The 90,862-nt window shown below is 66.7% G+C and carries 75 protein-coding genes and 1 tRNA gene; 40 read left to right on the top strand and 36 right to left on the bottom strand.

Features of this window, described 5'->3' with window-relative positions:
- Positions 1-109: 109 nt before the first annotated feature.
- Positions 110-457 (bottom strand): ribonuclease E inhibitor RraB, encoded by a 348-nt coding sequence (locus AC13GF_RS18735; protein WP_071228773.1) that lies wholly within the window; start codon positions 455-457, stop codon positions 110-112.
- A gap of 24 nt (positions 458-481) precedes the next feature.
- Complete coding sequence (locus tag AC13GF_RS18730; RefSeq protein WP_483005611.1) at positions 482-2,086, bottom strand: transglycosylase SLT domain-containing protein; 1,605 nt, start codon at positions 2,084-2,086, stop codon at positions 482-484.
- 122 nt (positions 2,087-2,208) lie between these two features.
- On the opposite strand from AC13GF_RS18730, the gene AC13GF_RS18725 reads away from it, so the two are divergent.
- Together AC13GF_RS18725 and greB are read left to right on the top strand one after the other, a co-directional pair.
- Positions 2,209-3,714: a helicase HerA-like domain-containing protein gene (locus tag AC13GF_RS18725; RefSeq protein ID WP_483005610.1), complete on the top strand. Its 1,506-nt coding sequence runs from the start codon at positions 2,209-2,211 to the stop codon at positions 3,712-3,714.
- Between the two features lie 78 nt (positions 3,715-3,792).
- Positions 3,793-4,299, top strand: a complete 507-nt coding sequence (gene greB / locus AC13GF_RS18720; RefSeq protein WP_019336668.1) for a transcription elongation factor GreB — start codon at positions 3,793-3,795, stop codon at positions 4,297-4,299.
- Positions 4,300-4,386: 87 nt separating this feature from the next.
- Here greB and AC13GF_RS18715 read toward each other — a convergent pair whose 3' ends face one another.
- Together AC13GF_RS18715 and rimO are read right to left on the bottom strand one after the other, a co-directional pair.
- Positions 4,387-5,226 carry a DUF3025 domain-containing protein gene (locus AC13GF_RS18715; protein WP_483005609.1) on the bottom strand — a complete coding sequence of 280 codons (840 nt, stop codon included), beginning with the start codon at positions 5,224-5,226 and terminating at the stop codon, positions 4,387-4,389.
- Positions 5,223-6,584 carry a 30S ribosomal protein S12 methylthiotransferase RimO gene (gene rimO / locus AC13GF_RS18710; protein ID WP_049436796.1) on the bottom strand — a complete coding sequence of 454 codons (1,362 nt, stop codon included), beginning with the start codon at positions 6,582-6,584 and terminating at the stop codon, positions 5,223-5,225. The genes AC13GF_RS18715 and rimO overlap by 4 nt, the downstream gene beginning before the upstream one ends.
- A 203-nt stretch (positions 6,585-6,787) precedes the next feature.
- Here rimO and AC13GF_RS18705 point away from each other — a divergent pair, with 203 nt between their 5' ends.
- From AC13GF_RS18705 to AC13GF_RS18695, 3 genes are read left to right on the top strand one after another with little or no spacing between them, the layout of a single operon-like run.
- Positions 6,788-7,459 carry a dienelactone hydrolase family protein gene (locus AC13GF_RS18705; protein WP_126930072.1) on the top strand — a complete coding sequence of 224 codons (672 nt, stop codon included), beginning with the start codon at positions 6,788-6,790 and terminating at the stop codon, positions 7,457-7,459.
- Positions 7,456-7,878, top strand: a complete 423-nt coding sequence (locus AC13GF_RS18700) for an HIT domain-containing protein (protein WP_010483023.1) — start codon at positions 7,456-7,458, stop codon at positions 7,876-7,878. Before AC13GF_RS18705 ends, AC13GF_RS18700 begins: the two co-directional genes overlap by 4 nt.
- Positions 7,879-7,893: 15 nt before the next feature.
- The gene (locus tag AC13GF_RS18695) at positions 7,894-8,061 is read left to right on the top strand and encodes a LiaI-LiaF-like domain-containing protein (protein ID WP_005418011.1); all 168 of its coding nucleotides are present in this window, start codon (positions 7,894-7,896) and stop codon (positions 8,059-8,061) included.
- A 96-nt stretch (positions 8,062-8,157) separates the two neighbouring features.
- Here the strand turns inward: AC13GF_RS18695 and dcd are convergent, their stop codons facing one another.
- Both dcd and apbC read right to left on the bottom strand, forming a co-directional pair.
- A complete protein-coding gene (dcd, locus tag AC13GF_RS18690) occupies positions 8,158-8,730 on the bottom strand; it encodes a dCTP deaminase (protein WP_010483020.1) in 573 nt (190 codons plus the stop codon).
- Positions 8,731-8,807: 77 nt separating this feature from the next.
- A complete protein-coding gene (apbC, locus tag AC13GF_RS18685) occupies positions 8,808-9,662 on the bottom strand; it encodes an iron-sulfur cluster carrier protein ApbC (RefSeq protein WP_483005608.1) in 855 nt (284 codons plus the stop codon).
- A gap of 214 nt (positions 9,663-9,876) precedes the next feature.
- Between apbC and AC13GF_RS18680 the strand changes: the two genes are divergently transcribed.
- The 8 genes from AC13GF_RS18680 (at position 9,877) to AC13GF_RS18645 (ending at position 27,860) form a co-directional block, all read left to right on the top strand.
- Positions 9,877-12,666, top strand: coding sequence for a TonB-dependent receptor plug domain-containing protein (locus tag AC13GF_RS18680; protein ID WP_483005607.1), 2,790 nt, complete (start codon positions 9,877-9,879; stop codon positions 12,664-12,666).
- Positions 12,667-13,008: 342 nt separating this feature from the next.
- Positions 13,009-15,816, top strand: a complete 2,808-nt coding sequence (locus tag AC13GF_RS18675) for a TonB-dependent receptor domain-containing protein (protein ID WP_483005606.1) — start codon at positions 13,009-13,011, stop codon at positions 15,814-15,816.
- 166 nt (positions 15,817-15,982) lie between these two features.
- Positions 15,983-18,010: an alpha/beta hydrolase family protein gene (locus AC13GF_RS18670; protein WP_483005605.1), complete on the top strand. Its 2,028-nt coding sequence runs from the start codon at positions 15,983-15,985 to the stop codon at positions 18,008-18,010.
- A 187-nt stretch (positions 18,011-18,197) separates the two neighbouring features.
- Positions 18,198-21,050, top strand: coding sequence for a TonB-dependent receptor domain-containing protein (locus tag AC13GF_RS18665; protein WP_483005604.1), 2,853 nt, complete (start codon positions 18,198-18,200; stop codon positions 21,048-21,050).
- A 190-nt stretch (positions 21,051-21,240) separates the two neighbouring features.
- Positions 21,241-23,343, top strand: a complete 2,103-nt coding sequence (locus AC13GF_RS18660; RefSeq protein WP_483005603.1) for a M13 family metallopeptidase — start codon at positions 21,241-21,243, stop codon at positions 23,341-23,343.
- 222 nt (positions 23,344-23,565) lie between these two features.
- Entirely contained in the window at positions 23,566-25,572 is a 2,007-nt protein-coding gene (locus tag AC13GF_RS18655; protein WP_483005602.1) for a M13 family metallopeptidase, read from the top strand.
- 127 nt (positions 25,573-25,699) lie between these two features.
- Complete coding sequence (locus AC13GF_RS18650; RefSeq protein ID WP_483005601.1) at positions 25,700-26,194, top strand: VOC family protein; 495 nt, start codon at positions 25,700-25,702, stop codon at positions 26,192-26,194.
- A gap of 76 nt (positions 26,195-26,270) precedes the next feature.
- A complete protein-coding gene (locus AC13GF_RS18645) occupies positions 26,271-27,860 on the top strand; it encodes a phytoene desaturase family protein (protein WP_483005600.1) in 1,590 nt (529 codons plus the stop codon).
- A 190-nt stretch (positions 27,861-28,050) separates the two neighbouring features.
- Here the strand turns inward: AC13GF_RS18645 and AC13GF_RS18640 are convergent, their stop codons facing one another.
- The 7 genes from AC13GF_RS18640 to AC13GF_RS18610 all read right to left on the bottom strand — a co-directional run bounded on the left by AC13GF_RS18640 (position 28,051) and on the right by AC13GF_RS18610 (position 34,671).
- Complete coding sequence (locus AC13GF_RS18640; protein WP_032128229.1) at positions 28,051-28,725, bottom strand: rhomboid family intramembrane serine protease; 675 nt, start codon at positions 28,723-28,725, stop codon at positions 28,051-28,053.
- A 93-nt stretch (positions 28,726-28,818) separates the two neighbouring features.
- On the bottom strand, positions 28,819-29,247 hold the full coding sequence (locus AC13GF_RS18635) for an MGMT family protein (RefSeq protein ID WP_483005599.1): 429 nt from the start codon (positions 29,245-29,247) through the stop codon (positions 28,819-28,821).
- Positions 29,154-30,074 (bottom strand): DMT family transporter, encoded by a 921-nt coding sequence (locus AC13GF_RS18630; protein WP_029550870.1) that lies wholly within the window; start codon positions 30,072-30,074, stop codon positions 29,154-29,156. The genes AC13GF_RS18635 and AC13GF_RS18630 overlap by 94 nt, the downstream gene beginning before the upstream one ends.
- A 161-nt stretch (positions 30,075-30,235) precedes the next feature.
- Complete coding sequence (gene gorA / locus AC13GF_RS18625) at positions 30,236-31,594, bottom strand: glutathione-disulfide reductase (RefSeq protein WP_483005598.1); 1,359 nt, start codon at positions 31,592-31,594, stop codon at positions 30,236-30,238.
- Positions 31,591-32,841, bottom strand: coding sequence for an NAD(P)/FAD-dependent oxidoreductase (locus AC13GF_RS18620; RefSeq protein ID WP_483005597.1), 1,251 nt, complete (start codon positions 32,839-32,841; stop codon positions 31,591-31,593). The genes gorA and AC13GF_RS18620 overlap by 4 nt, the downstream gene beginning before the upstream one ends.
- A gap of 3 nt (positions 32,842-32,844) precedes the next feature.
- Positions 32,845-34,089 carry a DUF418 domain-containing protein gene (locus AC13GF_RS18615; RefSeq protein ID WP_483005596.1) on the bottom strand — a complete coding sequence of 415 codons (1,245 nt, stop codon included), beginning with the start codon at positions 34,087-34,089 and terminating at the stop codon, positions 32,845-32,847.
- Positions 34,090-34,188: 99 nt separating this feature from the next.
- Positions 34,189-34,671, bottom strand: a complete 483-nt coding sequence (locus AC13GF_RS18610) for an FKBP-type peptidyl-prolyl cis-trans isomerase (protein ID WP_483005595.1) — start codon at positions 34,669-34,671, stop codon at positions 34,189-34,191.
- 73 nt (positions 34,672-34,744) lie between these two features.
- Between AC13GF_RS18610 and AC13GF_RS18605 the strand changes: the two genes are divergently transcribed.
- Both AC13GF_RS18605 and AC13GF_RS18600 read left to right on the top strand, forming a co-directional pair.
- Positions 34,745-35,323: a C40 family peptidase gene (locus AC13GF_RS18605; protein WP_197657280.1), complete on the top strand. Its 579-nt coding sequence runs from the start codon at positions 34,745-34,747 to the stop codon at positions 35,321-35,323.
- 131 nt (positions 35,324-35,454) lie between these two features.
- Positions 35,455-36,228 carry a C40 family peptidase gene (locus tag AC13GF_RS18600; protein ID WP_005414115.1) on the top strand — a complete coding sequence of 258 codons (774 nt, stop codon included), beginning with the start codon at positions 35,455-35,457 and terminating at the stop codon, positions 36,226-36,228.
- A gap of 319 nt (positions 36,229-36,547) precedes the next feature.
- Here AC13GF_RS18600 and AC13GF_RS18595 read toward each other — a convergent pair whose 3' ends face one another.
- Positions 36,548-37,882, bottom strand: coding sequence for a dicarboxylate/amino acid:cation symporter (locus AC13GF_RS18595; RefSeq protein WP_006381938.1), 1,335 nt, complete (start codon positions 37,880-37,882; stop codon positions 36,548-36,550).
- 154 nt (positions 37,883-38,036) lie between these two features.
- Here AC13GF_RS18595 and AC13GF_RS18590 point away from each other — a divergent pair, with 154 nt between their 5' ends.
- The 5 genes from AC13GF_RS18590 to AC13GF_RS18570 all read left to right on the top strand — a co-directional run bounded on the left by AC13GF_RS18590 (position 38,037) and on the right by AC13GF_RS18570 (position 43,284).
- A complete protein-coding gene (locus tag AC13GF_RS18590; RefSeq protein ID WP_483005594.1) occupies positions 38,037-39,743 on the top strand; it encodes an alkaline phosphatase in 1,707 nt (568 codons plus the stop codon).
- Complete coding sequence (locus AC13GF_RS18585; protein WP_483005593.1) at positions 39,740-40,285, top strand: WG repeat-containing protein; 546 nt, start codon at positions 39,740-39,742, stop codon at positions 40,283-40,285. The genes AC13GF_RS18590 and AC13GF_RS18585 overlap by 4 nt, the downstream gene beginning before the upstream one ends.
- Positions 40,286-40,832: 547 nt before the next feature.
- A complete protein-coding gene (gene tilS, locus AC13GF_RS18580; protein WP_483005592.1) occupies positions 40,833-42,119 on the top strand; it encodes a tRNA lysidine(34) synthetase TilS in 1,287 nt (428 codons plus the stop codon).
- A gap of 36 nt (positions 42,120-42,155) precedes the next feature.
- Complete coding sequence (locus AC13GF_RS18575; RefSeq protein ID WP_005410522.1) at positions 42,156-42,416, top strand: exodeoxyribonuclease VII small subunit; 261 nt, start codon at positions 42,156-42,158, stop codon at positions 42,414-42,416.
- On the top strand, positions 42,406-43,284 hold the full coding sequence (locus AC13GF_RS18570) for a polyprenyl synthetase family protein (RefSeq protein ID WP_005410523.1): 879 nt from the start codon (positions 42,406-42,408) through the stop codon (positions 43,282-43,284). The genes AC13GF_RS18575 and AC13GF_RS18570 overlap by 11 nt, the downstream gene beginning before the upstream one ends.
- A gap of 92 nt (positions 43,285-43,376) precedes the next feature.
- Here AC13GF_RS18570 and AC13GF_RS18565 read toward each other — a convergent pair whose 3' ends face one another.
- Both AC13GF_RS18565 and pmbA read right to left on the bottom strand, forming a co-directional pair.
- Positions 43,377-43,748, bottom strand: coding sequence for a DUF4870 domain-containing protein (locus AC13GF_RS18565; protein ID WP_097049815.1), 372 nt, complete (start codon positions 43,746-43,748; stop codon positions 43,377-43,379).
- Positions 43,749-43,835: 87 nt separating this feature from the next.
- Complete coding sequence (gene pmbA / locus AC13GF_RS18560; RefSeq protein ID WP_483005591.1) at positions 43,836-45,203, bottom strand: metalloprotease PmbA; 1,368 nt, start codon at positions 45,201-45,203, stop codon at positions 43,836-43,838.
- A gap of 68 nt (positions 45,204-45,271) precedes the next feature.
- On the opposite strand from pmbA, the gene yjgA reads away from it, so the two are divergent.
- Positions 45,272-45,859 (top strand): ribosome biogenesis factor YjgA, encoded by a 588-nt coding sequence (gene yjgA / locus AC13GF_RS18555; RefSeq protein WP_483005590.1) that lies wholly within the window; start codon positions 45,272-45,274, stop codon positions 45,857-45,859.
- Between the two features lie 41 nt (positions 45,860-45,900).
- On the opposite strand, the gene tldD is transcribed toward yjgA, so the two are convergent.
- The 4 genes from tldD to AC13GF_RS18535 are packed head-to-tail and all read right to left on the bottom strand — an operon-like array spanning position 45,901 to position 53,380.
- Positions 45,901-47,346 (bottom strand): metalloprotease TldD, encoded by a 1,446-nt coding sequence (tldD, locus tag AC13GF_RS18550; protein WP_126928365.1) that lies wholly within the window; start codon positions 47,344-47,346, stop codon positions 45,901-45,903.
- 60 nt (positions 47,347-47,406) lie between these two features.
- The gene (locus AC13GF_RS18545) at positions 47,407-51,261 is read right to left on the bottom strand and encodes a YhdP family protein (RefSeq protein ID WP_483005589.1); all 3,855 of its coding nucleotides are present in this window, start codon (positions 51,259-51,261) and stop codon (positions 47,407-47,409) included.
- 30 nt (positions 51,262-51,291) lie between these two features.
- Entirely contained in the window at positions 51,292-52,779 is a 1,488-nt protein-coding gene (gene rng / locus AC13GF_RS18540; protein WP_010482960.1) for a ribonuclease G, read from the bottom strand.
- Positions 52,772-53,380 carry a Maf family nucleotide pyrophosphatase gene (locus tag AC13GF_RS18535; RefSeq protein WP_483005588.1) on the bottom strand — a complete coding sequence of 203 codons (609 nt, stop codon included), beginning with the start codon at positions 53,378-53,380 and terminating at the stop codon, positions 52,772-52,774. The genes rng and AC13GF_RS18535 overlap by 8 nt, the downstream gene beginning before the upstream one ends.
- 131 nt (positions 53,381-53,511) lie before the next feature.
- Between AC13GF_RS18535 and AC13GF_RS18530 the strand changes: the two genes are divergently transcribed.
- From AC13GF_RS18530 to AC13GF_RS18515, 4 genes are all read left to right on the top strand, one after another.
- Positions 53,512-54,249 carry an SIMPL domain-containing protein gene (locus tag AC13GF_RS18530; protein WP_483005587.1) on the top strand — a complete coding sequence of 246 codons (738 nt, stop codon included), beginning with the start codon at positions 53,512-53,514 and terminating at the stop codon, positions 54,247-54,249.
- A gap of 217 nt (positions 54,250-54,466) precedes the next feature.
- Entirely contained in the window at positions 54,467-55,117 is a 651-nt protein-coding gene (locus AC13GF_RS18525; protein ID WP_483005586.1) for an energy transducer TonB, read from the top strand.
- A gap of 191 nt (positions 55,118-55,308) precedes the next feature.
- The gene (locus tag AC13GF_RS18520; protein WP_483005585.1) at positions 55,309-58,146 is read left to right on the top strand and encodes a TonB-dependent receptor; all 2,838 of its coding nucleotides are present in this window, start codon (positions 55,309-55,311) and stop codon (positions 58,144-58,146) included.
- 138 nt (positions 58,147-58,284) lie between these two features.
- Complete coding sequence (locus AC13GF_RS18515) at positions 58,285-59,706, top strand: basic amino acid/polyamine antiporter (RefSeq protein WP_483005584.1); 1,422 nt, start codon at positions 58,285-58,287, stop codon at positions 59,704-59,706.
- Positions 59,707-59,838: 132 nt separating this feature from the next.
- Here AC13GF_RS18515 and AC13GF_RS18510 read toward each other — a convergent pair.
- The 8 genes from AC13GF_RS18510 to AC13GF_RS18475 all read right to left on the bottom strand — a co-directional run bounded on the left by AC13GF_RS18510 (position 59,839) and on the right by AC13GF_RS18475 (position 66,731).
- Positions 59,839-59,915: transfer RNA gene (locus AC13GF_RS18510), tRNA-Asn, on the bottom strand.
- Positions 59,916-59,937: 22 nt separating this feature from the next.
- Positions 59,938-60,408 (bottom strand): 23S rRNA (pseudouridine(1915)-N(3))-methyltransferase RlmH, encoded by a 471-nt coding sequence (rlmH, locus tag AC13GF_RS18505; protein ID WP_014647944.1) that lies wholly within the window; start codon positions 60,406-60,408, stop codon positions 59,938-59,940.
- A gap of 64 nt (positions 60,409-60,472) precedes the next feature.
- Entirely contained in the window at positions 60,473-60,883 is a 411-nt protein-coding gene (rsfS, locus tag AC13GF_RS18500; protein WP_005418109.1) for a ribosome silencing factor, read from the bottom strand.
- A gap of 58 nt (positions 60,884-60,941) precedes the next feature.
- Positions 60,942-61,607: a nicotinate-nucleotide adenylyltransferase gene (nadD, locus tag AC13GF_RS18495; protein WP_483005583.1), complete on the bottom strand. Its 666-nt coding sequence runs from the start codon at positions 61,605-61,607 to the stop codon at positions 60,942-60,944.
- A 3-nt stretch (positions 61,608-61,610) separates the two neighbouring features.
- On the bottom strand, positions 61,611-62,648 hold the full coding sequence (holA, locus tag AC13GF_RS18490) for a DNA polymerase III subunit delta (RefSeq protein ID WP_483005582.1): 1,038 nt from the start codon (positions 62,646-62,648) through the stop codon (positions 61,611-61,613).
- Positions 62,649-62,658: 10 nt separating this feature from the next.
- Complete coding sequence (locus AC13GF_RS18485; protein ID WP_483005581.1) at positions 62,659-63,243, bottom strand: LPS-assembly lipoprotein LptE; 585 nt, start codon at positions 63,241-63,243, stop codon at positions 62,659-62,661.
- 137 nt (positions 63,244-63,380) lie between these two features.
- Positions 63,381-66,023, bottom strand: coding sequence for a leucine--tRNA ligase (gene leuS, locus AC13GF_RS18480; RefSeq protein WP_483005580.1), 2,643 nt, complete (start codon positions 66,021-66,023; stop codon positions 63,381-63,383).
- A 105-nt stretch (positions 66,024-66,128) separates the two neighbouring features.
- A complete protein-coding gene (locus tag AC13GF_RS18475) occupies positions 66,129-66,731 on the bottom strand; it encodes a DUF998 domain-containing protein (RefSeq protein WP_483005579.1) in 603 nt (200 codons plus the stop codon).
- Between the two features lie 125 nt (positions 66,732-66,856).
- Here AC13GF_RS18475 and trxA point away from each other — a divergent pair, with 125 nt between their 5' ends.
- The 3 genes from trxA to AC13GF_RS18460 all read left to right on the top strand — a co-directional run bounded on the left by trxA (position 66,857) and on the right by AC13GF_RS18460 (position 71,141).
- Positions 66,857-67,714, top strand: coding sequence for a thioredoxin (trxA, locus tag AC13GF_RS18470; RefSeq protein ID WP_483005578.1), 858 nt, complete (start codon positions 66,857-66,859; stop codon positions 67,712-67,714).
- A 107-nt stretch (positions 67,715-67,821) separates the two neighbouring features.
- Positions 67,822-69,522, top strand: a complete 1,701-nt coding sequence (locus tag AC13GF_RS18465) for a FecR family protein (RefSeq protein WP_483005577.1) — start codon at positions 67,822-67,824, stop codon at positions 69,520-69,522.
- Positions 69,519-71,141, top strand: coding sequence for a CHASE2 domain-containing protein (locus AC13GF_RS18460; RefSeq protein ID WP_483005576.1), 1,623 nt, complete (start codon positions 69,519-69,521; stop codon positions 71,139-71,141). Before AC13GF_RS18465 ends, AC13GF_RS18460 begins: the two co-directional genes overlap by 4 nt.
- 52 nt (positions 71,142-71,193) lie before the next feature.
- On the opposite strand, the gene AC13GF_RS18455 is transcribed toward AC13GF_RS18460, so the two are convergent.
- The gene (locus AC13GF_RS18455; RefSeq protein ID WP_483005575.1) at positions 71,194-71,646 is read right to left on the bottom strand and encodes an REP-associated tyrosine transposase; all 453 of its coding nucleotides are present in this window, start codon (positions 71,644-71,646) and stop codon (positions 71,194-71,196) included.
- 223 nt (positions 71,647-71,869) lie between these two features.
- On the opposite strand from AC13GF_RS18455, the gene AC13GF_RS18450 reads away from it, so the two are divergent.
- Complete coding sequence (locus tag AC13GF_RS18450; protein ID WP_010482929.1) at positions 71,870-72,322, top strand: DUF4442 domain-containing protein; 453 nt, start codon at positions 71,870-71,872, stop codon at positions 72,320-72,322.
- 7 nt (positions 72,323-72,329) lie between these two features.
- Here the strand turns inward: AC13GF_RS18450 and AC13GF_RS18445 are convergent, their stop codons facing one another.
- Positions 72,330-73,646 carry a hypothetical protein gene (locus AC13GF_RS18445; protein ID WP_483005574.1) on the bottom strand — a complete coding sequence of 439 codons (1,317 nt, stop codon included), beginning with the start codon at positions 73,644-73,646 and terminating at the stop codon, positions 72,330-72,332.
- A gap of 76 nt (positions 73,647-73,722) precedes the next feature.
- Here AC13GF_RS18445 and AC13GF_RS18440 point away from each other — a divergent pair, with 76 nt between their 5' ends.
- The 9 genes from AC13GF_RS18440 to rnfB all read left to right on the top strand — a co-directional run bounded on the left by AC13GF_RS18440 (position 73,723) and on the right by rnfB (position 82,805).
- The gene (locus AC13GF_RS18440; RefSeq protein WP_106468777.1) at positions 73,723-74,418 is read left to right on the top strand and encodes a DUF502 domain-containing protein; all 696 of its coding nucleotides are present in this window, start codon (positions 73,723-73,725) and stop codon (positions 74,416-74,418) included.
- Positions 74,415-75,200 carry a queuosine precursor transporter gene (locus AC13GF_RS18435; protein ID WP_010482923.1) on the top strand — a complete coding sequence of 262 codons (786 nt, stop codon included), beginning with the start codon at positions 74,415-74,417 and terminating at the stop codon, positions 75,198-75,200. The genes AC13GF_RS18440 and AC13GF_RS18435 overlap by 4 nt, the downstream gene beginning before the upstream one ends.
- 94 nt (positions 75,201-75,294) lie before the next feature.
- Positions 75,295-77,235: a DUF885 domain-containing protein gene (locus tag AC13GF_RS18430; protein WP_483005573.1), complete on the top strand. Its 1,941-nt coding sequence runs from the start codon at positions 75,295-75,297 to the stop codon at positions 77,233-77,235.
- A gap of 16 nt (positions 77,236-77,251) precedes the next feature.
- Positions 77,252-78,322, top strand: a complete 1,071-nt coding sequence (locus AC13GF_RS18425; protein ID WP_483005572.1) for a serine hydrolase domain-containing protein — start codon at positions 77,252-77,254, stop codon at positions 78,320-78,322.
- Positions 78,319-78,723 (top strand): SMU1112c/YaeR family gloxylase I-like metalloprotein, encoded by a 405-nt coding sequence (gloA2, locus tag AC13GF_RS18420; protein WP_483005571.1) that lies wholly within the window; start codon positions 78,319-78,321, stop codon positions 78,721-78,723. Before AC13GF_RS18425 ends, gloA2 begins: the two co-directional genes overlap by 4 nt.
- Before the next feature lie 348 nt (positions 78,724-79,071).
- Entirely contained in the window at positions 79,072-79,515 is a 444-nt protein-coding gene (locus AC13GF_RS18415) for a DUF2147 domain-containing protein (protein WP_093999776.1), read from the top strand.
- Between the two features lie 100 nt (positions 79,516-79,615).
- Positions 79,616-81,697, top strand: a complete 2,082-nt coding sequence (gene metG, locus AC13GF_RS18410) for a methionine--tRNA ligase (protein ID WP_483005570.1) — start codon at positions 79,616-79,618, stop codon at positions 81,695-81,697.
- Between the two features lie 78 nt (positions 81,698-81,775).
- On the top strand, positions 81,776-82,366 hold the full coding sequence (locus AC13GF_RS18405) for an HAD family hydrolase (protein ID WP_049463206.1): 591 nt from the start codon (positions 81,776-81,778) through the stop codon (positions 82,364-82,366).
- 25 nt (positions 82,367-82,391) lie between these two features.
- Entirely contained in the window at positions 82,392-82,805 is a 414-nt protein-coding gene (gene rnfB, locus AC13GF_RS18400; protein ID WP_483005569.1) for an Rnf electron transport complex subunit RnfB, read from the top strand.
- A 151-nt stretch (positions 82,806-82,956) separates the two neighbouring features.
- Here the strand turns inward: rnfB and AC13GF_RS18395 are convergent, their stop codons facing one another.
- Entirely contained in the window at positions 82,957-83,304 is a 348-nt protein-coding gene (locus tag AC13GF_RS18395) for a RidA family protein (RefSeq protein WP_005410556.1), read from the bottom strand.
- Between the two features lie 192 nt (positions 83,305-83,496).
- On the opposite strand from AC13GF_RS18395, the gene mprF reads away from it, so the two are divergent.
- The gene (gene mprF, locus AC13GF_RS18390) at positions 83,497-86,061 is read left to right on the top strand and encodes a bifunctional lysylphosphatidylglycerol flippase/synthetase MprF (protein WP_483005568.1); all 2,565 of its coding nucleotides are present in this window, start codon (positions 83,497-83,499) and stop codon (positions 86,059-86,061) included.
- Between the two features lie 150 nt (positions 86,062-86,211).
- Here the strand turns inward: mprF and AC13GF_RS18385 are convergent, their stop codons facing one another.
- From AC13GF_RS18385 to AC13GF_RS18370, 4 genes are all read right to left on the bottom strand, one after another.
- Complete coding sequence (locus AC13GF_RS18385) at positions 86,212-87,558, bottom strand: virulence factor family protein (RefSeq protein WP_483005567.1); 1,347 nt, start codon at positions 87,556-87,558, stop codon at positions 86,212-86,214.
- Between the two features lie 78 nt (positions 87,559-87,636).
- A complete protein-coding gene (locus tag AC13GF_RS18380) occupies positions 87,637-88,254 on the bottom strand; it encodes a DUF998 domain-containing protein (protein ID WP_060381071.1) in 618 nt (205 codons plus the stop codon).
- Positions 88,251-88,424 (bottom strand): oxidoreductase-like domain-containing protein, encoded by a 174-nt coding sequence (locus AC13GF_RS18375; protein WP_049398321.1) that lies wholly within the window; start codon positions 88,422-88,424, stop codon positions 88,251-88,253. Before AC13GF_RS18375 ends, AC13GF_RS18380 begins: the two co-directional genes overlap by 4 nt.
- 50 nt (positions 88,425-88,474) lie before the next feature.
- Positions 88,475-89,077 (bottom strand): HD domain-containing protein, encoded by a 603-nt coding sequence (locus AC13GF_RS18370; RefSeq protein WP_483005566.1) that lies wholly within the window; start codon positions 89,075-89,077, stop codon positions 88,475-88,477.
- A 228-nt stretch (positions 89,078-89,305) separates the two neighbouring features.
- Between AC13GF_RS18370 and AC13GF_RS18365 the strand changes: the two genes are divergently transcribed.
- Positions 89,306-90,460: a tetratricopeptide repeat protein gene (locus AC13GF_RS18365; protein WP_483005565.1), complete on the top strand. Its 1,155-nt coding sequence runs from the start codon at positions 89,306-89,308 to the stop codon at positions 90,458-90,460.
- Positions 90,461-90,466: 6 nt separating this feature from the next.
- Here AC13GF_RS18365 and AC13GF_RS18360 read toward each other — a convergent pair whose 3' ends face one another.
- Positions 90,467-90,802 carry a zinc ribbon domain-containing protein YjdM gene (locus AC13GF_RS18360; protein ID WP_010482882.1) on the bottom strand — a complete coding sequence of 112 codons (336 nt, stop codon included), beginning with the start codon at positions 90,800-90,802 and terminating at the stop codon, positions 90,467-90,469.
- Positions 90,803-90,862: the final 60 nt, after the last annotated feature.

Here is a 90,862-nt window from a genome sequence, read left to right as displayed (position 1 = left end):
AAAGGGGACGGAGGGGATTAAGTCGTTTATGCATAAACGACTTAATCCCCTCCGTCCCCTTTTTCCACAACGGAATGCCGGCCAGCGGCCGGCACTACCGGTACACGCCTTACTGCAGGGCCGGGGCCGGGCCGACGTCCATGCCGTCGTAATCTTCCACGCCCTTCTCCGCGGCCAGCGCCGCGAACTCCTGGTTGCGGCGGTCCAGCGAGGCTTCGTCGTGGATTTCCACGCGCTCCACATGCAGCACGTGGAACGGCGCGTCGCCCTCTTCCGGCTCCTGCTCGAACAGTTCCACGAAGGTATAGCCCTGCGCCTGCAGGTGCTCTGCCAGTGCCTGCAACGGCTCAGCAGTGGAGTGCACGAAGAAGTACCCCCACAGCAACGGGCCGGTGATGTCCCAGTCGGTGTTTTCGCGGAGATTGGCGAACAGGTTGCGGGTGTCTTCGAGATCCATGTGGGTTCCAGGGGTCGTGGGGGATTACTTGTCGCAGCCCTGCAGCTTCAGCGTCTGGCCGTGGCGCAGGCTGTAGGCCGGGGCCTTCAGGCCGTTGGCGCGAGCCAGGGTCGGCGCGTCGCACTGGAACTTCGCGGCAATGGCGCCCAGGGTCTCACCCCGGCCCACCTTGTGGCTGCGCACCGGCTTCGGCCGTGCCGCCGGGCGCGGCGTAGCCACTGGAGCAACCGGTGTGGTCGGCACGCTGGTGGAGGCCGCGGCGTCGGCCACCGGCACCACGCCCCCCACGGCCACGCTGCCGGTGTAGCTGGCCGCGGTCGGGCGCTTGATCGCCGCGTTCAGATCGGCGGTGATCAGCGTGCGGGCCAGATCGGCACGCGGGCCACTGACACAGTTGCGCTGGTACAGGCCGGCGATGCGGGTGGTGGCGTTGATCAGCGTGCCAGCCGGAATCCAGCCATCGGCCTCATAGCGTGGGTTGAGGTTGCGCAGCGCGCGCATGTAGCCATCGCGGGTGCCGTGGCTGCCCAGGCAGATGGTCAGTTCGTAGATGGTGGTGGACTTGGCCAGGCGCAGCGTGGCCGGCTGGGCGCTGATCTTCGGCAGCTCCACGCCGTACTGCTGCGGGTGCAGGAAGATCCAGGCCGCGGCGATCACCATCGGCACGTAGTCCTTGGTTTCACCGGGGAACTGGTTGTAGACGCTGTCGGTCCAGAAGCTCTGGCCACCGCTCTGCTTGAACACGCGTGCGGCGCGGCCTTCGCCACCGTTGTAGGCGGCCACCGACATTTCCACGTTGTTGTTCAGTTCGCGCAGGCGCTCGTTGAGGTAACTGGCGCTGGCTTCGGCGGCGCTGCGCGCGTCAAAGCGGGTGTCGAAGCCGGTGCCGTCCGGGCCGAGGCCGAAGCGGCGGCCGGTGGCCGGCATGAACTGCATCAGCCCGGCGGCGCCCGCACGCGAGGATGCATGCACGCGGCCGTTGGACTCCTTGGCCATGATGCCGAACAGCAGCGCCTCGGGCAGGCCGCGCTTCTCCCACTCCGGCCACATCACCGCACGCAGGTTCTGATAGTTCTCGTAGCTGGTCAGCAGCGCCGGGCGCATGTCGGTCAGCCAACGGCGGATGCCGGCCTGCACGGCAGGGTTGTACTCGACCATGGTGTCGAAGGCGTGCCGCTTGTCGTTGAGCAGCGCGGCGGCGCGCGCGGCCTCCGGCACGTCGGCGGTAAGTGGGCCGATATGGTCGGGGTCGGCTTCCAGGCGGTCACCGCCCTCGTCGGCCACGTCGTCGCTGGCAGCGGCATCGGCGTCGTGCTTGAGCAGGCGCTTGTAGCTGGCCAGCAGGGTGCCCATCTGGCAGCCCTTCTGCTTCACGCAATCGTTGAGGACATCTTCCATGTCTTCCAGCGCGGCGTCGGCCTCGTTGCTGCCCTTGGGGTCGGCATTGGCGACCAGCAGCAGCGCATCGCTGTAGCGCTTCTCGGCGACGGTCATGCGCTGCTGCAGCGCATCCACCTTCACCTTGTCCCGGGCCGAAACCCGCTGCGCATGGGCGTCGGGCGCCAGGGAAACCAGGCCGGCCAGGGCCAGCAGCGGCCAACCGCGGGAAATCAGGACAGGAACGGGCATTGATGGCACTGTGTGCGAAACAGGCAGGCAGAGTAGCGGCGCCGCCAAGGTCCGGGCAAGCCGACCTTCGGACCGTCACCGCCGGCGGTTAACATTGGGCTATTCACCACAAGGGCTGGACCATGGATCCGATTCTGCTCGGCAAAGGCATCACCGACGATGTGGCCGTCACCCTGCTGCCGAAACTGGGCAACCGTCACGGTCTGGTGGCCGGCGCCACTGGCACCGGCAAGACCGTGACCCTGATGACCCTGGCCGAGGGCTTCTCGCGGCTGGGCGTGCCGGTGTTCCTGGCTGATGTGAAGGGCGATGTGTCCGGCCTGGCCGTGCCCGGCACCGGCGCCGAGAACCTGCTCAAGCGCGCCGCCGAGATCGGCGTGGCCGACTACGCGCCGGCCGCCAGCCCGACCATTTTCTGGGACCTGTACGGCAAGCTGGGTCACCCGGTGCGCACCACGGTCAGCGAGATGGGCCCGACCCTGCTGGCGCGCATCCTCGAGTTGAACGACACCCAGTCCGGCGTCCTCGACATCGTGTTCAAGCTGGCCGACGACCGTGGCCTGCTGCTGCTGGACATGGACGACCTGCGCGCTCTGCTTGGCCTGGTGGCCGAGGAGCGCAAGGACATTTCCACCGAGTATGGCCTGGTCAGCGCGCAGTCCATCGCTGCGATCCAGCGGTCGGTGCTGCGCCTGGCGCAGGATGGCGGCGAGAACTTCTTCGGTGAGCCGGCGCTGGAGCTGGCCGACATCATGCGGGTCAATCACGACGGCCGCGGCGTGATCGGCATCCTCGCCGCCGACCAGCTGGTGCTCAAGCCGAAGCTGTATTCCACCTTCCTGCTGTGGCTGCTGTCGGAGCTGTTCGAGCAGCTGCCGGAGGTGGGCGACCTGGACAAGCCGAAGCTGGTCTTCATCTTCGACGAGGCCCACCTGCTGTTCGACGACGCACCGCCGTCGCTGGTGCAGCGCATCGAGCAGGTGGTGCGCCTGATCCGCTCCAAGGGCGTGGGCGTGTATTTCTGCTCGCAGTTCCCCGACGACGTGCCGGGCAACATCCTCGGCCAGCTCGGCAACCGCGTGCAGCACGCGCTGCGTGCGTTCACTCCGCGCGACCAGAAGGCGGTGAAAACCGCCGCCGAGACCTTCGTGCCGAACCCGAAGCTGGACGTGGCCAAGGTACTGAGCCAGCTCGGTACCGGCGAAGCGCTGGTGTCCACGCTGCAGGACAAGGGTGTGCCGATGCCGGTGCAGCAGACGATGATCGCGCCGCCGCGCTGCCGGATGGGGCCGATCACCGAGGCCGAGCGTGCCCAGGTGCGTGCCGGCAGCCCGGTCGGCAGCCGCTACGACACCGCGATCAACCGTGAATCGGCCGCCGAACTGCTGGCCCAGCGCGCGCAGAAGACAGTCGAGCAGGCGCAGGCGCCGGCTGCCCGCAGCCGCGAGCAGGACGAAGCGCAGGAAGGCGGTTTCGGCCAGGCCATCAAGGATGCGATCTTCGGCACCAAGCGGCGCCAGGGCATGATCGAGACCATGGCCAAGCAGACCACGCGCACCGTCGGCACCAAGCTGGGCAACCAGATCGTGCGCGGCCTGCTGGGCGGCATCTTCGGCGGCAAGCGCTGACCTGCCCTCCCGGGGTCGGCGCCCTTTCCTGCGGAAAGGATCTGACCCCATCGTTCCCCTGAAAAGAAGTCGCACCACATGTCGCGTTGGCGTCCCCCTGCAGAAAAGAGTACCGCCCTGATCACCGCCTCCGGCCACGCCCGGCTCAAGGCCGAACTGGATGACCTGTGGCGTGTGCGCCGCCCCGAGGTGGTGAAGGCACTGGCCGCAGCCGCCGCGGAAGGCGACCGTTCGGAAAACGCCGAGTACACCTATCGCAAGAAGCAGCTGGGCGAGATCGACCGCCGTGTGCGCTACCTGACCAAGCGGCTGGAATCGCTGCGCGTGGTCGACACCACCCCGACCGATCCGCAGGCGGTGTTCTTCGGCGCGTGGGTGGAACTGGAGAATGTGGACAGTGGCGACACCAGCCGCTATCGCATTGTCGGCCCCGATGAGACCGACGCAGGCCTGGGTTGGATCAGCATCGATTCGCCACTGGCGCGTGCGCTGCTGAAGAAGCGGCTGGATGATGAATTTTCGGTGGAACTGCCCGGCGGCCAGTTCACCTTTGCGGTGATCGGAGTGGAATACGAGCCTGTGTAGCGTCGAGCCATGCTCGACTGCATTGCCGTTGTAGAGCCGAGCCCATGCTCGGCTGATGGACAAACGCAGCCGAGCGTGGGCTCGGCTCTACAACGGCAACAGTGCCAGCGGCGGCGGGTACTGGCGGCCGGCACGCAGCGGGCGGAAGTACGCGGCATCTGCATAGAAGGCGGCCTCCTGTCCCTGGTGCCAGCCCGGGATTCCCGCCAACGGCAGCGGACGCAACTGCAGGGGATCGGTCACTGCCCTGCCCTCGGCGATGGCCGCGGTCACTGCGTCAACGCAGGCATCATCGACTTCGCCGCGCACCACCACGCACTTGCCCACCAGACGGCGTTCCGGCAGCAGCGCCTGCTCCATCAGCGCGTGCCCGAATACCGCAGCGATGGCGATATCGCCGCTCAGCCAGTGCGCTGGCTCGAACAATGCATGCCAGTCATGCCCATCCCACGCGCGCATCAACAAGTCATCGCGCACACGCACGATCACGCCGGATTCGTCGAACTGGGTCAGCGCGGCCTGCGCGCGATTGCGCTGGCCCGGCGGCATGGATGCGATATGCCTGCACTGCTGCACATTGAGCGCCTGCTTGAGCTGCGGGTAACGGGCCCACACCAGTGCATTGAACAGGTCATGCCAGTTGTCGACGCGGGTGGCGATGCACCCCTGTGCGATGCGGGCTTCGTAGTGCAGGCCGTCGGCCAGCAGCGTGGAATCCTGCTCGACCAGGTGCTTGCCGGGCAGCGTAAGGCGTGCCTCGAGCGCTGCAATGGACGGCCACTGGGGGCTGGCCAGCAGGTCATGGACGTCGCGCAATCCGGCAAACACCGGGTGCGCGAACACCTGCGGATCGACCGCCGCACGCGGCGGCGGCACGAAGCGGCGGACACCGCTGCCGTCACCGGCGGCGGTCGTCACCGCGGTCACAGCATCTTGAGATCGAATGCCGGGCGGGTAGCGGCCGGCAGCGCGTCACCGTACAGGTCGTGCTCGTCGCTCTCGGTGATTTCCACGTCGACGAACTCACCCACGCGCAGCGGCACCTGGTCGGCATTCTGGATGTGCACCAGGCCGTCGATCTCCGGCGCATCGGCCTTGGAACGGGCCACGGCGATATCGCCTTCGATGGCGTCGACCAGGCACTGCTGCACGGTGCCGATCTTGGCCTCCAGGCGCGCAGCTGAAATCTGCGCCTGTTTTTCCATGAAGCGGGCCAGGCGCTCCTGCTTCACTTCTTCCGGCACGGCATCGGGCAGATCGTTGGCGGTGGCACCCTCGACCGGCGAATAGGCGAACGCGCCCACGCGGTCCAGCTGCGCTTCGTCGAGGAACGACAGCAGCTCTTCGAACTCGGCCTCGGTCTCGCCCGGGAAGCCAACGATGAAGGTGGAACGCACGGTGATGTCCGGGGCGATACGGCGCCAGTTCTGCACGCGCTCGAGGGTCTTTTCGACCGCACCGGGGCGCTTCATCAGGCGCAGGATGCGCGGGCTGGCGTGCTGGAACGGGATGTCCAGGTACGGCAGGATGCGGTTCTCGGCCATCAGCGGCACCACCTCGTCCACATGCGGGTACGGGTAGACGTAGTGCATGCGCACCCACGCATCCAGCTCGGACAGGCCTTCGCACAGCGCCTTCAGGCGGGTCTGGTAGGCCTTGTCGCGCCACATCTTCTCGGCGTACTTCACGTCCACGCCGTAGGCCGAGGTGTCCTGCGAAACCACCAGCAGCTCGCGCACGCCACCACGCACCAGGCGCTCGGCTTCACGCAGCACTTCATCCACCGGGCGCGAGACCAGCTTGCCGCGCATCGACGGAATGATGCAGAAGCTGCACTTGTGGTTGCAGCCTTCGGAAATCTTCAGGTAGGCGTAGTGGCGCGGGGTCAGCTTGATGCCGTAGTCGGGCACCAGGTCCACGAACGGATCGTGCTTGGGCGGCAGTGCCTCATGCACCGCTTCCATCACGCTCTGGTAATCCTGCGGGCCGGACACCGCCAGCACGTTCGGGTAGGCCTCGCGGATCTGCTCCGGGCGCTTGCCCAGGCAGCCGGTGACGATAACCTTGCCGTTCTGGTTCATCGCCTCGCCGATGGCGTCCAGCGACTCGGTCACCGCCGAATCGATGAAGCCGCAGGTGTTGACCACCACCACGTCGGCCGAATCGTAGGACGGCACGATGTCGTAGCCTTCCGAGCGGAGCTGGGTAAGGATGCGTTCGGAATCGACAAGGGCCTTCGGGCAGCCAAGGCTGACGAAGCCGACTTTGGGGTTCAGCTGGGACATGGAATCGCGGGACTCTGGGGGCCTGGGCCCCTGCCGTCGTGGCAGGGGTTCCTGGGGGCCGGGGCCTGAAAGGGCGCCAGTATACCGGGGTTGGCGGCCGCGCTCTGAATGGCCAGCCGCCCGATCCCGCACAGCCGCTGACACCGCGCTAACCCACGCAGCACCGACAATGCCGTTCTGTTCCCCGCAACGAGATGGAAACGATGGCCGAGTGGATCACCCTGGATACGCATCACGGCCCGGTACGGGCCTGGCAGGCCCTGCCGGAGGGCACCCCGCGTGGCGGGCTGGTGGTGGTGCAGGAAATTTTCGGCGCCAACCCGCACATCCGCGGCGTGGCCGAGCGCTTCGCGGCCGAAGGCTACGCGGTGCTGGCGCCGTCGTTCTTCGACCTGGTTGACGGTGCAGAAGCCGATCCGGATGCCCTGCCCTACGACGCCGACGGCGTGAAGCAGGGCCTGGAACGGGTGACCGCACTGGGCATGGAGAAGGCACTGGAGGTCGTGCGTGCGGCCGCCACCCGGCTGGCACCCCATGGCAAGGTCGGCACGGTGGGCTACTGCTGGGGCGGCACGGTGGCGATGCTGTCGGCCCTGCGCCTGGGCCTGCCCTCTGTCAGCTACTACGGTGCGCGCAATGTCCAGTTCCTGGATGAGACGCCCAAGGCCCCGGTGATCTTCCACTTCGGCGCCCAGGACAAGAGCATCCCGCCGGAGGCGGTGCAGGCCCATCGCGAGAAGCTGCCGCAGATGGCCACCTTCGTCTATCCGGCCGACCACGCCTTCAACCGGGAGGTCGGACATGCGTATGATCCAGACAGCGCCACCCTGGCGCTGCAACGCACCCTGGACTTCTTCTCGGAGCATCTTGGATGAGCGATTTCGAACTCGATTCACGCCTGGCCACCGATAGCGTGCTGGTGGCGGAAGGACCGTTGTCGCAAGTGCGGCTGATGAACGACGAACGATTCCCCTGGCTGGTGCTGGTACCGCGCCTGGCCGGGGTGACCGAGTGGATCGAGCTGGACGGCGAGCAGCAGGACAAGCTGCGCACCGAGCTCAACCGCGCCTGCAAGGCCCTGAAGGGTGCCGACGGGGTGGAGAAGATCAATATCGGTGCGCTGGGCAACATCGTGCGCCAGCTGCATTTCCATGTGATCGGCCGCCATGATGGCGACCCCGCGTGGCCGGGCCCGGTCTGGGGCAGCGGCCCCGCGCACCGCTACGAGCCGGGTGCGCTGGACCAGCATGTCGCCTACTGGAAGGAACGGCTAGGATATCCAGCCCAGTCCTGAGCGTTTGCCGACCCGATGCGATTCAACCTCGTTGCCGCCGTCCTGCTGATCCTGATCGGCCTGTTCATGCTCGCCAGCAACCTCGGCTGGACGCACCTGAACCTGTCCAAGCTGCTGTTGACCTGGTGGCCGGTGGCACTGGTGGGCGTGGGCATCGCGATGCTGTTCGGTCGCGGGAAATAAGCTGTTGCCGGGCCACGCCCGGCGAGCGCAGCGTGTGGCCGCACCCATGAAAACGCCGGGCATGCCCGGCGTTTTCGTCATGCGATGGCGCGCCGGTCAGGTCCGCGGCAGGGTCACGCCGGTCTGGCCCTGGTACTTGCCGCCACGATCGCGGTACGACGTCTCGCAGATGTCATCGGCGGCCGCCTGGAAGAACAGCATCTGCGCCACGCCTTCATTGGCGTAGATGCGTGCCGGCAGCGGCGTGGTGTTGCTGAATTCCAGGGTGACGTGGCCTTCCCACTCCGGTTCCAGCGGGGTCACGTTGACGATGATGCCGCAGCGCGCATAGGTGCTCTTGCCCAGGCACACCACCAGGGTGTCGCGCGGGATGCGGAAGTACTCCACGGTGCGCGCCAGCGCGAAGCTGTTCGGCGGGATGATGCATTCATCGCCGACGATATCCACGAAGCTGCCCGGATCGAAGTGCTTGGGATCGACGATGGTCGAGTTGATGTTGGTGAACACCTTGAACTCGCGCGAGCAGCGCACGTCGTAGCCGTAGCTGGAGGTGCCGTAGCTGACGATGCGCTCGCCGTTGGCCTGCTTGACCTGCCCGGCCTCGAACGGCTCGATCATGCCGTGCTGCTCGGACATGCGGCGGATCCAACGGTCACTCTTGATGCTCATGCTTTGTCCTGGGGTACGAGGGGGCGCGAGGATTCTAGCAGGGGGCCGGCCGTCGCCGGCGGCCCCTGCCCCGGCACTTACAGCAGCGACGACAGGATCGGGATCGAGGCACGCGGACGCTTGGCCACCTCCTCGATCAGGCGCTGCGCGGCATGGCGGTAGGCCTGGGCCGGGACCGAATCCGGCTGGGCCACGGTGATCGGGGTACCGGAATCGCCCTGCTCGCGGATGCCGATCTGCAGCGGCAGTGAACCCAGCAACGGCACGCCGTACTGCGCGGCCATGCGCTCGCCGCCGCCCTCGCCGAACAGGTGCTCGACATGCCCGCAGCTGCTGCAGGTATGCACCGCCATGTTCTCGACGATGCCCAGCACCGGCACCTCGACCTTCTCGAACATCTTCAGCGCCTTCTTCGCGTCCAGCGTGGCGATGTCCTGCGGCGTGGTGACGATCACCGCGCCGGCCAGCGGGATCTTCTGGGTCAGGGTCAGCTGGATGTCACCGGTGCCCGGCGGCAGGTCGATCAGCAGGTAGTCCAGGTCATCCCACAGGGTGTCGTTGAACAGCTGGGTCATCGCCGAGGTGGCCATCGGCCCACGCCAGATCATCGGCGTGTCCTCTTCGATCAGGTAGCCGATCGACATGGTGTCCACACCGAACGCGCGCAGCGGCTCGATGCTCTTGTTGTCGGGGCTTTCCGGGCGGCCGGACAGGCCCAGCATGGCCGGCACGCTCGGCCCGTAGATGTCCGCATCGAGCACGCCCACGCGTGCGCCGAGCTGCTGCAGCGCCACGGCCAGATTGACCGCGGTGGTCGACTTGCCGACGCCACCCTTGCCCGAACCAACCGCGATCACGTTGCGGATGCGGGCATGCGGCGTGAGTCCCTTCTGGACCTGGCTTGCATGGGGACGGCGGGGAGAACTGTTCACAACGAGCACCGGCGGGGTCAGGGGGAATAACCGAGCATCATACAAGCTGGACGTAACCTGACTGAAATTCAGGATTGCTACAGATTCGTGCACAGATTGTTAAGTTCATGTTACGTTCGACCCGCACTGTTTTGGGCTGCGGAGCTGGCATTTCCAGCCCGCGCGATGGCGCATGCGCAGTGCCGTTTTTGTTTTTGCTCTCCAATGGAACTACATGAACTACGTAAGCAACACCGCACGTCGCAACACGCTCGCCGTCGCCCTGATTTCCGCTCTGATGGCCGCCGCCCCGGCAATGGCCCAGGACAAGGCGACCAACCTGGACAAGATCACCGTCACCGGTTCGCTGATCCCGCAGACCCAGGTTGAAACCCAGACCCCGGTGATGTCCATCACCGCCCAAGACATCCAGACCCGCGGCTTCAGCAGTGTTGCTGAAGTGCTGCAGCAGTCGTCGCTGACCACCGGCGGCCTGCAGGGTGGCCAGACCTCGGGGTCGTTCACCCAGGGCGCCGAAGCCGCCGGCATGTTCGGCCTGAACCCGGGCTACACCAAGTACCTGATCAACGGCCGCCCGATGCTCTCGTATCCGGCGCTGTACAACGGCAGCGAAACCTTCAACAACATCAGCGGCATTCCGATCGACATCGTCGAGCGCATCGAAGTGCTGCCGGGCGGCCAGTCCTCGCTGTACGGCTCGGACGCGATCGCCGGTGTGGTCAACATCATCCTGAAGGAGCGCATGGACGGCGGCACCATGACCCTCCGTGGCGGCACCTACACCGAAGGCGGTGGCAGCAACATCCGCTTCAGCGCCGCCAAGGGCATCAACGCCTTCGACGACCGCTTCCATGCACTGTTCAACGTGCAGATCGAAAACGGCAGCCCGATCTGGGGCTACCAGCGCGACATCACCCGCCAGAACAACCCGGTCGGCTACACCGCCCAGGTTCCGTCGAACGACTTCGCCGTCATCACCAACGCTGACAACAAGCTGCTGATGATGGACCCGAGCCGTTGCGCCAACGTCGCTGGGCTGTATGACGGCACCACCGTGGTCGGCCAGCGCGCGTCGGGCGAGTCCTGCGGTTCGGTGTACAGCGCCGGCTACAAGACCCTGAAGAACGGCAAGAACAGCGGCCAGTTCTACTCGTCGATGACCTTCGACGTGAACGACAACTTCCAGCTGTTCGCCGACGTGCTGTACAGCAAGGAAAAGACCGAGTTCACCTCCGGCTCCAGCGCCCTGTGGTGGGGCACCAAGTCGGTGATGGGCGGCTTCTACGACCAGGGCTCCGGCAAGGTCGTGAACCTGCAGCGTGCCTTCGCTCCGGAAGAAATCGGCCCGGGTCACTACAACAACATCATGAACTCCGATGAAAGCCGTGCCTACCAGGTCACCCTGGGCGGCAAGGGCATGGTCGGCGACTGGGACTACAGCGCCAGCTTCACCCGTGGTGAGTACCGCCTGGACCAGAACCGCTTCGTGCGCTGGAAGGACAAGATCGAAGATTTCTTCGGCCAGACCGTGCTGGGCCCGCGCCTGGGCACCTCGGCTGGCGGCTTCGGCATCTACAACCCGGACTACGCGGCCTTCTACTCGCCGATCACTCCGGACCAGTTCGCCAGCTTCACCGGCTACGGTACCCATCGCAGCAAGACCTGGCAGAACCTGGGCCGCGTGCAGGTGACCAACGGCTCGCTGTTCAGCCTGCCGGGCGGTGACGCCGGCCTGGCCGTCGTGCTGGAAGGTGGCAGCGAAGGTTGGGACTACTCGCCGGACCAGGCGTTCGTTGATGGCAATGTGTGGGGCACCACCGCCGTCGCCGGCGCCGGCCACCGCAGCAACTATGCGGTCACCAGCGAACTGCGCATGCCGCTGCACGACAAGCTGACCGTCAGCGCGTCGGGCCGCTATGACGCCTTCAAGATCGCCGACAAGACCGTCGACAAGGCCACCTACAGCATCGGCCTGGAATTCCGTCCGATCGAGAGCCTGTTGCTGCGCGGCAAGTACGGTACCGCCTTCCGCGCGCCGACCCTGTCCGATGCCTTCCAGGGCATGAGCGGTTCGTACGCGTCCGGCCAGAACGACTACTACCGCTGCAGCCAGATGGGCTATGGCCTGCGTGACGAGGCCTGCTCGTTCTACAAGAACACCTCGGTGTACAGCGAAAAGTCCGGCAACCCGGACCTGAAGCCGATCACCGCCGATGTCTGGAGCGCAGGCGTGGTGTGGGCCCCGGTCAGCAACTTCTCGCTGTCGGCCGACTACTACAACTGGAAGATCAAGAACGAGGTCAAGACCCTCAGCAGCGACCAGCTGCTGCTGGCCGAGTACCAGTGCCACAATGGCCTGCCGAACAACACCTCGGCCAGCTGCGGTGACGTGACCAACTGGGTGTCCCGCGATGCCGGTGGCAACCTGACCCGCGTGTACACGCCGAAGCTCAACGTTGCCAGCCAGAACCTGGAAGCGGTGACCGTGGCGGCCAAGTACCAGCAGGATATCGGCCGCTTCGGCTCGCTGATGTTCTCAGGCAACTACACCAACATGCTGAAGCGTGAAGTGCAGCCGATGCCGGGTGCCGCCAAACTGGATCTGCTGAGCGATCCGTACAACATGTGGTACTACGACAACTTCGCCAAGGTCCGCGGCGATCTGTCGGTGGCCTGGAACATCGCCAAGTTCACCACCACCGTGTACGCCAACTACGTCGGCAGCACCCCGAACTACCTGGCCTACACCGGCCGCAGCTACGGCTACGTCCACTCCTCCGGCGCCAAGGCCGGCAAGTGGGGTTCGTACACCACGTACAACCTGAGCATGAACTACCAGGCACAGGAAGATCTGGTCCTGTCGCTGATGGTCAACAACGTGTTCAACAAGCTGCCGGAAGGCCAGCGCTACAACTACCCGGGCAACGAATCGACCCCGTTCAATGACGGCTTCTACAGCGTCTACGGCCGCCAGATCTCGGCCCAGGTCAAGTACAACTTCTGATCCCGTCGTTTTCCGGACTTCGTGTCTGGACCAGGCCCCGCTTCGGCGGGGCCTTTTTTTTGGTTCCAGGAAGCCTTCGGTAAAGCACTGATGCAGAAGCAGCAAATGCACTACGAAAGAATGCCCTTTATATCGCCATCTTTTGAAACACTCCAAAACAATTGGCGTTAGTCATTGATATGGCGCCATTTTTCAGGTGAAACCCCGATTGACAAAATGACGATGGCGTGCTCCCTGCGTTAAGTGCGTGTTACGGTCCAACTGAATGGAATGCAACTGAACAGATCGTTAAGCCGACACGGAAGCCGGTAGCCAAGACATCGCTCACTACGGGGATTTTCCATGTCTCGCCATCGTTCCACACTCTCGCGCCACCCACTGACACTCGCCCTCCTCGGCACACTGCTCGCCTCCGGCACGGCCCTGGCGCAAAGCGGCAATGCACCGACCCAGCTTGACCGTGTGACGGTCACAGGTTCGCTGATTCCGCAGACCGAGATCGAGAACCACACGCCGGTCCTGACCGTGACCGCCGAGGACATCCAGACCCGCGGCTTCACCAGCGTTGCCGATGTCCTGCAGCAGTCCTCGCTGTCCACCGGCGGCCTGCAGGGCGGCCAGACCTCGGCCTCGTTCACCCAGGGTGCCGAAGCCGCCGGCATGTTCGGCCTCAGCCCGGGCTACACCAAATACCTCATCAACGGCCGCCCGATGCTTTCGTATCCGGCGCTGTACAACGGCGGCGATACGTTCAACAACATCAGCGGCATTCCGATCGACATCGTCGAGCGCATCGAGATCCTGCCGGGTGGCCAGTCCTCACTGTATGGTTCCGATGCGATTGCTGGCGTGGTCAACATCATCCTCAAGGAACGCATGGATGGTGGCGTCCTCAACGTCCGCGGCGGCGCCTACAGCGAAGGCGGCGGCAACAGCTTCCGACTGAGCGGCGCACGCGGGTTCAACGGCGTCGATGACCGCTTCCATGCGCTGGTCAACGTGCAGTACGAAAAGACCAGCCCGATCTGGGGTTACCAACGCGATCTGACCAAGGTCAACAATCCCGACGGTTACAGCCCGCAGTACGTCTCCAACGATTTCCTGGTGCTGCTGCCGGCTGCCAACAACGCCTACGCCATGATGGACCCGAACCTGTGCGCCAATGTGGCCGGGCAGTTCGATGGCACCACCGTGCTCGGCACCCGGCCCACCGGCCAGGCATGTGGCTCGACCTATGGCACCGGCTACAAGACCATCAAGAACGGCAAGGAAAGCGCGCAGATCTACAGCTCTGCCACCTTCGACGTGAATGACAATTTCCAGCTGTTCGGCGATGCGCTGTACAGCCTGGAAGAGGTCAAGTACGCGACGGGTTCCGGCTACACCTGGTGGGGCACCTCTTCCGGCTGGGGCCGTTTCTACGACCAGGCCAGCGGCCAGTACATGAACCTGCAGCGGGTGTTCGCCCCGGAAGACATCGGCGGGGCCGGCTACCGCGACATCATGAACACCGACCGCAACAAGGCCTACCAGGTGACGCTGGGCGGCCGCGGCACGGCCGGCAACTGGGACTACAGCCTCAGCTTCACCCGCGGCGAGTACAAGCTGACCGAGCGCAACTTCGTGCGCTGGAATGACCCGATCAACGATTACTTCGAACAGCGCGTGCTCGGCCCGGTGCTGGGAACCACCAGCACCGGCTACGACATCTACAGCCCGAACTGGGAAGCCTTCTACGCGCCGCTGCCGGCCGGTGACTTCCAGACCTTCACCGGTTACAGCTACAGCCAGAGCCGCACCTGGCAGAACCTGGCCCGTGCACAGGTCACCAATGGATCACTGTTCAAGCTGCCCGGCGGCGACGCCGGCCTGGCCGTGGTCGTTGAAGGTGGCAGCGAAGGCTGGGACTACAGCCCCGATCCGGGCCTGATGGATGGCAGCGTCTGGGGCACCACGGCGGTCTCCGGTGCCGGTCATCGCAGCAACTACGCCGTGACCGGCGAGCTGCGCCTGCCGCTGCATGACACGCTGACAGTCACCGGCTCCGGCCGCTACGACGCCTTCAAGATCGGCAGCAACACCGTCGACAAGTCCACCTACAGCATCGGCATCGAGTTCCGCCCGATCGAGAGCCTGCTGTTCCGCGGCAAGTACGGTACTGCGTTCCGCGCGCCGACCCTGTCCGACGCGTTCCAGGGCCGTAGCGGCTACTACGCCAACGGCTCCACCGATTACTACCGTTGCGGCCAGTTGGGCTACGACCCGGCCAACACCACCGGTTGCCCGTATGACAGCGTCTCGGTGTTCGGCACCCGCGCCGGCAATCCGGACCTGGAACCGATCACCGCCGACGTCTGGAACGCAGGTGTTGTGTGGGCACCGATCAACAACCTGTCGCTGTCGGTGGACTACTACAACTGGAAGATCAAGAACGAGGTCGATACGCTCAGCTCCGACCAGCTGCTGCTGGCCGAGTACTACTGCCGTGGCGGCCAGGCCAACAACACCTCGGCCAGCTGCCAGAACGTCAACGACTGGATCACCCGCGATGCGTCCGGCGTGCTGGACGAGATCTACACCCCGAAGATGAACGTCGCCCGCCAGAACCTGGAAGCGCTGACCGCCAGCTTCAAGTACGTGCACGACATGGGCCGCTTCGGTTCATTGCAGTTCTCGGGCAACTACACCGACATGCTCAAGCGCGAACTGCAGCCGCAGCCGGGCGATGAGTTCCTGGACCTGCTGCGTGACCCGTACGCGATGTGGGTATACGACTCGTACGCCAAGGTGCGCGCCGATGGTTCGGTCGGCTGGGCCAAGGACAAGTGGACCACCACCCTGTACGCCAACTACATCGGCAGGACGCCGAACTACATGGCGTACGTGGGCAATGGCTACGACTACGTCCACAGTTCCGGCTACAAGGCAGGCAAGTGGGGGTCCTACACCACCTACAACCTGAGCGTGAACTATCGCGCGCTGGACAACCTGACCCTGTCGCTGATGGTCAACAACGTGTTCAACAAGATGCCGGACAACCAGCGCTTCAGCTTCGCCGGCACCAGCGGCCAGCCGTACAACAACTACCTGTACAACGCCTACGGGCGTGCCATCTACGTGCAGGCCAAGTACGAGTTCGGCGGCAACTGATCTCCGCCCTCGCCACACCGAAGACCCCGCCCCGGCGGGGTCTTTCTTTGGGCTTCCTCCCCCGGCAGGACCGATCCACAGGGCTTTCACGCCAAGTTGACTCGCCCCACGTCTTCGTTCATCTTCAGGTCATATTGATGCGCCCGCCACAAGGACCCTGCCGACCATGGAACTGCGCTTGACCCCTGCCCGCCTTGGCGCCGCCGCACTGGCGGCGCTGTGCATTGCCCCTGCCCTCGCAAGCCCTCTGCCAGCCGAGGATTTCGCCAAGATCCCAACCATCCAGTCGGTCACCATGAGCGCCGACGGCAAGCAGTTGGTGGCCATCGTCGCCGCGCCCGGCAGCGACAACAGCGATACCGCCCTGGCCAACTGGAACCTGGATAACCTCGGCGCCGGTCCGGTCGCCATCACGCCATCCGGTGACCGGATGAAGTTCATCGCGGCAAGCGCACTGAAGGCGGGACGCAACCTCGTCATCGGACGCCAGGAATGGACAGGCAAACTCGGTGGCTGCGGTGAAGGCAACAGTACAGGAGCCACCAAGACCTTCCTGACCAAGGCCTACCTCACCGACGCCACCCAGACCAAGTTCGACGAGGCATTCGCCAACAACACCCGCACGCTAGGGGTCAGCCCCGAGACCCTTCGCTGCCTCGAGCTTGCGGGTACCGCCTCGCTCGTCCATGGGCTGCCGTTGGATGCAGACAGGGTCATCATCAGTCAGCTCAACGAAGCCACGCTGCAGGCCAACTACTACCGCTTCAACCTGCGCACCGGCCAGACCGAACTGCTGTTCAAGGGCAGTTCGCGCACATCACCCGGCCTGTTCCACCCCCGGACAGGTGAAGTCCTGACGCAGACCCAGGTCGAATCCGCCGGCTCCGACGATTTCGAACAGCGCATTCTGATCAAGAACAGCGCCGGCCAGTTCGAAGTGCACGCCCCCCTGACCACCCGACTGAGCGAACGCTATACGGTGGAAGTCGTCGGCATAGACGATGACAGCGGCAAGCTGTACGTGCTGACCGACCAGTTCTCTGACCTGGTGCAGGCGCGACTGTACGATCCCGCCAAGAAGGAGTTCGACAAGGAGCCTCTGGCCGCACATCCATCCTTCTCGATCAGTTCACTGATCCTGGGCACGCGCAAGAGCAACTTCAACCAGGTCCTCGGCTTCTATATCGACGGTCCCCAGCGGCAGGCCGTGTACGTGGATCCGCAGATGAAGGCCCTGCAGGAGGGCCTGCAGAAGGCCTATCCCGGCCTGAGCATCTACATCACCGGTTACAACGACGACCTTTCGCGCGTCCTGTTCACCACGGAGAGCAACCGCAACCCGAAGAGCTACTTCATCCTGGCCGATCGCAAGGATGTCGTGCCGCTCGGCAATGAGCGCCCCTGGGTGGACAGCAAGCAGATTGGCGAACAACGCTGGGTGACCTACACCGCACGCGATGGCCTGCAGATTCCGGCGATTCTGGACCTCCCGCCGGGCTGGAAGCAGGGCGACGGCCCGCTGCCGGCACTCGTGCATCCGCACGGCGGGCCGTGGGCGCGCGACTACACCGGCTGGGATGCATCAGGCTGGGTACCGTTCTTCACTTCGCGCGGCTACGCCGTGTTGCGCCCGCAGTACCGCGGCAGCTCTGGCCTTGGCCGCAAGCTCTGGCTGGCAGGTGACGCCGAGTGGGGCCAGAAGATGCAGGACGACAAGGACGACGGCGCCGCCTGGCTGGTCTCGCAAGGCATAGCCGCCAAGGACCGGATCGCGATCTTCGGCTATTCCTATGGTGGTTTCGCGGCTGCCGCTGCAACGGTCCGGAGCCCATCGCCCTATCAGTGCGCCATCGCTGGTGCCCCGGTCACCGATCTTGGCCGGCTGGGTACCTCCTGGAGCCAGAACCGCCTGCAACGCATTCTGCAGGGGCGCACGGTGAAGGGCATGGACCCGATGCAGAACACCGCGAAAGCCACGATTCCTCTGCTGACATTCGTCGGCGACCGTGACGTACGCACGCCATCCTTCCATGCGAGGAACTTCTACAACGGCGTACAGGGCAAGGTGCCAGCCCGGTTCGAGCTGATCCCCGACATGCCGCACAGCATGCCGTGGTACCCCGTGCACTTCAGGACCACCCTGACGCTGATGGCCGACTACCTGGCCAAGGACTGCGGCCCCGGCGGCCTCTGATCCGTCCCCAGCATCCGGCGTCCCCCATCAAGCCCCTGCCCGCGCGGCAGGGGCTTTTTCATGCGCGAATTCCTGAATTCCCCCTTACTAACAACAAGTTAAGGAGCCCTATCATTCATGTTGCATTTACTTTACGCGGCACATACACTCCATTAACCGAAGCATAACAAGTGGGGATCAAAACGAAATGCGCACCGCCAACCGCCAAACCAAGCCAAGCCGCGTCCCGTTGACTCTTGCCGTGCTGGCCTGCCTGCAGGTCGCACCGGCTCTGGCCCAGGAATCCACCCAGCAGGAAGCAAAGGCGTCAAGCACTTCAAGCGCTTCCACCCGCGCAACCGACCTTGACAAGGTCACGGTCACCGGCTCTCTGATCCGCCGCGCGGACTACGAGACCACCTCGCCGGTGTTCACCATCAACGCCGAAACCAATGCCAAGCAGGGCCAGGTCAACGTGGCCGAGTTCCTGCAGAAGTCGGCCATCGGTTCGGCCGAAACCCAGATCACCCACCAGTTCGGCGGCTTCGTCGTGGACGGCGGTACCGGTGTGCAGACGGTTTCGCTGCGTGGCCTGGGCGCAAACCGCACCCTGGTGCTGCTCGATGGCCAGCGCCCCGGACCGGCCGGTACCCGTGGCGCCGTCGGCGCCTTCGATCTGAACGTCATTCCCACCGCCATCCTGCAGCGCGCCGAGATCGTGAAGGACGGTTCGTCCTCCATCTATGGTTCCGACGCCGTGGCCGGTGTGGTCAACCTGATCACCAAGAAGAACATCGAGCGCCCGGAGCTGACCGTGACCGGCCGCGTGCCGACCGAAGGCGGCGGCGAAGTGTTCTCGGCGTCGCTGGCCAATGGCTGGAACTTCGAGAAGGGCAGCGTCGTGGCTGCCGTCGAGTGGTACAAGCACTATGAGCTGACCCGCGGCGACCGCGACTATCTGAAGTGCGGCAACGACCTGATCAAGGACGCGGACGGCAACCGCATCGATCGCGAAGATCGCTCGGTCAACGCCGGCACCCCGCTGGCTGGCTGCAACAACATGCTTCACAACGTGGTCGACATCGGCAGCACCCGCTATGTGCCGTCGGGTGATGGCACCACTGTTGGCCCGCTGCCGGGCTACCGCCCGCGCACGACCCAGACCTATGCGCGTGGCCAGGCCTTCTACGATGAGCCGTTGAACTTCGCCCGTTGGAACGAGGGCCAGATCATCAACCAGCAGGAACGCAAGACGGTCTACCTGGCAACCGATTTCGGCTTCGATTCGGTCAACTGGAAGACGCAGTTCCTGTTCAACCGCCGCGAAACCGAAACGTTCGCCTGGCGCCAGTTCTTCCCGTACGCATACCTGCCGGGCACCCGCATCGAAGCCAATCCGGTGATGCTGTTCAAGTCGCAGCAGGATGTGACCGTCGACTATTTCTATGCCGCCACCAAGCTTGACGGCCTGTTCAAGGGCACCGACACCTGGGCATGGGAAGTCAATGCGAACTTCAGCCATTCCAAGGGCAAGTACGGCAACCTCGCCATCCAGGCGTCCAAGAGCGGCGATCTGGACTACACCGATGCTCCTCCGGCGGTGAACTACTTCGATCCGGACTACCTGAGCGGCCGCAAGGTCGATGAACTGGTCGACAAGCTGGGCGTCTGGGACTGGGGCAAGACCATCTACAAGCAGGCCACCATCAACGCCGTCGTCAGCGGCGACCTGTTCGAGATGCCGGCCGGTGCGGTCGGTTTTGCCGGCGGCCTGGAATACCGCTACTACTCGATCAACGACCAGCCGGGCGAACTGTCGCGCGCCGGTGACATCTGGGGCTCGTCGTCGGCTGATGTGACCAAGGGCAACGACAAGGTCAAGGAAGCCTTCGTCGAGCTGGACGTTCCGCTGCTGAAGGGCCTGCCGGCGGTGGAATCGCTGAGCCTGAACGCCTCCGGTCGTGTGTTCAAGTACGACACGGTGTCCGGTTCGGACAACGTCTGGAAGGTGGGCCTGAACTGGCAGGTCATCCCCTCGGTGCGTCTGCGTGGCTCGATCGGTACTTCCTACCGTGCTCCGGGCCTGTATGAACTGTACCTGGGCAACCAGACCGGCTTCTTCTCGCAGGCGAACGACCCCTGCGTCCGCTGGGGCGAAAGCTCCAACAGTGCCTATCAGACCAACTGCGCCGCGGCAGGCATCCCCGCCGACTATGCGGGCGGCGGCTCCAGTGGCACGGTATACGCCACCGGTGGTGGTAGCGGCCTGATTCCCGAAACCTCGCGTGCGAAGACCGCGGGTATCGTGTTCACTCCGACCTTCGCCAACCTCAGCGTCGCCATCGATTACTTCGACTATGAAGTGAAGGATGAAATCGCCCAGCTCGGCAGCACCAACATCATGCGCGGCTGCTATGGCGGCACGGTGTACCCGAACAGCTACTGCGACCTGCTGAAGCGCAACCCGGCTACCGGCAACCAGCCGTATGCGGTGACCGAGATCCAGAACAAGTACATCAACATCAACAAGCAGCGCACCCGTGGTTACGACCTGACCGCCAACTTCGATCACGACTTCTCGTTCGGCAAGTTCTCGGCCGAGACCCAGGTCACCTACACGATCGAAGACACCCAGGAAGTGTTCTCCAGTGCGGCTGCAAGCGGCCTGGAATCCTCGGAGCTGCTGGGCGACATCGGCCGTCCCAAAGTCGTGGGCAACCTGGCATTGAGCCTGACCCGTGGCGACTGGTCGTTCAACTGGCTGACCACCTATATCCACAAGACCGAAGACATCGACCTGAACCCGGTGTACACCTACCAGGGCCGTCCGAACTCCTACCGTGACATCGTTGCCGATTCGCGCACGTACCACACCGCGTCGGTCAGCTACGCGCAGGCCGACTGGGAAATCCTGGTGGGTGTCAGCAACATCTTCAACAAGACCCCGCCTCTGATCTCCACCGGCGTCAGCGATGCCCGCTACGGCAACATTCCGGCATTCGCGACCCAGTACGACCTGTACGGCCGCACCCCGTTCGTGCGTCTGAAGTACAAGTTCTGATCCACGCCTGATCGCAGTACCCCGACAGACCCGGCTTTTGCCGGGTCTGTCTTTTCCGGGCCACCAAGCGCCCCCCTTGCGCCCGCCCATGACCTTCGACACCCTTGCAGGGCAGGCCGGCGGCGTATTGTTCGGCCCACGGCCGTCCCCGCGGCCCTTCCCTGACTCACTCGGCCTGGAGGCCATCAAAGTGACCCGTACTCCCAAGATCGTGCTGCTGACCCTGGCCGTTTCGGCCGCGCTGGTCGGCTGCGGCAAGAACGAAACCCCGGCCAAGGACGCCACCGCCTCCACGCCGGCTGCCACCGAAGCCACCCAGTACACCCTGGACGAGAGCAAGCTGCCGGCCTACAACGCCTTCCAGCCCAGCGATCTGGATGCCAGCAAGGACGCCTGTGGCGCCTTCGGCGACTACGTGAACAGCAAGTGGCTGGCCGCCAATGAAATTCCGGGCGACCGCACCAGCTGGGGCGCGTTCACCATCCTCGACGAGCGTTCGGTGGCCGTGCAGCACCAGCTGGCTGAACAGGTCGCGCAGGTCAAGAACCCGAACCACATCGAGAAGATCGTCGGCGACCTGTGGGCCACCGGCATGGACGAAGCCAAGATCAATGCCCAGGGCATCGAGCCGCTGAAGGCCGACCTGACGGCAATCGATGGCCTGCAGGACAAGGCGGCCATCGCCGACTACCTGCGCAGCAGCGCGGCCAAGGGTGACAACGTCCTGTTCGGCTTCGGCGCCGAAGCCGACTTCAAGAACTCGGCCGTCAACCTGGCCTACGCCAGCCAGGGCGGCCTGGGCCTGCCGGACAGCACCTACTACACCGATGCCAAGAACGCCGACAAGCTGAAGGCCTACCAGGCGCACGTCGCCAAGGTGCTGGAACTGTCCGGCGTCGCCGCTGCCGACGCTGCCAAGCAGGCCGAGGACGTGGTCAAGTTCGAGACCCGCCTGGCCAAGGCCTCCAAGTCGCGCGTCGAGCTGTCGCGCAACGTCGAGCTGTACTACAACCCGGTCACCCTGGCCGACGCCGACAAGCTGACCCCGAACTTCAGCTGGACCGAGTTCTTCAAGTCGCAGGGCGTGGCCGCACCGGAGAAGTTCTCGCTGGCCATGCCGGCCTTCCATGAGGAAGTGAGCAAGGCACTGGGCGACACCGATCCGTCGGTGTGGCGTGCCTACCTGCGCTTCCACACCGTGGACAGCGCCTCGCCGTACCTGGCCGATGCCTTCGTGCAGGAGAACTACGAGTTCTACGGCAAGACCCTCAACGGCCAGAAGGAACAGAAGCCGCGCTGGAAGCGCGTGCTGGGCACCATCGAGAATGATGCCGGTGAAGCCTTCGGCCAGCTGTACGTGAAGGTTGCCTTCTCGCCGGAAGCCAAGGCGAAGATGGAAGAGCTGGTGAAGAACCTGGCCGCCTCGCTGAAGGAACGCATCCAGGGCCTGAGCTGGATGAGCGATGAAACCAAGGCCAAGGCCATCGCCAAGTGGGAAACCTTCACCCCGAAGATCGGTTACCCGGACAAGTGGCGTGACTGGGCGGGCCTGCAGACCCAGCGCGACAGCTACCTGGGCAATGTGCGCGCGGCCAGTGAGTTCAACTACAAGTTCAACCTGTCCAAGATCGGCAAGCCGGTGGACAAGACCGAGTGGGGCATGACCCCGCAGACGGTCAACGCCTACTACAACCCGCTGCAGAACGAGATCGTGTTCCCGGCCGCCATCCTGCAGCCGCCGTTCTTCGATCCGAAGGCCGACGACGCACTGAACTATGGCGGCATCGGTGCGGTGATCGGCCACGAAATGACCCACGGTTACGACGACCAGGGCGCACGTTTCGGGCCGACCGGCAACATGGAAGACTGGTGGACCGCCGCTGACAAGAAGAACTTCGAAGGCCTCACCGGCAAGCTGGTCAAGCAGTTCGACCAGTACAAGGTCGACGGCCAGGCCGTGAACGGCCACCTGACCCTGGGCGAGAACATCGCCGACCTGGGCGGCCTGGCTACCGCCTACGACGCGCTGCAGAAGGCCTCCGCCGGCAAGGAAGATGCAAAGGTCGATGGCTTCACCCGCGACCAGCGCTTCTTCTTCAACTGGGCCACCGTGTGGCGCACCAAGTACACCCCGGAAAACGCCAAGGTCCGCCTCGCAACCGACCCGCACGCGCCGGCGCAGTTCCGCGCCATGGGTGCGCCGTCGAACCTGCCGACCTTCGCCGCCGCGTTCCAGTGCAAGGCCGGTTCGCCGATGGCCCGTGCTGGCGAGCAGCAGGTGGTGATCTGGTAAGCCACGGCTGACGCTGTTGCAGACCTGCAAAGGCCCGGGAATTCCCGGGCCTTTGTTTTTCCGGGGTGTCTTTCATCCACGCATGGCGTGGATCTACTGATCCCGGCGCTCCCCGGTAGCTGCCGACCTTGGTCGGCGAATGCACCGCGACGCGTGCATGCCGCGTCGATGCCCGGCTTGCTATAGTGCGCGCGCCCTCAATCCATCACGGATTCGTTCCACATGCCCAACTTCCGTCCGCTTGCCATCGCCCTGGGCATCAGCCTGGCGACCCTGGTCCCGACCCACGATGCGTTCGCTGCCAAGAAAAAGGCCGCGCGTGCCCCGGCTGTCAGTGCCCAGTGCAGCGACTTCTATGACGCCACCAATGCAGGCTGGCTGAAGGCCAACCCGGTGCCGCAGACCGGCGCCACCACCGCGCTGGGCCAGCTGGTCGACCGCAGCCGCCAGCAGCAGCGTGAACTGCTCGACGCAGCGATGAAGGCGCCGCAGGGCAACGTGCAGAAACTGCTGGGTGACTTCTGGGCCAGCGGCCTGGACGAAGCTGCCGTGGAAGCAGACGGCTCCAACCCGATCGCCCCGCTGCTGACCCGCATCAATGCCATCAAGAAGGCCAAGGATGTGCCGGCCTCGATCGCCGCGCTGCACCAGGTCGGCATCCCGGTGGCATTCAACTTCGGCCCCGACGTCGATCTGAAGGCGCTGGACCGTCACATCGGCTACTTCATGCAGGGCGGCATGGGCCTGCCGGACCCGGCGTTCTATACCCGCACCGACGCCGACACCGTGGCGCTGATGGGCCGCTACCGCAACTACGTCAAGCAGATCCTGGCGCTGACCGGCACCCCGGCGGCCAAGCTGGATGCCGAGTCGCAGGCGGTGATCGCGCTGGAAACCGAGCTGGCGCGCAATGCACAGTCGCTGGCCGGCATCAACAACCCGTTCAACAACTACGCGCCGATCTCCACCAAGGAGCTCAACAGCCGCTACCGCAACCTGCAGCTGGATGCCTTCCTGAAGGCACAGGGCGTGGATGACGATCTGGTCTCGCTGGCCGACCCGGGCCTGTTCAAGCAGCTCGACGGCATGGTCACCAAGCTCAAGCCGGACCAGTGGAAGGCCTACCTGCGCTGGCGCGTGGGCGACTCGATGGCGCCGTACCTGTCCAAGGCCTACCGCGACGCCGAATTCGAATTCCGCGGCCGCGTGCTGCGTGGCGAAACCCTGCCGCCGCAGCGCTGGGAAGACGTGCTGGAGGCGATCAACGTGGCCGCCGGCCCGATGGTCGGTCGCGAATACGCCGCCCGTTACCTGTCCGCCGAAGATCGTCGCCAGGCGGCGTGGATCGTCGACAAGGTGCGCGAAGTGCAGATCGAAGCGGTCAAGAACAGCAGCTGGATGAGTGCCGAAGCCAAGACCGAAGCGCAGGCCAAGCTGGCCGCGCTGAAGATCGAGATCGGCACCCCGCTGCGCGACCTCGACTACAGCGTGCAGCCGATGGGCCGCGGCTCGTTCGGCGGCAACATGCTGATTGCTTCGACCTGGCGCCATCGCGAGGAAATGAAGCGCATCGGCAAGGGCAACGCCGACCGTCGCTGGGACGTGCTGCCGCAGCAGCCTTCGCTGGCCTACGACCTGGCGCAGAACCGCCTGATCGTCACCGCCGCGATCCTGCAGGGCCCGGTGTTCAACGCCAAGGCCGATGCTGCCGACAAGTTCGGCAGCTTCGGTGGCCTGGTCGGCCACGAACTGACCCGTGCCATCGATGCCAAGGGTGCACTGGTCGATGCCAAGGGCGAGCTGCGCAGCTGGTGGACCCCGGCCGACAAGACCGCCTGGACCCTGCTCGGCAACCGCGTGGCCGCGCAATACAGCGCCTACGACTTCCCGGGCGTGAAGGGTGCCAAGGTCAACGGCACGCTCACCCAGGAAGAGAACCTGGCCGACATCGCCGGCCTGGAACTGGCCTGGGCGGCGTATGTCGCGCAGGAGCCGAAGGCCAAGCAGGCGCAGCAGCAGGGCTTCTTCCGCGCCTGGTCTGCGCTGTGGGCGCAACAGCTGGCGCCGAACGAGGCCGTGCGCCGCCTGACCGCCGACATCCGCGCACCGGGCCTGTGGCGCAGCAATGGCACGCTGGCCAACCTGCCGGCGTTCGGTGCTACTTTCAGCTGCAAGGCCGGCCAGCCGATGCAGCGCAGCGAAGCCGAGCAGATCAAGGTCTGGCGCTGAGCCAGCTGCCACACGGGTAATGCAGAGGGCGCCTTCGGGCGCCCTTTTCTTTTTGCGGGTGCAGCACGATCCCGGGTTAACACCCGGCGTGCTATCGCTGCGGCTTCGTCCATCGCGGAGCCCCGACATGGCACACAAGAACACGATCTGTGTCTGGTATGACAACGGCGCGCTTGAGGCTGCCACCTTCTATGCCAGCATCCTGCCCGACAGCGCGGTGACCGCCGTGCATCACGCACCTGGCGACTACCCCGACGGCAAGGAAGGCAATGTGCTGACCGTCGAATTCACCGTCTGCGGCATTCCCTGCGTCGGCCTCAACGGCGGCACCGCGTTCAAGCACAGCGAAGCCTTCTCCTTCCAGATCCAGACCGAAGACCAGGCCGAGACCGACCGCCTGTGGAGCGCGATCGTGGACAATGGCGGCCAGGAGAGCCAATGCGGCTGGTGCAAGGATCGCTGGGGCATTTCCTGGCAGATCAGTCCACGCATGCTGATCGAAGCGGTGACCAGCAAAGACAAAGCGCTGGCCAAGCGTGCCTTCAACGCGATGATGCCGATGAAGAAGATCGACATCGCCACCATCGAAGCAGCGATCCAAAAAGGGGACGGAGGGGATTAAGTCGTTTCTCCCCATTACCGCTGGCCCCATGCGAATTGCGACTTAATCCCCTCCGTCCCCTTTTCCAGAGGTGCTGATGTCCTGGGATGCGATCATCATCGGCGGTGGCCACAACGGCCTGGTCTGCGCGGCTTATCTGGCGCGCGCTGGCAAGCAGGTACTGGTACTGGAACGTCGCGGCGTCCTTGGCGGCGCTGCGGTCACCGAGGAATTCCATCCCGGCTTCCGCAACTCGGTGGCGTCCTACACGGTGTCATTGCTGCAGCCGAAGGTGATCGACGACCTGCAGCTGCATGCGCATGGGCATGGGCTGCGCATCGTCGCGCGTCCGGCCAACAACTTCCTGCCATTGCCCGACGACCGCTACCTGTTGTCGGCACCTGGCCGCACTCAAGCCGAAGTCGCTAGATTCTCCGAGCGGGATGCACAGCGCCTGCCCGCGTACGAAGCACGCCTGGAGATCTTCGCCGATGTGCTGCGCGCGTGGGCCCTGCGTGCGCCACCGGACCTGGGCGTGGCGGGTGGTTGGCGTGCGCTGCCCGCACTGTGGCAGATGGGGAAGCTCGGCCGCGAACTGGCGGCGCTGGATGCACCGCTGCGGCAGGAGCTGCTGGACCTGTTCACGCTGTCGGCGGCGGAGTACCTGGACCGCTGGTTCGAGAGCGAGCCGATCAAGGCGCTGTTCGGCTTCGATGGCATCGTCGGCAACTATGCCAGTCCATACACACCGGGCAGTGCCTACGTGTTGCTGCATCACGTGTTCGGCCAGTGCAATGGTGTGAAAGGTGCATGGGGCCATGCGATTGGCGGCATGGGCGCGATCAGCCAGGCCATCGCCGCGGCCGCACGTGAGGCCGGTGCGGAACTGCGCGTGGACGCCGGCGTGCAACGCGTACTGATCGAACAGGGTCGTGCTGTGGGCGTGGAGCTGGCCAACGGCGAAACCCTGCGTGCACGCGCGGTGGTCGCCAACGTCAATCCGAAGCTCCTGTACGAACAGCTGCTGGAGCCGGCGCTGGTACCGGCTGCCACACGCGAACGCATGACGAACTGGCGCTGCGGTTCCGGCACCTTCCGGATGAACGTGGCGCTGTCGCGGCTGCCGGACTTCCGTGCCCTGCCCGGCCCGGGCGATCACCTCAGCGCCGGCATCATCATGGCACCCAGCCTGGACTACATGGACCGCGCCTGGCTGGATGCGCGCCGCGACGGCTGGTCGCGCGAACCGATCGTGGAAATGCTGATACCCAGTACGCTGGACGATTCACTGGCGCCGCCCGGGCAACATGTGGCCAGCCTGTTCTGCCAGCACGTGGCACCGGTGTTGCCTGAAGGCCGCCATTGGGATGATCACAGGGAGACAGTGGCCGACCTGATGATCGCCACCGTCGAACGGTATGCGCCCGGCTTCACCGCCAGCGTGCTCGGTCGGCAGGTGTTGTCACCGCTGGATCTGGAACGCACCTTCGGCCTGGTCGGTGGCGACATCTTCCACGGCGCACTGAGTGCCAACCAGTTGTTCTCGGCGCGGCCGATGGTCGGCCAGGCCGGCTACCGCGGCGCCCTGCCCGGCCTGTACCTGTGTGGGTCGGGAACACATCCCGGTGGCGGCGTCACCGGTGCGCCCGGGCACAATGCCGCGCAGGTGGTGTTGCAGGATCTGTAGAGCCACGCCATGCGTGGAGGCGCGTGTATTCCATCGCCTGCATTACCTGCTGTTGGTAGGTGCCAACCTTGGTTGGCGCGAGGCAGCAGAAGCGATTGCCAACCGGGGTTGGCATCTACCGACATGATCCTGTCCAAAGCGTGCCAACCAAGGTTGGCACCTACCCGCGTGAAGCGTGGCGCATAGCACCTCACTTCACGCTGCGCAGATGATTCGGGCGCTTCGGTGGGCCGGGCGGGCGGCGCTTGTTGAACGGCGATTGCCCGCGCCAGTAACGGATCAGCAACCAGCCGAACAGCATGCCGCCCAGGTGCGCGAAGTGGGCCACGCCCGGCTGCCAGCCGGTCATGCCCAGCACCAGTTCGCCCACGCCGAACAGGATCACGAAGGTACGCGCCTTCATCGGGATCGGCGGGAACAGCAGCATCACCCGTTGGTTGGGGAACAGCATGCCGTAGGCCAGCAGCAGGCCGAACACGCCGCCGGAGGCACCCAGCACCGTCGCCGGGTTTTCCAGCAGCGTACCCACCAGCAGCTGGCAGACACCGGCACCGGCCACGCACACCAGGTAATACAGCAGGAAGCGCTTCTCGCCCCAGGTCTGCTCCAGCGGCGCGCCGAACATGAAGACCGCCAGCATGTTGAAGAACAGATGGCCGAAGCTGCCATGCAGGAAGCCATAGGTCAGCAGCTGCCACGGCTGGAAGTTGCCACCCGGCGAGAACGCATCGAAGCCCTGCTGCAGCGGTTGCAGCATGAACGGCTCGAAGGTCTGCATGCCGAGCAGGAACGGCTGCTGCAGCAGGAACAGGATCGCGTTGGCGATCAGCAGGGCCTTGGTGACGGTTGGCAGTCGCGGGAACATGGGAGCACCGGCATGGAACGGCCTCCATCATAGCCGCAGCACCGTGTCTTGTTGGCGACCGGCAGGCGCGGCCTGTTCAGTCGCCAGCGGTGCTCAGCCCGGTCCCCACACGGCGGCATCCAGCGCCGCCGCCGGATCGGTGGCCGGCATCCGCACCCGGCCGTTCTCCACCACCACGCCCTCCGCGCGCAACCGCTGTGACTGCTCGCGCCAGCCGGCCGACCCTTCTTCCATGGCGATGCGCCCATCCGAGCGCAGCACGCGGTGCCAGGGCAGGTCCGGGTCGTCGTTCTGGCCAAGGATGCGTGCGGTCAGCCGCGCACGCCCGGGCAGGCCCGCGCGCATCGCTACCTGCCCATAGCCCATCACCTGCCCCACGGGGATCGCGCGGATCACCGCCAGGATGCGCGCACGCGCCTGCTCCGGTGTCAGCGCCGCAGGCGGGTCACCAGCAGTACGCCGATCAGTACCAGCACGGTGCCGGCGATCTGCGCCGGCCCCATCGGTTCGTCGAGCAACCATAGGCTCATCACGATCGTGGAAACAGGGCCCAGCATACCGACCTGCGCGGCCAGCGACGAACCCACGCGCTGCACCGCCAGCATGATCGCCAGCACCGGCAGCACCGTGCACACGGTGGCATTGACCAGCGACAGCCATTGCACCGGCGCCGGTGCCTGCCACAGCAACGGCAGCGGATGGGTCACCGCGAAATGCAGCAGCACCAGCACGCTGGCCACACAGCTGGCGTAGGCGGTCAGCCGCACCGCACCGATGCGCGCGACCACCTGCCCACTGCCGAACAGGTACAGCGCGTAGCTGAGCGCACTGCCCAGTACCAGCAGGCTGCCGACGATGATCTGCCCGCCCTCGCGCTGCAGATCGTGGCCGAAGGCGAGCAGCACGCCGAGGTAACTCAGCACCAGCGCGCCGATCTGCCACCGGCCCGGCCGCTGGCGCGCCAGCAACACATTGATCAGCAGCACCAGGGTCGGGTTCAAGTAAAGAATCAGGCGCTCCAGGGTCACGCTGATGTACTGCAGTCCCTGGAAGTCGAGCAGGCTGGACAGGTAGTAGCCGGTGAAGCCCAGCCACAGCACGCGGGCGCGGTCGGCCCAGGACAGTGGTTCAGCCCGACGCGCGGCCCACAGCGCCATCAAAACGAACAGCGGCAGCGCCATCAGCATGCGCAGGGCAAGCAGCGTGGTGGCATCCACGCCGTGACGCAGGCCGAGCTTGACGATGATCGCTTTGCCGGAGGCAGCAATGGCGCCGATCGCAGCCAGGCCGATGCCACCCAGCGCGATGCGAGGGGAAGCGGTTGCGATACGGGAAGCGGGGCTGGACATCAGGACGACGGCGGGCCGCATAGGGCGGCCCGGAAACGCATGGGGGGCGCCCATTATCGCATGGGGACGCCAGGTGACCTGTAGAGCCGAGCCTGCGCTCGGCTGCACCATGTCTGCACGGAACGCAGCCGAGCATAGGCTCGGCTCTACAACCGCCCGGCTCAGCGCATCAGCACCACTTCCTCGGCCGAGGTCGGGTGGATCGCCACGGTGTCGTCGAACTGGGCCTTGGTCGCGCCCATCTTCACCGCCACCGCAAAGCCCTGCAGGATCTCGTCGGCCGCTTCGCCCAGCAGGTGGATGCCCACCACCCGTTCTTCCGGACCGGCACAGACCATCTTGAACAGGCTGCGCTGGGTACCGTTGGCCAGTGCCTGCAGCATCGGGCGGAAACGGCTGTGGTAGACGCTCACCTGGTCGAAACGAACACGCGCTTCTTCCTCGCTCATGCCCACCGCGCCCAGTGGCGGATGCGAGAACACCACGCTGGCCACGTTCTCGTAATCCATCTTCGACTGCGGGCGGCCACCGAACAGGCGGTCCATCAGCCGCCGCGAAGCGGCCACCGCCACCGGGGTCAAGCCGACCTTGCCAGCGATGTCACCCACCGCATGCACGCTCGGCACACACGTGGTCTGCCATTCGTCCACCTGCACCTGCTGGTGTTCGCCAATGCCGATACCGAGCGCTTCCAGGCCCAGATCACGGCTGTTGCCGCGGCGGCCGGTGGCAAAGAACACCGCGTCGAACACGCTGTCGAGCGGGCCATCATGGCCGAATGCACGTACGCGTTCGCCATCGCGCTGAAGTTCGCGCAGGCGATAGCCGAAATGGATGCGCACGCCCTGCTGCTTGAGGTTTTCGGCCAGCTGATCGGTCAACTCGTAATCGAAGCGCTCCAGCAGCCGCTGGCCGCGCACCAGCAGGCTGACCTTGCTGCCCAGTGCCTGCAGCAGGCCGGCCAGCTCCACCGCGATGTAGCCGCCACCGATGATCGCCACCTCGGCCGGTGCCGCGCGCAGATCGAAGAAATCATCGGAGACCAGGCCCAGTTCCGCGCCGGGAATGTCGGGCCGCAGCGGGTGCGCGCCGGTGGCGATCAGGATGTGCTCGGCGCTGTAACGCACGCCATCGCTGCAGGCCACGGTATGCGCATCGAGCAGATGACCGCGCGCCGGAATGCGCACCACGCCGGTTTCGTCCAGGCGCTTGTGATAGCTGGTGTGGATGTTGCTGATATAGGCCTGGCGGTGGATCACCAGTTCCTTCCACGACAGTGCCGGGCGCGCTTCGACATTGAAGCCCATCGCACTGGCCAGGCCGATACGCTCATGCAGGTCTGCCGCCAGCCACATGGCCTTCTTCGGCACGCAGCCGACATTGACGCAGGTCCCGCCCAGTTCACCAGGCTCCAGCATCGCCACGCGCTTGCCGTGCTGCGCGGCGCGGATCGCGCCGGCCAGGCCGGCGGAGCCGCCGCCAAGGACGATCAGGTCGTAATCATAGGGTGCTGTGCTCATCGGAATCGCTCGGGTCGGTAAGGGGCAGGATCGATCGCCGGCGTGCGGCCGCAGACGAGATCGGCGATCAGCTGGCCGGTGCCGGCGCTCATGCTGATGCCGAGCATGCCATGTCCCGCTGCAAGCCAGACGTGAGGATGCGCGGGTGCACGGCCGATCAACGGCACGTCGTCCACGCTCATGGGGCGCCAACCGCACCACTGCTCCTGCAGCTGCGCACCGCGCGGCGCACGCAGGTAGTGTTCGGCAGCGTGCTGCAGGGCCTGCAGGCGGGTCGTGCGCAGCTGCGGGTCGGCACCGGCGAATTCCATGGTGCCGCCCAGTCGCAACGCCTCGCGCCAGGCAATCACGAACACGGAATGGTCCTTCAGCACGACTGGACGCTGCGGCACCTGCGCCGGTCGTGACCAGGTCAGCGAGTAGCCCTTGCCAGGTTGGATCGGCACGCGCAGATCCAGTTGCCGCGCCCAGCGCGGTGACCACGGCCCGGTCGCCAGCACCAGCTCGCGCGCCTGCAGCATGCGTTCACCGACTCGCACGCGCACCCCCTGCGCGTCGGCGCTGAAATCCTGCACGTCCGACTGCTCTTCGATCACCACGCCCTGTGCGCGCAGCACGCGCGCAAGTTCGGCGGTGTAGCGGTCCGGACGCAGCTGCGCATCGCCGGGGAAGTGGATCGCACCGGCAAGGCGATCATGGAACGCCGGATTGTCGCGCGCATAGTCGGCGCCATCGATGCGCGCCGTGGCAACACCCTGTGCGTTCAGCGCCTCACACTCGGCAGCGTGGTGATCGAAATTGCGGGCGTCACCGAACACATAGTCCAGACCGCGCGCCTCGAACTCGCAGTCCAGCGCATGCGTCTGCACCCACTGCGCCAGGCGCAGCCGTGAATCATTCAACAGTGCGCCGCGTGCCCGTGTGGCGTGCAGCCAGTCGCGTGCGTTGCAGCGCGCCCCGAACTGCAGCAGCCAGCGCCACAATGCTGGGTCCAGGCGTGTACGCACGTACAGCGGTGCACGCGGATCGAGCATCCAGCGCAGCGCACGCAACGGCACGCCAGGCGCTGCCAACGGCGGCGCGTGGCTGGGGGTAATGGTGCCGCAGTTGCCATGCGAGGTCGCGCCGCCGACACGCCCACGGTCGATCACACGTACCTGCCGCCCCTGCGCACGCAGCGCCAGCGCGGCGGCCAGTCCAACGGCACCGGCGCCGACCACGATCACATCTTCGCGCGCGCCCTGCATCGATCAGCCCTGCCCGGCCTCGCGCCGCATCGGCGGCCACTGCCGGTAGGTCATCGCACGCCACAGCCATTCCATCGGGCCAAAGCGGAAGCGGCGCAACCAGGCGTGCGAAACGGCCACCTGCACGGCAAACAACAGCAGCGCGAACAGCAGCTGCACGCTGCGCGGCATCAGCTCGAAGCCGCCCAGGCCATAGTGATAGAACAGCCAGGTACACAGCAGCGACTGGCCCAGGTAGTGGGTCAACGCCATGCGCCCGACCTGTGCCAGCCAGGCCAACCGCGCACGCCAATGCTCGATCCACGCCAAGTAGCCCAGGCACATCGGCAGGCCGCCAATCGTCACCAGTGCCATTGCGGCTGTCACCGCCAGGTCGTAGGCACCCGGTGCCAGGTAGGGTTTCCAGGCAACCCCCAGCAGCGTGACCACCAGGCCCAGTGGCAGTGCCACCCAACGCAGCACCGCGTACAGCCGCGGGAAGCGCTCAGGCGCCGACAGCGCACCGCTGCCGGCAAACCAGCTGCCGATCAGGAACATGCCCAGCACTTCCGGGCCGGTGATCAGCATCGCCCCCATCGACGTGCCGAACTCGCTCAGCCGCTGCACATTGGCCTGCATCCAGCTGCCCTGCCCATAGACCTGCCGCTGCAGCTCGATGCTCTGCTGCGCGTCGGTGAGCATCTTCTGCACGTCCTCCGCCGAAGCCATCGACACCATCGCGCCCACCAGCAGCATCATCGCCACACCGCCGAGATAGACCGTCACACCCATCCACGGCAGCCAGCTGCGCGGCGCCTCGCGGCAGGCCAGCAACGGCAACGAGACCAACGCGTACATCACCAGGATGTCGCCGGACCAGACCAGCAGCGCGTGGCACAGGCCGATCAGCAGCAAGCCAGCGCTGCGGCGCAGGTAGAACGGGGTGAAGTCACGCCCGGCAGCCTCGGCGCGCTGCGCCATCACCGCGAAGCCGGCGCCGAACAGCAACGAGAACAGGGTGAAGAACTTGCCCTGCACGAACACGTAGACAAAGGCATCGGCCCAGTAATCGATACCCTGCCAATGCACGTCGATGCCGGTGAAGGCCAGGTCCAGCGGTCCGCTGAAGGCCTCGATGTTCATCAGCAGGATGCCCAGCAGCGCAGCACCGCGCAGCACGTCCAGCACGGCGATGCGTTCGCCGGAAGCCACCGGCTGCAGGGAAGGAGAAGCGGCGTTCACGGGGCGTCCGTCGGGCAGGTCCGCCATTATGCCGCCGGCCCACACACCATGGATGGCCGCGCCGTGTTCCAGAAACGCAACGGCCCGCCGAAGCGGGCCGTTGCTGCCATCACGATCGCGCTGCGATCAGTGCTGGTGGCCGCCGTCGCCGTGGACGTGGCCGTGGTCGATCTCTTCCTTGCCGGCTTCGCGCACATCGACGATTTCCACGTCGAAGTGCAGGTCCTTGCCGGCCATCGGGTGGTTCAGGTCGACGTCGACGACGCTCATGCCGACCTTCTGCACGGTCACCGCACGCGGGCCGAAGTTGGTCTGCAGCACGACCTGCTGGCCCGGAGCCAGCTTGGTGTTGCCGAAGTGCTTCTTCGGCACACGCTGGGACAGGCCCTCGCGGCGCTCGCCGTAGGCATCGGCAGCGGTGACGTCGACGCTGAAGGTCGCGCCGGCTTCCTTGTCCATCATGGCGTTTTCCAGGCCCGGGATGATGTTGCCGTGGCCGATCAGGATCGCCAGCGGCTCGCCGCGCTCCTTGGACGATTCGATCGGCTCCTGGCCGACTTCGGAAACGGTGTAGTGGAAGCGGACAACGCGGTCTTTTTCGATCTTCATGCGCAACTCTGTCTGGATCTGCCGGAGGCAGGCGGGTTGGGGCGGGTTGTCGCCCGGCGGGGACGCCGCCATCATGACGGCCAATCCTAAGGTGGCGCATTATCCGGAGATCATGCACATCACGCCAGTTTCGTCCGGCCTGCGCCGGCTCCTCGCCCCGGCCCTGCTGCTGGCCCTGCCCCTGCTGATGACCGCCTGCGGCGGCGGCAAGGCCACCCGCCCCGCGCCACCACCGCCAACCGCGAACTGGCCGAAGACCGTGCCGGACAATCCCGAGGCGGCCAACTCGGTGCTGATGCGAGCCATCAGCCTGGTCGGCACCCCCTATCGCTATGGCGGCAATACCCCCGACTCCGGCTTCGACTGCAGCGGCCTGGTCGCCTACGTCTACCGCGAGATGCTGGACCTGAAACTGCCGCGCACCTCGCGCGACCTGGCGGCGGTACAGGGCCCGAAGATCGACCCGCAGCGTCTGGCCACCGGCGACCTGGTGTTCTTCGGCAGCCGCGGCAGCGTCACCCATGTCGGTATTTATGTGGGTGAAGGGCGCTTCGTGCATGCGCCGAGCACCGGCGGCACGGTACGCCTCGACTCGCTCAGCGGCCCCTACTGGAAAGACCACTACACCGGCGCGAAACGTGTCCTTCGCTAAAATGAACAGGCGATATGTTCAAAACTGTGACGCCCATCACCATGAAACTAACGGTTTGCTAACGGAATTTTTAACTTATTGCCGCTTTTACAGGGCATGATGCCCCATCGTTTTTTTCCTGTGACCGACGCGTGACGACTGACGACCTGAAAAGCGAAGGCCAGACTTCCGTATCTTCACGTAGTGCCCGCCCGCTGTTACTTGGCCTGGCACTGTGTCTGACCAGCCTTCCGGCCTGGTCGCAGACTGCTCCGAACCGTTCCGATGTGACCCCGGCCCCGGTGGCCGAGAGCACCGCCCGACCGGCCGCCAAGGCCGAGGCCGCCGCTCCGCAGCGCAGCCGCGTCGATGCCGCCGCCAGCGCCACGCTGGCCGCCCTGCTGCCGCACCTGGCCGCCAACGACACCATTCCACTGATGGACCGCTCGGCCGTGGTGGCCGGTGACCTCAGCCGCCTGCTTGCCAACTACGACACCAGCAGCGCCGCCAATGGCAGCGTTGTCGGCACCGCAGCCGACAACGGCAAGGTGCAGTCGCTGCTGCGCCGTGCGATGACCCTGCTGGGCACCCCGTACCGTTGGGGTGGCAGCAACCCGGACAGCGGCTTCGACTGCAGCGGTCTGGTCGGCTATGTGTTCCGCTCGGCCCTGGGCATCGAGCTGCCGCGCGTCTCGCGCGAAATGGCCCACGATGACAACGCCGAACTGATCAACGACCGCACCGCGCTGGCGGCGGGCGACCTGGTCTTCTTCGGCCGCAAGGGCCGCGTCGACCACGTCGGCATCTATGTCGGCGATGGCCGCTTCCTGCACGCACCGAGCTCGGGCAAGGACGTCCGCGTGGACACCCTGCTCAGTGGCTACTGGGGCAACAAGTTCATGCAGGCCCGCCGGGTCGACCTCTGACCCGCTGGCGCTACGGCGCCGCCTGAGAGACAAGAAGCCGCTGCCCTGCAGCGGCTTTTTTGTTGGGCCCGCGCAATGGTGGGTAGCTGCCGACCTTGGTCGGCACTGCCTCCATCCACGCGTGGCGTGGATCTACTGTGGCTCTGCTCCGGGGTTCCTCCGATCGGGGCGGGGCCTGCCGGTGGGTGCCGACCTTGGTCGGCACCGCCTCCATCCACGCATGGCGTGGATCTACCAGGCCCGGCTCCGCCACCGCGCCAGCCAGCTCCCAAACAAAAAGCCCGCCGGTTTACGGCGGGCCTTTCATCTCCACGCAACCTCAGGCGCGGGGCGGTGTTGGATCAGGATCGTCCACACCTACATTGCTGGACGGGTTGTCATACACCGCCTGGTCGAGCAGCCCGGTTTCCTTGGCCACGATCACCGGCACCAGCATCTGGCCCGTCACATTCGTCATCGTGCGCATCATGTCGAGGATGCGGTCGATGGCATACAGGTAGCCGATGGTTTCCAGCGGCAGGTTGGCCGCACTCAGCACCACCGTGGCCATGATCACGGCGGTGCCGGGCACCCCGGCGGTGCCGAAGCTGCCCAGCACCGAGGCAATCAGCACCACCACGTACTGCTCGGGGGTCAGCGGCACCCCGCTGTACTGCGCAATGAACACCGCGCACAGCGCCGGGTAGATCGCGCCGCAACCGTCCATCTTGATGCTCGCGCCCAGCGGTACCGCGAACGAACCGTAATCCTTGTTCACACCCAGGTTGTGGGTGATCGAACGCAGCGCCACCGGCATCGCCGCGAAGCTGGACGAGCTGACGAACGCAACCTGCATGCCCGGCGCGGCGCCGCGGAAGAACTTCAGCGGGTTCAGGCCGTGCGCCAGCAGCAGTGCGCTGTAGACCACCACGATGTGCAGGGCGCAGGCCACGTACAGGGCCAGCACGAAATGACCCAGCGGCAGCAGCTTCTCGAAGCCATAGCTGCCGACCAGGCCGGCGATCAGGCCGAAGGTGCCGATCGGGGTGACTTCCAGCACGAAGCGGGTCACCTGGATCATGATGTCGCTCATCTGGCCGACCAGCTTGCGCGCCTCGGTCACCTTCTCGCCCAGCTTGACGATGGCAAAGCCCACCAGGCCGGCAAAGAAGATCACCGGCAGGATCGAGCCGCGACCGGCAGCCAGCACGGTCTCACCGGCGGCGTTGACCTTAGTGCCGATGCCGGACAGCGCATAGAAGACATTGGCCGGCACTACGTCCAGCAACACCTGCACCACGCTGGGCACTTCGCGCGGCACGTAGTTGCTGGCCATCGACAGCTGCAGGCCACCGGCGCCGGGCTGCAGCACGGTGCCCACGCCCAGGCCGACGCACACCGCCAATGCCGCGGTGATCACGAACCACAGGAAGGTGCGACCACTGAGCGCGGCGACCGACTTCTGGCCATGCAGCGACGAGATCGCGTTGATGACCGCGAAGAACACCAGCGGCACGGCAATCATCTTGATCAGGGTGACGTACAGCTCGCCGAGCGGGCCGAACCACGTTTCCGCGGCCGGGCCAAGCGCCCAGCCGGCCAGCGCGCCGAGCACGAAGCCACCGACCACGCGCTGCCAGAATGGAATCCGCAGCCAGGCAGAGACCAGCTTCATAGGCAATCCAGAGGGGAAGGAAGGGATGCTGGCACGATAGCCCAAGGCGGCCCGCAGAACGACCGCCCGGCCGGCAAATCAGTGTGTCATCGGCGTGCCTTGCGGCACCGGGCATAATGAACGTCCCGTTACAGTTTGTGAGATCCCAGCGTCCATGCGCCGTTCCGTCTCCCTGTTGGCCGCCTGCGCCACCACCCTGCTGCTGGGCGCCTGCGCCAGCACCACCCCCGCCTCTGCCCCGGCGGGCATGAAGGTCGCCGTCGACCCGGTCGCCCACCCGGCCGGCGAGACCCCGCAGTGGTGGTACCGCAGTGGCGCCGCCCAGGCCGCCGCCAACGGCGCGATGTCCGGCAAGGCCAAGAACGTCATCCTGTTCCTCGGTGATGGCATGAGCCTGACCACCGTGGCCGCCTCGCGCATCTACGAAGGCCAGCAGAAGGGTGGCTCGGGCGAGGAGAACCTGCTGTCCTGGGAGCGCTTCCCGGCCACGGCGTTCAGCAAGACCTACAACACCGATTCGCAGACCCCGGATTCGGCCGGCACCATGACCGCCATCACCACCGGCGTGAAGACCCACATGGGCGCGATCGGCGTCAGCGCCGGCAGCCGCACCGACTGCGCCGACAGCCTGTCCAAGGGCCTGCTGACCTGGCTGCAGCTGGCCGACAGCGCCGGCCTGGCCACGGGCGTGGTGTCCACCGCGCGCCTGACTCATGCCACCCCTGCTGCCACCTACGCTCACTCGCCCGAGCGCAACTGGGAAAACGACACCGACCTGACCGAAGCCGCCAAGGCCGCAGGCTGCAAGGACATCGCCCAGCAGCTGCTGTCGACCTCGCGCTATGGGCGCGGCCCGCTGGTCGCCCTCGGTGGCGGCCGCGGTGAATTCACCACCGTGGAAGAGCGCGATCCGGAATACGACGACAAGGTCGGCCAGCGCCTGGATGGCCGCAGCCTGGTGCAGGAATGGCAGCAGGCACATCCGCAGGGTGCCTACGTCTGGAACAGCAAGCAGCTGGCCGCCGCCGCCAACGCGCCGGCCATCCTTGGCCTGTTCGAGCCGGACCACATGCGCTACGAGTATGAGCGCCCGCAGGATCCGGGCGGTGAGCCTAGCCTGGCCGAACTGACTGCTGCAGCGATCAAGAATCTGGCCAAGCACGAGGAAGGCTACGTGCTGATGATCGAAGGCGCACGCATCGACCACGCCAACCACAGCGGCAACGCCTACCGTGCCCTGACCGAGACCGTGGCCCTGTCCGACGCGGTGCGCGTGGCCAACGAACTGACCTCGGCCGACGACACCCTGATCATCGTCACCGCCGACCACTCGCACACCCTGAACTTCGTCGGCTACCCGGCGCGCGGCAACCCGATCCTGGGCAAGGTGAAGGACAAGGGCGGCGAAGATGGCGCCGGCAAGCTGGACTACGCGCTGGACGGCACCGGCCAGCCGTACACCACGCTGAGCTACGCCAATGGCCCGGGCCATACCGGCAGCAGCAACCAGCAGCCGGCCGGCCCGAAGCGCTACCCGCACAACCCGAGCAGCTTCGAACCGGCCAACGGGCGCCCGAACCTGCGCGAGGTCGACACCGAGCATCCGGACTACATGCAGGAAGCGCTGGTGCCGATGAAGTCCGAGTCGCACGGTGGTGAAGACGTCGGTATCTGGGCACGCGGCCCGGGCAGCAAGGCGATCCGCGGCACATTGGAACAGAACGCGATCTACCACATGATCGTGCAGGCCACTCCGGCCCTGCGCGAGCGCCTGTGCCAGGCCGGCACCTGCGATGACAAGGGCGTGCCGGTGCAGCTGCCGGCACCGACGGCCTTCGAACGCAAGGCCGAGGCCAAGTGATCGCACGGCAGGCCCGCCCTGCCCCTGCCAGCGGCCGCTTCGCGCGGTCGCTGGCCCTGCTTGGCGTGCTGGTCAGTGCCAATGCAGCGGCACAGGCACCGGCGTGCAAGCTGCTGACCGACGAACACGGGTTGTGGCCGCTGCCCAACTGTGAGGTGGTCGATCACCGGCCGAAGATCAGCGCCGACACGCTGAAGGACCTGAACTACGACGACCACGGCCTGGCCGTGGTGTACGCCGACCAGGGCTTCCATTACGTCAACCGCAAGGGTCGCAGCCTGCCGGTGCTGACCTGGGACAACGGTCCGGAAACACCGCAGGAAGGCCTGCTGCGCGCCCGCGTCGGCCACCGCGTGGGTTACTTCGACCTGACGTTCCGCCAGGTCGTGCCCGGCACCTTCGATTTCGGGTGGCCGTTCCAGGATGGCGTGGCCGAGGTCTGCAATGGCTGCCGTCGCGGCACGCCGGATGCCGATGGCCACACGCCGATGGAAGGCGGAGAGCGGTTCCGCATCGACCGCTCGGGCCGTCGGGTGAAGTAGGGGTTTCGGCAGGGCTGCGCCCTGCACCTGCCGAAGCCGAAGCCGAAGCCAAATCAAGATCAAAAGCGGCTCTGGTTTTCTGTGAGTTGGGTGGGGCGGTGTGGCTGGGCAGGACACGCCGTAAACCCGTCCCTGGGGGCTCGATGGCGCCATCCATGGCGCCAACGGTCCTGCCCACCCACACCGCCCCACCCCCGACAGATTTCCGGTGACGGTTGGACCATCCACGCTTCGCGTGGATCGAATCTGTCAGATATCGAATTGAATCCGGGGTCAGATCCGTTCTCCGCAGGAAAACGGATCTGACCCCAAGAGCAATTCCGACAGTTCGCAGGAAACTGTCGAAGGCGGGGTGGGTCCGGTTGCGGGGGCGTGAGCCGCATGGATGCGGCGACCGAGCTTACATGGACGTACTTGCAGCGTCCCCCGCAACCGGACCCACCCCGCCGACCCTCAGGAAACCAGCTTCTGCTGTTGCTGTTGCTGTTGCTCTGGATCGTAGCGGGTGCAGGGCGCAGCCCTGCCGAGCAACCCTATACTTGCCGCCGTGACTGCCTTCCCTGCCCTCGTTCCGCTGGATGCGCCGCTGCTGGTGGGCTACAGCGGTGGTGTCGACTCGTCCGTGCTGCTGCACTGGCTGTGGCGCTGCGCCCAGGCTTCCGGCACGGCACTGCGTGCGGTGCACGTACACCATGGCCTGCAAGCCGATGCAGACCGCTGGGTGCTGCATTGCCAGCAGCAATGCGCAGCACTGGGCATCGAACTGGCCGTGCATCGCGTGCGGGTCGACAACCACGCGGGCCTCGGCCTTGAAGGCGCGGCGCGGCAGGCGCGGCGTGCAGCGTTCGCGGCCGAACTGCACGACGGCGAAACACTGGCACTGGCGCAGCATCAGGACGACCAGGCCGAAACTTTCCTGTTGCGCGCCCTGCGCGCTTCCGGCGTTGATGGCCTGGCGGCGATGTCCACGCACAGCCGCCTTGGCGAACACCCCTTGTGGCGGCCGCTGCTGGCGGTCCCGCGCAGTGCACTGCTCGATTATGCGCGCCACCATGCGCTGCACTGGATCGAAGACCCCAGCAATGGCGACGACCAGGCGGATCGCAACTTCCTGCGCCTGCAGGTGCTGCCGCTGTTGCGCCAACGCTGGCCGCATGCCGCTGCGGCACTGGCGGGCAGCGCAGCGCATTGCGGGCAGACCCGCGAACTGCTCGATGAGGAAGACGCCGAGCTGATCGCACACCTGGAAGTCGCTCCACGCGTGCTGTCTCTGCAGCTGCTGCGCCAGGTCTCACCGGGTCGTGCCGCACGTGTACTCCGTGCCTGGGTGGCCGGCCACGGTGCGGCGCCGCTGCCGGCCACGGTGCTGCAACAGGCACTGGACGAGCTGCTGCCCGCCGGCAACGATCGTCAGGCCCGTGTGAGCTGGCACGATCACGCGATCCAGCAGTGGCGCGACCACGCCTACCTGCTGCCGGCCCGGCTACCTGCGCTTCCCCTCGAGTGGCAGGTCGAATGGGATGGACGCGCACCGCTGCCGCTGCCCGATGGCGGACAGCTGCGCCTGCAGGGCACCCCGGCCTTCGAACGCCCGCTGCAGGTCCGTGCACGCGTGGGCGGTGAGCGCATTCTGCTGCCCGGTCGCCAGCATTCGCACGCGTTGAAGGACTGCCTGCAACGCGAACACCTCGCCCCGTGGCGACGCGCGCAGCTGCCGCTGATCTTTGATGGCCCGCAGTTGCTGGCCGCCGCCGATGTGGTCATCGCCGCACCGCTGCGGGCCTGGCTGCAGGCGCATGGCGCACAGTTGCAGTGGCGCCCGGGCGGCTGGTGAATTGACCCCCGCGCGCGGCCCGTCCACACTTGCCACATGGCCAAGAAGTCCCCCGAAAACGCCTCCCCGGTTGCCCAGTTCGAGCAGTCGCTCGAATCGCTGGAACAGCTGGTGGAGCAGATGGAAACCGGCGAGCTGAGCCTGGAAGCCTCGCTCAGTGCTTACGAACGTGGCGTCGGTCTGTATCGCCAGTGCCAGCAGGCGCTGGAGCAGGCCGAACTGCGCGTGCGCCTGCTCAGCGATCCGGCACAGCCGGAAGCCTCCGAGCCCTTCGATCCGCCCAGCCATGACGGCTGAGGTTCTGTTCGCGCGCTGGCGCGACCGTATCGAAAGCCAGCTCGACGCCGCTCTGCCCTCGCCTGCCGAAGCACCGCAGCGCCTGCACCAGGCCATGCGCTATTCGGTGCTGGGCGGTGGCAAGCGCATGCGCCCGCTGCTGGTCTACGCCAGTGGCCACCTGTTCGGTGCGCAGCCGGAAAGCCTGGATGCGGCGGCCATGTCGGTCGAACTCATCCACGCCTACTCGCTGGTGCATGACGACCTGCCGGCGATGGATGATGACGCGCTGCGCCGTGGCAAGCCGACCACCCACATCGCCTTCGACGAAGCTACCGCGATCCTCGCCGGCGACGCGCTGCAGACCCGTGCCTTTGGCCTGCTCGCCGATGCGCCGCTGCCGGCCACGCTGCGCGTGGCCTGCCTGCAGACCCTGGCCCACGCCTCCGGCGCGTCCGGCATGTGCGGCGGCCAGGCGCTGGATATCGATGCCACCGGCCAGCAGCAGACGCTGGCAGCATTGACCCGCATGCATGCGCTGAAGACCGGTGCACTGATCCGCGCGGCGGTACGCATGGGTGCGCTGTGCGGGCAGGCCCACGAACCGCAGCTGGCCCAGCTGGACAGCTTCGCCGATGCACTCGGCCTGGCCTTCCAGGTCCGCGACGACATCCTCGATGTCGAGGCCAGTTCCGAGCAGCTGGGCAAGACCGCCGGCAAGGACCAGGCGCAGGACAAGAGCACCTTCCCGGCCCTGCTTGGCATGGACGGCGCAAAGGCCCAGCTGCACGAGCTCGCAGCGCGCATGCAGTCGATCCTGGCCGGATACGGCGAAGAGGCCGATGCACTGCGTGCGCTGGCGACGCTGGCGGTCGAACGCGATCATTGATCGCTGCTCGCTCGCCGGTCACCGCCCGCCGCTCCCCGCACATGAAAACGCCCGGCAATGCCGGGCGTTTTCAGTTCCACATGCGGCCGGTCTTACTTGATCAGGCGCAGGGTGAACGGGTAGCGGTAGGCTTCGCCGTTGTTGGCCTTCACTGCAGCAATGATGCAGAACACCAGGTTGATGACGCCGACGATCGGGGCCAGGATGCCACCGATGATCACGATCATCAGGATGATGCTGATGACCATCGCGATGGTCACGGTGATCTGGAAGTTCAGGGCTTCCTTGGCCTGGTCGGTCACGAAGGCCTTGCCAGCATCGTCCTTGTTGATCAGCCAGATGATCAGCGCGCCGATGAAGCCAGTGAAGATGCCCAGCAGGTGGGCAGCCAGGGCCATGGTGCGCTGGTCGGCCGGCACGTCGGTGGTGGCCGGCGGCGGCGGGACGTTATCGAATTCGCTCACGACAAAACTCCTTTTCATTGGGTGGTCTTGACCCACCAGCACCAAGCTGGTTGCGTCAGGCGGGCATAGCTTACGCCATCGACGCCATCAATCATTACCGGCGATGGTCATCCGCCCCAGCAGGATCGAACCGGTCCGGATGTGCGAGCGCGGGTCGACGTCGCTGCCGACCGCCTCGATGCTGCTGAACATCTCGCGCAGGTTGCCGGCGATGGTGATGCCATCCACCGGGTACTGGATCTCACCATTCTCGACGCGGAAGCCGCCGGCACCGCGCGAGTAGTCGCCGGTCACCCCGTTCACGCCCTGCCCCATCAGTTCGGTCACCAGCAGGCCATCGCCCATCTGCCGGGCGATTTCCTGCAGGGAGCCCGCGTTGGCGGCCAGCTGCAGGTTGTGCACGCCACCGGCATTGGCGGTGGTCTGCAGGCCCAGCTTGCGTGCCGAGTAGCTGCCCAGCACATAGCGCTGCAGCACACCGTCGCGGACCAGGGCCGAAGCACGGGTGGCCACGCCGTCGCCGTCGAAGGCGGCCGAGCGCAGGCCACGGCGCAGGTGGGGCAGTTCCTCGATCTGCATCCAGTCCGGGAACAGCTGCTGGCCAACGCTGTCCAGCAGGAAGCTGGCCTGGCGGTACAGGGCACCGCCGGACACCGCCGACAGCAGGTGACCGGCCAGGCTGCGCGCCACTTCCGGGGCGAACAGCACCGGCATGCTGCCGGTGGCCATCGAGCGAGGCTGCAGACGGGCGACGGTGCGCTCGGCAGCACGACGACCGACCAGGCCCACCTCCTCCAGATCCTCACGGGCCAGCGCGCTGGTGTACCAGCCATCGCGCTGCATGCCATCGCCCTGGCCGGCGATCAGCGCACAGCCCACCGAATGATGGGTGCCGCGCTCACGGCCGAAAAAGCCATGCGAGTTGGCGTACACCGACAGGCTCTGCATGCTCGACACCGAGGCGCCGTCGGAATTGCGGATCTGCGCATCGGCCTCACGGCCTGCGTTCTCGCAGGCCAGGGCCAGGTCCACCGCCTCGTCGGCCTGCAGCGCCCACGGGTGCCAGGCATCCAGATCCGGGAAATCGGTGGCCATCAGCGCGGCCTCGGCCAGGCCGGCGGCCGGGTCGTCCTCGGTATGCCGGGCGATCGCGCAGGCCTGCTCGACCGTGGCGGCAAGGCTGGCCTCGTTCAGGTCGCCAGTGCTGGCGCTGCCCTTGCGTTGGCCAAAATAGACGGTGACGGCGATACCGCGGTCACGGGTGGACTGCACGGTCTCAACTTCGCCAAGGCGGACATTGACCTCCAGGCCACGGTCCTCGCTGCAGCTGACCTCGGCCTGGCTGGCGCCCAGCGCACGGGCACGGTCGAGCAGCTGCTGGGAGAGGTCGGCCAGCCGTTCCAGCCGGGCCGGGCTGTCGTCGCCGACAGCGACTTCAGGGGCGATCACGTTCAATGCTTTATCCTGTACGGGTTGGGCCCGGCATCACGCCGGGCGACTTTTTTTGAGATCAGGTAGGAACGATGCGCGGACGCGACGAAGAAACCGGTGAATTCCACGACAAGAGCCGCAGCCAGAACCGGCGCGACGCGCTCGACGTGCTGGCCCTGGGCGAGAAGCTGGTATCGTTGACCCCGGCCCAGCTGGCACGCCTGCCGATCCCGGAAGACCTGCTGCCGCATATCGCCGAGTGCAAGCGCATCACCGCCCACATCGCCCACAAGCGCCAGCTGGCGTTTCTGGCCAAGCACATGCGCCGCGAAGAAGACGCCACGCTGGATGCGATCCGCGATGCGCTGGACGCCAACAGCGAAACCGGCCGCCGTGAAGTGGCGATGATGCACCGCGCCGAAGACTGGCGCGACCGCCTGCTGGCCGAGGGTGACAAGGCGCTGGCTGCACTGCTGGACGACTACCCGCAGGCCGACCGCCAGCAGCTGCGCACGCTGGTGCGCAATGCGCAGGCCGAAAAGGCCAAGAACAAGCCGCCGCGCGCCTACCGCGAAATCTTCCAGGTGCTGCGTGCCCTGATGCTGCCGGCTGCGCTGGGCCTGAAGGCCAGCGCCGAAGACGCCGACCCCGTCGAGAGCGACGAAGCCGACGAGGACTGAGTCCGCGCCGGCCGGGGCGGTGGCGCTGGCCATCGCCCGGCTCAGGCCTGGGTACCGCCGACGGTGATGCCCTCGATCAGCAGCGAGGGCTGGCCGACACCCACGGGCACGCTCTGCCCGTCCTTGCCACAGATGCCCACGCCCTCGTCCAGGGCCAGATCGTTGCCGACCATGCGTACCTTCTGCATGGTTTCCGGACCGTTGCCGATCAGCGTCGCACCCTTCACCGGCGTGGTGATGCGGCCATCCTCGATCAGGTAGGCCTCGGTGGCCGAGAACACGTACTTGCCGCTGGTGATGTCGACCTGGCCGCCGCCGAAGTTGACCGCGTACAGGCCCTTCTTCACCGAACGGATCATTTCCTGCGGGTCATGCTGGCCGGCGCGCATGTAGGTGTTGGTCATGCGCGGCATGGTCAGGTGCGCGAACGATTCGCGGCGGCCGTTGCCGGTCGGCGCCATGCCCATCAGCCGTGCGTTGAGGCTGTCCTGCATGTAGCCGACCAGGATGCCGTCCTCGATCAGGGTGGTGCACTGGCTCGGGTGGCCCTCATCGTCGATGTTCAACGAACCACGACGGCCGTCGAGCGTACCGTCGTCGACGATGGTCACGCCCGGCGCCGCGACGCGCTCACCGATGCGGCCGGCATAGACACTGGTGCCCTTGCGGTTGAAGTCGCCTTCCAGACCATGGCCGACCGCTTCGTGCAGCAGCACGCCGGGCCAGCCCGGGCCCAGTACCACCGGCATCACCCCGGCCGGTGCCGGAACGGCGTCCAGGTTCACCAGCGCCTGGCGCAGGGCCTCGCGGGCAAAGGCCTCGGGGCGGCCGTCGGCGAACAGTTCCTCATACCCGTAGCGGCCACCACCGCCGGCATAGCCGGACTCGCGGCGACCGTTGTGCTCGACGATCACCTGCACGTTCAGGCGCACCAGCGGGCGCACGTCAGCGCCCAGCACACCGTCGCTGCGGGCGATCAGCACCGTATCGACGCCGCCGGACAAGCTCACCATCACCTGCTTCACGCGCGGGTCGGCGGCGCGCAGGTAGCCATCCAGGCGCTTGAGCACCTCGACCTTGGCCTCGTTGCCGATGCCATCGATCGGGTCCAGCGCCGGGTACAGCGCGCGCGCGTTGCCGCGCAGCAGCGATCGCCCGGACTGGGCGCCACCTTCACGCGAGATCGCGCGCGCCGACTGCGCCGCCACCCGCAGCGCATCGGCATGGATGTCATCGGAGTAGGCGAAACCGGTCTTCTCGCCGGAAATCGCCCGCACGCCCACGCCCTGCTCGATGGAATGGGCACCGTCCTTGACGATGCCGTCTTCCACGCTCCAGCTCTCGCGGCGGGCGTGCTGGAAATAGAGGTCGCCGAAGTCCACACCGGGGCCGAGCAGCTGGCCGAAGGTGCGCTCCAGGCCAGCGGTATCCAGGCCGCCGGGGCGCAGCAGGCGGTCTTGGGCAAGCGTCAGGGCGATATCAGTCATGGTTCTCGATCTGGGGATGCGGGGGTGCTCAGGCAAGCCCCGTGAACAGGAAAGCCGCGCTCAACGCGAGCGCGGCAGGCCGGTGACGGTCGGCGGGATGGCCGGCGCCGGTGCCGGCGCGGGTGGCGGAGCCTTGTCGCGGCTGCGCTCGATCACTTCCACCTTCGGTTCCTTCCATGGACCGGTCACCTTGTAGGTACGGGCGCCAATCTCGCCCAATGGTTTGGACAATACCGCATTGGTGGCCGCGCCCAGCGCCGCCCCCACCGGGCCACCGGCCACCGCCCCCACTACGGTCAGCAGATTGCCGGCGCGCGGGTTGACGTCGATGGTCTGGTCGAACTGCTGGTTGCGCAGGTCGGCCTGGCCGCGAATGGTGATGTTGGCTGCCGGGCCTTCGATCAGCACCTTGTCGGTGCGCGCCATGCCCTGGCCGAACTGCATGCTGCCGTCGATCTGGTTGAACGCGAAGCCCTTGGAGAAGAAGTCGCGGAAGTCGAACATCAGGCGCCGCGGCAGCTGGGTCACGCTGAGCAGGCCCAGCACGCGGCCGGCACCCGGCTCCAGCTCCAGCAGCTGGCCGTTGCGTGCGTGCAGGTCCAGGCGACCCTGCAGGTTGCCCAGCTGGAAGTCCGACGGCCCCCCGCTCCACGTGGCCTGCAGCTGCGCCTGGCCGGAACCGCCACGCAGCTGGCCGCCGTAGTCGAGGTTCTGCATCAGTCCGCCCAGGTCCTCGCTGCGCACCTGTGCGGTCAGCTCGGTGCGGGCACCACCGGTGCGGCCCAGCCAGCGACCACTGATGTCGATTTCCTGGTCGGGCGCACGGAAGCGCAGCTCGTCCACGTTCAGGCCATTGGCCAGCGGCCGCGTACGCAGCACCGCCTGGCCCAGCACCACCTTGCCGAACTTCAGGTCGGCAATGTCCAGCGCGAACGGCGGCAGCTTGGCCGGGTCCATGTCGTTGGCGCCGGCCTGTACCCGTGCCGGTGCGGCCGGTGCACCTGGAGCCGCCGGCAGTGACTGCCAGTGCACGCGGTCAAGCTGGCCACTGATGGTGCCGCCGTCTGCGTTGGGAACGGTCAGGCGCCCGGCCAGCGACGGGCCGTCCAGCCGCACATCCAGTGCCTGCGCCCCCGGGCGCAGCTGCAACCGGGTCTGCTCGAACACGCCACCGATCAGCTTCAACTGGCCGACCTGCACGTCCACCGCACGCAGCGGCATCGCATCGTCATCACTGCCACCACGCGCCAGGCTGATCCATTCCAGGGCATCCAGGGTCGGGCTGCGGCCGTTGACGGTCAGTCCGCTCGGCGGCGGCTCGCGATCGACATGGTCGCTGCCCAGCGTCACCTGCACTCCCGTCTGGTTGTTGTGGCTGCGCGCAGCCAGCGCCAGGCGCTGGCCGAACGCCACGTCGATGCGGCCGGCCCCCATCGGCAGCTGCGCGGCCACGGTGGTCGCCAACGGTTCGGCCGCCGGCTTGTCCAGCGGCGCCGGCAGGTCCAGGCGGGTGCCCACCAGATCCGAACTCAGGCGCAGCTCGCTGGGCGGTGCAGGCGCCCCCGGCGCGACCTTCGGCAGGTTCACCGCGATGGTCCACGGCGAGGTGCCGGCGATGTAGGGCTTCAGCCAGGCCATTTCCGGCGCGCGGTCGATCAGCACGCCAGCATCGAGGTTGGCCGACAGCTGCGATTCAAAGGCCAGCTTGCTGTCGTGCACGTAGCCGCCGGCACGCAGGCTCAGGCGGCCGTCCTGGCCGAGGTGGCGCACCGCCAGTTCCTCGGCGCCGAAACCGCCATTGCTGTAGCGCGCCTGCCCGTGCATGTTGTCAAAGGTGAGCTTGAAGCGCTTGTCGACCAGCTTCACGCCGGCCAGATCGACCGTCCCCTGCAGGTGGCCGCCACCTTCATCGTGGTGCAGCGGCTGCAGCAGATCGAAGGTCACATGCGCCGGGCCCGCAGCGGTGAGGTTGTCCAGGGTGTCGCCATATTCCTTGTGCAGCGGGCTCTGCCGCAGCATGGCCAGCAGCCTGCCGGCCTCGCTCTGCGCATCGGCACGCACGTACAGCGGCTGCTGCCCGAAGTCCTCGATGCCCGCTTCAAATTTCTGCACCGCCACGCCGGCCAGATCGCCGCGACCGTGCATGTCGAAGCCGGGGCCGATGAAGGCGATATCGGCGTCGACCTGGCGCATCAACGGCCAGTCGTGCTGGAAGCGGATGTCACCATTGGTGATATGGCCGGTCGCCTCGAAGCAGCCATCGTTGTTGTCGAACGGCCAGTCGTCCAGGTCGCCACTGACCAGGCCGATGCCGTTGCGCACCTGGCCGCCGGCCAGCGCCATGTCCAGCCAGTCGGTGGCGCCCTTGCTCATCTTGGAGTGGATCCAGAAGCGCTTGGCCGCGGTCATCGGCACGTCGTCCAGCTTGGCCGCCAGCTGCAGCCACGGCCGCGTACCGTCGCCCTGGAACCAGACACCACCGCGCACGTCCGCCGCGTAGTCGGTGCCTTCCACGCGCATCGCCGCCGTGCCGATGCGCCAGCCACCACCTTCATCGCGCCAGCCCACCACCTGGCCCGCCAGGTGCAGATCGTGGCGCACGCCGAAGCCGGTCGGCCAATCGAACTGCAGCTGGCGTTGCGGCTGCAGCTGCAGGCTGAAGCCATCCGCGTCGCCTTCGAAGCGTCCGCCCAGGCCACGCAGGCCGGGCGAATCGCCCACGCTGGCGAAGCCCAGCGACTGCAGTTCGCCCTGCGCCCACAACGGGCCATCGCGTTCGCCCGCCAGCTGCAACTCGCGCACGTCCAGCTGCGGCCTGGACAGGAACAGCCAGCGACGCAGGCCCGGTTCAAGACGATCGCTCAGGGCCAGCGCACGCAGCGCGGTGCCGGCCTGCACTTCGCCGGAACGGACCCGCAGCTGCTTGCCGAGCTGCAGCTGCAGGCCATCGAGCTGCTGCTCGCCTTCTTCGGTTTTCAGGCGCAGGCGCGGCACCTGCAACGCCCAGCCATCGGCCTGGCGCTGCCAGCGCAGTCGTGCCTGCAACCGCTGCAGCTGCAGCTGCGGAGCCGCCATCGCGGGCATCGGTGCGCCATCGATGCGGACATCACGCAGGTCCGAATCGGTGGTCACCGCCACCGGTGCGAAATCGCGCAGGGTCAGCCACAGGTTGAGTTCGCCCTTGCCTTCGCGCAGGCGCACACCGCCGGCCGCCAGCAGCGGCGACCAGGCATGAAAATCGACCGGATCGGCGCCCAGCCAGGCCTGGCCATTGCCGCGCACGCGGTCCACGTCCAGCACCGCCGTCAACGGCAGCGCTTCGCTCTGGGCCCAGGCGCGCACACCGACACGCAGGCGGTCGCCGTTGACCCGCAGGCGCACGTCGATGCGTGGCAGCGTGGTATCGATCCCCAACCCCGGCGCATGCACGCCCAGGCGGCCTCCGATCACCTGCAGTTCGCCCAGCCGGCGCAGCGCATCCAGCGGGTCCCCGCCATTGGCGGCCTGCGGCAGGCCGCGCACCGACCAGCGACCGTCCTCGCCCTGCTGCAGGTCGAGCGCCAGGCCACGCAGGCGCAGCTCGGTCAGCGACCGGCCAGGCAACAGGCCGCTGTACATCGATACCAGCACCTCGGCCTCGCCGATCGCCAGGCCCTGGCCGGCGCCGATGCGCAGGCCCTTGAGCTGCAGCAGCGGACCACGCCGGGTCCAGGCGGTCTGCAGCTGGTCGAAACGCACCGGCTGGCCAGCGCGTTCGCTCAGCCAGGCGGCAATCCTGTCGGGATGGCGCTCAGCCAGCGGCAGCAGCTGGCTGAGGGTGCCCACCAGCAGTGCAAGCCCAACCAGGCCCACAGCGCAGGCGGCAATGAAATGACGGCGGATCCTTCGCAGTCGCAGGCGCGGCGGCGCGCTCATCGGCCACCGCCGGCCTGCGGCCGGCGAGGATCAGAGCAGAACGACATCGAATTGCTCCTGCAGGTACTGCTCGTCCGCCTGGAAGCGGATGCTCTTGCCGAGGAATTCCTCCAGCTCGGCCACCGCCGCGGATTCCTCGTCGGTGATGCGCGCGACCACCTTGGTCGAAGCAATCACCAGCAGGCGCGCGGCATCGAACTGGCGCACGGCACGGGTGATCTCGCGGAAGATCTCGTAGGTCACCGTCTCGGTGGTCTTGATGCTGCCACGGCCGCTGCACTGCGGGCAGGTTTCCGACAGCTGGCGCTCCAGGCTTTCCACCGTGCGCTTGCGGGTCATCTCCACCAGGCCCAGCGGCGAGAAGTCGTACACCGTGGTCTTGGCATGGTCGCGGGCCAGCGCCTTTTCCAGCGTACGCAATACCTGGCGGCGGTGCTCGGCATCATCCATGTCGATGAAATCGATGATGATGATGCCGCCCAGGTTGCGCAGCCGCAGCTGCCGTGCCACCGCCTGCGCCGCTTCCAGGTTGGTGCGGAACACCGTCTCTTCCAGGTTGCGCTGGCCAAGGAACGAACCGGTGTTGACGTCGATGGTGGTCATCGCCTCGGTCTGGTCGATCACCAGGTAGCCACCGGATTTCAGCGGCACCTGCTTGTCCAGCGCGCGGCCGATCTCGTCCTCCACCCCGAACATGTCGAAGATCGGGCGATCGCCGCTGTACAGCTCGATCTTCTCGGCCAGCACCGGCATGTACTTGGCAACAAAGGCCTGCAACTGCGCGAAGGTCTCCTTGGAGTCCACCTTCACCTTGTCAACGTCCTTGCGGATCAGGTCGCGTACCGATCGCAGCGGCAGGCTCAGGTCTTCATAGATGTTGCTGCACGAGGCCGCTTCGCGGCCACGACGCTCGACCACGTTCCATACGCGCGACAGGTAGGCGATGTCCTCGGCAATGGCCTCGGCCGGCTGGCCCTCGGCATTGGTACGCACGATGTAGCCGTAGCCCCCGTGCTGCGCCGACAGTTCGGTCACCAGCGCCTTCAGGCGGGCGCGCTCGGTTTCATCCTCGATGCGCGCGGACACTCCCACCACCTTGGACTGCGGCAGCAGCACCATGTAGCGCGAGGGAATGCTGATCTGCGTGGTCAGGCGTGCGCCCTTGGTCCCGATCGGGTCCTTCACCACCTGCACCACGATGTCCTGGCCGTCGCGCAGCAGCTCCACGATCGGCACGCTGGAGGGCGGCGGCAGCGTGGTGTTCTCGGTGTCGGCACTGGCCACCGGCGCCGGCCGCACCACGTCGTTGGCGTGCAGGAACGCGGCGCGCTCCAGCCCGACCTCGACGAAGGCCGCCTGCATGCCGGGCATCACCCGCTGCACCTTGCCCTTGTAGATGTTGCCGACCACACCCCGGCGCCAACCGCGCTCGATGTGCAGTTCCTGCAGCATGCCGTTTTCGATCACGGCGACCCGGGTCTCGCGCGGGGTCACATTGACCAGGATTTCCTCAGACATCGGCAGCCTCCCTGGCGGCATCAGCAGTGGGAGCCGGCGCGCCGCAGCGCGCCAGCAGACGATCGGTATGCAGCAGCGGCAGTCCCATCACGCCGGAGTAGCTGCCTGAAAGATGTTCGATCCAGCGCTCGGCCCCGCCCTGGATGGCGTAGGCCCCGGCCTTGTCCAACGGCTCGCCGGTGGCCACGTAGGCGGCGATGTCGGCAGCGTCGATCGGGGCGAAGGTCACTTCGGAAATGACCAGTTCGCTGTCCAGCCCGTCCGCGCCGACCACCACCACGGCGGTCATCACCTGATGGGTACGCCCGGCAAGACGCGCCAGCATCGCCCGCGCATCGGCGGCGTCGGTGGGCTTTCCGAACACGTCGCCGTCCAGCACCACCTCGGTGTCCGAACCGAGCACCCGCGCCTGCGGGTCATCGGCCAGCACCCGGGCCAGGCCGGCACGCGCCTTGTCGGCAGCGACGCGGCAGACATACTGTTCGGCGCTTTCAGCGGGCGCGCGCTGCTCGACGACCTCCAGGTCCAAGGCCTGGAAGGGGCGTCCGAGTCGGGCCAGCAGCTGGTTGCGTCGGGGGGAGCGGGAAGCAAGGTAGAGCATCGGCACAGCATAACCTGAGGCCGCCACCTGAATCGTCGGCAACCCGTCCCGGAACGTGCTCAACCCCGAACGGGCTCACAGCGCGTTCATCGCTACGACACCACCCTCAACGGCACAACAAGGAGTTCTCCATGCGCCTGACCGCCACCCCGCTGCTGCTCGCCCTGTCCCTCGCCCTTGGAACTTCGATGACCGCCCATGCTGCCCCGTCGTCGCCGTCGATCGCCGCTCCGGCCGAAGGCACCCTGCTGAACATCTCGGCCAATGCCGAAGCGACCCGCGTGCCGGACGTGGCCACCCTGTCGGCCGGCGTGGTCACCCAGGCCGCCGATGGCAACAGCGCCATGCGCCAGAACGCCCAGCAGATGGACAAGGTACTGGCCGCGATCAAGGCCGCCGGCATCGCCGAGCGTGACGTGCAGACCAGCGGCATCAGCCTCAATCCGCAGTACCGCTATGCCGACAACGAAGCGCCGAAGATCACCGGCTACCAGGCCAACAATACGGTCAGCCTGAAGGTGCGCGACATCGCCAAGCTCGGCAAGGTGCTGGACGCACTGGCCGCACAGGGCGCCAACCAGATCAATGGCCCCAGTTTCGAGATCGACCAGCCGGAACCGGTCTATGACGAAGCCCGCCTGGCTGCGCTGAAGAAGGCCCAGGCCCGCGCCCAGACCTATGCGAAATCACTGGGGGTGCAGGTGCGCCGCATCGTCAGCATCTCTGAAAACAGCAACGGCGGCTTCCGCCCGATGCCGATGGTGCGGACGATGTCTGCCGGTGCGGCGCTGGACAAGGCCACTACGGTCGCGCCGGGCGAATCGACGGTCTCGGTCAACCTGGACGTGGTGTTCGAACTGGGTCGCTGATTCCGTTCGCCATTGCCGACAAAGGCGGATCCCGCAGGGGGTCCGCCTTTTTTCATGCCCGCAGCCGGCATTGGCTGAAGGCCAGCCCAACGATCGCCCCCCTGCCTCTAGGCAGTGGCTGCCATGTCGCGCTACTGATGGACTGCCAGCCGCGTGCGGCAACCCCGCCACGGGCCCTGGTGCGTTGAGGACTTCGTCACTGGCATGGAGGTGGACCATGGTTCGTACGTATCCCGTTGCATCCCCGCACTTCGACCCCGCCCGCGTTGCCGCCTGGAGCGCGGCCATCGCCCTGCATCTGTTGGCCTTCCTGTTGCTGCTGATCCCGGCGACCTACCAGGCCGTGCAGGTCCCGCGTGACAAGACCGCGGTCAGGCTGATCGAGAAGATCCCGCCACCGCCCACGCCGCCGGTTCCGATCACGCCGAAAGAGATCGCCCAGGTGATGCCCAAACCCCGGACGCAGCCGGTAGCACCGCCCCTGCCCGCACCTACCGCGACCGTGGAGGAAACCCAGGGCATCGCACTGCCGGCCGCCGAACCGGCCCCGCCCCAGCTCGCACCGAGCATCGATACCGCCACACCACTGGCCGGCGCCCAGCTGCAGTACCGCAGCGCCCCGCCGCCGGCCTACCCGCTGGCGGCACTGCGCAACCGCGAGCAGGGGACGGTGCTGTTGCGGGTAGAGGTGGACACCCACGGGCAGCCAGCGGTGGTCAGCATCGAGCGCAGCAGTGGCTCGCGCAGCCTGGACCAGGCCGCACGCCAGCAGGTGCTCAGGCACTGGCGCTTCGAGCCGGCCCAGCGTGATGGCGTTGCCGTGCCGGCCATCGGCATGGTGCCGGTGCAGTTCTCGCTGCCGGACTGAAGTGATCGCCGGCCCGGCGACCTGCCGGGCCGGCCCTTCCGTCCGGGCGGGTACGGACGGAACAGGATCAACTGTTATCAATTAAGCAAAAATTCACGACTTCGTCACCTGCCGGAAACCTAGATTGGTCCGTCCCGGAATCTTCCGGAGACAGCCCTCAACGCTACGGTTTTCCAGTTAGGAGAGAAGCTGTGAAACACCTGATCCAACGGCCCGCCAGCCGCCGCCGCACCACCCTGGCATCGTCCATCACCCATATCCTTACCGGCGGCACCCTGCTGCTGGTTGGCGCCGTGGCTTCCACCTCCGCTTTCGCGCAGGAGAAGGCCACCAACCTTGACCGCATCACGGTCACCGGTTCGAACATCCCGCGCACCAACACTGAAACACCGTCCCCGGTGCAGGTGGTGACCCGCCAGGAAATCGACCGTACGGGCAAGACCACGGTTGCCGAGTACCTGCAGACCATCACCGCCAATGGCGCCGGCTCGATCCCCAAATCGTTCGGCAACGGCTTCGCCGGCGGTGGTGCCGGCATCTCGCTGCGCGGCCTGGGCGCGGGTTCGACCCTTGTCCTGTTGAATGGCCGCCGCATGGCCACCTACGGCCTGGCCGATGACGGCCAGAAGGTCTTCACCGACCTGAGCACCATCCCGCTCGACGCCGTTGAACGCGTGGAAGTACTGAAGGACGGCGCCTCGGCGATCTATGGCTCCGACGCCATCGCCGGCGTGGTCAACATCATCCTGCGCAGCGATTTCCAGGGCGCGATCCTTCGCGGTTCCTACGGTATGTCCGGCGACAGCGATGGCGATACCAGGAAGGCGACCCTGACCGCCGGTACCGGCGACATGGCCACCGACGGATGGAACGCCTTCTTCAGCCTGGATGTCGGCAAGAGCGACGCGATCAAGATCAGCGACCGCAAGAACCGCAAGTGGATCGGCACCGGCGACACCCGCCAGTGGGGCTATGGCAACAATGCCCAGTTCCTGGGTGGCGCCTTCCTCAGCGGCAAGACCCGCGGCGGCGTTGGTCCGAACGGCTCGGTGTACGACGACCGCAATGTCACCGACACGAATCCGGCCACCCTCGTGCCACTGCCTGGCTGCCAGGGCCTGACCACCATTGGTGGCCAGACCGACGCCTCGGTCGCCGCGCAGGGCTGCCTGTGGGATCCGGCACAGCTGTATCGCGACATCTCGCCGGAAGAGAAGTACGTCAATGTGTTCGGCCGCGCCAGCTTCGCATTCGGTGAAGGTGGCGAAATCTACACCGAGATCGGCTACTCGAAGAAGGAAACCACCTTCAGCAACACGCCGTCCGCCGCGTCCGGCGGCTGGGGTTATCCCGGCGGCCCGGTCAATGGCAACAGCGGCCCGGGCGCCGTGGTACTTGGCCCCAATCATCCTGACCGGCCTGCCGGCCTCGGTACTGGCCCGTTGCGCCTGCGCTATAGCGCCTGGGACGTCGGCCCCCGCGTGACCGACAACACCAACGAGTTCAACCGTTTCCTGGTCGGCGTCAAGGGCAACTGGGGTGATTGGAGCTACGACACCGCCTACCTGCACTCGGGCACCGACCTGGTCAACGAGCGCACCGGCTTCCTGCGCTACAGCGCGGTGAAGTGTGCGCTGGGTGATGCGAACTGTGCCGGTGGCGTATGGCGCATTGGCGACAACGCCAACCTGAACTCCCAGGCGTTGTATGACTACATCTCGCCGAAGATCAGTGCACGCGCCAAGTCCAGCCTGGACATGTTCGACTTCACCGTGTCGCGCAGCCTGATGGACCTGAAGGGTGGCCCGCTGGGCCTGGCGATCGGTACCGAGTGGCGCAAGACCAGCAACAGCCTGACCCCGCAGACCTACACCGACACGGGTGACATCATCGGGCTGGGCTACTCGGCCTATGACGGCACGCAGAACGTGTACGCCGGTTACGTCGAACTGTCGGCACCGGTGCTGGAGCAGTTGGAACTGTCCGCTGCACTGCGCTACGACAAGTATGAGAGCGGTGAAGGCAAGGCCACGCCGAAGCTGGGTGTGAAGTGGACGCCGGCCGACTGGATCGCCCTGCGCGCCAGCTACGCCGAAGGCTTCCGTGCGCCGAACCCGGCCGAGAACGGCGACGGTGGCCTGGCCGCCTTCTCCACGGCCTCGGATCCGATCCGTTGCCCGGACGGTGAAAACCCGGCCCCGGGTGCTTCGCCGGACGACTGCGGCTCGCAGTCGGTTGCGATCATCACCCGCCCGAACAAGGACCTGAAGCCGGAAGAGTCGAAGAGCTACTCGGTGGGTATCGTGCTGCAGCCCACCCGCTCCACCTCGCTGACCGTCGATGCCTGGGAAATCAAGCGCACCAACGAGATCGCCCAGGGCGATACCGATGACGCGATCCGGGCTGGCAACGTCCTGCGCGACAACAACCTGCTCAACGGCGTCGCCGGTACCGGCAGCATCCTGGCCGTCAACACCGCCTACATCAACGCCAGTTCCTCGCGCGTTCGCGGTATCGACACCGACATCCGCCAGACCTTCGACATCGGCCCGGGCCAGCTGGAGATGGATCTGCAGTGGAGCCACCTGCTGAAGTTCGAGCGCACCAGCGGTACCAGCACCGATGACTTCCTGGGCACGCACGGCAACTGCGACGTGACCAACTGCATCGGCACGCCGAAGGACCGCATCAACTTCGGTACCACCTGGAAGCAGGGCCCGTGGAGTGTCAGCGGCGTGGCGAACTACATCTCCAGCATGGAAAACACCGACAAGCGCGGCGGCAAGTACCAGTTCTTCTATGCCGACGGCTCGCCGGTGAAGAAGATCTCTTCGTTCACCACCTTCGACCTTTCCGGCCGCTGGGCAATCACCGAAGCGTTCGAGCTGAATGCTTCGGTCGAGAACGTCTTCGACCGCATTGCTCCGCTGGATCCGCTGACCTATGGCGGCGTGAACTACAACCCGATGCACTTCAGTGGTGCCATCGGTCGCTACTTCACCGTCGGTGCCAAGTACACCTTCAAGTAATACAGGCAACACGCTTCAACGCATCAGCTTCGAAGGCCCGGGCAGCTGCCCGGGCCTTCGTCGTTCCGCACCTTGCAGGCATGTTCACGAGCACAGGGCTACCGTGTGCACGCGGCATCACCGCCGCAGGGGATCTCCATGGCCGCGACATCGCAGCGCCTGGGCCTGCCCGCGTTGACTGCACTGGTGGTCGGCTCGATGGTCGGCGCCGGCATCTTTTCATTGCCGCAGAACGTGGCGCGCAGCGCCGGCCCGGCCGCCGCGCTGATCGGCTGGGCCCTGAGCGGCGCGGGCATGCTGATGCTGGCCTTCGTGTTCCAGGCCCTGGCCAACCGCCGGCCTGATCTCGATACCGGCATCTACGCATACGCGCGCGAAGGCTTCGGCAACTACATCGGCTTCTCCGCTGCGTGGGGTTATTGGGTTGCCTCGGTGCTCGGCAACGCCAGCTTCTTCGTGCTGATCTTCAGTGGCCTTGGCCACTTCATGCCCGTGTTCAGCGAAGGCAATACCCCGGCCGCCGTGGCCGCATCCTCATTGCTGTTATGGACAGTGCACCTGTTGGTGCTGCGTGGCCTGCGTACTGCAGCCATCGTCAACGGCCTGGTGACCGTGGCCAAGCTGCTGCCCATCGCGCTGTTCCTGATCCTGGCCGCCGGCGCGTTCCGCATGGACGTGTTCCACGCCGATTTCCTCGGCACGCCTGCACTCGGCGACCTTGGCCAACAGCTGCGCGGCATGATGCTGGTGACCGTGTGGGTGTTCATCGGCATCGAAGGCGCCAGCATCTATTCGCGGCGCGCGGCACGCCGCGCCGACGTGGGTCGCGCCACGGTGATCGGCTTCCTTGGCGTGTGGCTGCTGCTGGTGCTGGTCAGCCTGTTGTCGATGGGCGTGCTGTCGCAGGCCGAACTGGCCGGACTGCCCAATCCGTCGACGGCCTATGTGCTGCGCGCCATTGTCGGCGAATGGGGCGCGACGGTGATCATCATCGGTTCGATCATCTCCGTTCTCGGTGCATTGTTGGCCTGGGTGCTGCTGTGCGCCGAAGTGCTCTATGCCGCCGCAGGTGACGGCACCATGCCCGCCTTCCTGGGCCGTGAGAACGCGCGCGGCGTGCCGGCCAATGCACTGTGGTTGAGCAACGGCCTGATCCAGTTGTTCCTGCTGCTGGTGCTGGTCAATTCCGGCAGCTACACCGGGCTGGTGCTGCTGGCCGCGTCGATGAGCCTGGTGCCCTACTTCCTGTCCACAGCATTCGGCGTGCAGCTGGCCTGGCGCGGGCAGGCCTACGCCGGTGAGCCGGGTGTGCGCTGGCGCGATTTCGGGGTGGCACTGCTGGCCAGTGCGTATGCGCTGTGGCTGGTGTATGCCGGTGGCCTGGACAATCTATTGCTGTCGGTATTGCTGTACGTGCCCGGTGTGGTGTTGTTCGCGGTGACCCGGTACCAACGCGGCGAACAGGTATTCTCGCGTTGGGAGTGGGTGCTGTTCGGTGCGATCCTGATCGTGGCGATCGCCACGTTGGTGGCGTTCTGGCGAGGTAATCTCACACTGTAGAGCCGAGCCCACGCTCGGCTGGTTCATCCGCAGCAGCCGAGCATGGCTTGGCTCCACAACAGCGGTCGAGCAAGCTCGACTCTACAAAGACGCAAAAAAAAACCTGCATCTTGCGATGCAGGTTTTTCAAGGTGGCGCCCGAAGTTGGACTCGAACCAACGACCCCCTGATTAACAGTCAAGTGCTCTAACCGGCTGAGCTATTCGGGCAGACGACTAGTATAACCACTCTTCACGCGCGATGGTAGGGGTGATTGGCAATCATTGCGGCAGCCCGATACAGCTGCTCGGCCACCACCAGGCGCACCAGCATGTGCGGCAGCGTCAGCGGTCCGATCGACCACTTCTCGTCGGCCAGCGCGGATACTTCCGGCGAATGCCCTTCCGGGCCACCGATCAGGAACGCCAGGTCCCTGCCCTGCCCGCGCCAGTGTTCCAGGCGCTGTGCCAGCTGTTCGGAACTGAGCTGGCGGCCCGGCACATCCAGCGCCACCACATAGGCATTCTTCGGCAGCGCAGCGATCACCCGCTTGCCTTCCTCTTCAGTGGCGCGGCGTGGATCACGCCCCTTGCCACGAAGGCCGGGCTCGATTTCCACCAGCTCGAACGGCAGCCAGTGCGACAACCGCTTCTGGTACTCGGCGAAGCCCTGCGCCACCCAGCTGGGGGCACGTTCACCGGTGGCGATCAGGCGGGCTTTCATCAACGGTCCTCCAAAACGTCGACGGCGCCATCGGCGCCGTCGAAGGGATGCATCAACGTGTGGCTCAGGCCACTTCGTCGTCGCTGGACGGCGGCTGGTCGCCGACGGTCCACAGGCGCTCGAGGGCGTAGAACTCACGCACGCGCGGCAGCATCACATGGACGATCACGTCGCCCAGATCGACCAGCACCCACTCGGCTTCGCGCTCGCCTTCCACGCCCAGCGGCATCACGTCGATGTTCTTGGCGAAGCGCACGACTTCATCGGCAATCGACTTGACGTGGCGGGTCGAGGTGCCCGAAACGACGATCATGTAGTCGGCAACGCTGGACCGGCCGCGCACGTCGATCTCGACCAGGTCCTTGGCCTTCAGGTCTTCGGTGGCTTGGCGGACGCTGGCCAGCAGTTCCGGCACGGACGGCGGCGGGCTGGGCAGATCGACCTTGATGGTCTGGGGCTGGGTCTGGTTGCTCAAAGTGGATCGACTCGATAAACGTGGGGGCGATTATACGGGGATGGCGCCGCTGCGCCATTCACGGCCTGGCCGGGCGGTACAGCCCGTGTGCAGCCACATAGTCCGCCACGCCAGGTGGCAGCAGGGCGCGCCAGGGGCCACCGGCGGCGATCTGCGAGCGCACGGCGCTGGCCGATTCCTCGCGCAATGGGTGGTGCAGGCGCAGGATGCGCCCGGCCGGGCTGGCGAACAGGGCCTGTTCGCTGTCGGCCCAGCGCCCTTCCAGCGCCCGGCCCAGCTCGCCATCCACCGCAACCTGCAATGGGCTGCCCGGGCGCTCCGCCACCACGAAATGAGCCAGCCCGAACAGCGCCTCCCATTCGTGCCAGCGGGACAGGCCAAGCAGGCTGTCGGCGCCGACCAGCCAGGCCAGCGGCCGGCTCGGACCCAGCTCGCCGCGCAGCTCGCGCAGGGTGTCCACGGTGTAGGACGGCCGACCAGGGAAGCGCACCGCGCGATCCAGCTCGCGGCGGTCCAGCAGCAGGCCCGGTTCGTCGCCGATGGCCAGCGACAGCATGGTACAGCGCTGCTCGGCCGTAGCGCCGGGCACGGCACGGTGCGGCGGATCGGCGGCCGGCAGCATGCGCACGGCAACCTGCAGTTCGTCACGGGCAGCCCGCGCGATCGCCAGGTGCCCGAGGTGCACCGGATCGAAGGTGCCCCCGTAGTAGATCCGCAGGCTCATTGCTCAGGCCCGCGCCAGCAGGCGCACGGCACGTGGTTCGGCCACAGCCACCAGCAGGCGCTCCAGCGCCAGCCAGGCATCACCGTCGGCGCGACCCTTGGCGATGCGGTCAACCAGCCCGGCTTCGGCCACGAAGCGTTCCCAGCGCTTGCTTTCCGGATGCCGCTGCAGCGCGCGCTTGTACGGCGCCTGCCGCGATTCCCAGATGCCACGCGATTTCATTTCGGCGGCCAGGTTGCCGCCACGGGCCTGTACCCGGGCCAGGCCAGCACCGGCCAGCAGCTCGCGGATCACCATCGGCATCAGCGCAGCCACCGCCTCACCCTCGCCGCGCAGGCCGGCCAGCATGCGCAGCACCGCAGGCGGTTGCCCGGAGAACGTCGCCTCCACCAGCCGGAACACGTCATAGCGGGCGGCATCGGCCACCAGCGACTCCATGCGCTCTGCATCCAGCGGCTGGCCATCGGCCAACAGCGCCAGCTTGTCGATTTCCTGGGCGGCAGCCAGCAGGTTGCCTTCCACCCGCTCGGCCAGGCGCTGCACGGCGGCCGGGTCCGCGCGCAGGCCCTTGCCACGCAGGCGGCGCTCGATCCAGTCCGGCAATTCGTGCGGCTTGATCGCCCACGCCACCGACAGCACGCCGATGCGGTTGACTGCCTCGGCCCACTTGCCCTGGTGGGCCTTGCTCCATTCGTTGGCGGTGATCATCAGCACCACGTCCGGCGCCGGATTGGCGCAGAACTGGCTGATCACCTCGGCACCGTCTTTGCCCGGCTTGCCGCTGGGCAGCCGTACCTCGACCAGGCGACGGGCGCTGAACAGGCTGGGCGCATTGAAACTGGCGTCGAGCTGGTTCCAGTCGAAATCACGCCCATCGGCGTCGAACACCTCACGTTCGCCGATGCCGGCGGCGCGTGCCCGCGCGCGGATGGCGTCGGCCGCCTCCAGTACGCGCAGGGTTTCCGGGCCGGCAATCAGGTAGACCGGCGCCAGCGCGGTATCAGCGCCCTGGCTGGCCAGCTGCTCCGGACGCAGTTCCATGCGTCGCGGCTCAGTGCTTGGCTGCGGGGACCGGCTCGGCCGGTACCGCGTCTTCGATCGGCTTGTTCTTCGGCGCCGACAGGCTGCCGCCCTTCTCGATCTCGGCACGCACCACGCTGTCGATGCGGCGGATGATCGAGGCGGACATTTCCCGGCGCAGTTCATTGGCCAGGATTTCACGTTCGGTGGTGGTACCGGTGGCGTCGGTCGGCGGCGACACGTAGTCGCGCGACAGCTCGATCACCTGCTGCGGCACCAGCTCGCTGCCGTCTTCGCGACGGAAGATGAAGATCACCGCGTAGCGCAGGCTGTATTCCTGCGCACGGCCCTGCGAGTCGATGGCGATCGGCAGGTCGCCCCAACGCTCGGACAGTACCTGCAACTGGGCACTGGGCTCCTTGCTGTCCTCATCTGCCAGCCTGGCGCCGGAGGCCAGCAGGCTGCGGTTGAGCAGCTTGACCAGTTCGCTGTACGGCGCAGTGGAAACCACCTTCACCGGTGCCGTGTCGGTCGGCAGCATCAGCTTGTTGCGCAGATGGAAACCGCAGCCGGCAAGGCCGAGGACAAGAACGAGGGCAAGCAGGATTCGGGTCATGGAGACAGTCTGGCGGAGCCGGGCGATCACGGCAACACACAGCGTGCCCGAAGCCGCGTGAATGCAGGGCCATCAAACGCCTGGCCCTGCACCGGAATGGCACCGGCCACCACATGGGTGGCCGGTGCGGGGGTACTTCAGGCGACGACGATGTTCACGATCTTGCCCGGCACGATGATGATCTTGCGCACCGTCAGGCCTTCCATGAACTTGGCCGCGTTGGGCTCGGCCAGGGCCAGTGCCTCGACCTGCTCGCGCGCGGCGTCGGCCGCCACGTCGATGGTGCCACGCAGCTTGCCGTTGACCTGCACGGCCAGAGTCAGCGCATCACGCACCAGCGCACCGGCATCGGCCTGCGGGAACGGCTGGTCTTCCAGCAGGGTCTCGCCGTGGCCCAGCACCTGCCACAGGGCATGGCTGGCGTGCGGGGTGATCGGGTTGAGCAGCAGCACGATGGCCTGCAGCGCTTCCTGGCGCACCGCGCGCCCCTGCGCGCTGCCGTCCTCGAACTTGGCCAGCGCGTTCATCAGTTCCATCACCGCGGCAATGGCGGTGTTGAAGCTGTGGCGGCGGCCATAGTCGTCACCGACCTTGCCGATGGTCTCGTGGGTCTTGCGGCGCAGTGCCTTCTGGTTGGCATCCAGTGCTGCCACATCCAGCGCCGGAGCGGCACCATCGGCAGCATGCTTCTGCACCTGGGCCCACAGGCGACGCAGGAAGCGGGCCATGCCGTCCACGCCGGCTTCGTTCCACTCCAGCGACTGTTCCGGCGGCGCGGCGAACATCGAGAACAGGCGCACGGTGTCGGCGCCGTACTTGTCGACCATCGCCTGCGGGTCCACGCCGTTGTTCTTCGACTTGGACATCTTCTCGGTGCCACCGACCACCACCGGCTGGCCGTCGGCGATCAGGGTCGCGCCGGTGATGCGGCCGCGCTCGTCGCGCTGCACTTCCACGTCGGCCGGGTTGATCCAGTCCTTCGAGCCGTCCGGGTTCGGGCGGTAATAGGTTTCAGCAATCACCATGCCCTGGCACAGCAGGTTGCGCGCCGGTTCGTTGCTGTCCACCATCCGCGCGTCGCGCAGCAGCTTGTGGTAGAAGCGGAAATACATCAGGTGCAGGATCGCGTGCTCGATGCCACCGATGTACTGGTCCACCGGCAGCCAGTAGTTGCCGCGCTTGTCGACGGCGTCACGGGCACCCGGCGAGGTGTAGCGGGCGTAGTACCAGCTCGACTCCATGAAGGTGTCGAAGGTATCGGTCTCGCGCTCGGCCGCACCGCCACAGTCCGGGCAGGTGGTCTTGCGCCATTCCGGATCGGTCTTGATCGGCGAACCGGTACCCGAGAACGCCACGTCCTCCGGCAGCACCACCGGCAGCTGTTCTTCCGGCACCGGCACCGCACCGCACTTGGCGCAGTAGATCACCGGAATCGGGCAGCCCCAGTAGCGCTGGCGGCTCACGCCCCAGTCGCGCAGGCGGTAGTTGACGCGACGCTGGCCCTGGGCCTTGCGCTCGAATCGTTCGGCCAGGGCTTCGAAGGCACCCTGGAAATCCAGGCCATCGAACTCGGCCGAGTTGACCAGCTCGAAGGCACGGTTCTTGTCGCTGTACCAGTCCTGCCAGCGGCTGCCATCCCAGGTGCGCTCTTCTTCGGTGCGCGCATCCTTCAGCGCGATCACCTGCTTGATCGGCAGGCCGTACTTGTTGGCCACTTCATTATCGCGCTGGTCATGACCCGGCACGGCCATCACCGCACCGGTGCCGTAGCCCATCAGCACGAAGTTGGCGACCCACACCGGTACCGGCTCACCGGTGACCGGATGCAGCGCACGCAGGCCGGTGTCCATGCCGCGCTTTTCCTGGGTTTCCAGTTCCGCCTCGGACACGCCACCCTGCTTCAGGTCGGCCAGCATCGCAGCCAGTTCCGGGTTGTTCTTCGCCGCATGCAGGGCCAGCGGATGTTCGGCGGCGATCGACACGAAGGTCACGCCCATCACGGTATCCGGACGGGTGGTGAACACGCGCAGCGGATCCAGCACGCCGCCGTCCACGTCACGTACGTCGAACTGGATTTCCAGGCCCTCGGAGCGGCCGATCCAGTTGCGCTGCATGGTCTTGACCGAATCCGGCCAGCCGTCCAGCTCGTCCAGGCCGTCCAGCAGCTCCTGGGCGTAATCGGTGATGCGCAGGAACCACTGCGGGATCTCGCGCTTCTCGACCAGGGCGCCGGAGCGCCAGCCGCGGCCGTCGATCACCTGCTCGTTGGCCAGCACGGTCTGGTCGACCGGATCCCAGTTCACCACCGCATTACGGCGGTAGGCCAGGCCCTTGCGCATCAGGCGGGTGAACATGCGCTGCTCGTGGACGTAGTAGTCCGGACGGCAGGTAGCGAATTCGCGCGACCAGTCAACGGCATAGCCCATGGCCTTGAACTGGCCACGCATGTGCTCAATGTTCTTGTAGGTCCAGGCCGCCGGTGCGGTCTTGTTCTTGATCGCGGCGTTTTCCGCCGGCAGGCCGAACGCGTCCCAGCCCATCGGCTGCAGCACGTTGTGGCCGGTCATGCGCTTGTAGCGGCTGATCACGTCGCCGATCGTGTAGTTGCGCACGTGGCCCATGTGCAGCGCACCGGACGGGTACGGAAGCATCGACAGGCAGTAGTACTTCGGCTTGTCCGAAGTCTCGTCGACTTCGAAGGCACGGGTGGCGTCCCAGTACTGCTGGGCGGCGGATTCAACCTGCTGCGGGTCGTAGGCGTTGGTTTCAGCGCTGGTCATGGAACACGCGGATGCGGCGGCAAAGCGGTACAGCGTACCGCAGTGCGGCAAACGTCTCCAATCCCGCCTGCTGAAGGCAGGCTCCGCCAGCGCCCGCGCCCGGTCTCAGCGCGGCCGCGACAACGGCAGGGCCAGGGCCAGCCAAGCCGCCCAGCAGGCGAACGCAAGCCGTTGTGCCAGCGGCGCCGGCAGCACGCCCTGCAGGGCAAACGCCGCCAGCGCGGCCAACACGCCACAGGCGAGCGCCACGGCGCCCAGCGCGCGGCCATGCGCCTGGCGCAACTGCGACGTGCCCAGCAACAGGGTCCCGGCGACAAAACCCAGCACCCAGATCATCCAGGCGCTGGCATGCAACTGGCTGGCCGGCCCGTGCAGGTCATCCACATCCAGCGGCAGCAGCCCCATCGCGGCGAACGCCAATCCGGCCAGCAGCAGCATCTGGCTGCCCACCCGCGGCGCCCAGCCGGCGGTTGCCGGCAGCCCACGGCGCAGGCACTCGGCCACAGCCACCGCCAGCAGGCCCGGCAGCACGAAGCCCAACAGATTGAAGGCCAGTGCATGCGGCACCCCCTGTGCGCCCAGCAGCGCTACCGGGTGGCGCGCCTGCGCGTAGCCGTCCAGGCCGGCGCCGAAACCGAGCACCGCCAGCACGAACAGCAGCGCGGCGACCAGGCCAGACAGGCGCAGCAACGGGGACAGGGACGACATGCAGGCTCCGGAAAGAACGGCGACAGGAAGCCTGCATTGTCAGGCATTTACTACAGCCCGGGTTGAGACCGGCATCGATCGTCACCATAGAATCGGTCTCCAGACGCCAAACGATGCTTCCCCCCATGACCGAGACGACCTACGTATTCGACGCCACCACTGCGACCTTCGAGGCCGAAGTCCTGCAGAAGTCGCTGCAGACGCCGGTGCTGGTCGACTTCTGGGCCACCTGGTGCGGGCCGTGCAAGACCCTGGGGCCGATGCTGGAAAAGCTGGCCGCCGAGTACAACGGCGCCTTCGAACTGGCCAAGGTCGACGTCGACAAGGAACAGCAGATCGCCGCCGCCTTCCAGATCCGCTCGGTGCCGACCGTGTTCCTGGTCAAGGGCGGCCAGCTGGTGGACGGCTTCCCGGGGGCCATCCCGGAAGGCCAGCTGCGTGAATTCCTGGCCCAGCACGGCATCGTGCCGGCCGACATCGGCGACGCCGTCGCCGAAGACGAAGCGCCGCTGGACCCGCAGGCGCAGGTGGATGTGCTGCGCGCGCAGATCGCCGCCGAGCCGGACAAGGACGAGCTGAAGCTCGACCTGGCGCTGGCCCTGCTGCAGATCGGTGGCGTGGATGAAGCCGGCCTCCTGATCGATGGCCTGCCCGCCAACCTGGCCACCGACGACCGTGCCGTGCGTGCACGCGCCCGGCTGGCCTTCGCTTCGGCCCTGAAGGACGCCCCGGCCGCTGAAGTGCTGGACGCCCGCATCGCCGCCAATGGCAAGGACCTCAAGGCACGCCACCTTCGCGGCGTGCAGCTGCTGCTCGGTGGCCACGACGAAGCCGCGCTGGCCCAGTTCCTGGAAATGCTGCGGATCGACCGCACGTTCGAGGACGGACTGCCGCGCAAGGCCCTGATCGACGCCTTCAATGTGATCTCCGACGAGGACCTTGTCGGCCAGTACCGCCGCCGGATGGCCTCCCTGCTGTTCTGAACGGAAACCCACTTCGTTCAGAATCCCTGCACTGAACGCGGGCAATAATGCGCGGGATGGCGGCCGTACGGCCGCCACGATCCGTTCGGGGGGATGAGGTCGGGGCCATGGGGTCTTGCAGCTGCGCCCCCGCATTGCCGGGATTGCAAACTGTGACCTTCGTCCGCTCGCTGTCGTTCGCCATGCGCTTCCAGGGCGCGCTGCTCTGCGCTCTTCTCTTCCTGCCGGCCATCGCCGCCGCCCAGGACTGGAACTACCGGGTCCGTCCCGGCGATACCCTGTGGGATCTGGGAGGCCTGTACCTCAAGCCCACGGTGCGCTGGCAGCAGCTGCAACAGCACAACCGCATCGACAACCCCTACCAGCTGCCGCCGGGCCAGCTGCTGCGCTTCCCGATCAGCTGGCTGCGCATCGAACCGGCACCTGCCCGCGTGCTGTCGGTGCGCGGCAAGGTGGAACTGTCCGGCGCCGATGGCAGCGCCACGCGCGCGATACTCGCCGGGGAACAACTTCGCATCGGTGACACCGTGCAGACCGAAGGCGACTCCAGCGTCACGCTTGAATTCGCCGACGCCTCGCGCCTGCAGCTGCGCGAATATTCCCGGCTGCGCCTGGACCAGCTCAGCCGCTACGGCCACACCGGCATGGTCGATACCCGCCTGCGCCTGCAGCAGGGCCGCGCCAGCAACCGGGTGACACCTGCCCGTGGCCCGGCCTCGCGCTACATCATCGATGCACCTACAGCGACCAGCAGCGTGCGCGGTACCGTATTCCGGGTCAGCGCCGGTGACACCGGCCACGTAGCTGCCACCGAAGTGCTGCAGGGCAAGGTGCAGGTCGGCAACACCCACGGCAAGCGCCTGGTCCAGCCTGGACAGGCCAGCCGCAGCAGCAGCGCCGATGCGGCACCGGACGCCGTGTCCGCCCTTCTTCCAGCGCCGCAGCTGCGCAGCGATGACCTGCGCCTGGCGCCCCTGCCGACCCTGCTCGCCTGGGACCCGGTCGACGGCGCCGCGCGCTACCGTGTGGAAGTGGTGCAGGCAGCGACGCCGGAAATCCTGCTGTTTGCCGCCACCACCGCCGACACCCGGCTGGCGATCGGTGACCTGCCCCCCGGCCAGCTGCGCATCCTGTTGCGCGCCGTGGATGCACAGGGGGTGGAAGGCCTCGACGCCAGCGCCGATTTCGAACTCAGCGACCAGCCCCCGCCGCCGCTCACCGTGGCCCCCCTGCATGGGCAGACCGTCAACAGCGACCGCCCGCGCTTCCGTTGGAGCCAGGCGCCGGGCGCGCGCAGCAGCGTGCTGCAGATCGCCGCCGAGCCGAGCTTCGTGCAGCCGCTGCAGGAACAGAGCACCCAAGGCACCGACCTGCGCCTGGCGCAGCCGCTGCCGCCCGGCGAATACTTCTGGCGGGTGGCGTCGCGCGATGGCAACGGCCACCAGGGCCGCTACGGCCAGGCCCTGCCCCTGCAACTGAGCAATGAACCGGTCGACCCTGCCCTGCAGCCGCCTGAAGCCGCGCATGGCGAGCTGACCCTGCGCTGGCAAGCCGGCAGCGAAGGCCAGCAGTACCGGGTGCAGGTGGACCGCCGTGGCGACTTCAGGTCCCCCCTGGTCGACCAGACCGTGAGCGAGCCGCAGGTCAGCTTCAAGCGGCCGTGGAGCGGCACTCTGCATGTGCGTGTGCAGTACATCGACGACGACGGTCATGCGGGTGAGTACTCGCCGGCCCAGCAGATCAAGCTGCCCTGCCGCCTGTGCTACGGCGCCGGTGGCGGCGCCCTGCTGTTGTTGCTGTTGTTATGAGGCGCTCGCCGCTGCCGTGGTCGAAGCGGATCCTGCTGGCACTGCTGGCCGGCGCGCTGACGGTGATCGCCAGCCAGGGCCAGTGGCTGTGGCGGCAGGACGAAGCTGCCTATGACGCGATGGTCGGCAACTGGGACTACCGCCCCGACCCCAGCGTACTGATCGTGGCCATCGACGAGGGCAGCCTGCAGCGCATCGGCCAATGGCCCTGGCCCCGCTCGATCCATGCCCGCCTGCTGGACCGGCTGACCGACGCCGGTGCCGAGCGCGTCGCACTGGACCTGATGCTGTCCGAACCTGACCGACGCGACAGCCGCCAGGACGATGAGCTGGCCGCAGCGATCCGCCGCAATGGCCGGGTGGTGCTGCCGGTGCTCGCGGCGCCTGCCGCCGGCGACCGCATGGCCGAGGAAATGCTGCCGATTCCGCAGATCGCAGCCAGTGCAGCGGCCATCGGCCATACCGATGTGGAAGTGGATGGCGATGGCGTCGCACGCGGTGTGTATCTGCATGCAGGCATCGGCCAGGCTCATTGGCCGGCACTGGGCCTGGCGCTGGCCGACCTGCCGCCGGGCGCGGTGCACGGCCTGCCCGACCCCGATCCGGAGATCGGTTCGCCCTACCAATGGCGGCGCAACGACTACGTGCGCGTGCGCTATGCCGGACCGCCCGAGCGCCTGCCGCAGGTGTCCTATGCCGACGTGCTGGATGGCCACGTGGACATGGCGATGCTGCATGGCCGCCGCATCGTGGTGGGCATGACCGCCAGCGGCATCGCACCGCGGCTGCTGACCCCGACCACCCGCGAGTTCTGGATGAGCGGCAGTGAGTACCAGGCCAACATCGCTTCGATGCTGCTGCAGCACAAGCAGATCGATCTGCTGCCACGCCTCTGGCAGCACGCCATCAGCGGCGTGCTGGTGGCGATGTGCGTGATCCTGCTCGGCCTGCGCCTGCCATGGCTCGCGGCGCTGTGCTCGCTGCCGCTTCCAGCGCTGCTCAGCTGGTTGCTGTTGCGCGCCGGCGACCTGTGGTGGGCACCGGCCAGCGCGATGCTGGGCATCCTGCTGGTGCTGCTGGCCTGGGCGACCTGGCGAGTCTCGGCCTGGCACCGCCTGGCCAACCGCGATGCGCTGACCGGTCTCGGCAATCGCCTGCGTTTCGAGCAGTCGCTGCAACAGGAATGCGATGCCGCGCGACGCAGTGGCAAATCCCTGAGCCTCGCGCTGATCGACGTTGACCATTTCAAGCGCCACAACGACCGTCACGGGCATCAGGTCGGCGACCGCGTGCTGCGCGATGTCGCCCGCCTGATCGGTGCGCATGCGCGACGTCCACGCGACATGGCCGCGCGCTACGGTGGCGATGAGTTCGCACTGGTACTGCCGGATACCCCGGCCGAGGGCGCGCGCCAGGTCATCGAGGACCTGATCGCCTGCGTGCGTGCACTGCCGGCGCCCGGTGACGGCAGCGAAGCCGGCGTCACCCTCACCATCGGCGTGTTCACCCGCGTACCCGACGGCACGCTGCAACCGCACCATTTCGTCGAAGGCGCCGACACCGCGTTGTACCAGGCCAAGGCCAACGGCCGCGACGGGTATGTGATCGACGGCGCATGACGCAGGACATGCACACCGCCTGTAGAGTCGAGCTTGCTCGACTGCCTCCGCCTCATTCCAGCGGCCAGCGACACCACGCAAGCGGATAGTCTCCCAGCCGCGATGTCAGGCCCGCGCGCACGGGGTTGGCCAGTACATACAGTGACTGTTGCCGAACATCCTCCTCATTCCGGATCAGATGATCGTAGTAGCCCCGCTGCCACACCGGCCGTCCTTCATCGGAGTGCGCATTGACTGCAATGGCCACTCTGGACTTCAGTGACTGCATGCATCGCCCCAGGGTTCCTTGACGCAGCTGCATGACCCAGTGCAGATGATCGGGCATTACCACCCAGGCAAATGATCGCGTGAGTCCACGGCGGTCACTGTCACGAAGGCCGTCCATCAGGGTCGCCGCGTGTCGCGTATCTGCAAAGATGCGTCGACGACCCGCAGTGACAGTGGTGACTACGTAGAAACATCCGATTGCGGAAAATCGGCCGCGCAACAAGGCAGGGCTGGGCATGTAAACAGCATGGGCCGGGGACCGAGCCGTACCCATCGGGAAAACCCTGAAATAGCTATCGGATGGCGTCGAGCATATTCGCTGCTGCCCCTGAAAGCAGTCGAGCAAGCTCGACTCTACAATTCGCCGGACCACGCCCGAATCGTGCGGACGCTCGCCCGGAGTGCAACATACGCATGCGAATGGTTAGACTGGACGCCTCACCCTGCGCCCCCGGACCCGCATGAACGCCCGCCTGTTCCGCTTCGGTATCAATCTCTGGCCGCCGTTCCTGTTCACCGGCATCCACGTCACCCGCATCACGCCGGACTACCGGCAGATCGATGTCGAACTGCGCCTGCGGCCATGGAACCGCAACTACGTCGGCACCCACTTCGGCGGCAGCCTGTTCGCGATGACCGATCCGTTCTGGATGCTCGGCCTGCTGCACATCCTTGGCCGCGACTACTACGTGTGGGACCGCGCCGGCGCCATCGACTTCCTCAAGCCGGGCCGTGGCATCGTGCGGACGTCGTTCCGCATCGACGACGCGCTGCTGGACGAACTGCGCGCCGAAGCGGCCAGTGGCGAGAAGGTGCTGCGCTGGTTCAGCAACGACGTGATCGATGAGAGCGGCGAAGTGGTCGCCCAGGTGCGCAAGCAGGTCTACCTGCGGTTGAAGCCACACGCACGCTGAGCGCGCCTCAATCGCGCGCCAACGCAGTCGAAGCTGGCTCCGCCTGCAGCGGTACCGACAGCCACGGGTTCTCATCAGCGCTGCGCGCTGGAGAGCGCCGCGGCACCTGCAGATGGCGGCCATCGGCGGACAGCTGCGGCGACCGCACCGGCGAGCGGAACTTCGCCGGCAACCGCTGCAGCGCCTCTGCCGGGTCTTCCGCCTGCTGCCGCAACCAGCGCTGCGCGCCCAGCAGGCGCAGCGTTGCCGCCGCATCCTGGGACCGTGACGAATACGCGGGATAGACCGGCGCGGCGATCTCGGTCAGCACGCACCCCATCACATTGGACAGGCAACCGAAATCCCGCTGCGGCGGCGCCTGTACCGGCAGCGGCCGATCGGCCTCCAGCGCGGCCATGGCGGCTGCGCCACAGGCCCAGCCAAGATTGCCGGCCACGCGCGCCAACGTGCTGCTCCGATCCAGCACCAGGACGCCACCAGATTCCTGGGCCGAGGACTCGATCGCCGCCCGGCTCATCGCATACTCGCCCTGCATGGCACGGCACAGGCTCTGTTCCTCGGCCCGCAACGGCTGCATGGCCTGTTCGCACTCGGCCGGCAAGGGGTGGTCGGCAGGCAGTTCGACCAGCATGTCGGCCAGCAGCTGGGCATTGGCCTGCACCAGGCTGGCACCGATGATGCTCTCGACCAGATAGCTGCCGCCGGGCACCAGCCGCCGGCCCAGCTGCAGGCCACGGCAGGCACCACGCAGGGCACCGTCGATGTCACCCTGCACATAGTCCAGCGCGCGTGCACTGGTGGCGTCCATCACCACGCCATAGGTCGGCAACGGGACCTGAATGCCCTCGCCCTTCGGCTGGAACGGCGACACGAAGTAGTCCGCTTCGGCGAGCTGATCCAGCCGCGCATGCAGCTGCTGGTGCCCGGCGTGGGCCTCCACGAAGCGTTGCGGGTCCGCGCGGACCTGGGCAAGGCAGCCACTGGCGGCCGGCCCGCAACTGGCCCCGGGCCGCGAGTGCAGCTCGGCATGGTTGGCCACCAGGTGTGTCTGGCCGCTGCTTCCGCCATGTGCATCGGCTTCCCAGCGCCGTACATCCTCGGCCAGCGCCTGCTCGCGCTGCCGGGCATCCAGATCGTCGAACGGCAGCGTCCACAAGAGGGCATAACCGTTGTGGCCGGTCGCCGGCAGGCGTGCTTCCAGTCGCTGCTGCGCCTGCAGCCGCGATTCCGGCACGGGCCACATGCGCGAGGCGCACCACACCACGATGGCCAGCACCAGCAGGCCTGCAAGGGTCCAGCCCAGTCCGCGCAGAATCTTCAACACAGCTTCCCTTCCATGTGCCGTTGCCGCAGTCGATTCCCCAGCGTAATCGACCGGCCGTGACCGCTACAATGCGCGCATGTCGCTCGAAGCCCCCGCCCTGGTCCCCCGCCCCTCCCTGCAGCGCCTGTTCCTGACCGGCCTGCTGACCCTGCTGCCGATCTGGCTGACCTGGGTCGTGGTCAAGTTCGTGTTCGTGCTGCTGTCGGGCATTTCCAGCCCGCTGGTGGTACCGCTGTCCGAGCAGATCGCGACAAGCTTCCCGCACTACCTTGGCTGGGTCCGCGCCGAATGGATCCAGGACACCATCGCCCTGCTGGCCACCCTGCTGGTGATCCTGGCGGTGGGCGTGGCCAGCCGCCGCGTGCTCGGCCAGCGCCTGCTGCGCTGGGTGGGCGCGGTCATCAAGCGCATTCCGCTGGCCAGCATCATCTACGACAGCGCCAAGAAGCTGCTGGACATGCTGCAGACCGAACCGGGCAGCACCCAGCGCGTGGTACTGATCGACTTCCCGCACCGCGACATGAAATCGGTCGGTCTGGTCACCCGCGTGATCAAGGAGCACGGCACCGACCGTGAGCTGGCTGCGGTGTATGTACCGACCACGCCGAACCCGACCTCGGGCTACCTGGAAATCGTGCCGGTGGAACTGCTGACCCCGACTGACTGGACCGTCGACCAGGCCATGAGCTTCATCATTTCCGGTGGTGCCGTGGCGCCGTCCAGCGTGCCGTTCACCCGCGCCGGCGAACGCACCGGCGAACGCAGCGAATGACCCCGGCGCCGATCGAGCGCCCGCTGCAGGACCGCGCGGTCCTGCTGTTCATCGTGCTGGCCGCGTTCTTCTGCGGCAATGCGGTGCTGGCCGAGCTGATCGGGGTGAAGATCTTCGCGCTGGAAGACACCCTCGGCATCGCTCCGCTGAACTGGAACCTGTTCGGCCAGACCGGCTCGCTCAGCTTCACCGCCGGCACCCTGCTGTGGCCGGTGGTGTTCATCATGACCGACACCATCAACGAGTTTTTCGGCAAGCGCGGCGTGCGCTTCATCTCGTGGCTGGCGGTGGTGCTGATCGGCTACGGCTTCCTGTTCGCCTTCGCCGCCATTTCGCTGGCGCCGGCCAGCTGGTGGGTCACGTCGATGGATGGCCACGGTGTGCCCGATTACCAGGCCGCGTTCGCAGCCGTGTTCGGCCAGGGCATGTGGACCATCGCCGGTTCGCTGGTGGCCTTCCTGCTCGGCCAGCTGATCGACGTGGCAGTGTTCCATCGCATCCGCCAGGCCACCGGTGAGCGCCACGTGTGGCTGCGTGCGACCGGATCCACCGCGATCTCGCAGGTGGTGGACAGCTTCGTGGTGATCTGGATCGCCTTCGTGCTGGGCCCGCAACACTGGCCGACCTCGCTGTTCCTGGCGGTCAGCAGCGTCAACTACATCTACAAGATGGGCTTTGCGATCGCCCTGATTCCGTTGCTGTACCTGATGCGGCGTGCCATCACCCGCTATCTGGGCGCAGACAGGGCCGCCGCGCTGCGCGCCGCCGCTGCGGCTGACTGAAGCCCCAGCAGCAAAAAGCTGACTGCGCCTTCACGCTGGCCGTACGCGGCCGGATCGTGCAAGCTCCACGGTCTGTGTTCCACGGAAGCTCCTGATGCCGCATCCCACCCGCGCCCTGGCCGCCGCCATCGCCGCGTTGTTCCTGTTCAGCGCCGTGCCGTCGGCCGAAGCAGCGAAAAAGAAGGCCAGCCGCCCTGCCGCCGCGCAGACCCGCCAGGCCGCCAAGCCCAAGGCCCGGCCCGCCCGCGCCACCGCGCCGGCCCGCGGCAGTTCGGCGCGCCGCGCCACGCCGCGTCCGGTCGCACCGGCCCGCGCCGTACCCAAGCAGGTGCAGCTGGAGCGCCTGTACGACGAATACTGGGATGCCTCGATGCGGTTGAATCCGCTGCAGGCAACCTTCCAGGGCGAGGCCCGCTACAACGACCAGCTGCCCAACATCCTGTCCGCCGCATGGCGCCAGCAATCGCACGACTTCACCACCGAGTGGCTGGGCAAGGTCGAGAAACTCGGCAGCGACGGCCTGCAGGGCCAGGACCTGCTCAGCTACGAGATCTTCGTGCGCGATGCGCGCGCCTCGCTGGCCGCCGAGCGCTACCCTAGCTGGATGATGCCGATCAGCCAGTACTACAACGTCGGCAGCATCATGGCGATCCTCGGCGCCGGTGCCGGCGCACAGCCGTTCAACACCGTGCAGGACTACGACACCTGGTCGCGCCGCTCGCTGGGCATTCCCGAGCTGTTCGACCAGGCCATCGACAACATGCGCCAGGGCATGAAGGCAGGCGTGGTGCAGCCACGCGACCTGATGGAAAAGGTACTGCCGCAGCTGGATGCGGTGATCAAGCCGACCGCTGAAGAGAGCATCTTCTGGTCGCCGATCCGCACCATGCCCAACACCATCGCGGCCGAGGACAAGGCCCGCATCAGCGCCGAATACAAGCGCATGATCGAGCTGCGCATCATGCCGGCGTACCGCGCCCTGCGCGGTTTCATCGCCACCGAATACCTGCCCGCCTCGCGCACCAGCAGCGGCCTGGGCGCACTGCCCGATGGCCAGGCCTGGTACGCCAACCTGATCGTGCAGACCACCGCCAGCGACCAGACCGCCGCGCAGCTGCACGCGCTGGGCGAACAGCGCGTGCAGGAGCTGCAGGCGCAGATCGCCACCGTGATGAAGGATGCCAAGCTGCGCGGCACGCCGTCCAAGCTGTTGCGCAGCATGCGCAACGATCGCCAGTTCCAGTACGGTGACGCCAACGCATTGATCAACCGCTACCGCCAGGTGCAGCAGCAGGTCAACGCACGCCTGCCGCAGGTGCTCGATACCCCGCCCAAGTCCACGCTGGACGTGCGCGCGGTGGAACCGGAGCGTGCGCTGACCGCCGCGGCAGCGGCCTACCAGCCATCTGCGGCCGGGCAGCCGGGCGTGCTGTACGTGAACACCCGCGACCTGCCCAGCCGCAAGCGCTGGAACGTGCCGGTGCAGTACCTGCATGAAGCGATTCCCGGCCACCACGTGCAGCTGGGCCTGCAGCAGGAACTGGCCAAGCTGCCACGCTTCCGCCGCCTCGGTGGCGATCTCGCCTTCGTCGAAGGCTGGGGCCTGTATGCCGAAACGCTGGGTGAGAACCTGGGCATCTACACCGATCCCTACGACCGCATCGGCTACCTGTATTCGCGCCTGCTGCGCGCTGCCCGCGTGGTGGCCGACACCGGCGTGAACGCCCAGGGCTGGAGCAAGCAGCAGGCCGTGGCCTACCTGCAGAAGACCGTGGACATGAGCAGCGACGACGCCAACGCCGAAGTCGAGCGGATCATGGCCCAGCCCGGCCAGGCGCTGTCCAACGTGGCCGGCCTGACCACCATTGTCGCCCTGCGCGACAAGGCCAAGGCACGCCAGGGTACCGCCTTCGACCTGCGCCGCTTCCACGCCGAACTGCTGAAGGACGGCTCGATGCCGCTGGACGTGCTGGACCGCAAGATGGAGCGCTGGATGGCCCAGCCAGCCAGCGCCACGCCCGCCCCCTCTCCCTGAACCTTCCGGAGCCGCCATGCGCCCTGCCGTCGCCCTGTTCGCCGCCGTGCTGGGCCTGCTGCCTCTGGTGGGCGCCGCCGCACCGGTGCTGACCCCACCGGATGCGGGCATCGACGGCCTGATGCAGGCCTACGACGGCCAGGTGCCCGGCGCCGCAGTGCTGGTGCTGCATGACGGGCAACCGGTGTTTCGCCGTGGCTACGGCCTGGCGGTGGTGGAAGACGGCACCGCAGTCACCCCGGCCAGCAACTTCCGGCTGGCCTCGGTCAGCAAGCAGTTCACCGCCGCAGCGGTGCTGCTGCTGGTGGAGGACGGCCGGCTCGGGCTGGAGCAACCGGCCCGGCGCTGGCTGCCCGAGCTGCCACCGGCTGCAGCGACCATCACGATCCGCCAGCTGCTCTCGCATACCAGCGGCCTGCTCGACTACGAAGACCTGATGGACCCGGCTGACCCCCGGCAGGTGCATGACGCCGACGTACTGACCCTGCTGTCGCACCAGGACCGACTGAATTTCGCGCCCGGCACGCAGTACCGCTACAGCAACAGCGGCTATGCGCTGCTGGCACTGATCGTCGGCCGCGCGTCCGGAAAGGACTACGCGACCTTCCTGCAGGAGCGCATCTTTCGCCCGCTGGGCATGGCGCATACCGTGGCCCACCAGGACGGCGTGGACACGGTCGCCGCACGCGCCTATGGCTACAGCCGGATCGACGGCCGCTGGCAGCGCACCGACCAGAGCACCACAAGCGCCGTACTGGGAGACGGCGGCATCTATTCCTCGCTGGACGACCTGGCCCGCTGGGATGCGGCGCTGTACGACGACCGCCTGCTGTCGAAGGCCTCGCGCCGGTCGATGTTCAGCCCCGCCACATCGACACCCGAACCGGATGTACCGCACTACGGCTTCGGCTGGCGCCTGAATGGCCCGGTGCAATGGCACAGCGGCGAGAGCATCGGCTTCCGCAACGTGATCGTGCGCCACCCGGAGAAGCACCTGACCGTGATCGTGCTGACCAACCGCAACGACCCCGAACCCTATCCGCTGGCGCAGAAGATCGCCCAGCGTTGGCTGGACACCCTGCAATGACCGCCGATTCCGATGCCCTGCTGGGCATCCACCACGCCGCACTGATCTGCAGCGACTACGCACGCTCGAAGGACTTCTACGTGCGTATTCTCGGCCTGCGCGTGCTGGCCGAGAACCACCGTGCCGCGCGCGACTCCTGGAAGCTGGACCTGGCCCTGCCCGACGGCGGCCAGCTGGAACTGTTCTCCTTCCCCTCGCCGCCACCGCGCCCCAGCCGTCCGGAGGCCCAGGGTCTGCGCCACCTCGCGTTCCGCGTGGCTGCACTGGAACCCTTCATCCAGCGCCTGGCCGCGCATGGTGTCGCCTGCGAACCGATCCGCGTGGACGAGTACACCGGCCGACGCTTCACCTTCTTCGCCGACCCTGACGACCTGCCGCTGGAGTTGTACGAAGTCGGTTGACCCCGCATTCCCACGGTCCGTGTTGTCCACGCATGGCGTGGATCTACCGTGTCGACCAAGGTCGACACCTACCAACAGCCGCAGAAATCTGTCAGAGGTGGGGCGGTGTGGGTGGGCAGGACCGTTGGCGCCATGGATGGCGCCATCGAGCCCCCAGGGATGGGTTTACGGCGTGTCCTGCCCACCCACACCGCCCCGCCATCCCACGGAATCCCGCCGCTGCAGTTGCTGTTGCCTCTGCAGGTGCAGGGCGCAGCCCTGCAAAGCCCCCCTTCCCCATACCCCGCCGAATGGGTATACAGTCGACCCGTACCGGCACCCTGCCGGAATGAACCCTGGGAGGGGACCATGCGCAAGACCTTCAAGACCCTGCTGCTGGCACTGCCGCTGTGCCTGGCCGCCCTGTCGGCGCAGGCCGCCGACGGCGCCGCCGGCCGCTGGAAGACCATCGACGACAAGACCGGCAAGGTGAAGTCGATCGTCGAGATCAGCCAGGCCGCCAACGGCACGCTGACCGGCAAGGTGGTCGACATCCTGCACTCGGACAAGGGCCCGAACCCGGTCTGCGACGGCTGTGAAGGCGCCAACAGGAACAAGCCGGTGAAGGGCATGACCATCCTCTGGAACCTGAAGGCCGACGGCGCCAACAAGTGGTCCGGCGGTACCATCCTCGACCCGGCCAACGGCAAGACCTACAAGTCCAAGATGGAACTGCAGCCGGGCGGCACCAAGCTGGACGTGTCCGGCTGCATCGCCTTCATCTGCCGCGCGCAGACCTGGCAGCGCGAGTAAGCACCCGGCCCCGCTTCATCCCCGTGACCCGGCCCCGGCCGGGTCACGTCGTTGCGGGCATGCGATAATCTGCGGTTCCCCTCGGATCCACCCCGCGACCATGACCCGTACCGCGCTCGTCACCACCGCCCTGCCCTACGCCAACGGCCCGCTGCATCTGGGCCACCTGGTCGGCTACATCCAGGCTGACATCTGGGTGCGTGCGCGGCGAATGAGTGGCGGCAAGGCCTGGTTCGTCTGCGCCGACGACACCCACGGCACGCCGATCATGCTGGCCGCGGAAAAGGCCGGGGTCACCCCGGAAGCCTTCATCGCCAACATCCAGGCCAGCCACGAGCGTGACTTCGCCGCATTCGGCGTGGCCTTCGACCACTACGACTCGACCAATTCGGCGGCCAACAAGGCGTTGACCGAGCAGTTCTACCTGAAGCTGGAAGCGGCCGGCCACATCAGCCGCCGTTCGGTCGCGCAGTTCTACGACCCGGCCAAGGGCATGTTCCTGCCCGACCGCTACGTCAAGGGCATCTGCCCGAACTGCGGCAGCCCCGACCAGTACGGCGACAACTGCGAAGTCTGCGGCGCGACCTATGCACCGACCGACCTGAAGGAGCCGCGTTCGGTCATCTCCGGTGCCACGCCGGAAATGCGCGATTCGGAGCACTTCTTCTTCGAGGTGGGCCACTTCGACGCGTTCCTGCGCGAATGGCTGGCCGGCGATGTCGCCCTGCCGGGCGTGAAGGCCAAGCTGGGTGAGTGGCTCAATGCTGAAGGTGGCCTGCGCGCGTGGGACATCTCGCGCGATGCCCCGTACTTCGGCTTCCAGATTCCCGGCCAGCCGGGCAAGTACTTCTACGTCTGGCTGGACGCACCGATCGGCTACCTGTCCAGCTTCCAGACCCTGTGCGGCAAGATCGGCGAAGACTTCGAAGCGCACCTGCGCGCCGGCACCGCCACCGAGCTGCACCACTTCATCGGCAAGGACATCGTCAACTTCCACGGCCTGTTCTGGCCGGCGGTGCTGCACGGTACCGGCCACCGCGCGCCGACCCGCCTGCACGTCAACGGCTACCTGACCGTGGACGGTGCCAAGATGAGCAAGTCGCGCGGCACCTTCGTGATGGCGCGTACCTTCCTCGATGCCGGCCTGGAGCCGGAAGCGCTGCGCTACTACTACGCCGCCAAGTCCGGCGGTGGCGTCGACGATCTCGACCTGAACCTGGGTGACTTCATCGCCCGCGTCAATGCGGACCTGGTCGGCAAGTTCGTCAACCTGGCCAGCCGCTGCGCCGGCTTCATCAGCAAGCGCTTCGACGGCCAGCTGGCCGCGCAGCTGCCCGATGCGGCGCAGTACCAGCGCTTCGTCGATGGCCTGGCGCCGATCCGTGAAGCCTACGAACGCAACGACCCGGCCGCGGCGATCCGCCTGACCATGACCCTGGCCGACGAAGCCAACCGCTACATCGACGACGTCAAGCCGTGGGTCATCGCCAAGCAGGAAGGCGCCGACGTGCAGCTGCAGGCCGTATGCAGCCAGGGCCTGAACCTGTTCCGCGTGCTGGTCACCGCCCTGAAGCCGGTGCTGCCGGCCACCGCCGCGCAGGCCGAGGCCTTCCTGGCCGCGCCGGTGAACGACTGGACCGACCTGGTGCAGCCGCTGCTGAGCCACCGCATCACCGACTACACCCCGCTGTTTACCCGTATCGACCCGAAGAAGATTGACGCCATGATCGACGCCTCCAAGGACACCCTGCAGCCGGCCACCGTTGCCGCCCCCGCCGCCAAGACCGAAGCGGTCAAGCCGGCCGCACCGGCCCCGGCCAAGGACGAAGCCAAGGGCGCCGACGCTCCGGCCTACATCGGCATCGACGATTTCGCCAAGCTCGACCTGCGCATCGGCAAGGTGCTGGTGTGCGAGTTCGTGGAAGGTTCGGACAAGCTGCTGCGCTTCGAACTGGACGCCGGCGAACTGGGCAAGCGCCAGATCTTCTCCGGCATCCGTGGCAGCTACGGCGAGCCGGAAGCACTTGTTGGCCGCAGCGTGGTGTTCATCGCCAACCTGGCCCCGCGCAAGATGCGCTTCGGCCTGAGCGAAGGCATGATCCTGTCGGCCGGTTTCGACGGTGGCGCGCTGGCGTTGCTGGACGCCGACAGCGGCGCGCAGCCGGGCATGCCGGTCCGCTGATGCCTGCAGCGGGCGTGGCCTCGGCCGCGCCCGCCGGCAGCACCGGCCACCGGAGGCAACGCGATGGGAAGCAACGGAATGGAACTGGCGCTGTTCGACTTCGACCACACCGTGACCACCTGCGATACCTATGGCCGTTTCCTGCGCCGCGTGGCCACCGCCGAACAGCTGGCGCAGGCGTGGTGGAAGGTCGGCCCGTGGCTGGCCGCGTACAAGCTGAAGCTGATCTCGGCCGAACGCATCCGCGCGCGCGTCACCCGCCTGACGTTCAGCGACCGCCACAGCGATGACATCGCCACGCTGGCGGCCGGTTTCTCGCGTGAGTTCCTGCCCGACGTGGTGCGCCCGGAAATGCTGGAGCAGATCCGCTGGCACAAGGAACAGCAGCACACCGTGGTGATCGTGTCCGGCTCGCTGGATCTGTACCTGCGGCCATGGTGCGAGCAGCTGGGCCTGCAGCTGATCTGCAACCGGCTGGAAAGCCAGGACGGTCGTCTGACCGGCCGCTATGCCGGTGGCGACTGCGGCCCGCGCAAGGTCGAGCACATCCGTCGCCAGTTCGATCTGTCGCGCTACGTGCGCATCCATGCCTACGGCGACAGTTCCGAAGACAAGCCAATGCTGGCGCTGGCCCACGAGCGCTGGTTCCGTGGCAAACCCCTGAAATGACCCAAACGCGCAGCCTTCGCCACGCATGAGCCTGATCCCGCCCCTGACCGAACGCCTCGACCGCCTGCTGCCGCAGACCCAATGCGGGCAATGCGGCTACGACGGCTGCCGCCCGTACGCGCAGGCCATGGCGCGCGGCGAGGCAGGCGTGGACCACTGCCCGCCGGGCGGAGATGCCGGTGCGCGCGCGCTGGCGCAGGTGCTGGGCGTACCGGCAATTCCGTTCGATCGCTCGCGCGGCGAGCACAAGTCGGCTCAGGTGGCATTGATCGTGGAAGCCGACTGCATCGGCTGTACCAAATGCATCCAGGCCTGCCCGGTGGATGCCATCGTCGGCGGTGCCAAGTACATGCACACGGTGATCGCCGATCTGTGCACCGGCTGCGAGCTGTGCATCCCGCCGTGCCCGGTGGACTGCATCGAGCTGGCGCCAACGTAGCCACCGGACCAACCGGCAGTGGAGCGGCGGGGTAGAGTCGACTGTTAGTCGACTGCTCTTCGTTCCGGCGGCGCAAAACCCCGCGCTGCGCGCGATAGTCGACTAACAGTCGACTCTACCCTCCGCTGGTGGGACCTGACCTTGCCTGCCGTTACGGTACCGCCGCCGTCACCACGATCTCGACCTTCCAGTCGGCGTGGGCCAGCTTGGCCTCGACCGTGGCACGCGCCGGGGTCGCACCTTCAACCACCCACTCGTCCCACGCCTTGTTCATGCCGTCGAAGTCGGCCATGTCGGCCAGGAACACTTCGGCGCGCAGCACGTGCTGGCGGTCACTGGCGACCAGCGCCAGCAGCTTGTCGATCTCCGCCAGCACCTGCCGGGTCTGGCCGGTGATGTCCTGGCTGGTGTCTTCCGGAATCTGGCCGGAGAGGTAGGCGACCTTGTTGTATACGGTCATTTCGGACATGCGCGGTCCGACGTCGTAACGCTCCATCATGGGCGTGGCTCCTGCGGTTGATCAGGCCTGCATTGTCCTCCAAACCGGTCGACGGTGGGTGCACGGGCACCCTCCGCGACACGTCACTACCTGGCTCCGGCGGTCCCACTGGTCAAATGACGATGACAGGCGCACGATGCGCCACGCCCGCGTTGACACCGCCCTCGCCCCTCCTGCCGCACCCTTGCGCCGATGACCGCCCCCGTCGATTCCACCACTGCCTCTTCCACGCCAACCTGGAAGCGGGTTGCCACCATCGTCATCCCGCTGCTGATCCTCGCCCTGGCCCTGCACGGCCTGGCCAATGAGTTCGACGAGCACGGCTATCGCGCCATCCGCCAGGCATTCCGGCAGCTCAGCGGCACGCAGATCGCGCTCACCGTGGTACTCGGCCTGGCCAGTTACGCCTGCCTGATCGGCTTCGATGCCATCGGCCTGCGGCGCAGCGGCATCCGCGTGCACCCCGCGCGCGTCGGCATCACCGCGTTCCTTGCGCACACGCTGGGCCAGACCGTGGGCTTTGCCGCGTTGACCGGCGGCGCGGTGCGCCTGCGTGGCTACCGCAGCGCCGGCCTGGACCTGGCGCAGATCGGCCAGGTGGTGCTGATGAGCACGCTCGGTTTCGTATTCGGTGCATGGTTGTTGATCAGCGTGGCGCTCTGCATGGAACCGGCGGCAGCGGCCTTGGCCTTGCCGTTGAATCCCAATGCAGTGCGCGTGGTCGGTATCGTCGCCCTGCTCGCCTATCTCGGCACCGTGCTGCTGGTCGGCCGCGAAGGACGTCAGTTCAGTGTATTCGGCCATGCCTTGTGGCTGCCCGACCGCCGCACCATGATCGGTGTCACCGTACTCAGCGTCATCGAACTGGTGCTGGCCAGTGCGGCGTTCTACGTGCTGCTGCCGGACTCCACGCCCACCGGCCTGCCGGGCTTCGTCGGCCTCTACCTGGTGGCAGTGCTGGCTGGCCTGGTCTCCACCGTGCCCGCTGGCCTGGGTGTGTTCGAGTGGAGCCTGCTGAAGCTGTTGCCGCAGGTGGCACCGGCAGCGGTGCTGGCGGCGGCGCTGATCTACCGCGTCACCTACTACGTGCTGCCGCTGGTGCTGGCCACCCTGCTCGCCCTTGCGCCCGCGCTGCGTCAGCCGCTGCAGGCCAGCGCAGGGGCAACCCGTGCCGGCTGGAACGCGCTGCGCCCGTGGCTGCCGCAGATCATCGCGCTGGCGGTGTTCAGCATCGGCGCCGCGCTGGTCATCGACGGCACACTGCCGACGCCGCGCCGTCACCTGGTGAACGCCTCGCTGCCGATCCTGGAAACCTCACACCTGATCGGCAGCCTCAGTGGCGTTGCCCTGCTGCTGATCGGCCAGGGCCTGGCCCGGCGCAGCCACGCCGCATGGATGCTGGCAATGGCCGTGTGCGTGATCACCCCGCTGCCGCTGTGGCTGCGTGGTGGCCAACTGTTGATCGCGGTCTCGGCAGTGCTGGTGGCGATGGCACTGTGGGCAGCACGTCGCGAGTTCTACCGCCAGGGGGCGCTGCTGGACGAAGCCTGGTCGTGGCCGTGGCTGCGCAACCTCGGCCTGGTGCTGGTCGCGGCCACCTGGCTGCTGTTCTTCACCTACAGCCATGTCGAGTACCAGAACGAGCTGTGGTGGCAGTTCGCGGTGTCCGGCAACGCACCACGCGCGCTGCGTGCATTGCTGGTGGTGGCGATCGCGCTGGTGATGTTCGGCCTGGCGCGGTTGCTACACAGTACGCGCAGCCCGCTGCCAGCCGCCGACGAGGCCACGCTGCAATCACTGGCGCCGGTATTGGCCGGTGCCACCGATACCCAGGCCTGCCTGGTACTGACCGCCGACAAGGCGGTGCTGCGCGATGATGCGAAACAGGGCTTCGTGATGATGCAGCGCTACGGCGGTTCGCTGATCGCGATGGGCGATCCGGTCGGCCCGCCTGACGTGGCGCGCGCACTGATCTGGCGCTTCCGCGAGGAAGCCGACCGGCTGGGCCTGCGCCCGGTGTTCTATCAGGTGGGCGAGACCTACTGGCAGACCTACCTCGACCTGGGCCTGGGCCTGGTCAAGCTGGGCGAGGAAGCGATGGTGCCGCTGCATGATTTCGGGCTGGAAGGCCGCGAACGCGCCGATCTGCGCCAGGCCTGGAACCGCGGCAAGCGCGGCGGCCTGTCCTTCCGCGTGGCACCGGTGGAGGAAATTCCCAGCCTGCTGCCACGCCTGCACGCCATTTCCAATGCATGGCTGGAAGACAAGGCCGGCGATGAGAAGGGCTTCTCGCTGGGCAGCTACGACCCGGATTACCTGGCGCGCTTTCCGGTAGCGCTGGTCGAGGCCGAAGGCCAGATCGTGGCGTTCGCCAACCTGTGGCAGGCACCGGCCGGCGCCGAGCTGTCGGTCGACCTGATGCGCCACGTCAACGAAGCACCGAAGGGCACGATGGACTTCCTCTTCATCGAACTGTTCCTGTGGGGCCGCGCGCAGGGCTATGCGCGTTTCTCGCTGGGCATGGCACCGTTGTCCGGGCTGGCACAGCATCGGCTGGCCGGCCGCTGGAACCGCCTGGCCGGCCTGCTGGCGCGGCATGGCGAACGCTTCTACGGGTTCAGTGGCCTGCGCCGTTTCAAGTCGAAGTTCGATCCGCAGTGGCGGCCACGCTATCTCGCCGCGCCCGGCGGCATGCATCTGCCGGCCGCGCTGCTGGATGCCACGCGCCTGATCTCACTGGATCCGCGGCGCAATTGACGCCCCATACCGCCGGGCATGCCCGGCACCACCTGCCGCCCGGTAGGTGTCGACCTTGGTCGACACGTCGGCGACAGCGGTCAGGCGTGGCCCGGAATTACCGCGGCACGTTCTGGTGGGTGCGAACCGTTGGTTCGCACTCTCTCCGCTTCACGCCCCGCCCTTGAGGATCACCTCGGCCAAGCGATCATAGTCACCCCCGAAATGGTGATCGCCCGGCAGCTTCACGTTCCTCACGCCGTCATTGGCCGGCAGGTCCGGGCACAGTGCGTCCTCATCCTTGTCGCCGTACACGCACAGCGTTTTTCCTGCCGGCAGCCTGGCCACTTCCGGCGCGATCGGCAGGCCGTCGCCGCCACCGCCCAGCCAGTTGCTGACATGGAATTCGAAGTCGGCTTTCCTGCCCACCGACAGCAACACGATGCGCTCCAGCGCCTCGCGGGTACCGGCGTCGAGCTGGTTGATCGTGGCCGGCAGCACGTCGGCACCCTGCGAGAAACCGATCAGCATCACCTTGTCGCGGTGCCATTGCTGACGGTAGTGGTCGATGATCTTCTGCAGATCGCCGGCAAAGCCCTTGGGCGTGCGCTCGCTCCAGAAGTAGCGCAGCGAATCGATGCCGATGACCGCCACGCCATGCTCGTTGAGTGACGACGCCACGTTCTTGTCCAGGCCAGCCCAGCCACCGTCGCCGGAGACGAACACCGCCAGCGTATCGCCGTTGCCGGTCGCCGGCATTTCCACCACCGGCAGGCCCTTCAGTGCAGCAGGCGGGGGGGCCAGGCTGACGCCGGCCTGCGCGCCGATCACCCGTGCCGCAGCCACCAGGCCCGGTGACGCATCGCCGCGCGCAGTGCGCTTGAACTCGCGAGCCATGGCGACCTGCTGCACGAACTGGTTGGCCTGGCCCACCTTGCAGCCGTGATCACCTGCCGCACTCAACCACGGAAAATTCAGTTCGGCCGGCTGCAGCCTGTTGTGCTTCACACCATCGCCGCAGACCATGCGCTGGTGGTTGTGGTCGGGGCAGAAGCCAGTAGTCAGTACACCGGCGAACACCTGGGTATCGGCCTGCGCTGCCAGCGAATAGGCCATCTCGGCACCTTCGCCATCACCGCCGACCAGCGGCAGGTGGTAACCGGGCAGATGCAGCGAGGCCTGCAGCCAACGTGAGAAATTCTCGACGTCACCGGAACCGAACGAACAGGTCGGGTCCCCCTCGCGCTTGAGCACACCGCGCAGGTGCGCAATGTCCACTGCCGCGACCAGCGCGCCATCGGCACGCAGGGCCTCGATCGGCAGGCGGCTGGTGTCACCGCCGGCCGTGGGTTCGTGGAACCAGATCACCACCCGTTGCGGCGTGCCGGCCGGCATGTGCACGGGAATCTGCTCGAACCGCCCATGGCTGAACTGCTGAGGGGTCACCGCCGCCGTCGCCGGCAGCGCGGCCAGCGCCAGTACCACACTCATTGCCCTGCCCAGCCCTGCACGCTTCATATCGCATCCCCGATGGAATGCGCACACGATACGCCGCCGCCGCGTGCACGGCACGTACCGGCGCAGGCCGTTGGGGATTCAGTGGGCTACGGCCCGACGGCTGCGCCGGTACAGGGCCATCGCCAGATACAGCAGCCAGCCAACGATCACCGCGATCACCACTTTCTGTCCCAGCCCACGCGGTGGTCCACCACGCCACAGCACGTGCAGCCACAGCAGCACGAAGGCCAGCCATGCCCAGCCCCAGAGCAGGCCCGCGGCGGACTGCCAACCCGGTTCGCGGCGCAGGTACCAGGCCTGCAGCAGCATGCCGACGCTGGCACACAGGAACGCCGTGTTGGCTGCCAGCCCATGGATGAACGGTGCCAGCAGCGGTGTCGCTTCAGGCAGCCAGCTGTCGCCGATCGCCACCGTCGCCAGGCCCAGCGCGGAAACCGTGAACAACAGCGGTGCGGCCGCACTGCGCCGCGGGCCGATGCTGCCGCGATACAGCGCAATGCCAAGCGCCGCAATGGCCAGCGCCAGCAGGCAGTAGGCTGCGCGCAATGCCAGCCCCCACGGCCCGTGCAGGTACAGGCTCAAGGTCGCCCGCACCCAGTCCAGATCACTGCGCGCGACCTGGGTCCACAGCGCGGTGGCCACGAACAGCAGCAGCGCCACCAGTGCCAGCACCGCCGCCGGACGCGCACGACTCATGGTGCGGCCTCTGGATGCCGCGTCTTCCACTCGGCCAGCGCCTTGCGGTAGCGCTGCAGCTCATCGGAATACAGGTCCAGCACGCACAGCGGGCAACCACTGCCGCAGCATTCGTTGGGACCGGGCTCTTCCGGTGGCAGCGGGCGGGGATCGGGATCAGGGACGGACACGGTCGGAAACGACAATCATTGGAAACAGGCCACCAGTGTACCGGGCCGGCTCAACCACCCAGTTGGCGGCGCAGGTTGTCACGGGCAGCCGCGTCCAGGCGCTGGTGGAAGAACTCGCTGAGGAAGATCCGCGGCGCGCGCAGCAGGCCCTGCAGGAACCGTCGGCGGCCGGCACGGTACAGAAAGCCCGGCACCACGCCCTTGTACTCTTCGGCCACGCCACGGTCATAGGCGGCGAACACCGGCTCCGGTGCGGCCAGGATCGCCATGTCGCAGTCCAGGAACAGCGCCGCCTCGGCATCCACATCCTCCGGACCAAGCGCGCCATGACGGGCGGTCAGCAGGATCAACTGTTCGACGCGTGCGGCATCCACCGCGGCCAGCTCTGGCGCCTGTGCGATCGCCTGCAGGGCCAGCTGCGCCGAACGCGCCTCGTTGTCCTTGCGCCCCGCCTGGTAGATCGCGTCGTGATAGAGCACGGCCAGATAGATCTCGGCCGGCTGCTTCCAGCCGGGGCCGTCGGCGACCTCCTGGCAGTGCTGCAGCACCGCGCGCACATGGCCGAAGTGGTGGTAGGCCCGTGGCGGCGTTGCATAGCTGTCCTGCAGCGCCTGCCACTGCGCCGGGGCAAGCGTCAGCGGTGAGAAGTCCATGCCCGGATCATCCCGCCTGCGCCGGCGCCGGGCAAGCTGGCGGTTTTTTCACCACGCAATCACAACGCTTGCCGGGCGGGGCCCGGAGCCAGTTGTCCACAGCTTTGTCGAGCGCTGGTCCACATCGGTTGTGGATGAACGCGGCGCCGACCAACGGTCGCTGCAGCCGGACATCCATGGGAATACACTCGCCACAGGCGGGAGCGCCCGCCGCTTCCGGGAACCGTCATGTACCGTTCTGCCGCCCATTGCCTCACTCTTTCGCTGCTGGCCTTCTGTGCTCCTGCCTTCGGCGCAGGCCAGGCACCGCCGCCCGATGTGGTGACGACCCCGACCATCACCGTGTCGGCCGCACGCGTGCCGCCCCCGGAAGAAGTGTTCGCCATTCCCGCGGACCTGCGTGCGATGCTCCAGAAGCAGGTGATCCAGCGCAGCTACTCCCGCGACCAGCGGCTGCAGGCGCTCGTGGAGATGATCTTCGACCAGCACGGGCTGGACCTGCAGTACGACGCCAATGCGACCTACTCCGTCAGCGATATCTGGCAGCACCGCCGCGCCAACTGCCTTGCCTTCACCCTGCTGTTCGTGACGCTTGCGCGGGAGGCTGGCATCCAGGCCCGCGTGCAGGAAGTGGGGCAGGTGGTGTCCTGGTACCAGGACCAGGACGCAGGCGTGGTCTACAGCGTCGGCCACGTCAACGCCGGTGTCGACGTCGGCGGGCGTTTCGGTACCGTCGATCTGGATCGCAATGTGCTCTATGACCGCCGCGGGCCGGTTCCCGTCAGCCGTGCGCGGGCATTGGCGCACTTCTACAACAACCGGGGTGCGGAACGCCTCGCCGACGGTGACTTCGTCGGCGCCCGTGCATTCTTCGAGGCGTCCCTGGCCCAGGACAGCGGGTTCGCTCCGGTGTGGAACAACCTCGGCGTGCTCGACCACCGCGAAGGCAACAACGAGGCGGCGCGGCAGGCGCTGGACCGATCGCTGCAGCTGGACGGCCGCCAGGATGCCGCACTGACCAATGCCTCCGCGCTGTTCCGCAGCCTGGGCATGACCGCGCAGGCGCAGTCACTTGAGCGCCGGTTGAAGTCGGTGCAGCGCGAAGACCCGTTCGCGCAGTACATGTTCGGCGCCAAGGCCGAACGCGCCGGCCAGCTGGACCTGGCGATCCGCTATTACCGGCAGGCCGTACGCCTGTATGACACCGCGCATCAGTTCCACTTCGGGCTGGCGCGGGTCTATTTCCTGGCCGGCCAGCTCAAGCGCGCCGATCGCGAACTGCTGCGTGCGCAGGAACTGGGGGGCGCGCCGGAGCAGGCACGCTACCAGGCCAAGCTGGACAGCCTGGCCCGCTGGCGCGCGCAGCAGCAGGCCAAGCGCTGAAGGCGATCAGGCCTTCTTGAGGAAGCAGGTCTTCAGGACCAGGCCCTTGATCTTGTCCGAGTTGCCTTCGATGTGCTCGGCATCATCCTCGACCAGGCGGATGTTGCGGATCACGGTGCCCTGCTTGAGCGGGATCGAGGAGCCCTTGACCTTCAGGTCCTTGATCACGGTGACGGTGTCGCCGGCCTGCAGGGTATTGCCGTTGCTGTCACGCACGACCAGGGTGGAACCGGCGCTTTCCTCGGCGGTCCATTCGAAACCGCAGTCGGCGCAGATCCACAGCGCACCATCGGCGTAGGTGTTTTCCAGGGTGCACTGCGGGCAGGCGGGGGCAGAAGACATCAGCAAGTACCTCAAAGTGAATCAACAGCCACCATTGTAACCGGCTGGCTTCCCTGCCCC

The sequence above is a fragment of the Stenotrophomonas sp. 22LJNL06-5-1 genome, assembly GCF_056861455.1.
The sequence above is the reverse complement of the archived record's forward strand: the minus strand, read 5'-3'. Positions and strand labels throughout refer to the sequence as shown.

Coding starts and splice junctions, on each gene's coding strand:
- AC13GF_RS18735 (WP_071228773.1), bottom strand. CDS start 457: ATGGATCTCGAAGACACCCGCAACCTGTTCGCCAATCTCCGCGAAAAC.
- AC13GF_RS18730 (WP_483005611.1), bottom strand. CDS start 2,086: ATGCCCGTTCCTGTCCTGATTTCCCGCGGTTGGCCGCTGCTGGCCCTG.
- AC13GF_RS18725 (WP_483005610.1), top strand. CDS start 2,209: ATGGATCCGATTCTGCTCGGCAAAGGCATCACCGACGATGTGGCCGTC.
- greB (WP_019336668.1), top strand. CDS start 3,793: ATGTCGCGTTGGCGTCCCCCTGCAGAAAAGAGTACCGCCCTGATCACC.
- rimO (WP_049436796.1), bottom strand. CDS start 6,584: ATGTCCCAGCTGAACCCCAAAGTCGGCTTCGTCAGCCTTGGCTGCCCG.
- AC13GF_RS18705 (WP_126930072.1), top strand. CDS start 6,788: ATGGCCGAGTGGATCACCCTGGATACGCATCACGGCCCGGTACGGGCC.
- AC13GF_RS18700 (WP_010483023.1), top strand. CDS start 7,456: ATGAGCGATTTCGAACTCGATTCACGCCTGGCCACCGATAGCGTGCTG.
- AC13GF_RS18695 (WP_005418011.1), top strand. CDS start 7,894: ATGCGATTCAACCTCGTTGCCGCCGTCCTGCTGATCCTGATCGGCCTG.
- dcd (WP_010483020.1), bottom strand. CDS start 8,730: ATGAGCATCAAGAGTGACCGTTGGATCCGCCGCATGTCCGAGCAGCAC.
- AC13GF_RS18680 (WP_483005607.1), top strand. CDS start 9,877: ATGAACTACGTAAGCAACACCGCACGTCGCAACACGCTCGCCGTCGCC.
- AC13GF_RS18675 (WP_483005606.1), top strand. CDS start 13,009: ATGTCTCGCCATCGTTCCACACTCTCGCGCCACCCACTGACACTCGCC.
- AC13GF_RS18670 (WP_483005605.1), top strand. CDS start 15,983: ATGGAACTGCGCTTGACCCCTGCCCGCCTTGGCGCCGCCGCACTGGCG.
- AC13GF_RS18665 (WP_483005604.1), top strand. CDS start 18,198: ATGCGCACCGCCAACCGCCAAACCAAGCCAAGCCGCGTCCCGTTGACT.
- AC13GF_RS18655 (WP_483005602.1), top strand. CDS start 23,566: ATGCCCAACTTCCGTCCGCTTGCCATCGCCCTGGGCATCAGCCTGGCG.
- AC13GF_RS18650 (WP_483005601.1), top strand. CDS start 25,700: ATGGCACACAAGAACACGATCTGTGTCTGGTATGACAACGGCGCGCTT.
- AC13GF_RS18645 (WP_483005600.1), top strand. CDS start 26,271: ATGTCCTGGGATGCGATCATCATCGGCGGTGGCCACAACGGCCTGGTC.
- AC13GF_RS18640 (WP_032128229.1), bottom strand. CDS start 28,725: ATGTTCCCGCGACTGCCAACCGTCACCAAGGCCCTGCTGATCGCCAAC.
- AC13GF_RS18635 (WP_483005599.1), bottom strand. CDS start 29,247: ATGGTTGCTCGACGAACCGATGGGGCCGGCGCAGATCGCCGGCACCGT.
- AC13GF_RS18630 (WP_029550870.1), bottom strand. CDS start 30,074: ATGTCCAGCCCCGCTTCCCGTATCGCAACCGCTTCCCCTCGCATCGCG.
- gorA (WP_483005598.1), bottom strand. CDS start 31,594: ATGAGCACAGCACCCTATGATTACGACCTGATCGTCCTTGGCGGCGGC.
- AC13GF_RS18620 (WP_483005597.1), bottom strand. CDS start 32,841: ATGCAGGGCGCGCGCGAAGATGTGATCGTGGTCGGCGCCGGTGCCGTT.
- AC13GF_RS18615 (WP_483005596.1), bottom strand. CDS start 34,089: ATGGCGGACCTGCCCGACGGACGCCCCGTGAACGCCGCTTCTCCTTCC.
- AC13GF_RS18610 (WP_483005595.1), bottom strand. CDS start 34,671: ATGAAGATCGAAAAAGACCGCGTTGTCCGCTTCCACTACACCGTTTCC.
- AC13GF_RS18605 (WP_197657280.1), top strand. CDS start 34,745: ATGACGGCCAATCCTAAGGTGGCGCATTATCCGGAGATCATGCACATC.
- AC13GF_RS18595 (WP_006381938.1), bottom strand. CDS start 37,882: ATGAAGCTGGTCTCTGCCTGGCTGCGGATTCCATTCTGGCAGCGCGTG.
- AC13GF_RS18590 (WP_483005594.1), top strand. CDS start 38,037: ATGCGCCGTTCCGTCTCCCTGTTGGCCGCCTGCGCCACCACCCTGCTG.
- AC13GF_RS18575 (WP_005410522.1), top strand. CDS start 42,156: ATGGCCAAGAAGTCCCCCGAAAACGCCTCCCCGGTTGCCCAGTTCGAG.
- AC13GF_RS18570 (WP_005410523.1), top strand. CDS start 42,406: ATGACGGCTGAGGTTCTGTTCGCGCGCTGGCGCGACCGTATCGAAAGC.
- yjgA (WP_483005590.1), top strand. CDS start 45,272: ATGCGCGGACGCGACGAAGAAACCGGTGAATTCCACGACAAGAGCCGC.
- tldD (WP_126928365.1), bottom strand. CDS start 47,346: ATGACTGATATCGCCCTGACGCTTGCCCAAGACCGCCTGCTGCGCCCC.
- AC13GF_RS18545 (WP_483005589.1), bottom strand. CDS start 51,261: ATGAGCGCGCCGCCGCGCCTGCGACTGCGAAGGATCCGCCGTCATTTC.
- rng (WP_010482960.1), bottom strand. CDS start 52,779: ATGTCTGAGGAAATCCTGGTCAATGTGACCCCGCGCGAGACCCGGGTC.
- AC13GF_RS18535 (WP_483005588.1), bottom strand. CDS start 53,380: ATGCTCTACCTTGCTTCCCGCTCCCCCCGACGCAACCAGCTGCTGGCC.
- AC13GF_RS18530 (WP_483005587.1), top strand. CDS start 53,512: ATGCGCCTGACCGCCACCCCGCTGCTGCTCGCCCTGTCCCTCGCCCTT.
- AC13GF_RS18525 (WP_483005586.1), top strand. CDS start 54,467: ATGGTTCGTACGTATCCCGTTGCATCCCCGCACTTCGACCCCGCCCGC.
- AC13GF_RS18515 (WP_483005584.1), top strand. CDS start 58,285: ATGGCCGCGACATCGCAGCGCCTGGGCCTGCCCGCGTTGACTGCACTG.
- rlmH (WP_014647944.1), bottom strand. CDS start 60,408: ATGAAAGCCCGCCTGATCGCCACCGGTGAACGTGCCCCCAGCTGGGTG.
- nadD (WP_483005583.1), bottom strand. CDS start 61,607: ATGAGCCTGCGGATCTACTACGGGGGCACCTTCGATCCGGTGCACCTC.
- holA (WP_483005582.1), bottom strand. CDS start 62,648: ATGGAACTGCGTCCGGAGCAGCTGGCCAGCCAGGGCGCTGATACCGCG.
- AC13GF_RS18485 (WP_483005581.1), bottom strand. CDS start 63,243: ATGACCCGAATCCTGCTTGCCCTCGTTCTTGTCCTCGGCCTTGCCGGC.
- leuS (WP_483005580.1), bottom strand. CDS start 66,023: ATGACCAGCGCTGAAACCAACGCCTACGACCCGCAGCAGGTTGAATCC.
- AC13GF_RS18475 (WP_483005579.1), bottom strand. CDS start 66,731: ATGTCGTCCCTGTCCCCGTTGCTGCGCCTGTCTGGCCTGGTCGCCGCG.
- trxA (WP_483005578.1), top strand. CDS start 66,857: ATGACCGAGACGACCTACGTATTCGACGCCACCACTGCGACCTTCGAG.
- AC13GF_RS18465 (WP_483005577.1), top strand. CDS start 67,822: ATGGGGTCTTGCAGCTGCGCCCCCGCATTGCCGGGATTGCAAACTGTG.
- AC13GF_RS18460 (WP_483005576.1), top strand. CDS start 69,519: ATGAGGCGCTCGCCGCTGCCGTGGTCGAAGCGGATCCTGCTGGCACTG.
- AC13GF_RS18455 (WP_483005575.1), bottom strand. CDS start 71,646: ATGCCCAGCCCTGCCTTGTTGCGCGGCCGATTTTCCGCAATCGGATGT.
- AC13GF_RS18450 (WP_010482929.1), top strand. CDS start 71,870: ATGAACGCCCGCCTGTTCCGCTTCGGTATCAATCTCTGGCCGCCGTTC.
- AC13GF_RS18440 (WP_106468777.1), top strand. CDS start 73,723: ATGTCGCTCGAAGCCCCCGCCCTGGTCCCCCGCCCCTCCCTGCAGCGC.
- AC13GF_RS18435 (WP_010482923.1), top strand. CDS start 74,415: ATGACCCCGGCGCCGATCGAGCGCCCGCTGCAGGACCGCGCGGTCCTG.
- AC13GF_RS18430 (WP_483005573.1), top strand. CDS start 75,295: ATGCCGCATCCCACCCGCGCCCTGGCCGCCGCCATCGCCGCGTTGTTC.
- AC13GF_RS18425 (WP_483005572.1), top strand. CDS start 77,252: ATGCGCCCTGCCGTCGCCCTGTTCGCCGCCGTGCTGGGCCTGCTGCCT.
- gloA2 (WP_483005571.1), top strand. CDS start 78,319: ATGACCGCCGATTCCGATGCCCTGCTGGGCATCCACCACGCCGCACTG.
- AC13GF_RS18415 (WP_093999776.1), top strand. CDS start 79,072: ATGCGCAAGACCTTCAAGACCCTGCTGCTGGCACTGCCGCTGTGCCTG.
- metG (WP_483005570.1), top strand. CDS start 79,616: ATGACCCGTACCGCGCTCGTCACCACCGCCCTGCCCTACGCCAACGGC.
- AC13GF_RS18405 (WP_049463206.1), top strand. CDS start 81,776: ATGGAACTGGCGCTGTTCGACTTCGACCACACCGTGACCACCTGCGAT.
- rnfB (WP_483005569.1), top strand. CDS start 82,392: ATGAGCCTGATCCCGCCCCTGACCGAACGCCTCGACCGCCTGCTGCCG.
- AC13GF_RS18395 (WP_005410556.1), bottom strand. CDS start 83,304: ATGATGGAGCGTTACGACGTCGGACCGCGCATGTCCGAAATGACCGTA.
- mprF (WP_483005568.1), top strand. CDS start 83,497: ATGACCGCCCCCGTCGATTCCACCACTGCCTCTTCCACGCCAACCTGG.
- AC13GF_RS18385 (WP_483005567.1), bottom strand. CDS start 87,558: ATGAAGCGTGCAGGGCTGGGCAGGGCAATGAGTGTGGTACTGGCGCTG.
- AC13GF_RS18380 (WP_060381071.1), bottom strand. CDS start 88,254: ATGAGTCGTGCGCGTCCGGCGGCGGTGCTGGCACTGGTGGCGCTGCTG.
- AC13GF_RS18370 (WP_483005566.1), bottom strand. CDS start 89,077: ATGGACTTCTCACCGCTGACGCTTGCCCCGGCGCAGTGGCAGGCGCTG.
- AC13GF_RS18365 (WP_483005565.1), top strand. CDS start 89,306: ATGTACCGTTCTGCCGCCCATTGCCTCACTCTTTCGCTGCTGGCCTTC.
- AC13GF_RS18360 (WP_010482882.1), bottom strand. CDS start 90,802: ATGTCTTCTGCCCCCGCCTGCCCGCAGTGCACCCTGGAAAACACCTAC.